101 protein-coding genes and 1 pseudogene (2 of these 102 running past the window's edge) are annotated in these 115,343 nt (G+C 43.4%); 59 read left to right on the forward strand and 43 right to left on the reverse strand.

Going from position 1 to position 115,343, the window contains the following annotated elements; all coding sequences use genetic code 11:
- Positions 1 to 1,460 carry the 3' portion of a trimethylamine-N-oxide reductase TorA gene (gene torA, locus FLM53_RS13690; RefSeq protein WP_176681620.1) on the forward strand. It extends 1,003 nt beyond the left edge of the window, so 1,460 of the gene's 2,463 nt are visible here — the last part of the coding sequence; its start codon lies off the left edge, out of view; it ends in the stop codon at positions 1,458 to 1,460.
- A 317-nt stretch (positions 1,461 to 1,777) separates the two neighbouring features.
- On the opposite strand, the gene FLM53_RS13695 is transcribed toward torA, so the two are convergent.
- Positions 1,778 to 2,992: a putative manganese transporter gene (locus tag FLM53_RS13695; protein WP_176681619.1), complete on the reverse strand. Its 1,215-nt coding sequence runs from the start codon at positions 2,990 to 2,992 to the stop codon at positions 1,778 to 1,780.
- Positions 2,993 to 3,193: 201 nt separating this feature from the next.
- Here FLM53_RS13695 and FLM53_RS13700 point away from each other — a divergent pair, with 201 nt between their 5' ends.
- Positions 3,194 to 4,099 (forward strand): manganese-dependent inorganic pyrophosphatase, encoded by a 906-nt coding sequence (locus tag FLM53_RS13700; RefSeq protein WP_017630461.1) that lies wholly within the window; start codon positions 3,194 to 3,196, stop codon positions 4,097 to 4,099.
- Between the two features lie 141 nt (positions 4,100 to 4,240).
- A complete protein-coding gene (locus tag FLM53_RS13705; RefSeq protein WP_004734596.1) occupies positions 4,241 to 4,630 on the forward strand; it encodes a DUF2750 domain-containing protein in 390 nt (129 codons plus the stop codon).
- A gap of 127 nt (positions 4,631 to 4,757) precedes the next feature.
- Here FLM53_RS13705 and FLM53_RS13710 read toward each other — a convergent pair whose 3' ends face one another.
- The 7 genes from FLM53_RS13710 to pspF all read right to left on the reverse strand — a co-directional run bounded on the left by FLM53_RS13710 (position 4,758) and on the right by pspF (position 11,941).
- Positions 4,758 to 5,537 (reverse strand): DUF2927 domain-containing protein, encoded by a 780-nt coding sequence (locus FLM53_RS13710; protein WP_176681618.1) that lies wholly within the window; start codon positions 5,535 to 5,537, stop codon positions 4,758 to 4,760.
- 40 nt (positions 5,538 to 5,577) lie between these two features.
- Positions 5,578 to 6,360, reverse strand: coding sequence for an ATP-binding cassette domain-containing protein (locus FLM53_RS13715; RefSeq protein ID WP_017060304.1), 783 nt, complete (start codon positions 6,358 to 6,360; stop codon positions 5,578 to 5,580).
- Positions 6,357 to 7,358: an oligopeptide/dipeptide ABC transporter ATP-binding protein gene (locus tag FLM53_RS13720; RefSeq protein ID WP_017630458.1), complete on the reverse strand. Its 1,002-nt coding sequence runs from the start codon at positions 7,356 to 7,358 to the stop codon at positions 6,357 to 6,359. The genes FLM53_RS13715 and FLM53_RS13720 overlap by 4 nt, the downstream gene beginning before the upstream one ends.
- The gene (locus FLM53_RS13725; protein ID WP_176681617.1) at positions 7,358 to 8,245 is read right to left on the reverse strand and encodes an ABC transporter permease subunit; all 888 of its coding nucleotides are present in this window, start codon (positions 8,243 to 8,245) and stop codon (positions 7,358 to 7,360) included. Before FLM53_RS13725 ends, FLM53_RS13720 begins: the two co-directional genes overlap by 1 nt.
- Complete coding sequence (locus FLM53_RS13730; protein ID WP_176681616.1) at positions 8,232 to 9,194, reverse strand: ABC transporter permease subunit; 963 nt, start codon at positions 9,192 to 9,194, stop codon at positions 8,232 to 8,234. The genes FLM53_RS13725 and FLM53_RS13730 overlap by 14 nt, the downstream gene beginning before the upstream one ends.
- Positions 9,194 to 10,816, reverse strand: a complete 1,623-nt coding sequence (gene sapA, locus FLM53_RS13735; protein WP_176681615.1) for an ABC transporter substrate-binding protein SapA — start codon at positions 10,814 to 10,816, stop codon at positions 9,194 to 9,196. The genes FLM53_RS13730 and sapA overlap by 1 nt, the downstream gene beginning before the upstream one ends.
- A 102-nt stretch (positions 10,817 to 10,918) precedes the next feature.
- On the reverse strand, positions 10,919 to 11,941 hold the full coding sequence (gene pspF / locus FLM53_RS13740; RefSeq protein ID WP_176681614.1) for a phage shock protein operon transcriptional activator: 1,023 nt from the start codon (positions 11,939 to 11,941) through the stop codon (positions 10,919 to 10,921).
- A 272-nt stretch (positions 11,942 to 12,213) separates the two neighbouring features.
- Between pspF and pspA the strand changes: the two genes are divergently transcribed.
- From pspA to FLM53_RS13785, 9 genes are all read left to right on the forward strand, one after another.
- On the forward strand, positions 12,214 to 12,885 hold the full coding sequence (gene pspA, locus FLM53_RS13745; protein ID WP_010440091.1) for a phage shock protein PspA: 672 nt from the start codon (positions 12,214 to 12,216) through the stop codon (positions 12,883 to 12,885).
- A gap of 14 nt (positions 12,886 to 12,899) precedes the next feature.
- Positions 12,900 to 13,133: an envelope stress response membrane protein PspB gene (pspB, locus tag FLM53_RS13750; RefSeq protein WP_004734605.1), complete on the forward strand. Its 234-nt coding sequence runs from the start codon at positions 12,900 to 12,902 to the stop codon at positions 13,131 to 13,133.
- The gene (pspC, locus tag FLM53_RS13755) at positions 13,126 to 13,512 is read left to right on the forward strand and encodes an envelope stress response membrane protein PspC (protein WP_026084203.1); all 387 of its coding nucleotides are present in this window, start codon (positions 13,126 to 13,128) and stop codon (positions 13,510 to 13,512) included. Before pspB ends, pspC begins: the two co-directional genes overlap by 8 nt.
- A 158-nt stretch (positions 13,513 to 13,670) precedes the next feature.
- Complete coding sequence (locus FLM53_RS13760; protein ID WP_176681613.1) at positions 13,671 to 14,705, forward strand: efflux RND transporter periplasmic adaptor subunit; 1,035 nt, start codon at positions 13,671 to 13,673, stop codon at positions 14,703 to 14,705.
- A 1-nt stretch (position 14,706) separates the two neighbouring features.
- Entirely contained in the window at positions 14,707 to 15,792 is a 1,086-nt protein-coding gene (locus FLM53_RS13765; protein WP_048664065.1) for an efflux RND transporter periplasmic adaptor subunit, read from the forward strand.
- On the forward strand, positions 15,785 to 18,895 hold the full coding sequence (locus FLM53_RS13770; RefSeq protein ID WP_176681612.1) for an efflux RND transporter permease subunit: 3,111 nt from the start codon (positions 15,785 to 15,787) through the stop codon (positions 18,893 to 18,895). The genes FLM53_RS13765 and FLM53_RS13770 overlap by 8 nt, the downstream gene beginning before the upstream one ends.
- A gap of 77 nt (positions 18,896 to 18,972) precedes the next feature.
- A complete protein-coding gene (locus FLM53_RS13775) occupies positions 18,973 to 19,539 on the forward strand; it encodes a DNA-3-methyladenine glycosylase I (RefSeq protein WP_176681611.1) in 567 nt (188 codons plus the stop codon).
- A 109-nt stretch (positions 19,540 to 19,648) separates the two neighbouring features.
- Positions 19,649 to 20,587 (forward strand): winged helix-turn-helix domain-containing protein, encoded by a 939-nt coding sequence (locus FLM53_RS13780; RefSeq protein WP_176681610.1) that lies wholly within the window; start codon positions 19,649 to 19,651, stop codon positions 20,585 to 20,587.
- Positions 20,578 to 21,048, forward strand: a complete 471-nt coding sequence (locus tag FLM53_RS13785; protein ID WP_176681609.1) for a hypothetical protein — start codon at positions 20,578 to 20,580, stop codon at positions 21,046 to 21,048. Before FLM53_RS13780 ends, FLM53_RS13785 begins: the two co-directional genes overlap by 10 nt.
- A gap of 97 nt (positions 21,049 to 21,145) precedes the next feature.
- Here the strand turns inward: FLM53_RS13785 and FLM53_RS13790 are convergent, their stop codons facing one another.
- Both FLM53_RS13790 and cls read right to left on the reverse strand, forming a co-directional pair.
- Positions 21,146 to 22,330, reverse strand: a complete 1,185-nt coding sequence (locus FLM53_RS13790; RefSeq protein ID WP_052879889.1) for a cystathionine beta-lyase — start codon at positions 22,328 to 22,330, stop codon at positions 21,146 to 21,148.
- 181 nt (positions 22,331 to 22,511) lie between these two features.
- On the reverse strand, positions 22,512 to 23,966 hold the full coding sequence (cls, locus tag FLM53_RS13795; RefSeq protein WP_176681608.1) for a cardiolipin synthase: 1,455 nt from the start codon (positions 23,964 to 23,966) through the stop codon (positions 22,512 to 22,514).
- Positions 23,967 to 24,332: 366 nt separating this feature from the next.
- Between cls and FLM53_RS13800 the strand changes: the two genes are divergently transcribed.
- The 4 genes from FLM53_RS13800 to FLM53_RS13815 all read left to right on the forward strand — a co-directional run bounded on the left by FLM53_RS13800 (position 24,333) and on the right by FLM53_RS13815 (position 29,390).
- A complete protein-coding gene (locus FLM53_RS13800) occupies positions 24,333 to 25,766 on the forward strand; it encodes a sodium-dependent transporter (RefSeq protein ID WP_081090249.1) in 1,434 nt (477 codons plus the stop codon).
- 181 nt (positions 25,767 to 25,947) lie between these two features.
- Positions 25,948 to 27,564 (forward strand): methyl-accepting chemotaxis protein, encoded by a 1,617-nt coding sequence (locus FLM53_RS13805; RefSeq protein ID WP_176681607.1) that lies wholly within the window; start codon positions 25,948 to 25,950, stop codon positions 27,562 to 27,564.
- Between the two features lie 165 nt (positions 27,565 to 27,729).
- Positions 27,730 to 28,428, forward strand: a complete 699-nt coding sequence (locus tag FLM53_RS13810; RefSeq protein ID WP_176681606.1) for a TIGR01621 family pseudouridine synthase — start codon at positions 27,730 to 27,732, stop codon at positions 28,426 to 28,428.
- Positions 28,429 to 28,436: 8 nt separating this feature from the next.
- The gene (locus FLM53_RS13815) at positions 28,437 to 29,390 is read left to right on the forward strand and encodes a class I SAM-dependent methyltransferase (protein ID WP_176681605.1); all 954 of its coding nucleotides are present in this window, start codon (positions 28,437 to 28,439) and stop codon (positions 29,388 to 29,390) included.
- A gap of 78 nt (positions 29,391 to 29,468) precedes the next feature.
- Here the strand turns inward: FLM53_RS13815 and FLM53_RS13820 are convergent, their stop codons facing one another.
- The 5 genes from FLM53_RS13820 to FLM53_RS13840 all read right to left on the reverse strand — a co-directional run bounded on the left by FLM53_RS13820 (position 29,469) and on the right by FLM53_RS13840 (position 34,371).
- Positions 29,469 to 30,089: a CDP-alcohol phosphatidyltransferase family protein gene (locus FLM53_RS13820; protein WP_176681604.1), complete on the reverse strand. Its 621-nt coding sequence runs from the start codon at positions 30,087 to 30,089 to the stop codon at positions 29,469 to 29,471.
- Entirely contained in the window at positions 30,079 to 30,729 is a 651-nt protein-coding gene (locus tag FLM53_RS13825; protein WP_176681603.1) for an ATP-binding cassette domain-containing protein, read from the reverse strand. Before FLM53_RS13825 ends, FLM53_RS13820 begins: the two co-directional genes overlap by 11 nt.
- A complete protein-coding gene (locus tag FLM53_RS13830; protein WP_176681602.1) occupies positions 30,695 to 32,395 on the reverse strand; it encodes an ABC transporter permease in 1,701 nt (566 codons plus the stop codon). Before FLM53_RS13830 ends, FLM53_RS13825 begins: the two co-directional genes overlap by 35 nt.
- Positions 32,396 to 32,400: 5 nt before the next feature.
- The gene (locus FLM53_RS13835) at positions 32,401 to 33,567 is read right to left on the reverse strand and encodes an ABC transporter substrate-binding protein (protein WP_132935844.1); all 1,167 of its coding nucleotides are present in this window, start codon (positions 33,565 to 33,567) and stop codon (positions 32,401 to 32,403) included.
- Between the two features lie 357 nt (positions 33,568 to 33,924).
- Positions 33,925 to 34,371 (reverse strand): META domain-containing protein, encoded by a 447-nt coding sequence (locus FLM53_RS13840; RefSeq protein WP_017630066.1) that lies wholly within the window; start codon positions 34,369 to 34,371, stop codon positions 33,925 to 33,927.
- Positions 34,372 to 34,558: 187 nt separating this feature from the next.
- Between FLM53_RS13840 and FLM53_RS13845 the strand changes: the two genes are divergently transcribed.
- Together FLM53_RS13845 and FLM53_RS13850 are read left to right on the forward strand one after the other, a co-directional pair.
- On the forward strand, positions 34,559 to 34,822 hold the full coding sequence (locus FLM53_RS13845; protein ID WP_370780731.1) for a DUF1289 domain-containing protein: 264 nt from the start codon (positions 34,559 to 34,561) through the stop codon (positions 34,820 to 34,822).
- 109 nt (positions 34,823 to 34,931) lie between these two features.
- Positions 34,932 to 35,099, forward strand: a complete 168-nt coding sequence (locus FLM53_RS13850) for a hypothetical protein (protein ID WP_017630068.1) — start codon at positions 34,932 to 34,934, stop codon at positions 35,097 to 35,099.
- Between the two features lie 41 nt (positions 35,100 to 35,140).
- Here the strand turns inward: FLM53_RS13850 and FLM53_RS13855 are convergent, their stop codons facing one another.
- The 3 genes from FLM53_RS13855 to FLM53_RS13865 all read right to left on the reverse strand — a co-directional run bounded on the left by FLM53_RS13855 (position 35,141) and on the right by FLM53_RS13865 (position 37,308).
- Entirely contained in the window at positions 35,141 to 35,443 is a 303-nt protein-coding gene (locus tag FLM53_RS13855; RefSeq protein WP_176681972.1) for a thiamine-binding protein, read from the reverse strand.
- 152 nt (positions 35,444 to 35,595) lie between these two features.
- Positions 35,596 to 35,817 carry a hypothetical protein gene (locus FLM53_RS13860; RefSeq protein WP_176681601.1) on the reverse strand — a complete coding sequence of 74 codons (222 nt, stop codon included), beginning with the start codon at positions 35,815 to 35,817 and terminating at the stop codon, positions 35,596 to 35,598.
- Between the two features lie 252 nt (positions 35,818 to 36,069).
- Complete coding sequence (locus FLM53_RS13865; protein WP_176681600.1) at positions 36,070 to 37,308, reverse strand: DEAD/DEAH box helicase; 1,239 nt, start codon at positions 37,306 to 37,308, stop codon at positions 36,070 to 36,072.
- Between the two features lie 211 nt (positions 37,309 to 37,519).
- On the opposite strand from FLM53_RS13865, the gene FLM53_RS13870 reads away from it, so the two are divergent.
- Both FLM53_RS13870 and FLM53_RS13875 read left to right on the forward strand, forming a co-directional pair.
- Positions 37,520 to 38,146 (forward strand): LysE family translocator, encoded by a 627-nt coding sequence (locus tag FLM53_RS13870; protein WP_176681599.1) that lies wholly within the window; start codon positions 37,520 to 37,522, stop codon positions 38,144 to 38,146.
- 249 nt (positions 38,147 to 38,395) lie between these two features.
- A complete protein-coding gene (locus FLM53_RS13875) occupies positions 38,396 to 38,752 on the forward strand; it encodes a hypothetical protein (protein ID WP_017630073.1) in 357 nt (118 codons plus the stop codon).
- A gap of 152 nt (positions 38,753 to 38,904) precedes the next feature.
- Here the strand turns inward: FLM53_RS13875 and FLM53_RS13880 are convergent, their stop codons facing one another.
- Positions 38,905 to 40,029 carry a carboxypeptidase family protein gene (locus FLM53_RS13880; protein WP_176681598.1) on the reverse strand — a complete coding sequence of 375 codons (1,125 nt, stop codon included), beginning with the start codon at positions 40,027 to 40,029 and terminating at the stop codon, positions 38,905 to 38,907.
- Between the two features lie 138 nt (positions 40,030 to 40,167).
- On the reverse strand, positions 40,168 to 40,443 hold the full coding sequence (locus FLM53_RS13885) for a nitrogenase-stabilizing/protective protein NifW (protein WP_017630075.1): 276 nt from the start codon (positions 40,441 to 40,443) through the stop codon (positions 40,168 to 40,170).
- A 306-nt stretch (positions 40,444 to 40,749) separates the two neighbouring features.
- Between FLM53_RS13885 and FLM53_RS13890 the strand changes: the two genes are divergently transcribed.
- From FLM53_RS13890 to FLM53_RS13900, 3 genes are all read left to right on the forward strand, one after another.
- Positions 40,750 to 41,844: a NapC/NirT family cytochrome c gene (locus FLM53_RS13890; RefSeq protein WP_176681597.1), complete on the forward strand. Its 1,095-nt coding sequence runs from the start codon at positions 40,750 to 40,752 to the stop codon at positions 41,842 to 41,844.
- A 16-nt stretch (positions 41,845 to 41,860) separates the two neighbouring features.
- Positions 41,861 to 44,314, forward strand: coding sequence for a molybdopterin guanine dinucleotide-containing S/N-oxide reductase (locus FLM53_RS13895; RefSeq protein WP_176681596.1), 2,454 nt, complete (start codon positions 41,861 to 41,863; stop codon positions 44,312 to 44,314).
- A gap of 143 nt (positions 44,315 to 44,457) precedes the next feature.
- The gene (locus FLM53_RS13900; RefSeq protein WP_026084164.1) at positions 44,458 to 44,670 is read left to right on the forward strand and encodes a TIGR02450 family Trp-rich protein; all 213 of its coding nucleotides are present in this window, start codon (positions 44,458 to 44,460) and stop codon (positions 44,668 to 44,670) included.
- 49 nt (positions 44,671 to 44,719) lie between these two features.
- Here FLM53_RS13900 and FLM53_RS13905 read toward each other — a convergent pair whose 3' ends face one another.
- Positions 44,720 to 45,457, reverse strand: a complete 738-nt coding sequence (locus FLM53_RS13905) for an HAD-IIB family hydrolase (RefSeq protein WP_176681595.1) — start codon at positions 45,455 to 45,457, stop codon at positions 44,720 to 44,722.
- A 715-nt stretch (positions 45,458 to 46,172) separates the two neighbouring features.
- Between FLM53_RS13905 and proV the strand changes: the two genes are divergently transcribed.
- Genes proV through proX form a run of 3 tightly spaced genes read left to right on the forward strand, consistent with a single transcriptional unit; the run spans position 46,173 to position 49,458 of the window.
- Positions 46,173 to 47,360 carry a glycine betaine/L-proline ABC transporter ATP-binding protein ProV gene (proV, locus tag FLM53_RS13910; RefSeq protein WP_176681594.1) on the forward strand — a complete coding sequence of 396 codons (1,188 nt, stop codon included), beginning with the start codon at positions 46,173 to 46,175 and terminating at the stop codon, positions 47,358 to 47,360.
- A 3-nt stretch (positions 47,361 to 47,363) separates the two neighbouring features.
- A complete protein-coding gene (gene proW, locus FLM53_RS13915; protein WP_019824227.1) occupies positions 47,364 to 48,458 on the forward strand; it encodes a glycine betaine/L-proline ABC transporter permease ProW in 1,095 nt (364 codons plus the stop codon).
- Positions 48,451 to 49,458 (forward strand): glycine betaine/L-proline ABC transporter substrate-binding protein ProX, encoded by a 1,008-nt coding sequence (gene proX / locus FLM53_RS13920; protein WP_017630082.1) that lies wholly within the window; start codon positions 48,451 to 48,453, stop codon positions 49,456 to 49,458. Before proW ends, proX begins: the two co-directional genes overlap by 8 nt.
- Positions 49,459 to 49,701: 243 nt before the next feature.
- Here the strand turns inward: proX and FLM53_RS13925 are convergent, their stop codons facing one another.
- Entirely contained in the window at positions 49,702 to 50,076 is a 375-nt protein-coding gene (locus tag FLM53_RS13925; RefSeq protein WP_017633307.1) for a nuclear transport factor 2 family protein, read from the reverse strand.
- Between the two features lie 141 nt (positions 50,077 to 50,217).
- On the opposite strand from FLM53_RS13925, the gene FLM53_RS13930 reads away from it, so the two are divergent.
- The 6 genes from FLM53_RS13930 (at position 50,218) to FLM53_RS13955 (ending at position 56,686) form a co-directional block, all read left to right on the forward strand.
- A complete protein-coding gene (locus tag FLM53_RS13930) occupies positions 50,218 to 51,090 on the forward strand; it encodes a LysR family transcriptional regulator (protein ID WP_176681593.1) in 873 nt (290 codons plus the stop codon).
- Between the two features lie 275 nt (positions 51,091 to 51,365).
- A complete protein-coding gene (locus tag FLM53_RS13935; RefSeq protein WP_176681592.1) occupies positions 51,366 to 52,730 on the forward strand; it encodes a polysaccharide lyase family 7 protein in 1,365 nt (454 codons plus the stop codon).
- A 197-nt stretch (positions 52,731 to 52,927) separates the two neighbouring features.
- The gene (locus FLM53_RS13940) at positions 52,928 to 54,175 is read left to right on the forward strand and encodes a paraquat-inducible protein A (RefSeq protein ID WP_176681591.1); all 1,248 of its coding nucleotides are present in this window, start codon (positions 52,928 to 52,930) and stop codon (positions 54,173 to 54,175) included.
- A gap of 24 nt (positions 54,176 to 54,199) precedes the next feature.
- Positions 54,200 to 55,825 carry an intermembrane transport protein PqiB gene (gene pqiB / locus FLM53_RS13945; protein ID WP_176681590.1) on the forward strand — a complete coding sequence of 542 codons (1,626 nt, stop codon included), beginning with the start codon at positions 54,200 to 54,202 and terminating at the stop codon, positions 55,823 to 55,825.
- A complete protein-coding gene (locus FLM53_RS13950; protein WP_176681589.1) occupies positions 55,825 to 56,328 on the forward strand; it encodes a membrane integrity-associated transporter subunit PqiC in 504 nt (167 codons plus the stop codon). The genes pqiB and FLM53_RS13950 overlap by 1 nt, the downstream gene beginning before the upstream one ends.
- Positions 56,329 to 56,449: 121 nt before the next feature.
- The gene (locus FLM53_RS13955) at positions 56,450 to 56,686 is read left to right on the forward strand and encodes a hypothetical protein (RefSeq protein ID WP_176681588.1); all 237 of its coding nucleotides are present in this window, start codon (positions 56,450 to 56,452) and stop codon (positions 56,684 to 56,686) included.
- A 184-nt stretch (positions 56,687 to 56,870) separates the two neighbouring features.
- Here FLM53_RS13955 and FLM53_RS13960 read toward each other — a convergent pair whose 3' ends face one another.
- On the reverse strand, positions 56,871 to 57,494 hold the full coding sequence (locus tag FLM53_RS13960; RefSeq protein WP_176681587.1) for an HD-GYP domain-containing protein: 624 nt from the start codon (positions 57,492 to 57,494) through the stop codon (positions 56,871 to 56,873).
- 274 nt (positions 57,495 to 57,768) lie between these two features.
- On the opposite strand from FLM53_RS13960, the gene FLM53_RS13965 reads away from it, so the two are divergent.
- Positions 57,769 to 60,111, forward strand: coding sequence for a hypothetical protein (locus FLM53_RS13965; RefSeq protein ID WP_176681586.1), 2,343 nt, complete (start codon positions 57,769 to 57,771; stop codon positions 60,109 to 60,111).
- An 8-nt stretch (positions 60,112 to 60,119) separates the two neighbouring features.
- Complete coding sequence (locus FLM53_RS13970) at positions 60,120 to 62,441, forward strand: Ig-like domain-containing protein (RefSeq protein WP_176681585.1); 2,322 nt, start codon at positions 60,120 to 60,122, stop codon at positions 62,439 to 62,441.
- Positions 62,442 to 62,537: 96 nt separating this feature from the next.
- Here the strand turns inward: FLM53_RS13970 and FLM53_RS13975 are convergent, their stop codons facing one another.
- On the reverse strand, positions 62,538 to 64,400 hold the full coding sequence (locus tag FLM53_RS13975; protein WP_176681584.1) for a helix-turn-helix transcriptional regulator: 1,863 nt from the start codon (positions 64,398 to 64,400) through the stop codon (positions 62,538 to 62,540).
- 309 nt (positions 64,401 to 64,709) lie between these two features.
- Here FLM53_RS13975 and FLM53_RS13980 point away from each other — a divergent pair, with 309 nt between their 5' ends.
- From FLM53_RS13980 to FLM53_RS13990, 3 genes are all read left to right on the forward strand, one after another.
- On the forward strand, positions 64,710 to 75,101 hold the full coding sequence (locus tag FLM53_RS13980; RefSeq protein ID WP_176681971.1) for a DUF11 domain-containing protein: 10,392 nt from the start codon (positions 64,710 to 64,712) through the stop codon (positions 75,099 to 75,101).
- A 27-nt stretch (positions 75,102 to 75,128) separates the two neighbouring features.
- Positions 75,129 to 78,644, forward strand: coding sequence for a hypothetical protein (locus tag FLM53_RS13985; protein WP_176681583.1), 3,516 nt, complete (start codon positions 75,129 to 75,131; stop codon positions 78,642 to 78,644).
- A 72-nt stretch (positions 78,645 to 78,716) separates the two neighbouring features.
- On the forward strand, positions 78,717 to 79,673 hold the full coding sequence (locus tag FLM53_RS13990) for an OmpA family protein (RefSeq protein ID WP_176681582.1): 957 nt from the start codon (positions 78,717 to 78,719) through the stop codon (positions 79,671 to 79,673).
- A gap of 117 nt (positions 79,674 to 79,790) precedes the next feature.
- On the opposite strand, the gene FLM53_RS13995 is transcribed toward FLM53_RS13990, so the two are convergent.
- Genes FLM53_RS13995 through FLM53_RS14035 form a run of 9 tightly spaced genes read right to left on the reverse strand, consistent with a single transcriptional unit; the run spans position 79,791 to position 87,620 of the window.
- Entirely contained in the window at positions 79,791 to 80,282 is a 492-nt protein-coding gene (locus FLM53_RS13995) for a hypothetical protein (protein WP_256099372.1), read from the reverse strand.
- Positions 80,233 to 80,658, reverse strand: a complete 426-nt coding sequence (locus FLM53_RS14000; RefSeq protein WP_176681581.1) for a hypothetical protein — start codon at positions 80,656 to 80,658, stop codon at positions 80,233 to 80,235. Before FLM53_RS14000 ends, FLM53_RS13995 begins: the two co-directional genes overlap by 50 nt.
- A 7-nt stretch (positions 80,659 to 80,665) precedes the next feature.
- Positions 80,666 to 81,217: a helix-turn-helix domain-containing protein gene (locus FLM53_RS14005; protein WP_176681580.1), complete on the reverse strand. Its 552-nt coding sequence runs from the start codon at positions 81,215 to 81,217 to the stop codon at positions 80,666 to 80,668.
- A 3-nt stretch (positions 81,218 to 81,220) separates the two neighbouring features.
- The gene (locus FLM53_RS14010; RefSeq protein ID WP_176681579.1) at positions 81,221 to 82,045 is read right to left on the reverse strand and encodes an outer membrane beta-barrel protein; all 825 of its coding nucleotides are present in this window, start codon (positions 82,043 to 82,045) and stop codon (positions 81,221 to 81,223) included.
- Positions 82,045 to 83,085 carry a hypothetical protein gene (locus FLM53_RS14015; protein ID WP_176681578.1) on the reverse strand — a complete coding sequence of 347 codons (1,041 nt, stop codon included), beginning with the start codon at positions 83,083 to 83,085 and terminating at the stop codon, positions 82,045 to 82,047. The genes FLM53_RS14010 and FLM53_RS14015 overlap by 1 nt, the downstream gene beginning before the upstream one ends.
- Entirely contained in the window at positions 83,085 to 83,783 is a 699-nt protein-coding gene (locus FLM53_RS14020; protein ID WP_176681577.1) for a hypothetical protein, read from the reverse strand. Before FLM53_RS14020 ends, FLM53_RS14015 begins: the two co-directional genes overlap by 1 nt.
- A gap of 2 nt (positions 83,784 to 83,785) precedes the next feature.
- The gene (locus FLM53_RS14025) at positions 83,786 to 86,569 is read right to left on the reverse strand and encodes a TcfC E-set like domain-containing protein (protein WP_176681576.1); all 2,784 of its coding nucleotides are present in this window, start codon (positions 86,567 to 86,569) and stop codon (positions 83,786 to 83,788) included.
- On the reverse strand, positions 86,566 to 87,084 hold the full coding sequence (locus tag FLM53_RS14030; RefSeq protein ID WP_176681575.1) for a hypothetical protein: 519 nt from the start codon (positions 87,082 to 87,084) through the stop codon (positions 86,566 to 86,568). Before FLM53_RS14030 ends, FLM53_RS14025 begins: the two co-directional genes overlap by 4 nt.
- A 17-nt stretch (positions 87,085 to 87,101) precedes the next feature.
- The gene (locus FLM53_RS14035) at positions 87,102 to 87,620 is read right to left on the reverse strand and encodes a hypothetical protein (protein WP_176681574.1); all 519 of its coding nucleotides are present in this window, start codon (positions 87,618 to 87,620) and stop codon (positions 87,102 to 87,104) included.
- A gap of 254 nt (positions 87,621 to 87,874) precedes the next feature.
- Between FLM53_RS14035 and FLM53_RS14040 the strand changes: the two genes are divergently transcribed.
- From FLM53_RS14040 to FLM53_RS14050, 3 genes are read left to right on the forward strand one after another with little or no spacing between them, the layout of a single operon-like run.
- Positions 87,875 to 88,492 carry a winged helix-turn-helix domain-containing protein gene (locus FLM53_RS14040; protein ID WP_176681573.1) on the forward strand — a complete coding sequence of 206 codons (618 nt, stop codon included), beginning with the start codon at positions 87,875 to 87,877 and terminating at the stop codon, positions 88,490 to 88,492.
- Positions 88,485 to 88,934, forward strand: a complete 450-nt coding sequence (locus FLM53_RS14045; protein ID WP_176681572.1) for a hypothetical protein — start codon at positions 88,485 to 88,487, stop codon at positions 88,932 to 88,934. The genes FLM53_RS14040 and FLM53_RS14045 overlap by 8 nt, the downstream gene beginning before the upstream one ends.
- Positions 88,925 to 89,389 (forward strand): hypothetical protein, encoded by a 465-nt coding sequence (locus tag FLM53_RS14050; RefSeq protein ID WP_176681571.1) that lies wholly within the window; start codon positions 88,925 to 88,927, stop codon positions 89,387 to 89,389. The genes FLM53_RS14045 and FLM53_RS14050 overlap by 10 nt, the downstream gene beginning before the upstream one ends.
- Positions 89,390 to 89,533: 144 nt before the next feature.
- Here the strand turns inward: FLM53_RS14050 and FLM53_RS14055 are convergent, their stop codons facing one another.
- Entirely contained in the window at positions 89,534 to 89,953 is a 420-nt protein-coding gene (locus FLM53_RS14055) for a BLUF domain-containing protein (RefSeq protein WP_176681570.1), read from the reverse strand.
- A gap of 307 nt (positions 89,954 to 90,260) precedes the next feature.
- Positions 90,261 to 90,452, reverse strand: coding sequence for a hypothetical protein (locus FLM53_RS14060; RefSeq protein ID WP_176681569.1), 192 nt, complete (start codon positions 90,450 to 90,452; stop codon positions 90,261 to 90,263).
- Positions 90,453 to 90,969: 517 nt separating this feature from the next.
- Here FLM53_RS14060 and FLM53_RS14065 point away from each other — a divergent pair.
- The 17 genes from FLM53_RS14065 (at position 90,970) to FLM53_RS14145 (ending at position 103,951) form a co-directional block, all read left to right on the forward strand.
- Positions 90,970 to 91,395, forward strand: coding sequence for a hypothetical protein (locus FLM53_RS14065; RefSeq protein WP_176681568.1), 426 nt, complete (start codon positions 90,970 to 90,972; stop codon positions 91,393 to 91,395).
- 202 nt (positions 91,396 to 91,597) lie between these two features.
- A complete protein-coding gene (locus FLM53_RS14070) occupies positions 91,598 to 92,410 on the forward strand; it encodes a hypothetical protein (protein WP_176681567.1) in 813 nt (270 codons plus the stop codon).
- A gap of 115 nt (positions 92,411 to 92,525) precedes the next feature.
- The gene (locus FLM53_RS14075; RefSeq protein ID WP_176681566.1) at positions 92,526 to 93,047 is read left to right on the forward strand and encodes a GNAT family N-acetyltransferase; all 522 of its coding nucleotides are present in this window, start codon (positions 92,526 to 92,528) and stop codon (positions 93,045 to 93,047) included.
- A gap of 114 nt (positions 93,048 to 93,161) precedes the next feature.
- Positions 93,162 to 93,413, forward strand: a complete 252-nt coding sequence (locus tag FLM53_RS14080; RefSeq protein ID WP_176681565.1) for a TIGR03643 family protein — start codon at positions 93,162 to 93,164, stop codon at positions 93,411 to 93,413.
- 66 nt (positions 93,414 to 93,479) lie between these two features.
- On the forward strand, positions 93,480 to 93,875 hold the full coding sequence (locus FLM53_RS14085; protein WP_176681564.1) for a DUF3465 domain-containing protein: 396 nt from the start codon (positions 93,480 to 93,482) through the stop codon (positions 93,873 to 93,875).
- 49 nt (positions 93,876 to 93,924) lie between these two features.
- Positions 93,925 to 94,461 (forward strand): GNAT family N-acetyltransferase, encoded by a 537-nt coding sequence (locus tag FLM53_RS14090; RefSeq protein WP_176681563.1) that lies wholly within the window; start codon positions 93,925 to 93,927, stop codon positions 94,459 to 94,461.
- A 142-nt stretch (positions 94,462 to 94,603) separates the two neighbouring features.
- The gene (locus tag FLM53_RS14095) at positions 94,604 to 95,266 is read left to right on the forward strand and encodes a DNA alkylation repair protein (protein WP_176681562.1); all 663 of its coding nucleotides are present in this window, start codon (positions 94,604 to 94,606) and stop codon (positions 95,264 to 95,266) included.
- A gap of 71 nt (positions 95,267 to 95,337) precedes the next feature.
- Entirely contained in the window at positions 95,338 to 96,093 is a 756-nt protein-coding gene (locus tag FLM53_RS14100) for a nucleotidyltransferase domain-containing protein (RefSeq protein ID WP_176681561.1), read from the forward strand.
- Between the two features lie 151 nt (positions 96,094 to 96,244).
- Positions 96,245 to 96,754 carry an RDD family protein gene (locus tag FLM53_RS14105; protein WP_176681560.1) on the forward strand — a complete coding sequence of 170 codons (510 nt, stop codon included), beginning with the start codon at positions 96,245 to 96,247 and terminating at the stop codon, positions 96,752 to 96,754.
- Between the two features lie 30 nt (positions 96,755 to 96,784).
- Positions 96,785 to 97,177, forward strand: a complete 393-nt coding sequence (locus FLM53_RS14110; RefSeq protein WP_176681559.1) for an NUDIX hydrolase — start codon at positions 96,785 to 96,787, stop codon at positions 97,175 to 97,177.
- A gap of 388 nt (positions 97,178 to 97,565) precedes the next feature.
- Entirely contained in the window at positions 97,566 to 97,775 is a 210-nt protein-coding gene (locus tag FLM53_RS14115; protein ID WP_176681558.1) for a hypothetical protein, read from the forward strand.
- The gene (locus tag FLM53_RS14120) at positions 97,776 to 99,038 is read left to right on the forward strand and encodes an integrase (RefSeq protein ID WP_176681557.1); all 1,263 of its coding nucleotides are present in this window, start codon (positions 97,776 to 97,778) and stop codon (positions 99,036 to 99,038) included. It abuts the gene before it with no gap.
- Positions 99,039 to 99,317: 279 nt separating this feature from the next.
- The gene (locus tag FLM53_RS14125) at positions 99,318 to 99,728 is read left to right on the forward strand and encodes a hypothetical protein (protein ID WP_176681556.1); all 411 of its coding nucleotides are present in this window, start codon (positions 99,318 to 99,320) and stop codon (positions 99,726 to 99,728) included.
- A gap of 131 nt (positions 99,729 to 99,859) precedes the next feature.
- On the forward strand, positions 99,860 to 100,609 hold the full coding sequence (locus FLM53_RS14130) for a hypothetical protein (protein WP_176681555.1): 750 nt from the start codon (positions 99,860 to 99,862) through the stop codon (positions 100,607 to 100,609).
- Between the two features lie 239 nt (positions 100,610 to 100,848).
- A complete protein-coding gene (locus tag FLM53_RS14135) occupies positions 100,849 to 101,268 on the forward strand; it encodes a hypothetical protein (protein ID WP_176681554.1) in 420 nt (139 codons plus the stop codon).
- A 317-nt stretch (positions 101,269 to 101,585) separates the two neighbouring features.
- Entirely contained in the window at positions 101,586 to 102,461 is an 876-nt protein-coding gene (locus FLM53_RS14140; RefSeq protein WP_176681553.1) for a hypothetical protein, read from the forward strand.
- 626 nt (positions 102,462 to 103,087) lie between these two features.
- Positions 103,088 to 103,951, forward strand: a complete 864-nt coding sequence (locus tag FLM53_RS14145) for a phage integrase N-terminal domain-containing protein (protein WP_176681552.1) — start codon at positions 103,088 to 103,090, stop codon at positions 103,949 to 103,951.
- A 131-nt stretch (positions 103,952 to 104,082) separates the two neighbouring features.
- Here FLM53_RS14145 and FLM53_RS14150 read toward each other — a convergent pair whose 3' ends face one another.
- Together FLM53_RS14150 and FLM53_RS14155 are read right to left on the reverse strand one after the other, a co-directional pair.
- On the reverse strand, positions 104,083 to 104,787 hold the full coding sequence (locus FLM53_RS14150; RefSeq protein WP_176681551.1) for an HNH endonuclease: 705 nt from the start codon (positions 104,785 to 104,787) through the stop codon (positions 104,083 to 104,085).
- Positions 104,787 to 106,157 carry an AAA family ATPase gene (locus tag FLM53_RS14155; protein ID WP_176681550.1) on the reverse strand — a complete coding sequence of 457 codons (1,371 nt, stop codon included), beginning with the start codon at positions 106,155 to 106,157 and terminating at the stop codon, positions 104,787 to 104,789. The genes FLM53_RS14150 and FLM53_RS14155 overlap by 1 nt, the downstream gene beginning before the upstream one ends.
- Before the next feature lie 606 nt (positions 106,158 to 106,763).
- Here FLM53_RS14155 and FLM53_RS14160 point away from each other — a divergent pair.
- Positions 106,764 to 107,756: a hypothetical protein gene (locus FLM53_RS14160; RefSeq protein ID WP_133149976.1), complete on the forward strand. Its 993-nt coding sequence runs from the start codon at positions 106,764 to 106,766 to the stop codon at positions 107,754 to 107,756.
- A gap of 249 nt (positions 107,757 to 108,005) precedes the next feature.
- Here FLM53_RS14160 and FLM53_RS14165 read toward each other — a convergent pair whose 3' ends face one another.
- From FLM53_RS14165 to FLM53_RS14185, 5 genes are all read right to left on the reverse strand, one after another.
- Positions 108,006 to 109,283: a phospholipase D-like domain-containing protein gene (locus FLM53_RS14165; RefSeq protein WP_176681549.1), complete on the reverse strand. Its 1,278-nt coding sequence runs from the start codon at positions 109,281 to 109,283 to the stop codon at positions 108,006 to 108,008.
- Positions 109,284 to 109,575: 292 nt separating this feature from the next.
- Entirely contained in the window at positions 109,576 to 111,207 is a 1,632-nt protein-coding gene (locus tag FLM53_RS14170; RefSeq protein WP_176681548.1) for an SEC-C metal-binding domain-containing protein, read from the reverse strand.
- A gap of 108 nt (positions 111,208 to 111,315) precedes the next feature.
- Positions 111,316 to 112,020, reverse strand: coding sequence for an HNH endonuclease (locus FLM53_RS14175; RefSeq protein WP_176681547.1), 705 nt, complete (start codon positions 112,018 to 112,020; stop codon positions 111,316 to 111,318).
- Between the two features lie 22 nt (positions 112,021 to 112,042).
- Positions 112,043 to 112,765 (reverse strand): NYN domain-containing protein, encoded by a 723-nt coding sequence (locus FLM53_RS14180; protein WP_176681546.1) that lies wholly within the window; start codon positions 112,763 to 112,765, stop codon positions 112,043 to 112,045.
- A gap of 176 nt (positions 112,766 to 112,941) precedes the next feature.
- The gene (locus FLM53_RS14185; RefSeq protein ID WP_102541406.1) at positions 112,942 to 113,763 is read right to left on the reverse strand and encodes a restriction endonuclease; all 822 of its coding nucleotides are present in this window, start codon (positions 113,761 to 113,763) and stop codon (positions 112,942 to 112,944) included.
- 123 nt (positions 113,764 to 113,886) lie between these two features.
- On the opposite strand from FLM53_RS14185, the pseudogene FLM53_RS24180 reads away from it, so the two are divergent.
- Positions 113,887 to 114,126 (forward strand): annotated as a pseudogene (locus tag FLM53_RS24180) (integrase); the annotation flags it as partial.
- A 147-nt stretch (positions 114,127 to 114,273) separates the two neighbouring features.
- Here FLM53_RS24180 and FLM53_RS14195 read toward each other — a convergent pair.
- Positions 114,274 to 115,343, reverse strand: the 3' portion of a protein-coding gene (locus FLM53_RS14195; RefSeq protein WP_102541405.1) for a hypothetical protein. 532 nt of this gene lie beyond the right edge of the window; the window shows 1,070 of its 1,602 coding nt (coding positions 533-1,602); the start codon falls outside the window, past its right edge — the gene reads right to left on this strand; the stop codon is at positions 114,274 to 114,276.

Consider the following 115,343-nt stretch of genomic DNA (forward strand, 5'->3'; position numbering starts at 1 on the left):
GTGCAAGCGCTGACTCAATCCGTGAATTCGCTAAGATGCTGGTTAACGGTCGTACACAGATTCTTGTTGGTTGGAGTATCCAGCGTCAAGAGCACGGTGAACAGCCTTACTGGATGTGTGCAGTTATCGCAGCAATGGTTGGCCAAATTGGTCTTCCAGGCGGTGGTATCTCTTACGGTCACCACTACTCTGGTATCGGTGTATCTTCAACTGGCTTCGCTGCTCCGGGTTCATTCCCGTTGAACATCGACCAAGGTCAATCGCCTAAGCACACTAACACTGATTACAACGGTTACAGCCGCGTAATCCCTGTTGCTCGTTGGGTAGATAGCCTGCTAGAGCCTGGTAAGAAGATCAAAGCAAACGGCGCTACAGTAACACTGCCTGACATCAAGATGATGGTATTCAGTGGTAACAACCCGTGGCACCACCACCAAGATCGCAACAAGATGCGTAAAGCATTCAAGAGCCTGCAAACTGTAGTGGCTGTTGATTTTGCTTGGACTGCAACTTGTCGTCACTCTGACATCGTGCTTCCAGCATGTACTCAGTGGGAACGTAACGATATTGATGGTTACGGCGCATACTCTGGCCGTGGTTTGATCGCGATGCACAAGCTAGTGGATCCTCTGTTCCAGTCTAAGACTGACTTCGAGATCATGTCTAGCCTGACTAAGCGTTGGGGTCGTTACGATGATTACACGCGTGGTATGGACGAAATGCAGTGGGTTAAATCTCTGTACGACGAATGTCGCGCTTCAAACGAAGGCAGCTTTGAGATGCCTGAGTTCGCTGAGTTCTGGGAAAAAGGTTTCCTAGACTTCGGTAAAGGTAAGCCATGGACTCGTCACGCTTCATTCCGTGAAGATCCAGAGATCAACGCACTAGGTACACCTTCTGGTTTCATCGAAATCACAAGCCGTACTGTTGGCAACATGGGTTACGAGCACTGTCAAGAACACCCAATGTGGTTCGAGAAATCTGAACGTTCACACGGTGGTCCAGGCTCTGACAAACACCCGTACTGGCTACAATCTTGTCACCCAGACAAGCGTCTTCACTCACAGATGTGTGAATCTGAAGAGTGGCGTGCGACTTACGCGGTACAAGGCCGTGAGCCAATCTACATCAACCCAACAGATGCTAAGAAGAAAGGCATCAAAGATGGCGATGTAGTACGCGTGTTCAACGACCGTGGTCAACTACTGGCAGGTGCTGTTCTGATGGATAGCTACGCTCCTGGTGTTGTTCGTATCGAAGAAGGTGCTTGGTACGGCCCGATCAACGAGAAAGTGGGCGCGCTAGATACATACGGCGATCCAAACACACTAACTCAAGATATCGGTACGTCTGAACTTGCTCAAGCAACGTCAGCAAACACGTGTTTGGTTAACTTCGAGAAGTTCCAAGGCAAACTGCCTCCAGTAACTTCATTCGGTGGTCCAATCGAAGTAGCTTAAGCTTCTCGCTTAAGAGCAGAGATTAAAGCCCCTGTAAGCGTTCTTACAGGGGCTTTTTGTATTTCTGATATCTACACAAAGATTTCTAATTAAGTCTTGTAGTCGCGTTTATGAAGGCTTTCTACGGGGGAGCTATAACGTATGGATTGAGATAAATTGAACAAGTAACGTGGTAACAGCTATAGAGTAAAGGAAGAGGGTGTTTTGAGGGGGGCTTTCTTAAGAGCAAGGTCGTCGACAGCAAAAAGGCCGATACAAAGTACCGGCCTATTAGAAACCTATGGAGTGAAGCCTAAATCTTGAATAGAAACTTAAGCCTACAGCTCGAACATAAACCAATAACCGTATGCACAGATCAAAGCAGGTACACTCGAATACAAGGTGGCGACAAGAGCTGCTTTAGGTGCCATGGCAATCGCAGGGAATAGCGCGTCTCCATCATTTGAAATCGCATTACCAACCTGAGCTGAAAGTGGAAGCGCACCCGACAGGTACAAGCTAGTGACCAATAATTGTGGACCACAGCCAGGTAGCAAGCCCATCAACACGCCCGCCAGGGGGAGCATGATCCCCCAACTTGAGAATAACGTCGCAAAATCCACATTTGCTAGCACAGAGCCAAATTCAAAGAAAAGAAAGGCAACCACAACCCACGCTGTTACAAAGTTGGTGTCTTGAGCTGTTTTTTGCAGTGGATGAGAGCCTAAACATTTCTCATCTTCACTTACTGCTGATTTGTAATCTTCAATTTCTCGAGTAAGGCCCCATAGAAACATCGAGCTAATCAGTAAAATTGTTCCCGCCCATTCCATCGACATTTCAGGCAACGCGAGTAACTCGTTTACGTCCACTTGAAAAGAGCCAAGTAGAGCCACCGCAGCGCCGGGAATAATCAGCACTGACCATAGGTAGCCTTGCAGGTTGATCGCTTTTTTAGAGACGGATTCTTTGTCTTGAGATTGAGATAAGCAACTGCGAACGGCTTCATTTTGCTCAGCCTGTTTTGGACGTAAAAAGTCATCCGCATGGAATAGGTTAATGATTCGACCTGACGCCGTGCCCACAATTACACCCATCGCCATCATAGCTAGACCGGTTTTGGGTTCACTTGCTATCAACAAGAAGGCAGCATCGCCCATGGTGGAGACCAGCACGGCCACAACCGCACCAAACCCGAGTTTGCCGGATATAAATTGCGTAGTAACCACAATTGCACCACCACAACCGGGTAATGCGCCCATGAGTGCAGCAAATACAACTTGGTTTGAACGAGACTGATGTACAAGCTTGTTGAAGACGTTGTCTTTGTTGATGTAAAGGCTTAACCAGTGGTAAATCGCCAAGGTTAAAGCAACGTAGCAAGACACTGCCCAGAACGCGTCTGACAGAGTGGTCACCGTCAATTCACGTGTAGCGGGAGCTGCCACAAGAGCGGCAAGTGAGATAGGTAATAGCAGTCGCTTAAATGACAGTGAAAACTGAGTTGTTTTCGAAGCACGACTGCTTGGCAAAAAAGAGATTAGACGATCCATAGGTGTTACTCAAAATTAGTGGCTTAAGATAAATATATACGAATGATAATAATTATCAATTGCATTTGTTGTTTTTTTATCTATTGTTACTATTGGCTAAACCTAGGAAACATGACCAATCTAAAAAAATGAGGTAAAGTATGGCTAATAAAGAGAGGCTCTAAAGGTAGAGTCATAATTGTTAGTGTAATAGGAAGAAACATGATTTTAGTTGTTGGTCACAAAAACCCTGATAGTGACAGTATTTGTAGTGCGTTAGTTGCAACAGAGCTTCTTAAAGCTCGTGGCGAGGAAGCGACACCAATTCGCCAAGGCGAGATCAACCGCGAAACTCAACACATTCTAGAAGTCGCTGGTGCTGAAAAGCCAGAGCTTCGTACTTCTGTTGCTGGTGAGAAAATCTGGCTAGTTGACTACTCAGATCTAGCACAAGCACCAGACGATGTTGCTGATGCAGAGATCGTAGGTATTGTCGATCACCACCGTCTAGGCGACGTGATGACAGTAAACCCAATGGAAGCTTGGATCTGGCCTGTTGGTTGTACAAACACTGTACTTTTCAACATGTTCAAGATTGAAGGTCACGCTATCTCTCAACAAATCGCTAAGCTAATGATGTCTGCAATTCTTTCAGACACAGTTGGTTTCGCATCTCCAACATGTACTCAAAAAGACAAAGACGCGGTTGCTGAACTTGCTGAAATCGCAGGTGTAGAAGATGTTGATGCATTCATCAAAGCACTTCTAATCGCTAAGACAAACATCGAAGGCCTATCTGCTGCACAGCTAGTAGAAAAAGACCTTAAAGGCTACCCATTCAACGGTCGCGATGTTGTTGTTGGTCAAGTTGAGCTTGCGACTCTTGAGCAAGTAGACGGCATGATCGAAGCTCTAGAAGCTGATCTTGAAGAGCGTTGTGAGAAAGACGGTCTAGCATTTGCTGCGGTAATGCTAACTGACATCACTACTGCGCAGACTCGCCTTCTTTACAAAGGTGAGTGGGCTGAGAAATTGGTTAAGCACGAGAAAGACGGCGTATTGATGATGGAAAATACACTAAGCCGTAAGAAGCAAGGCTGGCCTTGGCTCCAAGGTGAGCTTGTTTAATCAAGTCACTTAAATAATAAACGCCTGCTTATTTAGCAGGCGTTTTTCTTTGAAGTAGCCTTTCTTCTCAATAGAAATATTTGAAGTTAATACTACTCAGCATAAAATGAACAAAGTTACTGACTAACGTAGGAAATTAAGATGACTACACAGCTAGACGATAAAAAAATCGCTGAAATTAATAAGTATACAGGTGAGCAACGCCTTAAATACTGTGTGAAAGAAATCGTAGCAAACCGTGAAGTATGGATCTTAACCGATGAGCACGGTTGTGTAATGCTAAACACAGAAGACGAAGACTGTGTTCCAGTATGGCCAAACCAAGAGTTCGCGGAGTCGTGGGCAACGGGCGATTGGTCTGAGTGTAAAGCTGAGTCTATCTCATTAAACAAATGGCACAGTCGCTGGACGAACGGTCTAGAAGACGATGAACTTGCTGTCGTTGTATTCCCGAACGAGCAAGAAGAAGGCGTTATCCTGTTCCCTGATGAGTTCGACTTCGAACTGAAGAAGCAAGCTGCTAAGCGCTAATCTTCTCGTTACATCATAAGTCAGCGTTGCCTTCTGTTAGGCAGCGCTTTAGTTCTGTTTACTGCTTCAGCTCTGTTTTATCGTTTCAGCTCTCTCGAAACAACAAAATCACTATCTCACGTTCTAATTAGTATCCAATCAACTGATACAAAGGTGCTTGTTGTGCGTCTTTTGCTGCTCGTTGAAGTACTCCCGTCTCGCTGTATCTTTTTAGAATCTTTCTCACCACAGGCTTAGCTTGTGCTTTGGTCATTCCCGCTTTTAATTCTGGTTCATACAAGAGCTTTAGTAGCACGACATCTAATGGCGATAACAGGTCTTCTGGCGTGTGATCGTTAAAGATGGAAGGGTAGGCCTTGTCTGAGTCGTTAGGTAGCCCTAGCACTTGCGTTATCTCCTCGACGATACAGGCGACAAGCTTGCCTCGCGTCCTTGCTTGATCAACGGGGATAACTATCCCAGCATAAATAATCTCACCTTTGGAGTTCGTTCGATAATCTGCGGTACAGATAGCGCTGTTTAAATGCTGTGTTGAATTAAGTTTGAGTATGGTTTTAGATTCCGCTACCCAGTTGCTTTGTCTTGTGTATATCCATTTAACATTGGCTTCGGACTCTTTGCTGACGATTTTGATGGGGTGTTGCGTCACTTCGGATAAGTGCTGGATATGAAGTTTTGTGAGTTCTTGATGGAGTTCTTTGTCGCCGACTCGGTGATCAACCCATATCTTGATCGGTTGCTTCCATTTAGCGAGTGGCTTATTGCCTTGGGAGTATTCGTGTTGCAGCGCCACGTTGTAGAAGGCCGCTTCTACGAACGACTTATCTAACCAAGTTAGTGGTGTGCTTACGGAATTAAAAGAAACAACCGCAAGCAAGAGGGGAAGCATTGAAGCTTTTGTTAGCATGCGTTACCCCTCTAGTGGCGAGTGAAAAAGTGAAACCAGTCTAGTGGTTTGGTGCTTTGGAGAAATGGCTCTCAACTAATCTTTGGGTGATTTGGTGAGTTGGGTTGGTCAGCACTTGATCCGTTTCACCACTCTCAACCACATTACCTTCGTGCATCACGATGATCTTGTCGGTGATGTGCTTAACAATACCAAGGTGTTGAGATACGTAAACGAATGACACGCCCATCTCTTCTTGCAGCTCTAGGAACAAGTTGATGATTTGCGAGCGCATTGCCATGTCCAAACCATTCAATGCTTCATCAGCAACGATGATCGATGGTTGAAGTATTAAGGCACGAGCCAAACAAACCCTCTGTTTCTGACCCGCAGCAAGCATCTGAGGGTAGAAGTAAGCATGTTCCGGTAAAAGGCCAACGCGTAATAATGTGTCTTTCACACGACGCATACGTGCTTCTGGAGGCATGTTGGTGTTTCGCTTCAATGGGCCTTCTAGAATGCGACCAATTTGAATACGTGGGTTAAGCGATGTGTTCGGATCTTGGAAGATCATGCGAATTAGCTTGCAGCGAGTCGAGTAGTCTTTGTGTTCTAGTTTTTCACCATTCACACGAATCTCGCCCGCAGTTGGCTCGACCATGCCTGCTAGCATTCTCGCTAATGTCGACTTTCCTGAACCATTCTGGCCGATAAAACCAATCGTCTGTCCGGCTTCAAGACTAAAGCTCACAGGTTTTACGGCTTGATGAATCTTCTTACGGAAAAGACCAGAGCGAGTCGTAAAGTCTTTAGATAGATCACTGACTTCTAATAAGGCACTCATGATTTCTTTTTCTTCTCCATATTCAGAGGGAAGTGACAGTTAAACTTATGGTTTTTGATGCGCTTGGTGTGTGGGATCTCAACACACTGTCTTTGCGCGTATGGGCAGCGTGGTCCCAATCGACAACCGATAGGAAGGTGCTGTAGCGGAGGAATCGACCCCGGCAGCGACTGAAGCTTCTCTTTGTGAGGGATCCAGTCGTTAAAGTCTGGCATCGCTTTCAATAGTGCAACCGTATAAGGGTGTTTCGGTGCATCCAAAAGTTTTTGCGTGTCAGCCGATTCAACAGACTGACCACAATACATAACGGTAATGCGAGTCGCCCATTGGGTAATGGTCGTCAAGTCATGGCCAATCAGAACAATAGTTGTGTTATTGAGCTGATTCATTCGACTCAACAAACGCAGTATTTGAGACTGTGTAATTGGGTCTAAATCGTTGGTTGGTTCATCGGCAATCAAGACTTTTGGTTTGGCTGCGATCGCCATAGCAATCATCACCTTTTGACACTCACCATCGGTCAGCTCGTACGAATAGCTGTCCATTAGACGTGAGTGGTCTTTAATACCGACTTTATGCAATAGTGCTATCGCTTGCTTCTTACGCCATTTAAATCGTTGCCACCAACGACCTTCGAAGGCGTGTGAAGGTATCGCTTCGATTAGCTGGTGTCCTACTTTTTCGGAAGGGTCAAGACACGTCGACGGCTCTTGGAAGATCATTGCGATATCACGAGCAATAACGCGTCTGCGTTCTTTAGGAGTCAGTTGAAGTAAGTCAACGTTCCCCAGTCGCATTCGGTCTGCTGAGACCTTCCAGTTTTCCTTACAAACACCAACGATCGCTTTCGCAACCAAACTCTTACCAGAGCCTGATTCGCCTACTAGGCCACGAATTTCCCCTTCATTGAGGGTAATACTCATTCGATCTACCGCTTTGACCATCCCTTGAGGAGTCTCAATCTCGATGGTTAGATGTCGAATATCAAGTAACGGCATTATTCGATTCCTGCATTTAGCGCTTGGCGAACACCTTCACCGACAAGGTTAATCACGATCACTGTAAACATAATAGCTAAGCCGGGTAGGGTTACTGTCCATGGTGCTAGGTAAATCAATTCTACTGAATCACCCAAAATTGAGCCCCATTCTGTACTTGGTGCTTGAGCGCCAAGACCAAGGAAGCCCAATGCCGTGATATCAAGAATCGCCACTGATAATGCCAGTGTCACTTCTAGTGCAACCACGGTAAGAATATTGGGAACAATCGAGTTCCATAATAGGTAAAAGTCGTTCGCACCATCAAGGCGAGAAGCGAGAATGTAGTCTTTCTCTACTTCGGCATGCACGGCAATGTATACCGAGCGTATAAACCTCGGTATCAGTGCTAAGCAGATGGCAAGCAGGATATTAAATTCACCAAATCCCAGAAAGGCGACAAAGATAATCGCCAGTAGCAACGATGGAATCGACATAACCGTATCAAGCAGGTGGTTGAGCGTGCTTGATAACAGCCCTCGCGTCATGCCCGCAAGTACGCCAATTAGGCAACCAATCACGGCCGCGATAAAGGTGATAACAACTGCTGCGCCGAAGGTAAGCTGAGAGCCAATAATCAGGCGAGAAAGAATGTCGCGACCTAAATCATCAGTACCTAGGAAGTATTCAACTGTTCCTGCCGGGTCCCAAGAAGGCGGCGTTAATAAATGGCCCGTTTGCTCTTGAGAATCGTGCGGAGCAAGCCATGGTGAAGTAACCGTAACTAGAATGATAAGCACCAAACACCACAGGCCAAACATCGCTAGGTTGTTGGCACGGAAGCTTCGCCAGAAACGCTCGAACTGGGTTGGAATCTGTTCTTCTTGGTAGACGTTATTTGTTAGCATACCATTCCTTCCTTACCAGTGGATTGACCATCGCGCCCAATAGGTCGGACAGAATGTTCGCAGTCAAAACCAGTGTTGCTACCACAATTACGCCCGCTTGAATTGACACGTAATCTTGATTTGATAAAGCATCCAATAACCAGCGACCAATGCCCGGCCAGTTAAAAATTGATTCTGTAATGATCGCGAGGGTTAACATACTCGATAGCTGAACGCCGACCTTGGGAATAATGGGTGGAATCGCATTTCTTAATACGTGCTGAGTGATGATCTCTCGTGTTGAAAGACCTTTTATTCGTGCCGCGCGGATATAGTTTTGAGTCATCACCTCTGCAACCGATGCGCGCATCAGTCGGATAACTTGAGTGGTCGGCGCGAGTGCTAGAACAAGACAAGGCAGAGCCATGTGTTCGATAACACTTTGCAATGCATGTGCTCGGTAGCGACCTTCAGCAAAAAAAGCATCAATCATCGCAAAGCCAGTCACGTGTTCGATTTCGTAAAGCAGATCGTATCGACCGCCAACAGGGAACATCTCAAGGTGCAGTGAGAACACCATGATCATCAACAGTGCGACCCAAAATATAGGTGCCGAGTAGCCGGCCATTGAGGTGAACGAGATAGTCGTATCGACAAATTTACCTTGTCTCATACCCGCGATGGTGCCAAAAGGGATACCGATGAAAAGCGCTAGTACAAAAGCGAAGAAACACAGTTCCAGAGTCGCAGGGAATACAACGACCAACTCATCAATGATGGGCACACCGTGTTTACTCAAACCGAAGTTCAGCGTTGATAATTCAGTGATATAGCTAATCCAACCGGGCCAGAAGTCTTGGATAGCCCAAGGAGAGGTTTGGTCGAGTCGAAGCAATGAAAAACCAACCAAAGTCAGAATCGCTAGGGTAATAACGAACAAGTTTATACGTCTTAATGTATACCAAAACATTAGCGCACCTCTCTTCTGACTTGATCAAAAGGTTGGGCATTGAATGGGCTCTGTTTAAAGCCGGTTAGCGAACGGTCGTGAACACGGAATTGCACGCCATGCGCCAAAGGAATTACAGGAACTTCTTCATTGAGAATGTTTTGCGCTTGTCGATACAAGTTCACTCGGTGCCTTTGTTGATTGATCTCTAGTGCTAAATCCAGAAGGAAATCAAAGTCCGAATTACACCACATAGAGACGTTTAACCCTGCGCGTTCAGAACTGCAAGAGAGCAGGGGACGTAAGAAATTATCAGGATCACCCGTGTTGCCAATCCAACCAGTAAGAAGTAAGTCTGTTGAGGCAATGGATGACAGTTGAGTACGATCGAATCGGTCGTCGGTATAGAGTTTCAGTTCGATACCAATGTCAGCCAGGTTAGCTTGAATCAATTCTGCTGTTTTTCGTGGGCTTGGGTTGTAGGCGCGAGGCTCTAAAGGAACCCACATTGAAAGTTCTAACCCCGGTTCAACACCTGCTTCTTTCAGCAGAGCAACAGCATAGTTTCGGTCGTAACGCACTTGAACGCTGTCTTTTTGATGAGCCCAAGAGGTTGGAGGCAGCAAGGTATAAGCTTTGGTGCCTGTACCGTAATAAACAGAATCGAGAATGTTCTGGCGGTTGATCGCCAAGTTCAATGCTTTACGGACTCGAGAATCACGTAAGGCTGGGTGTTCTGTGTTTAGCGCAATAAAAGAGACATTAACCGCAGGCGTTGCGGAAATCTGTAACTCTTCATGAGCTTGAATAATCGGGATCTGACTTGAAATCGGTGAGTTCAGTACGTCACATTCGTTACGAAGCAGCTTGGCAAGCGTACCTGTTCCGCGTTGTGAGGTGTCGAACACCACTTGGTCCATTTGAACATCACCTTTCCAGTAATGCTTGTTCTTTTTCAAGCGTACTAGATCGTTGATCTGGTATTCATCTAAGTAAAAAGGCCCAGTGCCTACTGGCTTAGAATCAATCTGGTTTTTCTCATCCGCAGCAACGAGCTTATTGGCGTATTCTTTAGAGTGAATGACCGCGTAGCTGGTGGCGATGTTATTGAGGAATGAATTGTCAGGGCGACTTAATTGGAACTTAACCGTCAGGTCATCGACTGCAGTAATATCGACAATCAGGTTTTTGAAATCGATACCCGCAAACCATGGGTATAGACCGCCACCCACATAGTGAAATGGGTTCGAACTATCAATGATGCGTTCGAAACTAAAGACCACATCTTGCGCATTCATGCTACGAGTTGGAGTAAACCAATCTGTGGTTTGAAACTCAACATTAGGGCGCAATGTGAAAGTGTACTCAGTACCTGACTTATCGACAGACCAGCTTGTTGCCAAGTTCTGTTGTGGTCGATAAGTCATCGGGTCAAGCGTTAGCAAGGTATCGAAGATTTGAGGGCTCAGCGATTCTGCGGTAATGCCACTATCAACCAATTGTGGGTTGAAGGTACTAGGGTTACCTTGGCCGCAATAAATGAAGCCTTTTTCACGGATCTGTTCGTGATCCACACTCTCACCACATCCGGCTAAAAAGCTCAGCGTGCAGATGCTCAGTGATAGTCTTATTAGTGCTTTCATAAAAAGAAATACTTTTCGAAACGAGGCGTTAGAGGAGCCTCAAGATCCGGACAATTTAACATTTTATTTATTCGGCTCCAAATAATAATCTAGTGTGGGCAGCTATTTATCGTTAGCTTGTCCGACAATCGCGTACTTCCTCACCATTCCTCGTAATTGGTTGTAGGTTAACCCGAGTAATTCAGCGGCTTGTTTCTGGTTATACTTGCTTTGCTTTAATGCCTGATTGAGTAGCTTGATGTCTTGTTGCTCTTGCCATGCTTTGTAATCCAACGGCAAAGAAAAAGCGCTATCAAATGAAGTATGGCTGTTGGACTGAGCATTGCCAGTTTCTGGCGTCGAATCTTGATCTGTTTTCCATGCCGGTTTGAATGGGTTAAACACCAAAGATTCAATAGGATATGGATTCTTACCATGCTGGTAGATCGCGCGTTCAATGACGTTTTTCAGCTCTCGCACATTCCCCGGCCAAGAGTACTCCAATAGCGACTCAACGGCTGATGGAGCAAAGCCGACAAACAACTCCAATTCCAATTCACGACACATCTTGATGGCGTAGTATTCTGCCAATAACGTGATGTCTTCTTTGCGCTCACGAAGCGGCGGGATAGTAATCACATCAAACGCCAATCGATCGAGTAAATCGGCTCTGAACTCGCCTTTTAATGCCATCTCAGGTAAGTCAGCATTGGTTGCACATACCAGTCTTACATTGGCACTCAAAGCCTTTTGGCCGCCAACACGTTCATATTGTCCGTATTCGATAACACGTAATAATTTTTCTTGAACGGCAAGAGGAGTGGTAGCAAGTTCATCGAGAAACAGTGTGCCGCCTTCTGCTCTTTCAAAGCGACCTTGATGACGACCTTTCGAACCAGTGAAAGAGCCAGACTCGTGACCAAATAACTCAGAATCAATCAAGCCTTCACTGAGTGTTGAACAGTTCAGCGAGATTAAAGGCTGATCCCAGCGTCTTGAAAGGTAATGCAGCCTTTGAGCAATCAACTCTTTACCTGTACCACGCTCACCAATGATCAGAATGGGTCTTTCGATTGGTGCGAGTTGAGAAACTTTATCTAAAACAGAGAGAAAGCTAGGTGATTCACCAATAAGATTCTGCTGCATAGTGGGTCCTTGTGTGAGCTGAGCACTGATGGAGGTCATTTAAAGGCTGTAGTGGTGAAAAATACCAATACTTGGCTAAATTCATCATAGCATGTATCGAGTTAATCACCATTTTATTGTAAGTGTCTGATAATAAATGGCTTAAAAGTTGGCACGCTACTTGGATTAGTTATGGTAGGTTTAACAACAAACGTAAATTTGTGAGCAAGTGGATTGAGAGTCGAATGACGATTTAAAACGTATTTGCCATCATTGTAATTAAGGAGTTCCTCATGGGTATTTTTTCTCGCTTTGCAGACATTGTAAATTCAAACATCAGTGCACTATTAGATAAGGCTGAAGATCCTGAAAAGATGATTCGCCTGATTATCCAAGAAATGGAAGACACGCTGGTTGAGGTTCGCACTAACTCAGCAAAAGCCATCGCAGACAAGAAAGAGCTAGCGCGTAAAGTTGAAGCAATCGAAACTCAGATTCTAGATTGGCAAAATAAAGCGACACTAGCGCTAACTAAACAACGCGAAGATCTGGCGAGAGCAGCTTTGATTGAAAAGCAAAAACTTGAAGACATCATCAAGAGCCTTCATACAGAGCAAACTTTGGTTCATGAAACCATCGAGAAGCTAACCAGTGAGATTGGCAAGCTAGAAACTAAAATTGCCGAAACTCGTGCAAAGCAACAAGCATTGATGATTCGTAATAATGCTGCGAGCAATCGTCGTGATGTTCAAAAACATCTGCATTCAAGCAAAACTAACGAAGCAATGGCGAAGTTTGAGCAATTCTCGCGTAAAGTGGATGAATTAGAAGCTGAAGCTGACGTTTACGCAAAAACAGGCAACGCAAAATCTTTAGACCAAGAGTTTGCTGAGCTACAAGCTCAAGACGAAATTGAAAAAGAGCTAGCGAAACTGAAGCAACAAGTTGAAAACCGCGATAAATAATTTAGGAGTTTTCTATGTCAACATTTCTAATTGCAGGTCCACTGATTGTCTTCTTAATCTTCGTGGCACCGCTATGGTTATTCTTACATTACCGCAGCAAGAAGAAATCCAGTAACGGTCTTTCAGAAACGGATCTACAGCGCCTGCACAAGCTCTCAGCGCAAGCAGAGTCGATGCAAGATCGTGTGAAAACACTAGAAAAAATACTGGATGCGGAGTCGCCAAACTGGAGACGAAACTATGAGTAGAGAACTCTATCGCGATCCTATTAATGGCAAATTGTCTGGCGTGTGTGCGGGCTTAGCGAACTACTTTGGGCTTGAAGTTTGGCTGGTCCGAATCTTAGTTATCTCTGCAGCACTGCTCGGTGGTAGTTTTCTGGTCTTGTTAGCGTATTTAGCTTTGACATTTATGCTTGAAAAACAACCACCTCAGTACGTGGATGAGATGAAAGCCAAACAAGAGCATACACTGAAGCAGAAGCCTTGGGAAAAGGGGCAAACTGCGGAGTCTTTACTAGGCACTTTAGAGGGTGATTTCCAGAAGTTAGAGACCAGTGTCCGCAACATGGAAGCTTATGTCACCTCAGACACGTTTAAAGTGAATCGTGAATTTAAGAACATGTAGCGCTAAAACCTAAAAAAGATTAGATAACGGTTTAGGAAAATTTATTCCAAGCCGTTATTTTTTTTAATAATTTTCTCTAAATAAATCTTACGCTGACTGGTAAGTTACATGCGATTAATCTATGTTATAAAAATATTTATAGATATGGATGATCACCAATGTATAGAGCCTCCCTTGTCCTATTGACAGCCATAGCTGGGTTGTCTGGGTGTGGTAAGGAGCTTCCTCCCGTACCTGAACCTGAATCTAGACCCGCCAAACTCTTCACCGTTTCCGTCGGTAATAATGCCTTTGAACGTAGTTTCCCTGCCACCACAGAAGCTGGTGATAAAGCCGTTCTTGCGTTCCGTGTTCCTGGGTTACTTCAGACTATCGATGTCACATCGGGTCAACAGGTTACCAAAGGTGACAAACTTGCAACGCTTAACCCTGATGAATATCAGCTGTTAGAAAAGCAAGCAAGAGCCAACTTTAAACTTGCCGATGTTCAATACCAACGTTCGATTAAGCTGCGTAAAGACCGAGTGGTTTCAGAGCAAGATTTCGACCAAGCGAAAGCTAACCACAACTCGGCTAAAGCTGTCTTGAACCAAGCTAAAGCTAACCTGCGTTACACCACTCTGGTTGCGCCTTACGATGGAACGATTTCCATCATTCCTGCTGAGAACCATGAATACATCGCCGCGAAACAAGGTGTGATGAATATTCAAACTAATCAGATTCTTAAAGTCGTTTTCTTATTACCCGACCAACTTATCACGCGCTTTTCTTCAGGGTTTGAAACCGATGCAACCATGGTATTTGATGCGTTTCCTGAGAACCCTTACGTTTTGACTTTCCAAGAAGTTGATACCGAAGCCGATCCAAAAACGGGGTCATACAAGGTAACCATGGTAATGGAAAGACCAACCGATATCGGTATTTTACCGGGCATGTCTGGCACAGTAAGCCTTGTTTCTGCGCAAGCTGCTGCGACTAAAATTCCTACGTCAGCCATGATAACTGACGGCGATGATGTGTCGGTATGGCGCGTAAACAACGACGGAATTGTTGAGAACGTAGCAATCGTTATTGATGAAAAACGCCACATCGTCTCTGGACTGAATGATGGAGATCGCATTGTCACTTCTGGCGTTAATGGTCTTGAGCCGGGCGTGAAAGTTCGAGAGTGGATCAAGGAAAGGGGGCTATAACATGAAAACACTTAAAGTGGCCGCAGGGCTGTCGTGTTTAGCCCTACTGACAGCTTGTGAAGATAAACAAGTAGTCGAAGTGGATAACACACCCTTGGTTAAAGCTGTCGAGATTTCAGTTATCGATTTTAGCGACAAACTCTATTTTCCTGCGGTCGCAAATGCGGCTGAGAAAGCTCATCTTAGTTTTCGAGTAGCAGGTGAAATCTACAAGCTTGATGTTAAAGAAGGTGAACGAGTTTCAGCTGGTGACATCATTGCAGAGCTTGACCCGACCGATTATCAATTGGATGTGGACAACGCTCAGGCGCGTTACACAGTAATCAACAGCCAATACAGACGTTCAAGTCCGTTGGTGAAGAAAGGGCTATTGGCGAAATCGCAATTCGATGAAATCGCCGCTCAACGTCAGATCGCTTATGCCGAATTAGAGCTAGCGAAACTGCGTTTGTCTTTCACTAATCTTCGTGCCCCAGTTGATGGGATTATCTCTCGTGTGAGTGTCGACCAATATGAAAATATTCAGGTAGGCCAACAGATTGTGAACATTCACAGTGTCGAGGATGTCGAAGTTGTCATTCAGCTCCCTGACCAAATCTATGTAAATCAACCTAATGAGACGCTGCTGTCGAATGTTGAGGCAGTCGTTCGAGTGCCAAGCGGCAATGAATACACCGCTGGTATCAAGGAGTTCACCACTGAGCCGGATCCAAGTACGGGTACTTTTACGGTGACACTAGCTTTGCCGATGCCAGAAGACGATTTGATTCTTGATGGTATGGCCGTTGATGTGACTTCAAACGGCCGAGATATCGGTTTGGAGCTAAAAGCTGGCGTACTTATCCCGATCGAAGCGGTATTCAATGCCGACGGTGATGAACTGGATCGTAAAAACTCTTATGTGTGGGTTCTTAACGACGACAAGACAGTCTCGAAACAGCAAGTCGTGTTAGGAAAAGCAAACCAGAAAACATTGCAGATAATGAAAGGATTAGAAATGGGGCAGCATGTCGTTGTTGCAGGCGTGTCGCGATTGCGAGATGGGATGACAGTGGAAGTATTGTCTCAGGAGACGAACAATGAGTGAAGTGAATAACAAGCCTCAAAATGACGATCAACAGGGTGATGATCAGATCACAGGTGTTGCTTCTTACTTTATACGTAACAAAGTCATTAGCTGGATGCTATCTCTGATCTTTCTTATTGGTGGTGTTTCTGCATTCTTTGGTTTGGGTCGTCTTGAAGATCCTGCCTTCACCATCAAAGATGCAATGGTCGTAACCTCTTACCCTGGGGCGACCCCTCAGCAAGTGGAAGAGGAAGTGACCTATCCGTTAGAGAAAGCGATTCAACAGCTTACTTATGTGGATGAAGTGAACTCTATCTCAAGCCGTGGCCTGTCTCAGGTAACGGTAACGATGAAGAATAACTACGGGCCTGATGATCTTCCGCAAATATGGGATGAACTTCGTCGAAAAGTGAATGATTTGAAGGTCGAACTGCCGCCGGGCGTGAATGACCCTCAAGTTATCGATGATTTCGGTGACGTTTACGGTATTTTGCTCGCGGTAACGGGCGATGGCTACAGTTACAAAGAGCTGCTGGATTACATTGATTATCTAAGGCGAGAGCTGGAGTTGGTTGATGGGGTCAGTAAGGTCTCTGTTTCTGGTCAGCAACAAGAGCAAGTCTTCATTGAAATATCGATGAAGCGAATAAGCTCCTTAGGTCTGTCTCCAAGCACGGTATTTAATCTTTTATCGACTCAAAACATTGTATCAAGTGCGGGTGCGGTCAGAATTGGCGACGAATACATTCGAATCCATCCAACGGGTGAGTTCCAGAATGTTGAACAGCTCGGCGATTTAATTCTGACGGAAGGTGGTGCTCAAGGTCTTATCTATTTGAAAGACGTAGCTGACGTCACTCGTGGCTATGTTGAAGTACCAAGTAATATCATTGGCTACAACGGTAAGCTTGCACTCAACCTTGGTGTCTCTTTTGCGCAAGGTGTAAACGTGGTTGCGGTGGGTGAAGCCTTTGACCGACGACTTGCCGAGCTTAAGTATCAACAACCTGTCGGTATCGACATCTCCGAGGTTTATAACCAACCGAAAGAGGTAGACAAGTCGGTAAGTGGATTTGTCGTGAGCTTAGGTCAAGCGGTTGCGATCGTAATCGTTGTTCTCCTATTCTTCATGGGGCTACGCTCCGGTCTGTTGATCGGTTTGATACTGCTGTTGACCGTTTTCGGTACCTTCATTTTCATGCAGTACTTCAAGATTGACCTCCAACGTATTTCATTAGGCGCATTGGTTATCGCCTTGGGGATGCTGGTGGATAATGCCATTGTGGTGGTGGAAGGGATACTGATCGGCACGCAGAAGGGGCGAACCCGGATGCAGGCCGCCACCGATATCGTAACCCAAACCAAATGGCCGCTGTTGGGTGCAACCGTTATTGCGGTAACCGCTTTTGCGCCGATCGGTTTATCTGAAGACTCTACAGGCGAATACTGTGGCACCTTGTTTACGGTTCTACTTATCTCGCTCATGCTGAGTTGGTTTACGGCAATCTCAATTACGCCATTCTTTGCTGACATGTTCTTCAAAGGCCAAAAGGTTGATCCTGATAACGAAGGCAAGGACCCATACAACGGGATGGTTTTTGTTATCTATAAAAACTTCCTTGAGTTCTGTATGAAGCGTGCGTGGCTAACCATGTTCGTTCTGATTATTGGTTTGGGTGCGAGTGTTTACGGCTTTGGTTTTGTAAAACAAGCCTTCTTCCCATCTTCGACAACACCAATGTTCCAAGTGGATGTTTGGATGCCAGAAGGTACTGATATTCGTGCGACCAACACCAAGCTTAAAGTGCTTGAGGGTTGGTTAGCAGAGCAGGATGAAGTTGAGCACATCACGACAACGGCAGGTAAAGGTCTACAGCGTTTCATGCTGACTTACTCACCAGAGAAAAGTTATAGCGCATACGGCGAAATAACGGTTCGTGTGAAGAGTTACGAAGTGCTTGAAGGGTTGATGCTGCGTTTCCGTGAACACGTAAACGGTCAGTTCCCTGAGATCGACTACAAGCTGAAACAAATCGAATTAGGTCCTGGTGGTGGTGCGAAAATTGAAGCGCGAATCGTAGGTTCTGATCCAACGGTATTACGTTCAATTGCAGCTCAAGTGATGGACATCATGCGTGCTGATGATGGTGCATTCAACGTTCGCCACGACTGGCGTGAAAGAACTAAGGTGTTAGAGCCTCAGTTCAACGAAAGCCAAGCTCGTCGTTACGGTATTACTAAGTCTGACGTTGATGATTTCCTAGCGATGTCTTTCTCTGGTAAATCGATTGGTGTGTACCGTGACGGTACTACGCTGATGCCTATCGTGGCTCGTTTGCCTGAAGATGAGCGTGTTGATATCCGTAACATCGAAGGCATGAAGATTTGGAGCCCAGCACTAAGTGAGTACATCCCACTGCAACAAGTAACGCTAGGTTACGAACTTGAATGGGAAGATCCACTGATCATCCGTAAGAACCGTAAGCGAATGCTGACGGTAATGGCGGATCCAGATCTACTGGGTGAAGAAACGGCTTCGACTCTACAGAAACGCTTACAACCACAAATTGAAGCGATTGAGATGCCACCGGGTTACTCACTTGAGTGGGGTGGTGAATATGAGTCGTCGGCAGATGCACAGGCGTCACTGTTTACAACCATGCCTCTGGGTTACTTGTTCATGTTCTTAATCACTGTGTTCTTGTTTAACTCGGTGAAAGAGCCTCTGATTGTTTGGTTAACGGTGCCACTCGCCTTGATAGGGGTTACGACAGGCTTGTTAGCTTTGAATACACCATTCGGCTTTATGGCGCTGTTGGGCTTCTTGAGTCTATCTGGGATGCTTCTGAAGAACGGTATCGTACTGCTTGATCAAATTGAGATTGAGATGAAGTCAGGTAAAGATCCATATGTAGCGGTTGTTGATGCGGCACTGAGTCGTGTTCGTCCGGTATGTATGGCGGCGATCACCACCATTCTTGGTATGATCCCTCTACTACCTGATATCTTCTTCAAACCAATGGCGGTAACCATTATGTTTGGTTTGGGCTTTGCCACTGTACTCACGCTAATCGTAGTACCTGTGCTGTATCGTCTATTCCATAAAATTGAAGTTGCTTAACGTCAACAAACCTTTGAAATAATGCCCCTAATTGGGGCATTATTTTTATGTACGATTACTAAAAAGAGACCATCGAGATGGAAGCGAATACAGTGGACAGAACGTGTGCATGGGCACTGAAACATGAACTTGAAAGGGAATATCACGATGCAGAGTGGGGCGTGCCTGTTTACGATGACCAAGTGTTGTTTGAGTTCATTACGTTAGAAGGTGCTCAAGCTGGCCTGAGTTGGATTACGATACTCAAAAAACGCGAAGGCTATCGTGCTGCATTTGAAAACTACGAACTCAATAAGCTAGCTGCACTCAATGAAGACAATGTGCCAAATATCATTGAAAACTTCGATGTGGTTAAACATAAGGGCAAGATTGCCTCGGTTTACAACAATGCGCGTGCAACGCTTGAACTTCAGAAAGAGTTTGGGTCTCTATCGAATGCTTTATGGCAGTTTGTCGATAATGAAGTGATCGTCAATCAATGGACAGAGATGTCTCAAGTCCCGGCTTCGACAGAGCAATCCAAAGCGATGAGCAAGTTTTTGAAGAAAAGAGGATTCAAGTTTGTTGGAGAAACAATCTGTTACGCGTTTATGCAAGCAACAGGTATGGTTAATGACCATCTAGTTGGTTGTCCTTATAAATAAAAATGTTATTTATCGTCGCGAAATAATTGCGTGAAAATGGGAAAATTCACTGGTCATTTATAAACTATTCAATATCATATGCGACCGAATTAAAACCTAGAAGACGATAGTGAAACAACAAAGCTACCAAATTTGTGATGCTAGTTATGATCCCTTGCTGAGGCAGTTTGTGCGTGAAGATGGTCACGTAGAAACTATCGCGCCATTAGAAGGTAAGGTGTTCCTGTTCTTGCTAGAGAATGCTGGTGAATGTATTGAGCGAGGCCTGATATTTGATAGGTGCTGGGGCAATGTGATTGTCTCAGAGCAAGCACTCACTAATGTGATCTCTAAGATTCGCAAAACCCTGTCTCGAGTCACTTGTGGTTGTGCGACGATTCGTACTGTCAGCAAAACGGGCTATTCACTTGAAATCAACGAGTCGATAAAGCCAAGCAAAGCTGAAGTTGTATCTTCTCCTGTGACGACAGAGGCGCGTGAATCAAACTCTTCGTCTGTTGCTCAAGAGGCGTTGGTAGCGACTGAAACCGCTGCCGATGCGAACAAGGCAACGACATCAGATTCAGAACTCAACATTTCATCGAATCAAGAACAAAACTCTGCTGAGTTCGAGCCTTTAAATTCGAAAAGCAAAGCGCACCTCGTTAAAGCCGGTTATCTAGTCGCGTTGATTTGTGTATTCGTAACGGCGTTCAACCTTTTCCAAACCTATTATGCGCCAATGCCTTATTTTGTTGATAAGACGGAATATCGAGACAGTTACACAGACAATACCAATCAATACTTTTTCCACATTGTTCACGATGAAGCCTATTCATTGCCAGCGATTACCCAAAAGCTTACGGATGTGTTGCCGAGTCACTGCAACGTTGACGTCTTTGTTCGTATTTACCCATCTGTTGATCAGCCTGAAAATGATGCTTTGTATATGTTGGTTCAAAGGAAGGATGGCGAGGCCCTCAATTACGGGGCGACGATTTTCAATGTCGAGACGTCTTTTGACTCATTTGCAGCTCATATGGAAAAGAGGAGCTATTTTTGCGATTAATTGGCTTACTCATTCTATTGGCAATTGCTGCAGCAAGCTTTTTGTTAGAACAAAACGCATTGGCAGGCACTCGCTGGCATTGTAAAACTCTAAAAACGGATTTCTTATCTCAGGCATTCCAACCGTATCAATCGCTTTATGAGCGAATGAGCATTACTTTTCAGTCTGACCAAACTTTTAGTATGAGAGAGTTTGTGACGATCACTGAGAAAGACGGCAACGAAGGCACAATGGAGAATCTTTATTCCGGTTACTACGGTCTTGATGGGAATCATTTGTCGATGAGTATCATTGATGTGAGAACCGCAACCCCGTTTCATGATCCGATCATTAATCAGGAATACAGTGAGTACAAAGGGGTGACTATTGATTACTCGATCTTGGAGAAAGATCAGTCCCTGTATTTGTTTAATGAACACCGCTCAGAAATCTTCAACTGGACATGCTTTAAGGTTCAATAATGAGCGCGTCAGTCATAGGACTTTAGACAACTGATAAGCAGAACTGAAAAAGGCAGGAATATCCTGCCTTTTTGCTTATTGAATCTAACGTTTCAGATTAAACCAGAGCGTTGTAACGTTCCAATCCAGCCTCTAGGTCTGCAATCAAATCATCGACATCTTCTAAGCCGATATGAACACGAATCAAAGTACCTTCGAAGTTTGGATTCGCTACCGTTCTTAGGCTATCAAAGCTGCTTGGTTCATTCGCGAGAATCAAGCTCTCGAAACCACCCCATGAGTAACCCATGCTGAAGTGTGTCATGCCATCAAGTAGTGCAGTCGTTGCTTTTGTGTTTGAGTTCTTTAGAACAAACGAGAATAGGCCATTGCCGCCGGTAAAGTCACGTTTGAAGAATTCATGACCAGGGCAAGACTCAAGAGCAGGGTGACGAACATGATCAACCTCAGGGCGAGTTTCTAGCCACTTAGCGACTTTCAAGCTGCTCTCTGCGTGTTGGCGCAAACGAACATCAAGAGTACGGATACCACGAAGACCAAGGTAAGCATCATCTGGTGAAACGCATTGTCCCATCAAGTAGCTCTGCTCTCTCAGTTGATCCCAGCATTTCTCGTTGGCAACCGCAGTGCCCAGCATGACATCTGAGTGACCTACTATGTACTTGGTCGCTGCTTGAATCGAGATATCGACACCAAAATCAAACGGTGAGAAGTTAACGCCTGCTGCCCATGTGTTATCTAGCATCACGATGATGTCGTGTTCGTGGGCAATGCGCGCTAGCGTTGGAATGTCTTGGACTTCCATGGTGACTGAACCCGGAGACTCGGTAAATAGCACCTTAGTGTTTGGCTTGATGAGGTCTTGGATGCCTTCACCAATCGTTGGTTCGTAGTAAGTTGTCTCTACACCCATCTTCTTCATGATGGTGTCACAGAAATCACGAGTCGGTTCGTAACAGGTGTCGACCATCAGAATATGGTCGCCCGTTTCTACAAAAGAGAGAATGGCGTTAGAGATTGCTGCCGTACCACAAGGGTAGAGTGCACAGCCTGCACCGCCTTCCACTTCCACCATGGCATCTTGGAAGGCGAAATGAGTGTTGGTTCCACGACGTCCGTAAAAAAGTGTTTTGTTAGCGCGGTTAATCGTAGCTTTACGCTTCTCTTCTACTGAGTTGAATACGACAGTTGAAGCGCGCTGTACTGGTGGGTTAACGACACCATTGGTCCACTTCTTATCACGACCTGCAGTGATCAGCTTAGTGGTTTTGTTCTCGGACATGCTGTGAATTCCTTATCAATCGGTTATGTCCTATTTAAAACATGCCAATAGCCTTCAAAGCAAGAGGGGAGCGGGAGTTTTTACGCTTTTCTTTCGCTTTTTAACCTTTCACTTAATTAATGGTGAAAGGTTAAAAACTTACGGGAGGAAGTGATGAGCCGCAATCGACTCATCATATGAATTACAACAGAGGATTGAACAAATAGAACAATCTTTCAAAGAAGCGATTTCGTAAGTTTCTTTGTTCCCACTGTTCCAGCACAACTGGGTGAGATGATTCAATGTACGATTGTTGCAGTTCAGAGAGCTGCTGAGTGAAGTGCACGTCATCTACGGCTAGTGTCACTTCAAAGTTCAGCCACAGGCTACGCATGTCGATATTGACCGTTCCGATCAAACAAAACTCTTCATCGATAACAACCGACTTGGTATGAAGAAGGCCACCGTAAAACTCGTAGATCTTTACGCCAGCTTCAAGTAATTCAGTATAGAAAGCGCGAGATGCCCACTTAACCATCAGTGAATCGTTGTTATGTGGAATGATCAGCTCTACGTTGACACCTCGTTGCGCTGTCATTTTCAGTGTCTCTAACAAGTCGGCGCTTGGGACGAAGTAGGGCGTCGTAATACGTACAGAGTGATTAGCCTGATTGATCGCAATGGTTAGCACTTGCAGGATCAAATATTCCGGCATGCCAGGACCAGATGGTACGACTTGAACTGGATGATGCGTCATTACCTCTTCAACCGGACATTCTGGTAAATCAGGAAGGATTCGTTCACCTGTTTCCACTTCCCAATCCCAACCATGAATGGCGGATAACACGTTAACGGTCGGGCCTGTCACTCGAACCATCACATCAATCCACTGACCCACACCTGAATTCTGTTTGAAGTGAGCAGGATCGACCATGTTCATTGAACCGGTATAGGCGATGGTTTCATCAATGACGATGATCTTGCGATGCTGCCTTAAATCTAAGCGTCGCAGGAAAATACGCCAAGGACTCACTTCCAGTGCTTGCACTACGTGAACGCCTGCGTCTTTCATCATGGATAACCAATGGCTTTTGAAAAAGCGCGGGCTACCCGCAGAATCGAGCAAAACTTTAACATCGACACCACGTTTTGCGGCTCTAATAAGAGCAGAAGCTACTGAATCGGTTAGGCCGCCAGGGTGCCAAATATAGAAAACCATCTTGATACTGGTTTGAGCGTTTTCTATATCTTCAATAATTGCATGTAGGATCTCGTTTGGCGAAGATTGCAGCGATAGGGTGTTTCCGCTGAGTGCAGGAATGCCCATTCGATTATTACAAAGCTCATCGATCTTGTGGATAGGAGAGCCGACCTTCCCTGGCAGGTGGAGCTGGCAATCATCGAGTTTTCTGAACCAATCACCAAACGGAGTAAACATGCGATGTGCACGCTCAGCCCTTTTTCTGCCAAGGTTTAGCTCACCGAAAAGGAAGTAACAAGCGACACCGACGATTGGGATAATGTAGATAACCATCAACCACGCGAGAGAAACACTCACAGAGCGTCGTTTTAGTACAACACGCAGTGTTACACCGGCTACGAGAACCCAGTACAACGCGACAGATGCCAAAGTTAAAAAATGGTAGAGCTTTTCCACATTGAATACTCGAAAAAAGAGACACTTAGATAGTAATGCTATTTTACGGATATGGGAATTTAAGGAATCAACTATTTACAAATTAGAGCTAAAGCTGTAAACAGGTTATAGTTGTTAAGTTTTGGTTAACTTAAGACGAAAACGATTGTTTTGTATGAAAACGCGGCATTTAACCATAAAAATTTACATTGGTAACGAAATATGTACGGTTCGGACTTCCAATTTTATTCTTAAACTGGTTTACTTGCTATATACGAGCGTCAATCAAATCTTTTAGATGTGTAAATTTTTTTATACATCTTATCTTTTAAAGACGCCACCCAAAGCAAAACACAACATCACATAACACAAAAGTTTGGAGTACACGTGGCTACTAGTAATACAACCACAACACCCCGCGATACCTGGGGTTCGAAGTTAGGATTCGTAATGGCTGCAGCAGGTTCTGCTGTTGGCTTAGGTAACATTTGGAAATTTCCATACACAGCAGGCGAGAGTGGCGGTGGTGCATTCGTTGCAATTTACCTGTTTTTCGTAATCTTCATTGGTTTCAGTGTCATGCTGACTGAATTTGCTATTGGCCGTCATACGCAAAAATCAGCAGTAGGTGCATTTAAAACAACTGACCGTCGTTGGACGTTCGCTGGTGTTATCGGCGTAGTGAGTGGTCTACTAATCATGGGTTTCTACCCTGTAGTAGGTGGCTGGTCTATCGCATACATCGGTAAAATTGCTGGTGGTCTATTAGACGCACCTGAAGCAATTGGTGACAGCTTCGGTGGCTTTATCTCAAACCCAGTTCAACCACTTATGTGGATGGGCCTATACCTACTACTTAACATTGTTATTGTTATGAAGGGTATTTCTGGTGGTATTGAGAAAGCGGGTAAGATTCTGATGCCACTTCTTTTCATCATCCTTATCGTGGTATCAATCAAAGGCATCATGCTTCCGGGCGCGATGGCTGGTCTTGAATTCCTATTCAGCCCTGACTTCTCTAAAGTAGACAGCGGTGTAATCCTAGCTGCACTAGGTCAAGCATTCTTCTCACTATCTCTTGGTATGGGTTGTATGTTGACTTACGGTTCTTACCTTAAGAAGAAAGAGAACCTAGTTCAAACTACAGCTATGGTTACAGCAATGGATACTGGTGTTGCTATCCTAGCTGGTGTTGCAATGTTCCCTGCAATGTTCGCATTCGGTATGGAGCCTGCAGCTGGTCCTGGTCTAGTATTCGTTGTTGTTCCTCAGCTATTCGCTGAAATGGGCGGCGTAGTTGGTCTTCTATTTGCTCTTATGTTCTTCGTTGGTTTAAGTGTTGCGGCACTTACTTCTTCAGTATCTCTACTTGAAGTTGTGGTTTCTTACCTAATCGATGAGAAAGGCATGAAGCGTGTAACAGCTGTACTGTCTGCAAGTGTAGTAATGGCGATTCTATGTATCTTCGCTTCTCTATCACTTGGTGGCTTCGGTCCAACACTGTTCGGTACTGGTGCGTTCGATATCTTCGACCTACTAACTGATAAGATCTTCCTAGCAGTTGGCGGTATGTTGGTATGTATCTTCGCTGGTTGGAGACTAAACCGTGCTGACCTAGAGAAAGAAATCACTAACGACGGTGAAGTATCTTTCCCACTATTCGGTCTATGGTACACACTAGTTAAGTACATCATCCCAGTAGCTATCGCTATCGTAGCGTTCATGGGTATCTCTTCTGGCTTCGACAGCGGTAAAGGTGCAATCATGCTACTAGGTATTGGTATTATTGCTGGCTCTGCGCTTATCTCTAAGAAGCTATAATCGCAAGCTAAGTAAATAACGAAAAAACGGGAGCCAATGGCTCCCGTTTTTTTTTTTGCTTTAAATACTTAATTATTATCGAAAAATAAAAACCTTACATTCACTAAAGTTATCCGTCTGATAGCCGATATATTTATTGGTTAGGGCTGCTTAGTCCGTATTTTAATTAGGTAGGTGTTGTGTGAAATTGTCAGTGAGAAAGAAACTGTATGCCGGTTTTGGGTCTATATTGGCGGTGCTTGTCACGTTAGTCGGTATTGTATGGATAGAAGTCATTGGGGCTCACAAGAGCGCTGATGAAATTAGAATGGATGATGTACCGGGTACCGTTACCTACCTTGTTCTGATCGATGAAGCTGGGGATGTCTATCGAGATGCACTAGGTGCGATCATTCAGGTCGATAATGCACTTAATGACTACCGCTCGAATAAGAACGAATTTGCTCAAGCCATCGCGCAAGCAAAGCGTTTAGAAAGCAGAGGATCAGAAGATCATCGCCGTATTGAGCGAATTGAAGATCTCATGGGGCGTTTCACTCAAGAGTTTGAAGCGACACTCGTGCCTAAGATCAATGATGAATCTGAGCTACTAGCCAACATTCAACAGCTGCGTTCTTTGTATGAGACCAACTTGATCCCAATTGAAAACTTGCTTGATCAAGCGTCAGCAAGTGAGCGTGCAGACACTGAGCAATCACTGCTTACGCTAACCGACACGTTTACTACTATTGAGCGCACTATCATGGTGCTGTCTGCTATTGCGATCGTATTTGGTTGTGTAATTGCGTATGTGTTGTCTAGCTCTATTACCAACCGTTTGACTCGTGTTGAACAAGTTGCGCGACGTGTAGCAAATGGTGACCTAACTGCAGGCGACATTATTGATGATTCTGGTGATGAACTTGCTGAACTGGCTAAGTCGATTAACCAGATGCAGAAGTCATTGGTCGACCTATTGGGTTCTATCTCTTCTGTGACTCACCAAGTCCAATCTGTGACTGGCGAGCTATCGTCAATCAGCCAAGACATCGTGACAGGTGCATCAGCTCAAGCTGACAAAGCCAACCTGATAGCAACGGCTGCTGAAGAGCTAAGTTTGACCATTTCTGAAGTGGCTCAACAAGGTACTTCTACTTATGAAGAAGCGCGCCGCTCTGAGACCTCTGCAGAAGATGGCCGAAACGTGATTGTTGAGATGGTGGCGAGTATTCAACAGGTGTCAACTCAAATGAGCGATATGTCGTTGCAAATGAATACTCTGGGTTCTCACGGTGAGCAGATTGGTAGCGTTATCAAGGTTATCGAAGACATTGCTGAGCAAACTAACCTTTTAGCTCTTAACGCTGCAATTGAAGCGGCTCGTGCGGGTGAATTCGGCCGTGGTTTCGCTGTGGTTGCGGATGAAGTACGCGCGTTAGCGGAGAGAACGACCAAAGCGACACAAGAAGTGTCTGGCATCATTCAATCTATTCAATCTGGCACGCAAGAAGCAGTGACTTACACTCAAGATAACTGCCGTTTGGTGGAGATTGGTGTTGAGCAAAGCTCTGGTGCTGTTTCAGCGCTAGAAGCGATTGTAAGTGGTGCAGGTAATGTACAAAGCATGGTTAACTCTATCGCGACAGCGGCAGAAGAACAGACGGCTGTGACTAAAGAGATTGCCGCGGACATTACGGCGATCAGTGATATCTCTGAGCAGTCTTTGCAACTGGCGACGCGTAGCTCTGAAAACACTTCAGGTTTGAATGCTAAGGTTGCTGAGTTAGAAGCACTGGTTGGTAAGTTCAAACTTGCTTAGTGCTCAGTTCGCATTCAATCGGAACTAAAAACCGATTACCGAAAGCGAGCAACTAAAGAGAAGCCCAATGATTCAATGTTAATTGAGTTAGTTGGGCTTTTTCGTAGCTGGAATCTGGGTTCAGACACGGTATACTCCACGTTCTACAATGGAGCTAGCCTTTACATGTTCGATATTCTTCTGAACCACTCTGATTTTTTACTTATCAATAAGCACCCTGGTGTCAGCGTCCACAAAGACGATGGCGATACTATGTTGCTTCAAGAAGTGGCTAAGGCAATCAATGAACCTAAGCTGTATCTCGTTCATCGCCTTGATAAAATGACCTCAGGCATTCTGCTGTTAGCAAAGAGTTCTTCAGCGGCGAGTGAGCTTTCCCAGCTTTTCGCAAAGCGTGAGGTGGAGAAGTACTACCTTGCGATTGGCTCTAAGAAGCCGAAGAAAAAGCAGGGTTTGATTTCTGGAGATATGGAGCGTTCACGACGCTCTAGCTGGAAGTTACTGACTAGCAAAGAAAACCCAGCGATTACCCAATTTTTATCAGCAACGGCTGAACCCGGTGAGCGCCTACTTTTATGTAAACCTTATACTGGGCGAACTCATCAGATCCGTGTCGCGATGAAGTCGATCGGCTCAGCTATTGTTGGTGACCCTATTTACAATCCATCGAGTGAGGCTGACAGAGGTTATCTGCATGCCTTCGCGATTCGATTTACCTATCAATCACAAGCCTACGAATATGTCTGCGACCCAAGGAGCCTAGACTCTTTGGGAGAGAAGTGGCATCAAGAAACCGTCTCTAACGGTTTGGACAGTTGGCTTGAACCTTGGTCATTAACTTGGCCAAAGCTAAACACTAAGTGAGTGAAATAATGGAAGCATCAGCTTTACCTCTGTTTTTTAGTCATATTGAACAGCAACTTAATGAAGTGCCAAATGAACTACGTCGTATCTTTCACGGTCGTGGTAAGTTTTGGCCAGGTCTAGAGCAACTGACATGTGATTGGGTTGATGGGCAACTACTGGTTAACGTATTCAAAGCAGTAGACGATGAGTTCTTGTCATCTCTTAAAGCTGGATTGGTTGACCTGACCAATAAAGACATCTGGCAAGCAAAGCAGGGCACAAGTATTGTTCTGCAACACCGTTATGCCGATGGCGCGCCGTCAGAAGTTTTGTGGGGCGAGCTAAACGACTCTCCAGTCGTGGTTGAGCACGGTCTTAAATATCAGCTCGACATTGGCCGTAATCAAAACTTCGGTTTGTTCCTAGACATGCGTAACGGTCGTCAGTGGGTACAAGATAATGCCAAGGATAAGAATGTTCTTAACTTGTTCGCATACACTTGTGGCTTCTCTGTCGCAGCTATCGCTGGTGGTGCTCGCCAATGCATGAACGTGGATATGTCGCGTGGCTCGCTAAACAAAGGCCGCGATAATCACCGTTTGAATGAGCATGACATGCGCTCGGTTAACTTCCTTGGCTACGATATCTTTAAGTCGTGGGGCAAAATTAAGAAAGGCGGCCCTTACGAGCTCGTTATCATCGATCCGCCTTCGTTCCAAAAAGGCAGTTTCGCGCTCACTAAAGACTACAAAAAGATCTTACGTCGTTTGCCAGAGCTTCTAACAGAAGGTGGTGAAGTGATTGCGTGTGTTAACTCGCCAGCGGTTTCTCCGAACTTCCTTATCGAGACGATGGCAGAAGAAGCGCCAAACGTTGAGTTTATTGAGCGCCTAGACAACCCGCCTGAGTTTGTCGATGTCGATCTTGATTCAAGCTTGAAGGTGCTGAGGTTTAAAATTAGTGCTTCTGCTGACGCTTAATTGTTTTTAAACTTCAGTTAGAAAAAACGCCGCTCATATTGAGCGGCGTTTTTGTATCTTGTTTTTGTCGTTAGATTTCTAACTCTCTTGTTGAGTCTTGAGGGTTTGGAACCCAAAATAAATTCGCATAAATGTCGTCAGCCAACACGCCGCACCAAAGGTGTAAGCGATAACCGCAAAGTGTTGCGGCCAAATACAAAAGGCAATGAAACAGGCGATGGTCTCTGTGCCTTCAGTTAATCCAGACATGTAGTAGAGCGACTTGTGCTTATAAACGGGGTTCTCGATTCCTCGCTTGCCTGCCATCACCGCAAACGCCAAAAAGCTGCTGCCTGTGCCGATAAAAGAGAAGATCAAAAATGCACCGGCAATGGCGTTGTGCTCAGGGTTCGCAATCACAAAGCCAAAAGGAATTAACGAATAGAAAAGGAAATCCAGGCTGATATCGAGGAAGCCGCCCGCATCACTGATGCCTTGGATTCGAGCCAAAGCGCCATCGAGCCCATCACACACTCTGTTGAATACAATGAAGCCTAACGCCCACTCATATTGTTGAAATGCTAACGCAGGAAACGCTAAACAGCCGACTAAAAATCCGAACAGGGTGGTTTGGTTCGCAGTGATACCGATTTGACTCAATACTTTTGCTGATTGGTTTAACGGCCACTTAATGACCTTGATAGAGTACTTATCCAGCATTGTGACTTCTCCATGGCCAAGACAGTACTTGAGCTCCTTGAGGCACATCTGCGTCGTCGTGCGTCACCATCAGCGTAGGGATGTTGGCTTTTGTCAGTTGTTCAAACACCCAATCACGAAACTGTGCTCTGAGCTCTTGGTCTAACTTACTGAACGGTTCATCAAGTAAAGCCAGTTTAGGCTTCGCTAACAACATGCGAGTTAAGCTTATTCTCGCCCGTTGGCCGCCGGAGATTTGATCGGGGAAGGACTCAGCTAAATGAGTTAATTCAATATCTTTTAACGCCGCCATTGCTTGTTGCTGGCGAGCTGAGCCTTTAACAGAGTTAGGTAATGAGAATGCCAAGTTTTCCCACACTTTTAGATGAGGGAATAGCAAGTCATCTTGAAACAAAATACCGACCTGACGTTGATGTGATGGAAGTTCATCGAGCTGAATATCGTTCAAAACCACGCTGCCAGTGTATGAAAACTCTTCATTCAGGTGCCCAGCAACAGCGTCCAACAAAGTCGATTTTCCGCATCCGCTAGGCCCCATCAAAGCCAGTACTTGGCCTGATTCTAATGTTACGTTTAGCGCTGAAAACAGCGATTCACCATCGTTCTTATGGATGGCGAGGTCGTTGAGGTACAGACTCATTACTTAGGAAACCCTTAAAAGTAAGACGGCGATATCTGAGTTGAAGTCGGCTGACTAATATCGCTAAAGAGAAAAAGAACAGAGGCAATAAGGCCTGCCAAATGGCATAAATTGCGGTCACTCTACGGTCGAAACCGCTAGTAAGAGCGACAGCTTCAGTGGTGATTGTGCTAATGCGACCCGCACCAAGCATTAATGTTGGTAAGTATTGAGCCAAACTTACACTGATCCCGACCGCCCAAGCGAAGGCAATGGCAGGTAACAAGATTGGTAGTTTGATGGAGTACCAACTTTGAAATGGCGACTTGCCTAGACTGAGTGACGCTTTAATTAGTCCATCATTGAAGCTCTTCCAAGGCCCGTCTAAAGACAAGTACACAAATGGAAAGGCGAAGAATACGTGCGCCCAAATCACCCAGAACTCATAAGCGCTGCTGCCGATATAAAGCGTGGTGACTTGCATACCGAACAACACAGAGAGCTGAGGGATCAACATTGGGATCGCGATAATAAAGCCCGGAACTTGCCACTTGTATTTGATTCGATATTCGTGAGCAATCAGCGCAAGTATCAAAGCTACAGAAGCGGCGATAAGACCAATCCATAAGCTTTGTCCGACCGTACTCATGATGCCATCCCACTCAAATTCCCAGAAACGCATGCTATATCTACTAGGGAGTAGGTCAGGGAAACGCCAACGTTGGGCAACACTCCAAATCACCATCAATGGAATGATGAGCAGTGACAGCGCAGCAAGCACAGTAAACACGGTTTTCCCCGGAAAGTTTGCCCCTGTTCTGCCTGAATATTGCCAAGTTCGAAAGTATTTCAGAATTGCCCATTCAACTAAACGTGCTAAGGCGATGATCAACGACGCTAAACCAAATAGAACAATGGCTCCGGCTGCAGCTCGTGGCAGTAGGTTAAGATCTGGATCGTTAAACCATTGCCATACTAGTACTGCAAAGGTCGGCGGGTTGGTTGGGCCAATGATCAAAGCAATATCGACAACCGATACGCTGTAAGCGAGTACCGCAAGCATTGGGAAGCGAAGCTTAGTAAACCATTGTGGGAAAACACACTTCCACCAAATCTGAGAGCGACTGTAACCCAGTGAAGCACTCACCTTAGTGATACGTTCGACATCGATTTGTTGAAGTATCGATATGCTCATCAGCAACAAGAAAGGGACTTCTTTGAGTGCTAGCATAATGATGAGGCCGAGAGCGTATGGGTCTTTAACCAATAACGCCAATTCAGAACTCGTCGCCGATTCACCGAGTAGGTGATGTACGGCTCTCGCTCCAAGGCCTGTTGGGCTAAATAGAAAAGCAAAGCCAATAGCGAAAGCCACATGTGGAATAGCCAACATTGGCGATAACGTCAGCTCAATCTTTATCCAAAACTTGTTTCCCCAAGAGGCTTGAAGAATACAAAAAGTAAGAAAGCAGGCGATGTAGCTGCTCGCGATCGCAGAGCTTAGGCTTAAACCGATAGAGTGCCAAGCACCTTCCCATTGGAAGACTTGGCTAAAACCGTTGAGAGAGGGCTCCTCTAAACCCAGGGGCGGGATAAAACTCAGTGACGAGGCCACTACTCCCGCTACCCCAGGAATCGTAGGGATAATGCACACAGCTATAACAACAAAATATAGAGCGCGTAGCATCAAGCTTAGTTACCGTATCGCTTAAGCCACTCTTTCTCGAGCGCGTTTTGCCAGCTTGGGTGTGGTTCATCAACCGACTTAAATTGCTGAGTGTTTTTAGCACTTCCGGTCAGGTATTTACTGCTTAACACTGAAGGATCGCCCCAAACATTTAGGTCACCCTTGCGAGATTGCGCTTCTGGGCTCAACAAGAAGTTGATTGTCACTTGAGCGCCTGCCGTTGCATTGGCATTCCAAGGGATCGCAAGGAAGTGAATGTTAGATAGAGCGCCACTTTCTAATGCATAAGCCTTGGTGGTTTCCGCTAAACGGCCACTTGCTTGTGCTGAATACACAGAGTTTGGATTAAAGGTTATTGCAAGGTCGAGTTGTCCATCATCCAGAAGTTGGATGCTTTCAGATGTGCCAGCAGGGAATTGTTTGCCGCCGCGCCAAGCCACTTTATGGAATTTGTCTAGGTAAGCCCAAAGTGGTGCTGTTACCGCTTGGAAGTTGTCTTCCGAAACCGGTTGAGCCAGTGCTGGATTATTGTTTGTTAGCTCAATCAATAGAGATTTGATGAAGCTGGTGCCGTGAAATTCAGGTGGGCGAGGGTAGCTCAAACGGTTTGGGAAAGCTTGAGCGTAGCTCAACATCTCTGAAAACGATTGTGGCGGATTATGAAGTGTCTCTTGGTCGTGAATAAACACCAATTGTCCAACGCCCCAAGGTGCTTCAAGGCCTTCTGTTGGTTCAGAGAAGTCGACATCAATCGGTAAAGACTTATCGACGTACTGCCAGTTTGGAAGTGACTCTGTAAACGGACCAAACAACAAAGCGTTGTCTTTCATTGAACGAAAGTTTTCGCCATTGATCCAAACGATATCAACACTGCCTTCACTGTTTTTGCCTGCCGCTTTTTCTGCAAGTAAGCGAGTCGTGGTTTCTGCAATATCGGTTACTTTTACATGCTTTAAGGTAACACCGTAGTCACTCTGTAACTTCTTGCCTGCCCATTGTAGGTAACGATTGATCTCTTGGCTTCCGCCCCAAGCGTGAAAGTAGACAGTTTCTCCCTCTGCCTGCTGTTCAATTTGGTTCCAGCTATCGGTTGATGTTGCTTCATCAGCATAAATGGTTGCGCTGTATGCAACGGTTGCCATGATTCCTAACGTACTTACTATCTTGTTCATAAACTTTTCCATTTGGTAGTGAACGGGCAAGAGCATTGTGTTTTCGAACTCCCTAGGGCGTGTTGACCTTTCGTGGCTAACGAAAGAACAACACGGCATAATAGTTATTCTATCTGTTTCTGAAATAATTTCTAATTCAATAGTAAATTCAATCAATTACTAGGAGCCCCTGCCATCCTACCAACAGACCGTTAAAGCGGTGAATTAATTGCACCTAAATGAGGTTTTTTTGATATTTATTGGAGGTTGGTACGAAAAGAAGGCGAGAAGTAGCGTTTTTAATGATTAGGTTTTGAGCAGGCAATAAAAAAGGAGCCGTGAAGGCTCCTTAAATCAATATCTGATGTCGATGACGGATTAGTTTACCCAGTCACGAATTGTGTACGTTAGTGTGTGTACATCGTTTTTAAGTACTAGTGTATCGTTAGTTAGCGTTACGTCGCTCCACTCGCTTAGAGTAGCTGAAACCGATTGTTCGATTTCCATCGCTGAGCCCTGACACATTTTCATTGTCATGCCCATTTGTTTGATACGGAATTGACCGTCTTTTAGTTCGCCCTGACCAAAGAAGTTGTTACAACCAGCCATGCCGTTTGCAGTCATCTTTTCGCCGATCTCTAGACGAGGTGTTGCTTGATGTTCGCTTTTCTCAATGTCCTTGCCATCAATTTGCGCAAGTTCCCAATTATGGTGCTGTAGATCGGTTGGTGTTACTTGCATAGCGTTATCACCTGTTGTTGTGCATGCTGCTAGCATCATAGGTAAAGCGGCTACTGCTAGTAATTTTTTTGAACTAAACTTCATATTATAAGGCTCCAAAGGAAAGAACGAAGTTACCGAATAAGTGTAACTTGATGGGTTCAAAGTATAGTTTACAAAACACTATATGTGTCAGTATAAGGTCATAGTTTAGTATGGATTTCATGAGCTAGGCGACAAATTAATCGCTTATTTTTGAATTAGTAAGCTTGATTTGGATGTGTAAGGAGATGTGGTGGAGCAGTTAGAGTTTTTCCAAGTTCCAAGCCCTTGCGTTGGGGTATGCTCAAGCGATGAAAAAGGCTATTGCAATGGCTGTATGCGCAAAAGAGAAGAGCGCTTTAATTGGATGTCGATGACACCCGCTGAACAATTGCACGTGATAAAACTGTGTCGTCAGCGCTATAGAAGAAAAATAATGAAGCAAAACAACTTGGTTGGTCAGCCGGTAGACGAAGAGGGAAACACAAGTCCCCAGAGAGATCTTTTCGGCTAAAGAGGAAGTATTAAGATTTTATTTAACTCCGAAGTAACTATTACTTTACATAATGGTTGGGGTGTAATATTAAGATAGGTACCTTTGTACCAGAAGGAGTGGTGTCGGTATGAATAAAAAGGACGTAAGAATCAAAAAAAAACCAGTCAAAGCACTGGATAGAAAACCGATTGGGGCGAAAGATGACCCTGAAGAGAGCGCGCGTGATTGGCATTCAATGTCAGAAGAAGAACGAATGGAAATCCTTTCTCACCTTTCAGACATGCCTTTTCAATAACATCACTGGTTCATCAGAGTCTTTTCAACAGCAGCACTTTTTTAAACAAACATATGATTGGCTTTCGTTACACCTCGATGGTACGTACAAAATGTATCATCGGCTTCGGTGGTCTTACTATGAATCTTAATGTTTGTGATGACTTCAACAGCCCCTGCATCGTAACAAGCTTGTTCAGCCTTTTTGACGATATCGAGTAATTGGTTGAGTTCACCTTTCATCGTGGTTTCCATTGCACCGACTTGGAATGGAACATCGGCTGTTTTTACCACATCAATAGCTTTATCAACGACTTCGAAATTGTTGCCTTCTTTAACGCGAGGGATCACTTGGAAGGCAACCATCACTTCTTTTTCTCTTTTTAACTCAGACACTTTCTGCTTACTCAATGAAAGGAAATTGTTGCAGATGATAGGTTAATGCGGAGATAAATTCTACAGCGGTTAAGCTGCCGGCCTATTAGCTTATTAGCTTATTAGCTTATTAGCGTATTTGCCTACTTGCTACCCCAGTGGTCGCTAACCCAACCACCTATGTGTTCATCAAAATGGCTGCCACTGAATCTCTGGTTACGTTCAACCGAAGTATCGCAGTCATCTTTATTATCTATTAGGGTTTGTATGTGGTTTGCCATCGGGTCATTGCAACGTTGACGATCTCGGCGGGTTGCCACTTCCTTAATCAGTTGTAATCGATATGTAGAGCTAGCACGTTTCATTTCAATGACCTCCTGTTTTAGACACTAATAGAAAAATCTAGTTGCCAGATATAGGGGCGTCAACGTGATTTAAGAGTATTTTTTTTGAGCAACCAAGAATCAATACGTTGGCATCATAATTCACAAAAGTGTCATTTAAGTTAGCATCTTTAGAGCAGTTTTTGGGTGTGGTTTTATGTTTGATTGCATATAAAAAGCCCAGTAAAACCTGAGCTAATTATTCTATTTATGGTTGTATAGAGCTATTTCTGGTTACTTTGAGCTGTTTGGTTTGCTCTTAAATTGTTTGATGCTCTTCTTCTTTGCTGTTCGTCGGTTGGCCATTTTGTCTTTTGGCGGACGCTTACGAGCTGTTGATTCTGATGCCGGTTTATCTGTTACAGGGAAACCTTCCAAAGATTGTAGTGGCAGTGGCTTATTGGTCAGAGTTCGAATCGCATTGAGGTGCTCGTTTTCACTGTGGCTAACCAGCGAGATAGCACAGCCTGCGCTTCCTGCTCTCGCCGTTCTTCCTACGCGATGTACATAAGTTGCTGAGTGAGAAGGCAATTCAAAGTTGATCACAACAGGCAGCTGATCAATATGGATGCCACGAGCCATCACATCGGTAGCGATAAGCACGCGAGTTTCGCCATTTTTGAAACTCTCTAATGCCTGCGCGCGCTCGTCTTGGCTCTTGTTGCCATGTAACGCACTCACGCTGATCTTAGCTTTGTTCAATCGCTTGGTTAATGCGTCTGCATTGTCTTTCGCACCAATAAAAACCAACACCTGTGGCCATTGGTTTTGATTAAGTAGGGCAATCAGAGCTTGAGCCTTGCTGCCCTTGTTCACGAGATACAGTGTTTCTTCAATGGTTTCGACAACGCTGTTTTCTTGGTGAGTGGTGATCTTCTTTGGGTTTGATAAAAGCGTTTCAGCCTGATTAACCAATTCTGGAGGAAGTGTTGCTGAGAATAGCAGTGACTGGCGCTTCGCAGGCAGAGCTTCGGTGATCGCTTGAATGTCAGGCCAAAAGCCCATGTCGATTAATCGGTCTGCTTCATCAAGAACCAATGACACACATTGAGTTAACTCCAATTCGCCACTCTTGATAACAGCCAGCAAGCGCCCCGGTGTTGCGATAGCAAGCTGTGGCTTCGTTAATAATTGCTGCTGTTGGTCATCTGCATTTATACCACCCGTTAACGTAATCATACTGATATTAAGAGCCGTTGCGATCGGTTCTAAAGACTCAGCGACTTGAGAGGCAAGTTCACGTGTTGGAACGATAACCAGTGCTTGCAGTTCATTTACATCATGGTTGATGTTGTTCAGCAAAGGTAAGCCAAACGCCAATGTTTTCCCGCTACCCGTTTGAGCCAACGCCAGCACGTCTTTCCCTGCAATAATCGTAGGAATTACCGCTTGTTGTATCTCTGTCGGTTTATCGAATTGAGACGGTATAGCTGCAGCGGTTTTTGCGTTAAGGGTTAGGTTATCAAATGACATAAATGAACCAAGTATTAAAAGGGAGGTGGAGTCTAACAGGGCTACAAATGTTAGAGAATCAGTTTTGTAACGTTAGACCATAAACGATCTTATTGTATTCGCTAATTTCGTCTGTTAGCCATACGAGTTAATTAAACGTTGAGCATATTGTAATGGGGTTGAATGAACGTACAATGTCCGCCTTAAAAATGATACGTAAAAAGAGATAGAAATGAGTTGGGATAGTATCTGGCTGTTCATTGTCATTGTGTTTTTTATTGCCATTATTCCTGGCCCTAACGCATTGTTAGTATTAAGCACAGCGTTGACTCAAAGGAAGCTGTTCGCGTTTGTTAATGTGTTAGGTGTGTCTTGTGGTTTCTTTTTTCACGCTTTTATCTCAGCCAATGGCATAAGCCTGTTGTTGTCAAAAACACCAATGGCGTTTGAAGGGCTGAAGTGGGCTGGGGTTTTGTATCTCATCTGGCTTGGTTACAACCATTTTCGGGCGGCATTGCGTGCACAAGAGGGCATGCTTTCTGTGGTGAGTGCATCAGGGAGTAAGCTATATCATCAGTTCTTAAAAGGGCTATTGACCAATCTACTTAACCCTAAAATTGTGCTGTTTTATCTCTCGATATTCCCTCAGTTCGTTACCAAAGACGCGATTGTGTCAGACAGCCTAATACTTGGCGGGATTCAAGCGATAGTGGTGTCGACGTGGTTCTTGGTCGTTATCTTAATGGCGGATACGTTTAAGCGTTTGTTGGTTCAAAAGCGTACCTCGCAAATGATGAACATGGTTTGTGGTGTGCTATTTGTAGGGTTCAGCATTCAGCTGGCCTTGTTTCAGCTCTAGGTTTAAAGCTTGATAGAAGTGTTAACAGATACGACTCATATCTCACTTTTCACTGAATTTTAGGGAATCCTTGTCTCTCTGCATAAATGCCTAAAGCATTAGGTTATAAAGTCGATATAATAATCAGATATCAATTTGGTGAATGTATTAATTTTAAGCCAAATTGATGATTAAGAAGGGCCATTGCTGATGATAACTGAAGCAAACGGTTAGCTCGCTTTAAAGAATAACAGAGACAGGGAGTCACTAATGCGTGAAGAGTCATTCACCCAGAAACGCAAATATTACCGCTTAAAGTACCCTCAAAAGGCACGCCCGGTGATGCGAATTAAGGATGAGCTTTTTCATGTGAGTGAAGTGTCTGAAAAGGGCGTCCGCCTGATGATGCGTAATATCATTCCTGTTTATCGCGGTTTTTCAATGGCAGGCACCTTAAGGTTACATGACAACAACAGTATCGATATTAGTGGTGCGGTATTGCGACAAGAAGGTGATGAAGTGATCGTTCAGTTATCACAAGGTCCCAGCTTTAAAGATATGGTGTCAGAGCAACGTCACATTAGGCAAAGATACCCAGTATTTTTTGCTAGCCTCAGAGTGGCATAGAAAGCTTTTAAAGTTAGATACCTTAAAGCTCAATTCTCTCATCAAAGCCGATATTAAAAAGCCCAGCACTTTCTCAAGTGCTGGGCTTTATTATATGTAAGCAAACTGACGATACGGACAAACTAAGGCGCTTAGTCTGTCTATAGTTCGTTTTATAGCTCGTCTACTGTCGCCCAAACTGCGGCTAGCATGTCGTGACCAAATGCAACGCTGCGCTCTGGAGACCAACCGTACAGTTCGTCAGCGTGGCTGATGTGATCTTTAAATGGCATCTCGACAGTGTAAGCTAAGCATTTGAACTGCTCACCGATCCAGTTTGTGCCAACCGTCATGTTCGCTTTGCCCGGTTCGTCTTTATCGTAACCAAACTCATCTTGGAACTCTGGCGTGATCGTCAGTAGTGCTTGCTTGAAGTGGTTCTCTAGTTTAGCGATACGCTCGTTGTATGAAGGCGTGCCTTCGCTACCTGCTACAAAGTTATATGGAATCGCTTCGTCACCGTGAATGTCTAGACACAGGTCAACGCCCATTTCTAGCATGCGCTCACGAACAAGGAATACTTCTGGGCTACGTTCCATAGAAGGCGATTGCCATTCACGGTTCAGGTTAACGCCAAGCGCATTAGTACGAAGGTGACCGCGGATGCTGCCATCTGGGTTCATGTTAGGAACCACGCGGAAAACAACGCTGTCTAGCAGAGAACGACCAACTGTGTCCGTTTCATCAAGCAGACGTTGAAGAAGGCCTTCGATCAACCATTCAGCCATAGTCTCGCCAGGGTGTTGGCGACCAATTACCCAAATATTTTTCTTCTCTTCACTTGGCTCACCAATGGTTAGCAAAGTGATGTCATTGTTATCTAGCGTGTGGCCCAGAGTTTCAAGCTTACAAGCTGGGTGCGTTTGCGCGCTGTGCAGAAGATCTTGGTGACGATCGTATGAGTACGGTGCGAAGTACGCGAAGTACATTGAATCGTGCTCCGGAATGATATCGAAGCTTAGTGTGTCACCATCGAACTGAGATGGAATACGGAACCACTCTTCGCGGTCGTACGATGCAACCACATCGTAATCTTTCCAGCCTTCAGGGTATGCAGATGTTGCCAATTGGCCGATTTCGAAGTGGTGAGCTTGTTGAGCATCGCTTTCTAAACGGAAGTGGAACCACTGAGAGATTTCAGTCTGGTTGTCTGCTGGGATAGTCAGTTGAATGTTTTGTGGTGAATCTGCTGAAACGACGTGAATGTTGCCGCTTTCGAAATTGCTGAAAATTTTCATTGTAGTTTTTATCTCGTAGTTGAGTTGTCGTAAGACTAGCACACTTTTTTTCGAGCAAACCACTAACTAAATCGTAATGAGATGTTATTTCAACTATCTACTTTTTCGTTGTCTATTTTTGAACAACCCACTTTCCCACTATCGACGCTGGCAAGTGGTACACCCACGACAGGCAGAACGTGTGTGGCGATCTAACTTGCTACGTTGCACCTTGCAATAAGCGTTTTTTAGCGCTCTTCGTCCAGAAAACCAATCATCAGGTTTCTCAAGAATCAGATAACCATTAAAGCGTTTCACAAGCTCGATTCTGTTTTGCTCGATGAACTTGCTATCAAACCCAATTTCAAAGTAATCAAGCGCTTGTTCGATGGAGGTGAAACTCGCTATTTTTTGCTGGAATTCTGTCTGGTTCATGGAGTGAAGCGTTTATGAAAAGAGTTAGCCGACATTGTATTAGATTTACAATTTACTTCTTTGATTTGGGCGCGAGTTTAGCGTCTTTATTGTTGGATTAATTAGTTGGCAGAATTCAATGTGCACCTTGCATTTGTTGGGTGATTGGGTTGTTAGGGCGCTAATTTTTCAAAGTGACATTAAGCTCTCAGAAAGGTTCATTTTTTGTTCCTCAGATTGCGATTAATGATCCAAATCAAACAGGCCTACCCCTAAAGTACTATTCTGATCGCAATTGTAACCAATTGTTGAAGATGATTAAAAATTATGACAATAAAAAAACGTTATATCGCACTAATAGCGGCGGTTGGTATAGGCATTGGCTGGTTAACTTTAGGGGGAACTGCAGCCGTTATGCACTATACATCGAGCACTGAGTTTTGTGTTTCTTGCCACACGATGGAAACACCCCATAAAGAATACCAAGGTTCGGTTCACTTCAGTAACGCAAAAGGCATTAGAGCTGAGTGTGCCGATTGCCATATCCCAACAGATCCGATTGACTACGTGATCACCAAAGTAAGAGCGTCTAAAGACATCTATCACGAATTCATCTCAGGTAAGATCGACACGCCTGAAAAATACGAAGCACACCGTGAAGAGATGGCCGAAACCGTATGGGCTCAATTCCGTGAAAATGATTCAGCGACATGTCGCTCTTGTCACGATTTCGATGCTATGGAAGAGTTTGAGCAATCTCGTGATGCGGCGAAAATGCACGCTTACGGGAAAGAGAACAACCAAACGTGTATCGACTGTCATAAAGGCGTAGCGCACTTTGCCCCAGAAGCTCAGCTAGACAGCAAAGCCTTCGATACCCTGATTGCCTTTACCAAAAATACGCCAGCAGATGCGAAAGTGGTTTACCCAGTCACTGATATCGCAATGGGCGAATTTGGTAACCTAAATCCAACAGCAAAACTAGAAGTGGTTAAAGCTGAAGGCGACAACCGTACTGTGACTCTGAATGCGTTCCAAATGAAAGGCGCGGAGCAAGTGCTTTACTTCGGTGAAGGTCAACGTGCAATCGTTGCGACACTAACAGACAAAGGTCAAGAAGCACTGACTACTGGTGAATACGAAGCCGATGCTTATGGTAACGAATGGCGTTCTGTTGCGTTGACGGGTGACATTACTTCGCCAGTTGTCGATAGCCTAGACCCAATCTGGTCTTACGCAGAAGAGTTAGACAACGTCTACTGTTCGACTTGTCACGCAAAAATTCCTGGTGAGCACTTCACTGTTAACGCTTGGGGACCAGTAGCTAAAGGTATGGGAGCTCGAACAGATATCTCAGAACAAAACCTTGAACTTCTGACTAAGTACTTCCAAAACCACGCGAAAGACGTTGTTGGCCACTAATAGTAAGGAATAAAAAATGACAGATATTACACGTCGCGGATTCTTAAAAGGCACAGGTATCACTGCTGGTGCGATGGCGTTTACATCGTTCTCTCCAATGTCAGTAGCTTCGTCAAATACGCGGGGTAAAGGGGTTCTAACGGCAGGTCGTATGGGACCAATGCTGTGTGAAGTGAAAGATGGCAAGTTAGTCTCGACCACGAATGCGGTACCTCAAACCGTTTTTAACAGCCTTCAAACCACAGGCCCAGATCAAGTACACACCAAAGCGCGTATTAAATACCCTATGGTACGCAAGAGCTACTTAGATAACCCGTTAGCGCCTAAAGCAGAGCGCGGTAGCGATGAGTTTGTTCGCGTATCTTGGGAGGAAGCTTACAAACTAATACACGAACAACATATGCGTATTCGTGCAAATAACACCCCAGATGCAATTTTCGCAGGTTCATACGGCTGGCGTTCAAGTGGTGTGCTTCATAAGGCACAGACTTTACTTCAGCGTTACATGGGCATGGCTGGTGGTTACTCTGGTCACATGGGCGATTACTCAACAGGTGCTGCGCAAGTTATCATGCCGCACGTTGTGGGCTCGATTGAAGTATATGAGCAACAAACAACGCACCCGATGGTGCTAGAACACAGTGATGTTGTTGTGCTATGGGGCCTAAACCCAATGAACACTTTGAAGATCGCTTGGAGTTCTACAGATTGCTCAGGCTTAGAGTTCTTCCATCAGTTGAAGAAGTCGGGCAAAACGGTTATCGCTATCGACCCAATGCGTTCTGAAACTATCGAGTTCTTTGGCGACAACGCTGAGTGGATTGCTCCACACCCAATGACCGATGTTGCGATGTTGATGGGTATTGCTCATACGTTAGTTATAAAAGGTAAACACGACCGAACATTCATCGAAAAATACACGACTGGCTATGATGTTTTCGAAGATTACCTAATGGGTAAAGAAGACGGCGTAGTGAAAGACGCACAGTGGGCGTCAAGCGTGTGTGGTGTGCCAGCTAAACAGCTTGAATTGCTGGCTGATATTTTCAGCAGCAACCGCACAATGTTGATGGCAGGTTGGGGCATTCAACGCCAACAGTTTGGTGAGCAACGCCACTGGATGTTAGTAACTCTTGCTGCGATGCTTGGTCAGATTGGTTTGCCAGGTGGTGGCTTCGGCTTCTCTTACCACTACTCTAATGGCGGTAACCCATCTCGCGATGCTGGCGTATTGCCTGCAATGTCTGCGTCTTTAGGTGCTGTAGCAGGTAGTGATGAGCGAGGTTGGTCAGCTACGGGTAAGGTGATTAACTCATTCCCTGTTGCTCGTATTGTAGAAGCCCTAGAAAATCCGGGCAAAGCGTACAAACATAATGGCCATGATCGTGTGTTCCCAGATATCAAAATGATTTGGTGGGCGGGCGGTGGTAATTTCACTCACCACCAAGACACCAACCGCTTGATTAAAGCGTGGCAGAAACCGGAATTGGTTGTTATTTCTGAAATCTACTGGACCGCAGCTGCGAAGCATGCAGATATTGTTTTGCCTATTACAACATCGTTTGAACGTAATGACCTGACGATGACTGGCGACTACAGTAACCAGCACCTAGTACCAATGAAGAAAGCGGTTGAGCCACAAGGTGAAGCGCGTAATGACTTCGATGTATTTGCAGACATGGCAGAGCTATTGGCTCCAGGTGGTCATGAAGTATACACCGAAGGCAAAACTGAAATGGAATGGTTGTACCAATTCTACAAAGCTGCTCAACAAGGTGGCCGCGCTGCACGCGTTGCTATGCCGAACTTCAGCAAGTTTTGGGAAGACAATCAACTGATCGAAATGAAGTGGAACGAGAAGAACGCACAGTTTGTTCGTTACGCTGACTTCCGAGAGAATCCAATCATGAACCCACTAGGTACACCAAGTGGTAAGATTGAAATATTCTCGAAAACGATTGAAGGTTACAAGCTTGATGATTGTCCTCCACATCCAACTTGGATGGAGCCAACAGAGTACACCGGCAATGCTAAAGATGGCGAACTGCAATTGATGACAGCGCATGCGGCGCACCGTCTACATAGTCAGTTCAACTACGCGAAGATTCGTGAAGAGTATGCGATCGCAGACCGCGAGCCGATTTCAATCCACCCTGAAGACGCAAAAGCGCGTGGCATTAAAACGGGTGATTTGGTTCGTGCACACAATGGTCGTGGCCAAGTATTGGTTGGCGCACTAGTGACTGATGGCATCAAACAAGGCTCTGTATGTATCCATGAAGGTGGTTGGCCAGATTTAGATAAAGATACAGGCCTATGTAAAAACGGCGGCTGTAACGTACTTACGTTGGATATTCCGACCTCTCGTTTGGCAAATGGTTGTGCAGCGAACTCTGCGCTTGTGAAAATTGAAAAATACACAGGCCCAGTATTAGAACTGACAGCATTTGATCCACCTAAAAATGGCTAATCTTTAACGATAAATAGCTAATTGAACGAAGCCAGCCTAACCGCTGGCTTTTTTTATGATCTTTTTTGCGATGGAAAGACTATTACTGTGTGTCGAGTAGACACCTGATAATAATCAACGACATCAAAGCAAGAGAGAATCCCATGAATCGAATCAACCCAAAGAAGTTATTTCGTAGCAAATGGACAGCCGTTAGCCCTGTGAAGAAAGAAAAGCACTTTATGGTCACAGAAGTCGAATTTGATGAAGGGGAGGTCGTGCGCTGCATGATAGAGGCGGTCATGACCAAACGAGAAGAAGACATCAATTGGCGAGAGCTTACTGATAATCAAAATTGGCTCCCAGGCTGGAAATAGAGCTGGAAGCCTGTTTGATAGGAATCTGCTATTAACGGCGGACTGGCGTTTATCGGATATTCGACGCGCGCCTTTGCCAGTATTTGAGCCCCTCTAACACACCCTCAGCGTGTGTTGCGGTGCTGGTATACACGTTGTCTCTGTCGGACAAGTGAGCCACTTCTGGATAATGGTTAGCGACCAATATCGAATTTACGCCCTCTATCGTTAGCATGGATGTGTCGTTTGCAGAGTCGCCTGCTACACACACTTCTTCTACGCTCAAATCATGCTGCTTGAGCAGGTGATGAATCGCAGTAGCTTTATTGACGCCCTTCGGTGTGATGTCTAAATACCAGTCGTGGGAGTACGTGAGATGCACATCCAATCCGTGCGACTCCAAACTTGATTCGATCAATTCATGTTGAGGCTCAGACAGCTTCCCTTCAAAAGTAATCTTGTAATCACCTTGATGATTTTCAAAGCGTTCACCCATAAAGTCGAGTGGTGCGAGTGCTGTCTCGACCTTGGATTTGTTCCACGACGCTTCTAATCGGTTGTGCCAAACATGATCGGGTTTTTGGGAATGAACGTGATGAATTCTAGTGCCAACATCACTGATAATGCTGTGTGGTTTAGGGTAGTTATCAGACGCCAATCCAACTCGAATTGACGGCAGAGTTCTTCCTGTCGCAATGATAAAACGGATATCAGGTTGCTCGGTTAGGTAGTCAAATAACTGATTAACGCCATGAGAAGATCCTCCATCCAGCGTCCCGTCAAAGTCACACACCAGCATTTTTATCATTCGAGTTCCTTGTTTTTTTCTCTCATTCATCGCGGGGAAATGTCTATTTCTTTTATAAAGAATGGCTCAGCAGTGAGCACTCTACAAGTTGTCTTGTGGCTTAGATAATCGATATTGAACAGTTTGCAGCAAGTATCACAGTTGGTGTGATGCTTTGAAATTCTGGGTTGAAAAACTCAAATTTGTCTCGTTGGTCTTAGCCGATTTCCCTTTGTTTTTTAGGTTAAGTACGAGTGGGGGATCAGACCCTTACAACAGGCTGAGTGCTTGCATCTAAAACGTCATTAAATCTTAATAAATAGTTTGTATTCGAATTATTTGTACACGAACTATTTGGTGCTATTCTTGGTCTGTCTAGCGTATTAATTGATCAAATGTAAAATAAATATTCAATAATCTATCAGTAAGTAATACATAATCTGTCTCTTATACACATCTGAAAAAAAAATCTATCAGTAAGTAATACATAATATTGCAAGCGGCTTGGTTGTTTAAATGTCTTTGTTTTTCAGTGTTTTGGGTGTTTGTTGTTTTATTTTTAATCATTGTTTTTTCTAGGGGATTGGTGGTTTTGTGGGTGATTTACAGTACGAGACCCCTTGATTTACACTGGTTAATTACTTAGAGTGCTAATCGTTTTTTGAGTTTAAATAAGTCATTTTTAAGTTTAAATAACCGTTTTTAAGTTTAAATAACTAAGAAAGGATTAGATTACATGGATCCCATACTGGAAGTTAAGGGACTGTACAAGGTGTTTGGTGAAGACACCGACCGTGCTTTTGCGATGATTAATCAAGGTGCGGACAAAGACAAAGTTTTCGAAGAAACAGGTCTAACGATCGGCGTTAACGATGTTTCTCTTAGTATTCAAGAAGGCGAGATTTTCGTAATAATGGGACTGTCAGGATCTGGCAAATCAACCCTAGTACGCCTTCTTAACCGCTTGATTGAACCTACCAAAGGTAATGTGCTTCTACGAGGCAAAGATATTGCCCACATCTCAGAAGATGAACTTCGTGAAGTTCGCCGCAACAACATCTCCATGGTTTTCCAAAATTTCGCATTGATGCCCCACATGACTGTGATCGAAAACGCAGCGTTTGGCCTTGAGCTTGCGGGTGTTGATGTAGATAAACGAAAAGAGTCAGCACTGGCCGCGTTAGAACGAGTTGGCCTTGGCGCGTATTCGGAGTCTTACCCAGATGAGCTATCTGGTGGTATGAAACAGCGTGTTGGTTTGGCTCGCGCTTTAGCATGTGACCCAGACATTCTGTTAATGGACGAAGCGTTCTCTGCACTCGATCCACTGATTCGTACTGAAATGCAAGACGAGTTAATCCGACTTCAAAATGACGATAAACGAACGATTGTTTTCATCTCGCATGATTTGGATGAAGCGATGCGCATCGGTGACCGAATCGCGATTATGCAAAATGGCGAAGTGGTTCAAGTGGGTACTCCCGACGAGATCTTAAACAGCCCAGCGAACGACTACGTTGAAGCCTTCTTCCGTGGTGTGAATGTAGCAAGTGTTCTTACCGTGAAAGACATCGCACGCAAGAAACCTGCAGCGGTATTTAAGAAATCTGAACACGATGGTCCAGCCTCGGCTTTGCAAATCTTGATGGATAACGACCGTGAATACGGCATCGTTGTTGAGAAGAGCAGTCACTACTCAGGCATTGTTTCTATCGATTCTCTTCGCAAAGCCCACAAAGAGAACAAATCATTGGTTAGCGCTCAGCTAAGTGATGGCTTAACTCTGAATCCTGATTTACCAATCAATGATGTGCTTGGCCTTGTTGGCGGTGTGCCTTATTCCGTTCCTGTTGTGGACGAGCAAGGTAATTACTTTGGCGTTGTGACTAAGTCACGATTGCTACAAACATTAGATAAGGGATAGATCATGTCGTCGGAACAAACAAATAATGACCCATGGTCGCAAGCCGCTCCCTCTACTCAGCCAGCAAGTGATCCTTGGGGCCAAACAACGGAAACTGCACCATCTGCGGATTGGCTAAGCAGTGAAACCGTTGAGGTGACGCCTTTTGACCCACTGAACCCTTTTGCTGAAGCCGTACTACCAGTCGATACTTGGGTTGAGTCTGGTCTGAATTGGTTGGTTGAACACGGACGCCCACTGTTTCAAGCGATACGTGTGCCTATCGATTTCATCCTAAGTTCATTTGAAACAGCTCTGGTTTCCACACCTGCACCATTCATGCTGATCATCTTGTTTTTAGTCGCATGGCAGTTTTCAAACCTAAAGCTTGGTGTTGCTACGGCAGTATCCTTAACATTCATTGGCTTGATTGGCGCTTGGTCTGAAGCCATGACCACGCTTTCATTGGTGATGACATCGGTCTTCTTCTGTCTGTTGATTGGTTTACCCATGGGTATATGGCTCGCCCGCAGTAACACGGCGGCTAAATTCGTACGTCCAATTCTGGATGCCATGCAAACCACGCCAGCCTTCGTTTATCTCGTACCAATCGTAATGTTGTTTGGTATCGGTAACGTACCGGGTGTTGTTGTGACCATCATATTTGCACTGCCGCCAGTGGTACGTTTAACCATTTTGGGTATTCAGCAAGTGCCGGAAGAGTTGATCGAAGCCGGTCACTCATTTGGCGCAAGCAAAAAACAGATGCTTTATCGAATTCAATTGCCACTAGCATTGCCAACCATCATGGCAGGCGTAAACCAAACACTGATGCTGTCGCTATCTATGGTGGTTATCGCATCAATGATTGCGGTAGGTGGCTTAGGTCAAATGGTACTGAGAGGTATCGGCCGTTTAGATATGGGGCTGGCCGCAGTCGGTGGTCTAGGCATCGTTATTCTCGCCATCTTATTGGATCGCATTACCCAAGTGTTGGGTGTCAATGCAGGCAATACAAAATTACGCTGGTACCGCATGGGACCTGTTTCCCTTGTACTTAATGCTTTAAATCGCGGTAACAAATCAGAACTTCAATTAAGGAAAAACACCAATGAATAATTCATGGAAGAGCAAACTTGCAGTGAGCATCGTTTCTACACTGGCAGTATCAACGAACGTGTGGGCAGCAAGCCTACCGGGTGAAGGTGTATCTGTTCAGCCTGTTCAATCGTCTGTAGCAGAAGAAACATTCCAAACGTTGATTGTTAACCGTGCTCTAGAAGAACTTGGCTACGATGTGAAATCGACGCAAGAAGTGGACTACAACGTAGGCTACACCTCAATTGCAAAAGGTGACGCAACGTTCCTAACGGTAGGTTGGTTCCCACTTCATGCAGACAAATACACAATGGCGGGCGGCGATGACAAATTCTACCGCGAAGGCCAATATGTAAGTGGTGCAGCGCAAGGTTACCTGATTGATAAGAAAACGGCAGAAAAGTACAACATCACTAACATTGGTCAATTAACTGATCCAAAAATCGCAAAACTGTTTGATGCTGATGGTGACGGTAAAGCAGACCTAACTGGCTGTAACCCAGGTTGGGGTTGTGAGATGGTGATTGAACATCAACTGTCAGCCTTCAAACTGGACGATACAGTAACTCATAACCAAGGTAACTATGCGGCTATCATCGCAGACACGATTTCACGTTACCAAAAGGGTGAATCAATCCTTTACTACACGTGGACACCGTACTGGGTAAGTGGTGTATTGGTTCCTAACGAAGACGTAGTATGGCTAGAAGTGCCTTTCTCTTCACTTCCTGGCGAGCGTTCGGATGTCGATACGACTTTATCTAACGGTAAAAATTACGGCTTCCAAATGAACTCAATGCGTATCATCGCGAACAAAGAGTTTGCGAAGAACAACCCATCAGCGGCTAAGCTTTTCGAAATCATCAAACTGAACATCAACGATGTAAGTGCTCAGAACATGATGATGAGTAAAGGTAAGAACAGCTCGGCTGATATCGAAGCGCACGTAAACGGTTGGATTAAAGCGAACCAAAATACGTTTGATGCTTGGATTGCAGAAGCGAAGAAAGCAGCACTATAGATCGGTACTTGTTCAGCTCGATTATCACCTCAACTGGAGACCATGAGCGTGTTTAGTGATTGTGTAGAGTCACTGAATTACTTTCAAATGAAGTGAAAAGACGGCAAGAGCGATGATTAAAAAAGCCAGCAGTCCTATTTGGATTGCTGGCTTTTTATTTTCTGTTTCTATGCTTTATGCTGTAGTTCTAGCTTCTAGCTTCTAGCTTCTAGCTTCTAGCTTCTAGCTTCTAGCTTCTAGCTTCTAGCGTTCGCCTTGAACTTCAAAGTCATCGCTTACTAGGCGAGCGCAACCATCGGCTTCTAATGCCCAGTGTTCACGGTGCACAACACCGAACGCTTTGTTCATTGTCCAGCTAGCGGTAAGAATGTAGCCACCTTCTGGGTGCTCTTCCCACTTCACATCTGTGTAATCAACGTCTTTGAAGCCTTGGTCAATGATGTTTTGCCAAAATGCTTGAATCGCTTCACGGCCTTCAAAAGTACCGAATGGACGAGCTTCCATCACACAAGCCTCTGTGTATTGGTCTGCACAACCTTTTGCATCTTGGCTGTTGAATGCTTTTTGCCATGCGTTAATGCCTTGCTTACATGCTTCTAATACTTGGTTGTTTAACATTGTTTTCTCTCCATAGCAGTCTTCTCTCAAACACTACTTCTTTGATTAGGTATCTCGATAAGTTGGATTCAGTTTAGTCTTGGAAATTGAATTAAAAAACAGAGATAATAGAAAATACTGTATGTAAAAAGAGAACAATAAATGAGTAAGCTAAAGCAGATGTCGATTTTCGCTCATATCGTAGAGCAGGGCTCAGTATCGGCTGCGGCTGAAAAACTAGAGTTGTCTAAATCTGTCGTCAGTCAGCACCTCAAAATTCTGGAACAAGAGCTCGGCGCTTCACTCCTTAAGCGTACAACACGAAGACAATCCCTAACCAGTATGGGCGAACGCTTCTATCTAAGCTGCAAAGACATCAACGTGATCGCCGAATCGGCGTGGGATATGGCGAAAGCCGAACTGGAAGAGCCGCAAGGGCGGATTCGTATTACTGCTCCCAATGCATTGATGGACTTGTTGGTTGCACCTGTTATTGCCGATCTGATGAAACAGTACCCGAAACTAAAGCCAGAACTGATCAGTGATGATCAACATTTGGACTTCATGGAGCACGATATTGATCTCGCGGTACGAGTGGGCAGCTCGCGTGATAGTAACCTTAAGCAGAAGCGGTTAGGCGAGTTTAAAGACGTGTTGTGTGGCGTAGAAAGCATGCGCGAACGCGAACTTGATTCTATCCCTTATATTGCCAACTCTTGGCAAGGAAAACAGGTGACTCATCACTTTAGTTCTCAAGATGAACAAGACTTTGTCTATCAACAACAAGCCAGTTGTACCACTAACTCATTTCATAGTTGTCTTGCATTAATCAAATCAGGCGTTGGCATTGGTGTGATTCCAGATTTCTACCTTCACCAGTTATCTGGTGAGGTTGTCGACATCATGTCTAGCTTTCAACTGCCGACCAACACCGTTTATGCGCTGAACCCGTTCACTTCCAACACACCTATCGCTATCCAGCTTTGTGTTCAAGCATTAGAAGAGAAGCTTAAACAGGATTTCATCAAAAGCTGATCGCCGGACGTTGTCGTGCTGTGTGAGAATAACAAAGGGAGGCTAACAACAAAGCGTAAAAACTTCGAGTTATATAGACGCCTTATTAGATGATGTGTTTGGTATAAGAATAGCACATGTCACATAGTTATTTATTTGTAATATAATAATTCATGATCGTGATATTTGTTCAACTTGTCGTACAAATATTGTCCTATAGTGGTTTCCGTTACTTTGGTAACACCCTACAAACTATGGAATAAACAATATACGTGAAATATATCATGGAGACTTGTATGATTTTTAACCCTTGCAACCTTAAGTTTTGCAAACCACTGTCGTGCTCAATTCTTTTGGCGATGGCTTCTTGTGGAGTATCGGCTGAAACATTGAACATCCAATCTGCATCAGACTGGGGAGGAGCTCATAACTCTTACCCTGCATCAAATGCGATTGATGGCAGCACAGACTGGTCATCGCGTTGGGCAGCTCAAAATGCCCCTGTTAATCTAGTGCTCGATCTAGGATCAGTACAAAATGTTCAGGACGTCGCGATAGCTTGGGGTAAAGGAGAAGAACAAACTTATAAGTTCGAGATCAGAGCATTAGCAGATGAAAGCTCAAGCAACTGGGACAAGGTTTACTATGGATACAGCAGTGGCAGCACATCAGGTTTTGAAACCTATGACGTAACAGATGTTCAAGCTCGCTGGATTCGTATCAAAGTCTTTGAAAACAGCGCTCAAAGTGTTTGGACAAACATTACTGAAGTCGAAATCAGTGGTAATGACAGCCCTGACTACGGCCTTGACCCAAATCTACCGCCATCAGGCAACTTCGACTTACTCGATTGGTATGTCAGCATCCCTGTTGATGAAGGAGATGGTTACGCAACTTCTATTAAAGAGAACGCGCTAGATGCTGGTTATGAAGATCAGTTCTTCTATACAGGCAGTGATGGCGGCTTGGTGTTCTATACACCAGTTGAAGGCGTGACCACATCGAGTGGAACTAAGTATGTGCGTACTGAATTGCGAGAAATGCTGCGTCGTGGTGACACTTCTTACTCTACCTCAGGTAAAGACAACAACTGGGCATTCTCGTCTATTCCATCGAGTGAACAGGCTGATTTTGGTGGCATTGACGGTACGTTGAATGCAACGCTGGCCATCAACCATGTGACGACTACTACCTCAAACACTGAGCAAGTTGGTCGAATCGTGATCGGTCAGATCCACGCTGAGAAAAACGAGCCGATTCGCCTGTATTACCATAAATTGCCGGGTAACGACAAAGGCGCGATCTACTTTGCTCATGAAACCTCTAAATCGACTGGCGGCGATGAAACTTGGTATAACTTGTTAGGTAACATGGTCACTTCTGACGGTGACTTGAATAACACCAGCAACCCAAGTGATGGCATTGCGTTAGATGAAACCTTCTCGTACTCCATTGTTGTCGAAGGCGACAAGTTGATCACAACGATTAGTCAGAATGGTTCAGAGCTAGCGGCAAAAGAAGTGAACATGAGTAACAGCGGTTATGACGATGCTGATAACTACATGTACTTTAAAGCAGGTATCTACTTACAAGATAACTCAAGTGCCGACAGTGATTATGCGCAAGTGACTTTCTACCAGTTAGATAACAATCACAACTAGGCTTTGTTTAGCCAATAACGAAACTTGTGAATACTTAACGTGGAGGTGGCCATTCGGTCATCTCCTTTTTTATCTTTCCACCTCTCATTTCTAATATATCGCGTTCCTTTCGTTGTGTGCATATTGGCAAAAAATCCAACCCTTACTTATATTTACCTAGAGTGTCTAGTTGCTTATTAACATCAAAGGGGACGTCTTTGCCTGAACGTTTTACCAAGTCATGTCACGAATGCGGGCTGGTTAGTCAGTTTGAAGAGTTGTCTGCGGGCAGCGAAGCGTCATGTCCAAGATGTTCTCATACCTTGTCGAGTGTCGGGCAACACAAAGAGCAGGGTGTGATGGCTTATGCGGTCGCGAGTCTTATTACGTTGATAATGAGCCTCACTTTTCCTTATATGTCGTTCAGTGTTCAAGGAATTAGCCAACAGATTACCTTGTATCAAGCTGTCGATATGATGAATCGAATGGACAACAGCCTGATCGCCATCTTACTTTTTTTAGCCGTCATTCTTTTACCTGCGTACTTTTTAGTTTTGTCTCTTTGGTTTTATCTGCTTGTTGACCGAAATAAACACGTTGATTACGCATCCAATCGCTTTACGTTTTTGGCTTTGAAGTCATTAAGTTGGGCTAAGCCATGGTTGATGGTCGATGTGTTTTTAATTGGTGTGTTGGTGAGCTTGATTAAGATCGCGTCTTTGGCTGATGTCTCCATGGGCCTGTCGTTCTGGGCGTTTTGTATTTACGCCATGTTGGTGGTGAAGACGATTTCTTTGGTGGACTTTGATTGGTTATGGGATCGCTTAGTACCAACGAAAACCTCGCAAGATAAGATGGTAGGAAGCATTTTTCAGAATAAGCAGCATCTAGCCTGCCACATTTGCGGACAAGTACACAGCTACAGTGAGAGTACTCATCACTGCTCACGCTGCCACACGCACTTACATCGCTTTGAACCAATCAAAAACCTGCAGATAGCGTGGGCGCTGTTGTTTACTTCGGTGGTGTTTTATATCCCCGCCAACTTGTACCCGATGATGTATACCTCAGCTTTTGGAAGTAGCGAGGGCTCAACCATCATGGAAGGGGTTATCTTACTTTGGAATATGGGTTCATACCCTGTGGCACTTATTATTCTTATTGCGAGTGTTTTTATCCCAATGGCGAAGATGGTCGCTCTGGCTTATTTGTACTGGAATGCCAAAAGGGTTCATGGGCTCACAGAACAAAGGGCGAATCGTTACTTAAAGCTCTACCGCGTGACTGAATTTATTGGCCGTTGGTCGATGATCGATATTTTCGTTGTCGCCATCTTAGTGGCATTGGTTCAATTAGATGGCGTGATGGCTATTTATCCGGGCCCAGCGGCTCTGTCGTTTGCGTCGGTGGTCATCTTTACGATGTTGTCAGCGATGATTTTCGACTCCCGAATTATATGGAAGTAATCTCCCCAAAGAGGTGTGGGACATATGGAAAAGCAAAATACTTCAGATGCAAAAGTATCAAAAAAGAGCGAGCTGTCGCCAGTCTGGATAGTACCGATTATTGCAGTATTAGTCGGGTGTTGGATGCTATTTCAATACTTCAACAATCGTGGGCCAGAGATAACCCTTATCTTGCCGGATGCCTCGGGTATAGAGGCCGGAAAAACGGCGATTAAGTCTAAGAATGTCCATGTGGGAACCATTACTGATGTCGCTTTGAGCGAAGACTATGAATACATCATAGCGAAAGCACAGATCGACAAAAAAGCATCTCGCATGATCAATGCCGATACTCAATTCTGGGTCGTTGAGCCACATGTTGGTACCGATGGTATCAGTGGCCTAGAGACCATTTTGTCGGGCTCTTATATCGAGTTAAAACCGGGTAAATCGAGTGAGTCTCAGCTTAAGTTTGATGTGCTCGACACGCCACCTGTCGCGGGACCTGATACAAAAGGTATTCGTATTGTGGTGTCACATCATAAGGCGAATCAACTCAATGTCGGTGAGCCCGTGTTGCACCATGGTTTTGTTGTAGGACGTGTGGAAAAAACGAGTTTCGATTACCAAAAGAAAGAGGGAAAATACCAACTGTTTATCTTCGCGCCTTATGATGGGCTGATCTTCGAAAAGACTCAGTTTTGGCTCTCTTCTGGCATCGATGTGAGATTTGGTGCCAATGGTTTAGACGTCAACTTCGCATCGATAGAAAGCATATTGACCGGTGGGGTGAGCTTTGATGTCGCGGAGAGCATTAAGCCGGGTGCTCAAATCAAAGAGAACCTGCACGAGTATACGCTTTATGATAACTACGATGCGGTATTACAAGGCAAATACACCACTTCAATCGATTACGTATTGTTGTTTGAAGAGTCGGTTCGCGGTTTAAGGAAAGGTGCACCTGTAGAGTATCGTGGTGTACGCATTGGTACGGTGGATACGGTGCCGCTCCAGATTCGTATGGATAAAGATGGCAAGGTATCGAATCGTATTCCAATCCTAATCAAGCTTGAAATTGAGCGAGTATCGGAAGTCTTTAGAGCCGTGAATGCCAAAACCTTTGCAGAGCGGGTCAAACTGCAGATGGGAGAAGGGTTAAGAGCGACATTGAAAACAGGTAACTTGCTCACGGGCGCATTGTTTGTCGATATTAATTTCTATGAAGACGAAGACCCTTACGAACCAAGAGAGTTTGATGGTTATCCAGTATTCCCAGTGGTGGCTGGTGGATTAACTGAGATACAAAAGCAGATCACTGATTTTCTAACCAAGATTAATGAACTTCCTTTAGATGCAACCGTTGCTAATTTAAATAGCTCGCTCTCTTCTTTAGACACTACTTTGAAGAGCATGGATGAATTACTGGATAGTGAAGGTGCAAAAGCGTTACCTCAAGATCTGAGTGAAACCATGAAGCAACTTGAGGCGACCTTGGAAAGCTACGACAATGATTCCGACGCCTACGAGCAATTGATCAGTGCATCTGAAGAGTTAGAACATGTACTTAAAGAACTTCGCCCATTGATTAAAGTGTTAAATGACAAACCGAATGCACTGGTATTTGGTAGCGATGTTGAAGAGGACCCGATTCCAGTTAAGGGAGTGGAATAATGAGAAAGCTATTTATATCACTGGTTATGTCGGTCGGGCTCTTGGGATGTGCGGCTCCATCGGATGGCACTAACGCCTATCTCTTGCCGAAAAGTACTCTGGATAAACCCATCTTTAAGGTAAAAACTCGAGTAGAGCTACCGGATTACCTCGACACAATTGGCATCGCTTATCGCAAATCTGAAAATGAATTAGTTTCTGCGCGCAAGCATGTATGGGCGGAAAACCTAGAGGGGCTACTTGAAGAAAGGGTCAACAGTTCGAACGCTACGGGCGCTGCAGATAAAGAGCTGACGATTACTTTTGAGCAGTTCAATGGTTCTTATACTGGCAATGCAGAAGTGAAAGGAACTTGGGTGCTAAGCGAACAAGATGAAGAGCTTGCACGTGCTGATTTCGATTCTAAGGTGCCGTTGAAAGAAGCTGGTTATGAGGCGTTGGTTGAGGCGTTAGGTAAAGGGCTGGATGAGGTGTTGTCTGATATCCAGTCGCAGTTACCTTAAAGGTTATTTTTAGGGCTGTTTTCTATTTGGTTAATCTCGGTTTTCCTCGTTTGTTTGGTTGTTGATGGCTAAAGTAATTCCATCGAAAGAAAAAACGAATGATGAAATACAGAGGTGATGTATGAAAAAATTAATCGCACTAGGCCTAATGGCTCTTTCAATGAATACAGCGTTTGCAGCAGATGGTAATTACACAGGTACAATCGATATGAACCTGACAGCCCCGAATCAAACTAATGTAGAGCGTGTTGAATCAGAACCTGTATTACAAGGCCGCAATGAAGCATCTTCTGGTGGTTTAAAATTCCAAACTGACACACAAGATCACGCGATCGAGCTAACAGGTCGTCGAGATTAATCCAAAGCGTTAAGCATACTGGTTGAAGAGTCCGCGTTGTTGAACATTCTGAAAATGTTGTACGCGGACTTTTTTGTTTCTTTCCTATCCTAATATCCCACATAAATTTCTCAGTTCTTTGCAATCGACTTTTTGCTATTAACTATTTGTTCTCAATTTCTAGCTCTCAAGCTTTTGTGACCCGTTATGCCGCTTCTGCGAGTGAAGTGATGGCAATAAAGGCGATAAATTTGTCGACCAGAAGTGGGTTAAATTGTCCTTTCAATCTTTCATCAAACAGAATACGTAATGCTTTATCAGCGGGCATGCCTGTGCGGTAAGCTCTGGTTGAGGTCATAGCATCCCAAGTGTCGACCAGTGCAATAACTTGTCCAATCAAAGGATTCTCAGAACCTCTTAGGCGCAACGGGTATCCGTTTCCATCCCATCGTTCATGATGTAAAGAACCTAATATAGACGCCAGTTCTAGCTCAGGAACCTCTAACGTCATTGAGTAAGACTCTTCAACGTGTTTATTCATTACTTGGCGTTCTACAGGCGTTAACTTGCCTGTTTTGTGAAGCACAGCATCGGGCGTCCCCAGCTTTCCTAGATCGTGAACAAGAGCAGAATCGAAAATTAATTCTAACTGTTCTTCATTAAATTCTAAGTACTCGCTAAATGAATAAGAGAGTAAACACACCCTTAATGTGTGCTCGTAGGTTTCCATTGAATGTTGACGCATTGGCTGTAGCAACCTAAGTGCATCGAGTGAATGTTTGTGTTGTAGAGCGAGCGTGTACACGTGGTCAATCTTGGTTTGGTTCATAGCGGTTTGCCGTGTCAATGTGAATGAGTCGGGCAGTATGGAGAGGATGAGTAGAGGAGTTAACTTAATGTGATTGAATGTTTATTAAACAGTCTTTCTCGAAATTCATAGCGAGGTTTAGAAAAATTTAGAAGTTTGAAAGGTAATGAATTTTGAATTAATAGCTTTAACTTTCAATGGTTTAATTTTTAATAATGAATCATAGCTATTTAATGGAGTAGAAGTGAGACAAAGTTCACAATACAGCTCTACTTCATTAATCAGAGTGCTTTTAATGTATCTATTCAACAGTGATTTGTTGAAACGGAATTCAACACTAAATGTGTTTACCTCAGTCAGTTTAGCGGTATTGCTAGCGGGTTGTGGTGGTGAATCTAACTCCGGCGGAGAGCAAGGTATTATTGCATCTCCAACAGCATCAGCCTCGATTAGTGCTCAAGATATTCAAGATAACTCGCTGGTAGAACAAGGTTTCACTATTGACCTGACTGAGTATGTTTATACATCGAATAACCAAGATTTTGTCTTAACTAATGCTCGCTCTCTATCTGGTGATTCTTGCCAAGTTCAAGGTATTAGTGAAGGTAGTTTCAATGTCTATTCGTCTGACGTTAATGACTGCTTGTTTGAGTATGAAGTAGCGACTTCAGCTCGCACTTCAATGGCAACTTCATACGCTCGTGTTGCTATGGGGCAGAATTACTCGTCTACCACTCTTCCTCGTATGACAGCATCAACCATCGAATCACAGGTGGTGGTTGTAGATCTAGAGAGCGAGCTAGGTTCATCGTTACCTAGTGATGACTTTGTCCTGCAAGATAGTGTTATCAGCCTAGGTTCTGGTACTGCTCGCGTCTCTGGTACGCATCAGATTGAATTTACGCCAACAGCCAAAGGTCAAACCGAGGTGTATTACAGCTACCAAAACGGTGAGTCGATTCAACAAGGCTCACTGTCGATTGCGACTTCAGAAGATACTTACAATACCGCACCCACAGCGGAAGATTTCGCCTTTAGCGAGTTAGCGTTACTGGGTGAAAACATTGTGGTGGATGTAGCTGATTATATCTCAGATGTGGATCTCGATGATGTACAGCTTGTCGGCGTGCAGGACTTTAATTCAACAACATCACTTTACAATCCAGCCAATGTTACCAATACCCAGTTTGAGTTTTCTTCTACACAACCTGGCCCGCACGACGTGGCGTACACAGTAAGCGATCACATGGGTGGCTACACTACCGGATTGGCACGCATAGAAGTCGAACCAGATTTCTCTTTGATTCAAGATTGGGAAGATATTGTCACTCATGATCCTGTGATCAGCTCAGACATCCGCTTTTTCGCGCCAATGACAAAAGTGTATGCCGACTACGTTAATGCCCCTTATACAGGCACGTATGTCGAGAATGGCACACAAGGTTTGAAAGATGCTGAAATCGTAACTCAAACCCTTAGTCAAGCTCGTCAGTACTGCAAAGTCCGCGGCGGTCGTTTGCCTCTGCAACGAGAACTTGAAACGCTCGTCACCAACGAAACCAGTGCTTTCACTAACTACAATTGGCCAACAAGTAAGAAATATTGGACTGCAGAAAACGTCAGTGAAACAAACGCTGCCACTGTTCACTTAAATGATGGATCAATCGGCAACCAGTCAAAGACTGTTGGTATGTATACGACTTGTGTTGATTTGAGTAACTCGAGTGTGAGTGATTTTTCTGTCGATGTTTTAGTGAAAGAGCGAGTATCAAACCGCTATGAGTATGAAGTTCAAGTTCGTGACCCTGACGGTAATGCCGCACCTTTTGCGGACGTTGAATTAGAGTCCATCAATGAACGCGGTGTGTTTTTGAACCGTGAGCCAATGACTTCAGAAAGCACGAATGAGTTTGGTTTGTTGGAAGAATCGTATTTTGATATTTCATTCAGTGAAGAAGTACTTGCAGTGCGAATCAGCTCGCATGATGAACTCTATCCATTTATCCCTGTTGATGATGCGTTGGCGATAGACGTATCAGACCCTTCCCTTTGGAGTAGTGAAGAATATTGGAGTCAAAAAGTATATGCCCCTGATGAAGAGGGGTTGATGTTGATGCCAAATGTTGGGTATAGCAAGTTATTCCATATATATAAAATGCCATTTCTTGGTGACAACTTCGTTATTAGGTTCCGTGTTCAGAGTGACAGTAATTCGTCAAAAGGAGAATTTGCGGTCCTAATACAACAACTAGGTACTGATCAAACGACATGGCAGCAAGATGGGGTTATTAACACAGGGAATACCAGGCCTTACCCCGAAAATGAGCCAACCGCATTCGGGTTGAACGTTAATTTATACGGCTCAATGCCAGTCTCGCTATTTGAGGGGGGCCAAGTATCAAGTTCACAAAGTATGAACTTACGTGATTCAGACCGTTTCTACTGGTTCGATAAACGAGGTCAAAGAGTTTACGTTTACACGTCCACCACAGATCAGAGGCCAGCACAAGAATCAGGTTACTTTGATATATCTGGCAATGTCGATCTATCACAACCTTATTGGCTCTCTATCGGAGGAAAAAATGCCGATCCGTCCAAGAATTATCGAATCACTGAATTAGATATGGCTGCGTATTAGGAATGGTTATGAAATTAATAAATGTAAGTGTGATAACCCTAGGCATTTCTGCGCTGGCAGCTTGTGGGGGAGGCTCTGGTGATTCTGGTTCAACCTCTCAACCTCAACAACCATCTTCTCCATTAGAAGTACCTATTGAAGCTTCAGCAATTCAATCAAAAGCGTTGGTCAATATTGAGTCTCAAACTATTGTCAAAGTAGATTCAGACATTGATTTTCGTTTAACGTCAGTGACGCAAGTAAGCAATGGTAACTATTGTGATGTCATCTCAATTGAAGGTATGACGTTTACAACCTTATCTACTGAGGTTGGCGAATGCCAATTTGAATATAAAGTAGAACCCGTTGAGCAAGATGTTTACGCCGGGCACGCTTCATCACTCGCAAGGGTATCTGTCTCTGAAACAGCTGATAATAATACACTTCCGAATTTGTCAGAAACGACCAATATTGATTCGGCAGTGACTATAGATTTGTCTGAAGAGCTAAATAGTGAACTAGATACGTTAATATATATCGTGTCGGAAGAGGTGACTTTATTGGGAGCTGGTTCAGTTGAAGTCGACTCGCTAAATAATACGATCACATATACCCCGATCGATATTGGTGTGACACGCATTATGTACTCAATGAGTGATGGCTCTTCAACCAAACTAGGAAACATCGACGTAGCTGTCTCTGATACTGGCAATACACCACCAATCGCTAATGACTTTATTCGAGAAGGTAAGCTTGCCAAAGATATGTCGGTTGAAATTGACCTAACAGACTATGTCTCGGATGCAGAAGACAGCGTGATTTTAGACTCTGTACGCGCATATAATGCTGATACGGAAATTATCTCAACAACCGAGCACACTTTTACGTTTCAGTCGTCTGAACCTGGTCCACATGAGGTCGCATATACAGTGACAGACGGGCGTGGAGGCTATTCTGTTGGCCAAGTTTATATCGAAGTCGAACCTGACTTTAGTCTTGTGCAAGACTGGGAAGATATTACGATTTATGATTCAACGATAGGTGCTGATCTTACCTTTACGGCACCTGCAAGTAAGGTATTAGCGGACTACACGAATACCGATTATACAAGTTACCAAACTCAAGATGGGATTTCTGGCCCTAAGTCTTCGGAAGTTGTCACAATGAAATTAGAACAAGCGCAAGCTTATTGTGCAACACGAAATGGACGTCTACCGATAAGGCGTGAATGGGAATTACTTTTGGCGAATCAAGGTAACTTATTCGAGTCTCAAAACTGGCCAGCAGGGACTCTATTTTGGAGTGCGGACATGGCTTCTGAAGTATCAGGTACTAGCTTTGGTGCTACTAATGGAATTACGTCTGAATTTTCTAAGGTTGAAGGTGTAGGTTTCGCCACTTGTGTGATGTTAGACAGCGAAGCCGTTCAAGATTTTACGACAACATTAGAATATAGCTTTATCAATGGTATTAAGTTTAATCTAGATGGTGTTATTACAGATCCAGATGGCAACCTAGCACCTTTTCAAAACGTTAAATTAGTCTCTGAACGAAATAAGGGTGTATTTTCAAACTACCAATCGGAATTGGAAATAGTGACTGATGCTGCTGGATCGTTAAGCGACTCTTATACCGATACTTCATTCAATAATGCGGTACTTTCAGGTCATTCGAGTGCTTCGAAAGTTGATTCTATAGTTTTTGTTTCTGCATCAGAAGAAGCTCGTTTAGAAGTAACTGACGCTTCAATGTGGATTAGAGTAGCTCCTGAAGATATGAGTTTAAAAGCCATAGACTCGAATGGACTTCCAATCATGGACTATCGTGAAGGTGGAGAGATGTTGAGAAGCATCAATGTCTACCAAGAGGATTATTCGGGGGAGAACTTTGTTGTCTATATGAAGATCGTTGATCTCAACGGTAAACTTCCTATTTCAGGACGGTTTTCGTTTGCGATTCAACAAGAGTCTTCTGTGCCAAGCACTACATGGGGTAATACGTATTGGCCCTCATCAACACGAACCGAAAAATCATTTGAGATAATTAATGACTATTATGGTAGTGAAGCCAATATTGTCTCTGGTTGGGAGTTGTATGATTCAACACCGATGGATCTATCTACAATTGAGAGGCATTTGTGGATCCAAGTCAACGATGGGCAATTACTTATTTATAATTCGAGTACCGATGATAAGCCAGAAACCCCTGTTTATAAGGGAGCAATGGATTGGTCTGGTATTTTACCAAATGAGACGTATTGGGTTCAAATAGGTAGTCGAGTGGATACCGGAAATCCAAAATCAGAAATACTAAATACCTATGTTACCGATGCATATTTTACTAACTACTAAATAAAAATATCCTAGTAATTTGAATGTTTCTATTCGTAGATTGTAGAAGCCACCATTTATATGGTGGCTTTTTTATAATTATCGCATATCTAAAAATCAACCATATGTATTGATGAACGATATAACATGCTTATTACTAAGTAATTCTATTTTATCGATGGTTAATATGCAGTATCGGTATGATTTATTTTTAAAGGTGATATTGGACATCTCTTCTGTTGGCTCTGAGAACTTATAGATATCAAACCCGAGATTCTTCATTAGCTCTAATGCATTGGGGTTCTTGATGATCATCGAGTACTTTTTGATCTTATGATTTCTTGCTAAAAGCTTCATGTCAGCAACTAAGTTGGCGATTGAATGTTCACGCTTTTCAGAATGTCCGCTGACTACAATGTAGTTTAAGTCTTGATGAGAATCTAAAGAGCAAGCCTGCTTAATATGCAGGTTTTGATTTTGGTATTCATCAAATAACTCTTGATTGAAAAAGAAGCCCAAACTATGGCTGACAATATCTCCATCTTGGTTGACAATCTTTCTGCCATAAGCCTTTCTCTCACTGCAATACAAAAACAAATCGATAGTATCCAGCGCTGAAGGATCCACCTTTGTGTAATGTGAAATTAGCTTGATTCTATCGATTATGTCTTTGTCATTTTGGTCAGCCATTAATGGCATGATCTCAAATTCGCCATCATCCTTATCGATTTCACCTTTAGTGATCGATGATATACGGCTCTGAAATGAGAAAAAACGCTCACTAAGAAACTCATCAAGCAGTGTGTTTCCTTGTTCATCTTCTAAATCATATGACTTCAAGGTGCTATATAAATCGACACCAAGACAATCTAAAATTTTCAATGCTTTATAACTACTTGGTTTTACTTTACTGTTTTCCCAGCGATTCACAGTAACGACATCTACAGAGTTGAATTCATTATCTAAGTGATTGATGTATGCCGCGAAATCCTTTTGCGTTAATTTCAGCTTCTTGCGTGCTTCACGCAGTAAAAGTGGAAATGCTCTCATAGTAGAATATTCATCTTTGATTAGTGACATTACATGTCGATTAGTAAGAAAGTCTATTTTATCAATGGTTAATATACAGTGACAGTACGATTTGTTCTTGAATGTAATATTGTTTTTTTCTGATGATGGTTCAGAGAATTTAAATACTTCGAACCCAATACTCTTCATAACCTTAATAGCATTTGGATCTTTTACCAAGACGGAGTATGTCTTGATGTTACTATTTTTTGACAACAGTTTTATATCTGAAATTATATTCTCAATGGCATGATGCTTACTTTCTGCATGTGAGCTTGCATTCAAATAATTGAGATTTCTATTTGAGTTGAGTGAACAAGACAATTTGAGATCTATTTTCTTGCTCTTGTAGCTGGCGAATTGATCATCATCGAAAAAGAAACCAAGATTGTGGCTAACAATATCGCCATGCTTGTCGACTATTTTTTGACCATAAGCTCTTTTCTCGAAGTAATAGAGAAACAGATCGATCGACTCTAATGGCGAAAAGTCCATTTTAGTGAAGACCGAAAGCAGCCTCATTCTATCGATTACCGCGGTATCATTAACGTCAACCATGAGTGGTAAACTTTTATAGTCTGCCGTGTTGATTTTTTGATCAAGATTTGCCAAAGAAGCGATACGACTCTGAAACGAGCAGAAAGCCTCAGTCAGGAAGCCATCGATAATCGTCTCTTTTTGTTTTGGTTTAAAGCACTTTAAAGCGTCGTAGAGATCAACATCAAGGTAGTTGAGTAGCTTCAATGCTTTGTATGTACTTGGCTTTACCTTATTGTTTTCCCAACGATTTATCGTGACAACATCAACCGCATTAAACTCATCATCTAGGTGGTTTAAGTAGGTTGCAAATTCCGTTTGTGTAAATTTAAGTTCCTTTCTTAAGTTACGTAGCAACTGTGAAAAATCACTCATCTTAAAACACTAACCTTTTGATAATTAACTTAATACAGTTGATTCTAATTTAGACATCCGACTCGCTATTTAACATCGCCATCAATTTGTTTTTTGCGGATGTTAATTGTTCGGATTGTTTGAACTGTATGTTGCGCATGTCCCTAAAAGGCAAAATGCCAAATTAGTGACGTCAAATCTATGGCATTCCGCCTAGAGACTTGTCAATCTACTGTGAAGTGCGCGTTAATGTTCAGATACAACCTTGCCTTTTTCTTATCCATTTTATTGTTTCCATTCGCCTCCTATGCGGACACGACAGGCCTAGTCATGGATCTGTCTGTTGATAGTACGTCTTACGACAATGACCAGCAGGTGGTTTACACGCTTGTTCTTACGAATGAGTCGGATAGAAGCATCCATGATTTTGACGTTAAAGATGAGCTATTAGATATCTTAACGACAGATGATGAAGGGAATGAGGTCAACGCCTTTACTAAAGCGTCAATCCAAGCAGAGGCAACGCTTCTTTCATCGCCGGGCACTTACGATCGTTTGGGAAACTTAGAGGCGACTGACGTACGTATTACGGCGGGTGGCTCGGTGACCTATACGATGACCGCTACAGTCTCTAGTGATGCTGCGGGTACGATTGATAACGTCGCGAGTGCGAACTCTGGGCTATTGGATTCGGTGGACTCAAATACAGAATCCATTCAACGAGGTTTGTATGAACACGATGTTGTGGTGTCAGTAGATAAGACAAACTACCAACTGAATAAAGAACTGACGTATTCGATCAAGGTATCGAATACTGGCGATACGGTGATTCGAACGCTTGATGTTCAGGATGCTATTTCAGATATCAAGACACTCGACATTGATGGTGTTCTTCAACAGACCTTCACTAACAATGTGAACTCAGCTGTGGTACAAGGCGGGGAAAGTGATGCTGGTAACTTCAGTTCTTCAGGGGATTTGTCAGTCACAGATGCGTCGATAGATATTGGCGGATCTATCACCTACACAATTCGAACGACCGTTGCCGACAAACTCGTCGGCGACATTGTTAATGACAACATAACGGCAGAAACACGAGATGCGCAAGTCACTGGGAATGCAATCACTACGCCACCCACAGCGCCCAATCTCACTCTCAAACATACCTTGAACCAAACAGAGAACTATCTTGTTGACGATGAGTTCTCTTACACGGTTACTGTAACCAACCAAGCAAATTCCGGTATAGCTTATCGCTATTCTGTTCAGCAGTTACTTGCTGACTTAGAGACCGACTTAGGTAACGACATCAGCAATGATAAAAATGCTACCGATACCAAGGGGAATCCTTACGAATCTTGGACCAATCAAGTTATTGCTATTGGGCCAAACAGCACCTCTGAACTGGCCGCTAGCGGCGTTGAATCAAATAATTCACTGGATGATGTAGTCTCTATTTACCCTGGTGAGGAGATCCTTTACTCAGTTGAAGTCGATGTAAGCCCTGTTTCAATTGGCGAAATTCCTAAAGTTATCGCGCGTATAGTGGATGCTGAAGGCACGGCGGATTCTGCTGATGTGGTGACTAATCCTCTAGAGGCGCAAGAAGTTCTGAATTCTTCATCAAGCCAAATTACCCGCAACAAGAACACAACGGATACCACTTATGTCCCTGGAATATCGGGTGAAAATGAAGTGGTCTACGACATTGTTATCTCCAATAAAGACACTGAATTTTTCGCTAACGATGTTGAAGTGATCGACAAGTTCGCGTGTATCGTGACAGAGCAAGCCGATGGTACTACCGATTCTGCGTTTTCCGAGTGGAAGCTGGAAGTGGATGAAAGCAGCGGTGAGGGTTCTAACTATGGCTCATTTAATTATGGGGCTTGGACTACGAACGACATTAACCTAAAAGTCGATCTAGCACCTGAGGGCTTTGTTCACTACAAGCTAGCAGCAAGAGTAGCAGATACCAGTGTGGGTCAAATTGTTGATGATGGTACCGATGCAGGTCTTTGTTTGGGAGATAACCTGGGTGAGGCGGGTTCTGGCGTGCAAATGCCAAACTCCAAGTTAAAAGTACAGAAGGAAGTGGACTCTCGTTACTACTCTGCAGGTGGCACTCTTAACTATGAAATCACAGTAGAAAACAACGGTGACGGCTACGCGATCGATGTGCCTGTATACGATGACATTGCATCAATCATGACCAAATCAATCACGGATGAGCCTACCAAAGCGTACTTGAGTTGGGTTGTGACGGCGAAATCTTATGGCTCTGATGACTTAGTCTCAATAAACAGTGATCCCGGTTTTAGCGGTGAAATTTCAGGTAATCAGAGTAATAAGAACATCTTAGATGTGAAGGCGAAGCTAGCCCCACACGACAAAATCATTTATAGCATTGCAGCGGTGGTAAACCCGATTGCCGATGACGAGATTCGAAATGAAGTGACGGTAGATAGCGTGCTTTATTCCGACAGAGGTTCATATCCGAGGGACTACTACCTCGTATTGGATAAGCGTGTCGATGGCAACAACGAGCAAAATGCTTATACCGACACGACCAAGGAAGTCACTTATACAATCAGTGTTACTAACCCAGAAGGGAATGGTTTCGCGTCTAACATCAATATTAAAGATGAAATCAGCACGATAGAGGCTGAGTTACTGCATGAGCCGGGTGAAACCAAGCCCGTGTTCAAATCTTGGACGATCACGGCTGACAGAGAAGCGGCTTCTCCTTGGGTAAAAGCGGTCACCGATCCTGGAAAATTCTCAGACAACACTGACCTGAATGCCACGGCACAAATCCCACCAGGCGCAACCATCACTTATACCATTGTTGGCAAACTCGATCGTGACGTAGACAGTGAAATCCTGTGGGGCACGTTCACCAACACGGCAACAGTGACAGGCCCAGAAACCAACCTATCAGATACCGTTCGCACCTATCCTAACGAACCAAACCTCGTGGTTGCTAAGACAGCTCAAAATACCGATTTTGTGGTCGGTGAGCGTTCTACCTTCGATATCTATATTTATAACCGAGGCGTTGGCTACGCGAATGACGCAACGGTAAAAGACAGCATTTCAGCGCTTAACTTTTTTGATAGCTGGACTGTTGCCGGTTCAACCAACACCGATAAACCGGGATCTCGCTACGGTGACATCGCAGACAATACAGACATCGATACTGATGTGGATATCACTCCAGGAGGCTGGGTACATTACGAGGTGACAGGTGTTGTTAAGTCTGACTATGAAGAAGATCAAGTCTCTAACCGCGTTGATGTTTATGACCCAATCACAGACCGTGACCACAGCTCTTCTGCGCAGATAGATAACTCGAATAGTGCTTACGACATCAATGTGTCTTTATCGAAAACAACCGATGTGGTTCGCTACACACCGGGTGAAGATCTTACTTACACCATCGTCATTGGTAACAACGGTGATACCGATGAAACTGACCTTATCTTCATGGATCGATTGAGTGAGATAACCACCACGCTTGCCAATGATAAAGATGGTCAAGTGGAAGATCTTCTTGATCAAAATCCGTTTGAGTATTGGTCGGTTGATACTGGTTCGGGTTTCGGCCCGAATACCACTGATGATGTAGAGATCCCAATCTCAATAGACGCTAAAGATTTCGTGACCGTACGTATTAAAGCGCGTGTTAAAGACAATGCAGTATCGAATGGTGTCGTAGATCGAGACGGCGGTATCATCCGCAATGAAGCGGTGTTGATTCATGATGACGATGCGGGCTGTGCCGAAGATTGTGAGTTCGCAAAACGTGCCGTGGCTGAAAACCATCAAGTTCACAATAACGGTACCGTGGTTCGCACTACCAACATCAACCGTTACTCTCCCGGTGATGAGCTGACTTACACCATCAAATACAATTCTCAAGATGGACACGGCTATCGCAACAACGTCGATGTTAATGAACTGATCAATGATATCTCGGTTGAGTTACAAGACGGCACATCAGGCAATCCATTCTTCGATGATGCGGTGGGTACCAACAAGTTTACGGTTGCGGTGGCTAAGAGTGACCCAGCAAATGCAGGCACAACCGATGGTACAAAAGACGGTGAGGTTGTGGATGACACTAATATCGTGACCTCTATTGATATCGATGCTGGCGAAGACGTGACTTACACGGTAACCGGTACTGTTAGGCCTGACGTTGTCGGTGATATTCACTATCGAGATACAGTAGTGATCCCTGATGACTACCACTTAGATTTTGATAAAACCACCGATGAAGTGGTGTATGAGCCGGCTCAGACGGTGACTTATCGCTTGGTGATTGAGAATGACGGTAAAGGTAATGCTCATGACATTCCAATTGTCGATAACCTCAAAGATATTACCGTTGATCTCGTAGACGGCACGACTGGACCTGCGTATTCAACGTGGACTATTACCTCTATCGCAACGGGCACTGATTCTGAGTATGTCGATGCAGGCGCGGGGGCTGGCAAGGTTTATACATCAACAGACAGCAACCTAAACGAAGAAGCCGATATTCCTATGGGCGCCAAGCTTGAATACCAAGTGGTGGCAACCATCAACGACAAAGCCAATGGCGATATTATCAATGTGCTGACTGTCGATGGCGACACTATCTCTCACGATATCTCGCAAACCGTTCGTCAAATTGATTACGAAAAAAACATTCTTGATTACTACGATACCGATGGAAACAAGATTCCTGGAGCTACGAGCTACATGCCCGGTGGCTACATCGAGTATGAAATCTATATCGAAAATATCGCAACAGCGCACGTTGATGATATTAGCCTTCGTGATGACATCGACCAGATAACGACTCAATACTACGACGGAACTCGCGGGCCGGCGTTTGATAGCTGGACCATTGAAACATCTGCGGACAGTTCAGGGATCTCTGACCCTGATGTCGATAACTCGATCAAAGACAATCAACCTATTGATACGCACTTTGATATATCGGCAGACAACTTTGGCCGTGCAGTATCGTCACCGTTTGTGCGTTACGTCATCAAGGCCAAAATCAGTCCGAAAGCAGTGGGTTCATTCACTAACCGAGCGTATATCGATGAAGATGATGGTAACCAGTTCATTGCTGTTTCTCCACCAACGTCGATGTCAGAACCAGAGATAACATTCTCGAAAAAGGCGTTCTATGACGCAGGCTTCTCTTCGGCAAAGACAGAGTATTCTCAAGCCGCTGGTGAGGGTGAGGTTTATTACCGCGTTCAAATTAAGAACACTGGCAACGGCATTGAATATGGCTCTCATCTCGAAGATACCATCTCGGCAATTCAGACTCGTATTGCAGAAGATGCCTCGACTTCTGGCACTGACCCTGTAGGGCAACCATTTTTGTCTGGTTGGGAAGTGCAGTTAGAAAAAACGGCCGCGGCAGGTTCGATTACAGACGCGGTTGACTTTGTTTCTGGTAACAACGTTGATATTGATAACGACATTGTTATTGCGCCTCAAGAAAGCCTAACGTTCACAATCCATGCTGAGATTCGTGAGGATGCATTGGGTGAGATCCTCAATAAAGCGAGTTATGACGGCAGCATACGCAGTGCGAACCTGACACCGCTTGGCAATAATATCAGCGTTGAAAAACGCGTGGTGTCGATTAACGGCAACCCGTTCAATGATGGGGATACCTATTTGCCGGGTGACGAAGTTGAGTATGAATTCGTGGTCACTAACCCTGAAAACGGTTGGGCGAATGATATTCAGATCAAAGACACGGTAAAGGATATTCAAGTTGAGGTTATCGGCGGAACAATGGAGTCTGCCTTTGTTTCGGGCGATATCACTCACGAAGTCAGCAATGGTATTGATGCTAGCGTTGATACTTATGTTCCGAGCTATAACCCAAACAGTAACCTGAATATTGAAACCGATATTGCCGCAGGTGAAATACTGACGTTTAACTTAACTGGTGTTATCCGTGATGACGCTTTGGGAACTATCGAAGCCAACCGAGTGACGGCAGAAAATGAATCTGCGACATCAGAAGCGATTCCGCCACAAGCGGCTGAACTCGACTACTTCAAAACCTTGGTTTACACCGATGGTGAATCGGCGGGCTGTTCAGTGCCTTCAAACGATGGCAGTAGCTGTACTTATGCACCGCGTGGTGATGTTGAATATCAAGTTACGTTAGATAATACAGGCGATAGCATTGCCAATGATGTGCGTGTTATCGATGCCATTCATACCATCAAAACCGAAGACGGCGATGATGCGTTCTCTGACTGGGCAACAGCGATTGCGGTTGAGCCGGTTGGAACTTATGACGTGCAAGGTAACTACAATGGCAGTGTGCCATTGAATGCGACTGTCGATCTTCGCCCTGGCGAACGCATCGTGTTCGATGTCAAAGGCACGGTTTCAACATCGGCAACAGGCACCATTACCAATACGGCACAAGTGAACGGCGATGACACCAACGACATCGTACTTGACCCTGGTCGCTCGAATATCCTAATCGATAAGTGGACAGATACACCTACGTACGTACCCGGTGGAACTGTGAATTACTACATCGACATTACCAATGACGATGTGGATTCTGGCCTGTTCTCAATCCGCGACATCATTAGTGGCTTCGAAGTCGAAACTGTCGATGGTTCAATGCAAACCGCACTCACGGAGTGGAGCGTCGATTACGATGTCTTATACAACTCTGCACCATCGGATCCTAACGCGAATGATTTCTCAGAGTTAGACAAGCTCGTTGGGCAAAGCAGCCCAGACATCGATTTACCTGCTGAGTCAGTCAAGATGGCAGGGCGTGATGATGCGGGCACTGGCGGCGGTGACAAATACACGGTTGTTCGAATCCATGTTGAAGGCAAGGTTCGTGATGACGCGATTGGTCGCTTTACCAATACTGCATATCTGCGACATGGCTTGGACGATTCGAAAATAGCTCGCTTAAGAGAGGGTTACATCACGCCTCAACCGGGACAGTTGGTGCTAACCAAAGAAGCTACCCCTATTGCCGAGCCTGATGCTAAGTACCAGCCGGGTCAACCTATCTTCTACAAGATCACCGTGGCTAACACAGGTGAAGGTTACCTTGTGGATCAAGTCCTGACGGATCGTATCGATACCATCATGACAGAAGTGGCGAACAGCCCAGATCAAGAGCAAGCCCTTACCGGCAACTGGATCATCAGTGATGAACAGATTGATGGTAGTGGTGACCCAGCATTGAATGCTCGCAAGGATGTGTCTAATACCACTCAAGGTTACAGCGCCACTTACAGCATTCACCCCGGCGATAGCTATTCGTTTGTTGTCACTAATACCGTAAATGACAAAGCCAAAGGCGAGATCACCAACGTTGTTAAAGTGGCTGGCGATGATGGTGAATACACCGCAGACGCGACCTACATTCCAGAAGATGCACAAGTAGAGATCACTAAAGACGTTGATAAAGCGGAGTACCTTCCGGGAGAAACACTTCAGTACACCGTGACCGTTAAAAATAACGGTTTAGGTTGGGCTGAAGACGTTGTGATTGAAGATGCATTGAAATCGATTGAGACCACGATTGCTGGTGGTGAGACGAAGCAAGTCTTTGATCCTGCTTCAATCCAAATATCAGCCGTCTCGACAACAGGTGAAACGCCCGTACCAGACCCAACCAGTGGTGAAGACCTCAACGAGACGCTCGATATCGCACCGGAAGACAGTATTGTGTTCACGGTTCAAGTAACGACCAATGCACTTGCGACTGGTGATATCACCAATATGGCATCAGCGACCTTTGATGGCACAACCTTAGATGACTCGGCAACCAGTACTCCTGTATTGGCGACGGTTTCTATCGACAAGACTGTCGACACGTCATCTTATGAAGTGACCAAGCTGGTTAACTACGAGGTAACGGTAACCAATAGTTCTGATGCTTTTGCCTCTGATGTTCAGCTGCAAGACATCATCAGTGATATTGAAGTGGATACGACCGCAGACAAAAAAGAGTCAGCATTCCTGATGTGGGAAGTAAGTTTTGAAGCTTCAGATGACCGCACAGTGGTGACGCCGAAGACGTTTGAGTTGAGTGAAGACATCGACGTTAACATGGATGTGGCGCCACAAAGTACCGTGACATTCCATGTTAAGGCGTTGATTCGTACGACGGCGATTGGCGATATCAGTAACACGGCAACGATCACTTACAACGGCACACCGCAAGACTCAACGGTAGTCATGACACCGAAAGACTCTGAGTTTGTTGCGACGAAAACTAACGTACAAACCGAGTATGAGCCGGGTGGTGAGCTGGAATTCTTGATTACCATTGAAAACACCTCAAACAACTACATCAGTGACCTAAGTGTTGTTGATGATATGAGCACGATAGAGGTGGGCTATTACGATGGCACCACTGGGCCTGCCTTTGTTGCCGGAAGCACGTCTTTGGTTGTTGAATCAACCACGGTAGGTACGACGACTGAGCAAATAAGTCCGATTGAATACAGTGTGGATATTGCTCCGCACGGCACGGTTGTATTTCGCTCAAAAGGTACGGTAGTCGATACCGCGACTGGACGTATTATCAATACAGCGCAAGTCGACGGCGGCGATGTAGTTAGCCCTCCAGTTAACACTGTCGCGGCGGTTGTTCAAGCTGAGCTCTATACCGATGCGCCTTATTACGTACCGGGTGACCAAGTTGAGTATCACTTAGTAGTACAAAACATTGGTCGTGGCATTGCTAAAGATGTGGCGCTTTACACCCAGTTCTCTGAGTCAATGGGTGACTACATTGATGGCTCTCGCAGCAATGCTTTTGATGATTGGACACTAACAGCCTCATCGGAAGGGGCTGAAACGCAGCCGGGTACGTTTGATAACGATAAAGACCTCTTCACCTTGGTCGACATCGCGCCGGGCGGCAAGATTGACTACACCTTCACATTGACGGTCAACGAAGACATGTTGACCAACATCGATGTACTCGGCTACTACCTTGATTTAACCGGTAGCCCAACGGTGCGTGCTCGATCTAAAGGCATGTTGGCATCGGAAACCTCGATGCAGGCAGTAGCAGACCAAGTATCAGCTCTGGATCTACCTCCCGTGGGTGCAGATCTGATCGTCGAAAAGCGCTCAGACAAGCCTGAATACAACGAAGACGACGACAGTGTCACTTATTACTTAGCCGTGACCAACAATGGTTTAGGTAACGCTGCGAACGTGCGACTCACTGATGAGATCAGCGAACTGCAAAATAGCGTTGGCAACAAAGTCTTTACTGACTGGACTATTGAAGGCGTGGAAGTCGATGACACAGGTGCAGTGATTCAGCGTCATAGCTTCCCGTCGAGTAAAGATTTAGACACCACCGTTAACCTGAAGTCCCAAAAGCGAAATGCCTATGCGTTTGAAGTGGTGGGTACATTAGGCAAAGGTTTGGATGACGACATCACCAATACCTTTACGGCGACTGAATCTGACGGTACTGAAACCAGCGACAGCGTAACCACTCACATCAAGAAGATTCCGGACAACTCTGGGGAATTGGATCTGACCAAGTCGGCGCTGCAAGATACGGCGCAAGTCGGCGACGCGGTCGAGTACGAGATCATCGTTGAGAACAACAATGAATCTTACTTTAAGAACGTGACGGTAGAAGATAGCTACCCAGGTGGCTTGAAATACATAGTGGACACGTCAGAAATCGTGTTGAGCGGTATTGATGGTGAGTTTGGTACGGAAGACGATCAGGTTGTTTCTCAAGAGCCATCAGACACCGGCAAGCTTATGTTCACTTCGTTGAACTTTGATCCGGGCGAGAAGCTGCGTATTCGTTACTTATTGCGAGTATCGGTAGGAGCAACCTTTGGTGACTACATCAACACCGCAGTCGCGAAAGTGGATGGCTCGGCAGTTTCTAATGAAGACACCGCCAAAGTGACCGTAGAACCGGACAAGGTGTTCGATACCTCATCGATCATCGGTAAAGTCTTTGAAGATCACAACAAAGATGGATTCCAAGCGGATGCCACTGCGTTTGATGTTGAGTTAACTGCGAACCTAGCAACGCAAGGCTACATCGCTGATTCGACACACATCATTCGTGATGGACAAGACGTTGCTGTCGAAGATAGCGCAATAACCAATGCTCTTGAGCAAGGTTTGGATCTTGGCGATCTTTGGGGTCACTCAGTGAACCGAACACTGCCAGAAACCAGCAAAGTGGTTATTCAATTTAAAACTCGCACACAGCAGAGCTTTGATTTCTATGTCACGACCGATGCGGGCTCTCGTATCGAGTTTGATGCAGAAGGTCAGATTCAGTTTAAGCATGAATCCGATAAGAAGAAGGGACTGAGCGCGGAAAACCTCAACGTAACCAGAAACCTGTATCGCGATGGCGAGGATTACCTGTGGGAAATCGTTATCGAGAACAAAGGTATTTACGAAGATGGTATTCCGGGCGTTAAGTTGATGACGGTTGAGGGAATCGTTATTTACACAGACCAGTACGGTCGTTACCACGTGCCCGACCAATGGGTACTCAATAAGAAAGGTAAGAACTTCCTCGTGAAGTTGGACACTGATTCGCTATCCACCTCAATGGAAGTGGTGAGCGAAAACCCGAAAGTGTTGCGAATTACCCCGAACAAGCTCACCAAGTTCAACTTTAGCGTTCATCGCAAAGACCAAGAAAGTGAACAGAAGTAAGCCATTGGAACCGTATCTGGAAATTGTATGAAAGTATTTAGTAAGTCTCGTTTAGCAACGTGTGTGTTAGCTGCCATCCCAGTGATGGCGGTAGCGAAAGACACAGGTAAGCTTGAAAAGCTCGGTTCTGAGACGACAGGCATTGAAATCACTAAGCCGAACCAAGACCAAGACAGCTCGCGTATTTACCTTGAACAAGGCGCTATTTGGGCAAGCCGGGACATTACTCGCTTTGACCCAGTACTAGATGTCAGTGTCAGCGATGAATTAGAAGTCGAACAAGGCACACTGCGTGACAGCGTTGGTTTCACCATCACCACTAACTATGGTTACTACATTAAAAAGTACCAACTGGAAGTGTACCGTGTTGGTGACTTTGGTTTGTCTGAGCCAATCGCTGTGCTTGATGGCGATAAACTGGCAAACGATTCTGACATCAATTGGGATGGTCAAACCGATGTTGACTACCAGTTTGAGGTCGGTGAACAGTTGATGTTCCGCCTAAAAGCGTGGGACAAAGATGGCAACATGGATGTGACCACGGTTGGTGTGACGGATTTGGTGAAGCCTGACTCTGAAGTCGATATCGATCGCAACGATAACGACGATGAAGAGAGCAAAGACAAAAGTTACGGACAAGCTAAGCTGATGCGCCACAACATTCCGACCAATGCTGGCTTAGCCAAGTTCATTGGTACTGGTTTGAAAGGCGTCGATAAAGTCATCATCGGTGAAGATGAATTTGACGTTGAAGACGGCAACTTATACGCAGAGCAGTACTTACCAACAGACTCCTACATTTTTCCAACCAAGGTTGTGTTTGATAACGGTGATGAACGCCGCTACAAGCTTTACGTTCGTATCCCAGACATGTACTACGCACAAACGGGTTTGGCTGATCTTTATGTTGGTAAGAACAATGTGTCTGGCAACAGCGATGCATTGAGTGTCGATGACCAGTATCAAGATGACATCTATAACCAAGGTCGTTTGGCGTACTTTGGTCAGGGTAAATTTGGCGACAAACTTCGCGTGACCACTCACTTCGATACCCGAGAAAGTGAGATAAAAGACATGTTCAAACATCCGTTCGCATCAGACGATTCGGATGTGTTCGATATTCTCGAAGACGATGATGAGCTGTATTACGGCAATTATGGTGACAGCTCAAACATCGAAAAAGTAGTTAACACCAAGGGTAAGGTTTACCTCAACGTAGAATACGATAAATCGCAGTATCTATGGGGTAACTACAACACAGGGTTAACCGGTACTGAGAACAACGATTACAACCGTAGCCTTTATGGTTTTAAGGCAGATTACCGTACTCGCGATACCACACAATATGGTGAAGACCGTTTGAACGTGGTTGGTTTTACGGCAGAAGCTGACTCTTTGTATGCACATGATGAGTTCTTAGGTACGGGCGGTTCTCTGTATTTCCTTCGTCACGGCGAAGCGGTACCGGGAAGTGACAAAGTTTACGTAAAAGTAAAAGATGAATCTGGCCTAGTACAAAATGAAATCCCACTTGAGCCGGGTGTCGACTATGACTTTGACCCATACCAAGGTCGAATCATTCTGACCAAGCCACTCGACAATATTTTGTCTGACAGTTTCGGCAGCGTGATTGAAAACGGCGATGATTACGAAAACTTTCTGGTTGTCGACTATGAGTATGTCCCACAAGGTTCAGATTCGTTAGACGCGATGTCTTACGGTGGTCGTGCCAAAGGCTGGATCAACGATTACGTTGGTGTGGGTGTGACGTATGCGACTCAAGAAAAAGATAACCAAGACTACGAGTCTTACGGCACTGACTTAACGTTGCGTGCGACGGAAGGCACTTACATCAAGGCCGAGTTTGCCCACAGTGAAGGTACTCAAACCGAATCTAACTTTGTCTCTATCGATGGTGGTTTAACCTTTACGCCGATTGGTGACACGTTAGAAGACCGTGAAGGTGACAGCATTCAAATCACGGCAGTGACAAGCCTCTATGACCTTGCTCCAACCATCTTTGGCGCAGTAGGTAATGATCTGAAGCTTTGGTATCGAGACAAAGACGCAGGGTATAGCTACGCGAGCAGCAGCGACGACTTAGAGCAAGAAGCCTATGGTGCAGAACTTCGTTTGCAAGCGACCGACCGTTTGGCGGTGCTGTCTCGTTTCTCTACCAATGAAGAGCGCGATGTCGACGGCAACTTAGAAGCGGATACTGAAACCATTGAGGTCGAGACTCAAGTTAAAATCACTGAGCACATCAAGGTGTCTGCGGCGGGGCAACAAACCGAAGAGCTGAACCAAAACGATGAGCAAAGCGATGCGACCTTAGCCGGTGTGCGTTTGGAATACATGTGGGACAGCGACAACAGCGTCTACATCAAAGGACAAACCACAGTCTCTCAATCGGATGACTACGACGAGAACGATAGCGCATCGATTGGTGCGGAATTCCAAGTACTGGAAGACTTGTCGTTGGGCGGTGAATATACCGATGGCGACCGCGGCCAAGTTGCTGAAGCAACGGTGACTTATGATGTGTCGGATGACCACTCCACGTACGTGACTTACGTTGATGATAACTATGAAGGTGAAAACAACGTGATTGTCGGTCAGCGTGCAGACCTCACAAGTAGTGTCGATTTCTACCAAGAGAACCAGTTCGTTGATGAAAACGATGGTCACGGCCGTATCGATTCGTATGGCTTTGGTTACGACGTGACGGAAGATGTCGAGATGGGCATCGGTTATCAGCTTGGTGAAATTGAAGATGACGAGAACATCACCACAGAGCGTGAATCCATCAGCTTCAATGTATCTATTGACCTAGACGACATCACCCTAAGCCACAAATTCGAATACCGAGTGGACAAGAGTGAAGACGACCCAGAGATAGCACAACGTGAGCTGCAACAAATCGTGACGACCAACCGTTACACGCACCACTTAACGGAAGAATACACGCTGTTTGGTAAATACAACTACTCAATCACAGAGAGCGAAACCACTGGCGAAACCATGGCGCAATTTACCGAGGCAACGGGTGGGCTAGCGTATCGTCCGATCTACAACGATCGACTCAACTTACTGAGCCGCTACACCTACATTGCAGATTTCGATCAACTGGATCGCGATGTGGATTATCAAGATGAAACCAGCCAGATCATTGAAGTTGAAGCGATCTATTCGATCGACCAACATTGGGACGTTGGCACTAAGTACGCGCACAAAGACAAAGAGCAAGCCTTCGAGCGAGCGTCTGGTGCGAATGAGATGGTTAAGAGCGACATCGACCTGTACGGACTGAGTGCCTCTTATCGCGTGATGAAAGAGTGGGATGTGACGGGTGAATATCACTGGAAAACAGACACACTCAATGATGAGTTAGAGCACGGCGCGTTGGTCTCCGTGAACAAGCACATTGGTGAGAACCTAAAAATGGGCATCGGTTATAACTTCTCTGCGTTTGATAGTGATTTAACCAACGATGATGATTATGACGCTTCAGGCGTGTTCATTAACTTAGTCGGTAAGATTTAAGCCAGCCCAAAGAGGGTGAAAGTAGAGACTTAAAAATTGAAAACAAAAAGTAAGTTGAAAACGAAAAGTAAGATGAAAATAACAATTGGCCTAGTCAGCGGCGTAATGAGCGCTTTGCTTCTTGCTGGCTGTGCAACCGACACCTACGTGAGCCAGGAAAATCGAGATAAGTTTGCTGGCTTAGATGTGTCTAAGTTTTTGATTAGCGAATGTTTAGCGCCGGAACGTGAAGTGCATATCGCGATTGCAGAGCACTTTGCTTTTGATAAATACAAACTGCGCGATCTCGACAAGATCAACCTAGATACCTTTGTCGAAGAGATCAGAGGCCTAAAAGGGCGCATCACGATCGTTGGACACACTGATTACAAAGGCTCGTTGGAATATAATCAGCGCCTTTCACAACGCCGCGCTAAATCAGTCGCAGACTATTTGAAAGCGCACCTCGACCCAACCAATTACGACTGGGAAGTGAAGCACCTTGGTGAGACTCAACCTCTGTTGTTAGGTAAAACCGATAAAGACCGAGCGGAGAACCGCCGTGCGTTTATCGTGTTTGAAGAAGCGCAGAAGTACGAAGAGATGCCTTTCTGTGAACCACCAAAGCCTGAGCGTAAGGTGTACATGGCAATGACGCCGCACTTTGATTTTGATAAATCAGTGCTTAAGCCAGAAGACTTAACTCAGTTGGATGATTTCACAGCGCAGTTAAGTGGTTTGCAAGGCAGCATCATGGTCGCAGGACATACCGACCAAGCGGGTTCGGTTTCTTACAATGAGAAGTTGGCAGAGCGCCGCGCAGAAACAGTGGTTGAATACCTTAAAACTAAACTCGACCCTAAGCAGTTCATTTGGGAAGTAAAATCGTTCGGTAAATTGCAGCCAGCAATTAATGAACGTTCAGATAAAGCCGATGCACTCAACCGTCGAGCGTTTATCGTGTTTAAAGAGTCGGATATTACTGCCGAGCAACAAATGCTTTCCGGCAGTCAGCAGCAGGCGCTTTCTGACAGTGAGAGCAAGCTTTGAGTATAGAGAGTAAGCCGGAAGCTCCAGCTGACAACTAATAAGCTGGTGTTAGATTTAGACTTAGCTGCAAAAAAGCCCCATACATTGGGGCTTTTTTTGTGCGATTTTTTGAAGTGTTCAATCTATCTTGGGGTAGCTGCCTTGGATCCTGGCTAATTGAGTCTGTACCTTTTTAAACTGCAGCTCTTCATCGAATGACATGACGACCTTGTGTTCTCCCTGAGCCTTTAACCGAACGTCAAAAAGCCGATTGTTGGCATTGATGAAGTCACGTTTTAACTCCGGGGATAAGTGGTCGTCTACATGTAAGTACTTTGACTCCAAAATGAGAAAATAGAGCGTGTTTTGCGTGAAGCCAACTAACCCCGAGCTCTTTCTCGTTGTGCCGTCAGACAGAATATTCACAAAGGTAAACACACCATTATTGATATAGACATGCAACGAACGTTCGGGACCACTTAAAGAGCTCTCGAGTGTGAATTCATAGCCGACGAGTTTGATCCAAGGGCTTATCAAGAGCAAAATCGCCAGTAGCAACGATACCTTCCATAATGAAACTCTACCAGAAGCCCAAATCGCCCCTAAATTGAATGTTTTCGATTTTTTCATGTTCCAACCGTTTTCGCATATAAATTGTATTTTTATCAGAGCTTAGCTGTGCGACATTGATTTTAGATAAGTGCTGAATCGCATCGAGTTTTAATACCTCCCTGTCATCAATGTTGGGATTAAGAAATTCGTAGTCTTTGTCTAACGAGAGCATGAATACCGTGTCATTGAGCACGGCATAAACGCCATATCCTTTTTTTACTACCTCGTGTGGCAGAAACTGAACCGATGAATAAAGACCGTGGAAAAATTGCATGTGGGTTTCGGCATGTCGCTTAGTTTGCCCAGAGTAAATAGAGAACTCTCCGCCAGTCGCATTGATATAAGGAATAGCCAAAATGGCGAAGATAATAAGTAGTGGTCGTTTGAGCTTCATGAAAACCTCAGTTGAAAATAGAGTGATAGAGAGTAAAAGCGTAAGTCCAGATACATACCGTCAGTATCAGATCTTCCCAACGAAGCCGTTGATGCTTGCGAGTGCAACTAGAAATGCCTGGATTAATTCGTTTCCTCTTCGCTCTTTTTTCCACTGATAGAGGGCTTATAGGGTCAGTACCTGAGGCTTTGAGTCGTTTATAACTCGCACTCCGTTTGATGCTGGGCAGTTCGCCTTCTCCAACCAACTGAATGGAAGTCGGAATTAACAGCTTGTAGCCATGTGACGGCACTACGCGTATTTCTGAGTCGTCAATGATGGCCTTAAGTTTTTTCCTCAGGTGCATGATGCAGACATTCAACGAATTTGGGCCAACCACACGATCTGGCCAACCCGCCTTTTTCAGGTCTTGACGACTACAAGGCTTATAACTGTTGTCATAGAGAACATGCAGAACATTAAACTCGATGGTACTCAGAGAGACGGAGTGCAACAGAGTGAGTGGTTCTCCGTCATAGAGTTCTAATGCATCTCGTTTTGAATTTAGATACAACAACATGGCTTAATTACAGTGCTCGCTGGGAAGAAACACGATATCGCCAGCATGAATCAAGTCGATATCTTTGAGATCTGTAAAGCTACGATTGTGCTTTTTCAGTTCTTCAAAACTAATGTGGTGATTGTGAGCAATCTTAATCAGCCAATCGTCCTTCTTAACGATATAGCGAACAGTCTCGCAGGCTTGAGGCTCTACTTCAGCGACAACCTTAGGTTCATACACCGTCACTTCTGACGTTGAAGAGACAGAAATGTCGTCGTACACAATCGGTTCAGGGACGGATTCATTTTGTGTCGGGAAGTGGTAGCGCATACCGACACTGAGAACTTGCATATCTTTTTCTGGGTCATCGCTGAAGATGAACTTATAGCCGAACTTCATGGTGAGATGCTCGTCGAATTCATACTCCAAACCGAGTTGGCTGATTGGAGACCATGTATTGCCCTCCAGTAATGAACCCGCGCCAGCGTATAGGTTGTAATGGCGTGACAGTGGGATCGTCCCGAGTAACGAAATATCGGTGCTGTTGAATCTCTGTTCCTCAACTTCCGAATAAGGGTAATCTGGTTCTTTCATGGTTTTGATGTGTCCGTAAAAGCCAGTGCTGGCTTCGACAGACCATGTTTTACTAAGGTCGTAACCCAATAGAATTTGACCACCAAATGCGGTATCAGATACCTCAGAGTTTGTTTTCCCTGCGTTAGTGACGTCTGCACCTATGTAAAACGGCGAAGTGTCGGCCAAGCATAGGTTAGGCAGCATTAAGGCTACTGCGATAACGTATTTCGTCGTTAAAGCGTCACCGAAAGAAAAAGTCGATAGTTTCATTAGTACAGCTCCTCAAACATCACGGTGAAGCTTCCTGAATAAGTACCGGTTTCAACGTCTGTCGAGGGAATATTCTGGTAGTTAACATTAAGATCGAAATTGATCACTGAGCTTGGTGACTGAATCACATAGCTGGTTTGATTATTGTCGAGTTGATTGACGCCATTTTTAACCCAATCTGTATCCTCACAGTTCGCTTCATTGCACTGGATAGAGTAGGGAATCGATGTCTTACCTGATGCTGATGTCAGCTCAAATTCATTGGTGAGTAGCGTCATCGATAAGCCCGTACTGAACTGGCCAAGCGCGGTGATGTTGAACGTGGTCTGCGCTGAGACAGTATGATTCGTTGTGTCATACACTGGGCTCAGGACACCATCGCCTACCACATCAATGCTTTCTAAGCTGTTTGGTGTGTAATCGATATTGACGGTAAAAACGTCAGGCAAAATTCGATAGGTTAGCGCTCCACCCGCAGAGCGGTAGTAGTATTTGATGTCAGCAGGGATCGTTGCCGTGTAGACACCTTTTGCCTGACCTTGAAGTGCATTCAATAGTGAGGCTGTGTCTATGTTGAAGGTTGGACGATAGAAATAAAACGGCGTGATGGATTGCGGATACTCCAATGAGAAATCCGCACTGCAGTTTTGTGTATCACTATCATGAAGCGTAACGATGTTTCCCGACAATTGAGATTGGCTGCATACCGGTGTCACGAACAGGTTATCCCCACGCGTGAAAGGGTTTGATGCCGTATTGTATTGCAGGCCATTGACCGCAATTGCCGCTTCCACACTCTGACCTGCATTACTGGTTAATGTCATGGTGTCTGGCTTGTCTGTAACAAATGCACTTGGCAAAAACTGACTCGTTGTCGTGAGGCCACTCGCGATAGACCAATCACTCAAGGTGTAGTTATTTCCACCGAGTGTGATGGCGTTTTCAAAGCGTATCTGTTGCCCCTCAATATTAATGTTGAGAGTGGCTGCATAATTTGGCATAGCCGCGAACAGTAGCGACCATAAAACGAGTCGTTTCATTATTTGCTCTCGCTCAGAGTTACATCTTGACGGTAACTTTCGTCGTGGTTAACAACAGTGATTTTCAGGTTCGAAGGGTCGATGTTTTCCGGCAGAGGGTAGTTACGCTCACGGCCAGCTAGAGACATGATGGTGACTTCACAATCTTCTGTTACTTCATCTGTGCATTGATCGACATAGGCACGTACAAAGCTGTTACCTGTGTTGTTGATGTGCAGTTGGCCTTGATCTAAAGAAATCGAGTAATCAATATCTTGAGCTTGTGCTGGGATAACAAATAAAGGACGGTAGCCAAAGTTAATCGTCACGGCTGAATCCAACTTGCCTTCAGGGTCGTATGGAGAAGGTTCAAAGCTGACGAGGTAGTACTGGTCTTCAGTGAAGTCACATTTGTTACCACACAAAGAGCGCACGCCAATTTGCTTTTGACGGTGCGGTTCTAGAATGGTTTTGTTATGAGTCAGCGTGACGTGCCAATCTTCAAAGTTGTTTTCTGAGTAAGGAACACGCGTGATCTCGCCATCTTCAACCACTAATTGAGTAATGTTGGATTGGATGAATTCCGTGATCTTGTTGCTGTTAGTTAAAGTGAATACACCGTTTCCGTATTCGTCTCCAACCAATAACATGGTATCGACGTTCATCGCGTTAACAGAGGTTGCAAGAGCAGCAGTCAGTAAAATAGGAAGCTTTTTCATAATCAGTTACCTTCAGGTCGGTTAAGTACAAAGTTGTGCTCTCGTAGCGATTCCGAATTGGCGTAGCGAGCAACATTTTCTATGTGTTGACGTTGTTGATGACTGAGTTGAAGATCCTTATTTACAGTCAGGTAAACAAAAGAAGTACGACCTAAACGAGTGGTAATAAACTCCATCCCGTTGTCAGTCAGTGCATGCAATTGTTCGTTCAGTGTGTTGATGTCATCGAATTCTCCGATGTACATCACGTTAATTTCTTCGTTGTTACTCACCAACATCATTGATTCCATTGGATTCAAGTTTGGTTGGCAGAAGTTAGTACCAAAATTCAGCTGTTTCGCATCATCGACAGACGGTAAGTAGCACTGCTGGCCATTACTGGTTAGTGCGAACTGTTGACCTTCTTGTACGTCCACTTTGTGAATGCCAGACGTAATGCTTGATACGTTCAAACAAGCCGGGCCTTCACATTCAATGTCGTGTACATCATTGCCGAAAATATCTTTGAATTTGCTGACAAAACTGATCACACGGCTCACGTTTGAATTCAATTCGATGACTGAACCAGGGTGCGTGTATCCTGTCACCGATTGCTGGCCTGTGTTGTGCAAAGCGACGCTCTCGACATCAAGCTCGATGGTAGCGGCTTGGTAGTCATCTAACGTGATGACAGCTCGGTCGTCGTAGATGTATTGTTTGTTCATCACTTGGTCATCGGTTCTTACCACCACCAAGCCTTTGGTTTTGCGTTCATCGGCATCAAATCGAATGTTGTTTTGGGTATCGACAACCACATAAGCATCACTTTGTGCTGTAGTGAAACTCACGCTCTCGCCACCAATAATTTGGGTACTGCGTAATGTCGCGTTTAACGCTTTTTCGCCATTGTTCGCAGCGTACACAAAGCCATCAGCTTGGTAATGCTCATCCCGTTTGGCGGCATACGCTGTTACATTCGTCACCGCTGCGTTTGGCGAATTAACGTAGTAACTGTTGCTAGCCGTAAGTCGTAAATCTGTATCTTGGTCTTCGACTAAATCTTGTGTCTCTAAGCTGTTGGTATACTGGCTAAAGCCATTCTCTGTGACGGTGAAACCCGTGTTGCCAGTAAGCTTCGATGAAAGAGGTACCGACCAATTTAGAGAGATGGAGAGCTCACCATCATCCCAATTGGATGTCAGTTGCTCATTGTTAAAGGTGACGTTTAGGTCGAGAGTTGAATCGACAATAAACGGTGCACTTAAACCAGAAGACAGTGACCAGTTACTTAGCGAGCTGTTGTATAAATTACTTTGTTCAATGTAATTCACTGAGCTGTACCCACGCACCGTGTCACCAATGGTGTAGCTGGTGGAAATACCGAGCTGTTCTTTGTCACTGGCACCGTATAAGTATTCTGCAAATGGGTTTTGGTCTGGGTTGTTTAGGCGCTCATAGGTAAAGCCCAAGCTGCCAAGGTTCCAATAACCAGACAAATACCAAGCTTCACTATCGATGTTCGAAAGGAACATTTCATAGCGGCTATCGAATGGTAGGTAGCCTTTAAAACCCAATTGGCCCATCGCATGTTCGTTGGTCAAAGTGCTACCAATCGCGACCGTTTGAGTGTTCGACCATTTATAAGCCAACCCACCTTGAAGAAATGCCACGCCTTCGAATTCATTCGTTGAAGACATGCCTGATGGTTGGTCTTCGTCACTTTGATAAGTGTCGTTGTCTTGAAATTGGCCCGCGGCGATCGAGTAATCGAATTCACCAGTATTCAATGTGTCTGTATTCGCGTTATAAATTCGTACCGATTCAGAAGAGACCACTTGAGTACCCACGGAGATCTCAACGGTTACGTCATAAACGCCATTTGGTAGCTCTGAGTAGCTGATGCTGCCTTGGCCTTCTTGTACAGACTGTTGCACGATGATTTGCTCATCGCGGAATATCTTGAGTACGCCTTGTGTTTGCGCATAGAAGTACAGCGATTGGTCTTCGTTTTTAGCGGTACGGCTTAGGTTCTTGCTCGAAGACAAATTCAGGTTTACGTCATGATATTGCGTGCTGTTGAGCAAGAAAGAGGTGCTGTTTAGCGCCAAGCGATCTTGGTGGTAGCCAGCCGTTAAACGCAGGTTTTGGTACTCTAAGTTGTAGTAACCGTAATTCAGTTCAGACGCATCTTCTTGGTTGCTCAGATAGGTATCGACATGAACCGAGCCATAAGGCAGCCCCAAGATGAATTGATCGCTTAAATTCACATTCAAGTTATTAGTAAAATCGCTTGATGTGTACAAGCTTGCGTTGTTAATCAAGCCTGGGTTTGCGTTGTAAGTCGACGCATAATGCTTCTTGAGTGCTTTAGGTTTGCTTTCCTCAAGCAGTTCTTTATTCACATAGAGGTACAGCTTGTTCGAGTGATAGTCATAAAATGTGTCGTAGCTTTTCGGTGTAAGGCTACATAAGTTCAGGTCACCTTGGCAGTCGACAGTATTCGACTGACCGCGAGTAAACCCAGCGACAATCTGCTTTGCTGTACGCTCATTTAATCCTGATGACATCAGTTCACTTGCAACGGCAGTTGCATCTTCAGGGTTGCTGAATTGCACTGAATCGTAAGTTACAGACATAGGAATCGTCATGTAACGACCATCAATGTTTTTTATCTCGACATCGCGCTCTTGTTGCGAATAAAAATCTTCAAATCCCGCTGGGATTAAAGTGTTTCCATTAGCAAAAACCAGTTGTGACAAGGTCAACGAACCTAAGATCGTTGTTGTAATAAACGTGCTATTTTTCACAGTGAAAGCTCCGCTAAAACAGATAACTGGCCTTGGCACAGGTTTGAGCCTGTCGGTAAAGCCCCAAAGGATAAGATGACGTCGTATTCGCCACCCTTTAGGTCGTCTGATGTGGTATTGAAATCCATCAGAACTGGGTTCGATGACGTTAAGGGTTGATCCGCGACAGTGACATCGACAAGATCAGCAGGCGTCGGTAATGCTTGCTGATCAATGTTGAAACACTGCGCAGTATTGCCCGTCATGAACAGCTGGAAGCGAGTCGATTGGTCTGAACTTGGAATATCGGTTTCAACCAATAACTGGGTTGTTGCATCACGGAAAGAGTCGCTTTTTGGATCGACCGTTAGTGTCAATGAAGAAGGGGAAAACGCGACCTTTGTGATCTGATAAGAGAAAAAGTTCTTCTTATCGATATCACTCGTTAATTGGAACGTATGAGTTTCTGCATTGGCATAAAGGCTCATAGCGCCTGCAGTCAACAGAGCGAGAAGTGGACGAGTTGCGTAATTCACAGTTTTCCCCAAACGACTTAAAGCTGTTCTACGTAGCTGGCAGCCATTTGCACTGAGACAGTAGCATTGCCTTGTACTGGAATATCAGTAATCTCAATGTCATTCTTCACGGCGAGCTTGACATATGAAATGTCAATCACGGTAGGCGTTGCTTTCTGAAGTTCCAAACCATCGTCGTAAACTTTGATGTCAGCTTGGTCGGAGACTTGACCGTCGAGCAAAAGCTGAGATGTTACGTAAGTCCAGGTAGCTCCAGGTTGTCGGTCACCAACTGTTGCGGTGTCTGGGTTAAATTGACGAGATTCGAGTACCACTTCCGACGATGAGAATGTACCTTTTGAATCAACGTATAATTTGCCTGTTTCAATGTCTCCACCGCCCAAACCAGTGATGATTAGATTAGAACTTGGAATCGATGAACCAATGTCACCAGACCAAAGTACATTAGCGATAGCCGCATCATCTGCCGCGTATATCGAACCAGAAGTCATAGCGAATGCTGTTGCACCCATCACGAAAAAGTTATTAAGTTTCATCTTTGTCACCTATTGTTTATAAATGTATGTATAAAAATAAAAGGTGCATTGGAATCGAGATTACATGCACACTTTCGAGGTGACTGATTTGACTTCAATGGCGTATGAATTGGAAATAAAAGCCCGTTAATAGTGCTTTATACGCAGTTAATAACGTTTAATTTTTTAGGTTTATCACGGTTAACTGACTGATAAATCGTGTTTTATGTTTTTTTAGGCTACTTTTAGTAGGTGGCAGTAATACAGGGAAAAGAATGTTTAAAAGACTTTCTATAGATACAGTAAGAAGAACCATCACTTTGATAGACAGTGACTCTGGGCAAGAGAATCAGCCCTTAGAACTGAATCGAAGTGAATACAACTTGCTGTTGGCTTTCTGTGAATCACACGGAGAAGTGATTGATAAGCAGGCGTTGATAGAAAAAGGATGGCCAGGAAGAGTGGTTGGTGATAACTCTTTGGCCGTCGCTATCATGAAGTTGAGAAAAAAGTTAGACAGTTTAGAGCTTGGGTTTGAAGTGAATAATTTGCCCGGAGAGGGGTATGTGTTCATCAATGCGATGAACATTGAAATTGTTCATGATGAATCTGCAGCAAATAATGAAGCGATCATTGAGTCTCACGAATCAGATCTCGAAAAAGAGACAATTCAAGAAGTCGTTTCTCAGGCCGCTGATGACAATGTAGAAACTCCGATGACGACTCAAGATTCGACCGCGTCTTCTGCCTCTAACGTGTTTCAACGTTGGAGCAAAAAGCCCGTTGTTTGGGAAATCACCATTGCACTCTTTATTGGCCTAATCATGTTCTACTTCGTTTATCGCGAAGCCTTCGAGTGCTTTGAGTGTTTCGGCGGAGGTGCTGGTGGTTAGCCTTAAGTCTCTGAGCCTACGGATTGGGCTTTTTATTGTGGTGCTGTTTTTGGTGCCGTGGTTTTTGTCTTTAGGTACTTACTTTTCTGGCTATGCTCACTTTGAAGACGATGAGCACGACATTATTTTGAACGCAAAATCTGGCCTTTATAAGACTATCCACAGTTATGAAGGGCAGGTGTATCGAGTGCATCGAGGGATTTATGCATCTTTGGGTGACTCATTGTATTTCTTTTCCTTAGATGGTGATTATGAAGCGAACCTTGATCCCGAATTTGCAGCCAAGGTTGTCGCGAGCGACTTGGAAAATTATTTTAGAGGTTTAACCCACGTGCGCATCGCTGAGCAAAATGGCAAAGTTATTGGGTTATTGCAGAAAGACGATATTAAGAAGAAGTTCGACCAAGTCGTAATTCAAGGACGGTTAAAAGTATGGGATTAACGAGAAAAACTCAGGTTCTATCCATCATTGCCTTACTTGTATTGCCACTACTTGTACCTTGGGCAAATGCCATGTTTAGCGACTTCAAAATAACCAGTCATTTTGACGATCGTGATGTGACCATCATTGGCTCTCATGGTCGTTTCAAAGCTCAAGCCGCTTATCACGATGGTACTCATGCTGTCGGCACGGGCTATTATGGCACTTTATTTGATACGATTTACTTACTGACAGTACGCAGTGATAAAGTCGTGGAAGGCAATCCTAATAATCTCAACGCGTTTCTTCGTTCCCACCAAACATTGCTGGTTTTTAAGATTAAGCAAGACGAGCACGGGCAATACGTTGTAAGAAGGCTTGAGGAGGACCCAAGGTTAGGAATGCACGAAAACAAAATTGAGGCCGCTGGATACTTTGGGCCAATTTCATCTATACCAACTCCAGCACCGTTATAGATTGTTGTTTATATTTATCGGATTATCTTGAGCGTTAGTATGAAACAAAAAGGCTAGATTCACATCTAGCCTTTTTTGTATCTGAGCTTAGCAACAGAGGATGTTCGCCCTTCAACTCGCTGGCGATTTGGTTTGGAATACAGATTATTGAGATGGCAAATTCTGTTTCAGCTCTAGAAGCATTTGATACGCACTTTCTCCAGACATCTCATAAGGATTGAATTGATCAGATGTCGAAAACTGTAAGTTCACTAATTCGGTCAGGCTTGATTGCGGAATATCGCCCATCGACCAATCTCCAAACTTCCGGCAATCTATCTCTTTGAAATACAAGATCATGACTTTCTCGTGCCGTTTATCATTGAGAATATGATTGTAGGTATGGTTAACCGCAGTTCTAGAACCTTCGATACATTGTAGGAAATACTTATCGTTGTGACTAAGAAGGCCAGTTAAGTAGCTCTGCTTATTACGATCGTGTGAGATCTTGAGAATTTCATCTAAAGCCTTCGAGTCGCAGCTTTCACAGAGCGTACTGACATAAATTAACCGAGTTAGGCGCATAGGCATCACTTCGAATTTTGTTCAAAAGGTATTAATAAATATAAGCCAAGCTCATGGAATTGCTAATTATTGGTAGAATTATCACTAATGAGGTTTTTGGGAAAGGATAACAATCAGCATTCGTTAGAAAAGAATAACTGGGAAGCGGTATTGAAATGATAGGAGAGTCTATAGCTTGATCGTTTCTGAGGTAGGAGTCATGAGCAGGCAACTTTCGTTATTTTGCTCGTGTATGTTGTCTTAAATAACCATACTTTCGATTAACTATCGTTACCTGCATGTAATCTAGCGCTAGCTTTTAATATCGCTACTTGTTTAAAACCGAAATCGATTCAACGTTTGAAGATGCGTCAAATCTGACATTGACCATCACGCTTTCACGCTCAAAAGTGACATCATCAAAATCTGTTGCTGCGATCTTAAATCCATTCTTTGCGAATAGGCTCGTCACCATTGTTCGTTGTTTCTGCTCCATAGCGTATGTCAGTAGCTCGTCCATCGTCATCTCCATTAGGCAACAGTGTGTATAAAGTAACCATACAGACTCCACGTTATGAGATCAATTGCTTAATTGATAGCCCCTGTTGATGTCATGCAATGAATGATTTGATCATTCAGCTTGCTAATAGGCGGGTGGCTCAACTATGGCAGAGGTTATGGGTAATGGTAGTGTTATGTGACAAGGCTTCAAGCTCTGGAGTAGAAGCTGTTTTTTACCAAAATGGGATAGAAATAAGTGCTTACAAAACGGCTCAACGCTGTTTGTTGTTTTGGCCAACTTCTCCCATGGAGCCAATACAACAACTCAATAGAAGAATAGAGTTTTAGGAGGAGCTAATATCCAAGATACGTATATATCTATTGGGATTGTAAATGTCAGGTTGGTATTGTCATAAGTGTTATTAATTCCATAAGCTTGATTTTAACATTTGTTTGATTTATAAATTCCTCATTCATCAATAACCTCATGATTATATTAGTTTTTACTAACCTTTAAATAACATGGAGAAAAGGCGATGAATAAGAACCAAACACGCAGTAGGTTAGCGAATTTAATTAGATTTCGTAAGCCTTATAAGGCAACGGATTTTCTTGTCAGCTCTAGTGAACTGCGAGTTAAGAAAGATGTGTATAGCTTGCGTAAGATTAAGCAGTTAGAAATTCGTCAATTGGGCATTAAAGAAAACGCAATCAATATCGTTTCATTGGCTTTGGTACTCTCTGCTGCGACTTGGGCGTTTGTACCTCAGTTTGGCTTGCCAATGCTTGCACTGACTTTTATTTTGGCTTTTGTTTCATGGCGAAAATACGAGTTGCGTGCAGAGTTTAAAGGGGCAGACGAAACCGGCGATCATTGGGTTTCTGTGGCTCGTGGTTGCACTCGAGAAGAGTTCAAAGTGTTGAAAAATGTCGAATTGGCATTACGCGACCAAGTTTCTTAGTAAGCAGGGTATAGCAATACGCTAGGTTCAATAATAAACAAGGCTCGTCATCAATTGGCGAGCTTTTTATTTTCAGAAAAACATCGATAGAACAGGTTACTTTTAGAGACCACTCTTATATGTGTAATAGTGATTTTTATGAATCTTGAGTCACGGCATTGATGATGCTCTTTATGGCTTTGAGTATCGGGAGAGGATGGAAATGAATACACGAGTCAGTCTGAGTTCTTTTAAAAGGCTCATCCAGTTAGTTGGCTATGTTTTGATTATAGTGTTGAGCAATAGCCGATTCTCGAATGCTCAAAGCGTAGAGCTTCCTACTTGTGCGCAGAGTGAGGTTTTGAATACAGAAATCCACCTTTATGTTGATGAATCTGTGTTAGTCGAATATTCCAAAGAATTTATAACCTCTAAGATAGCGACATGGGAAAGCTATTCGAATCTGGTGTTGAAGAACTCCTGCATTCCTATGACGAGAAAAGTAACCAAGGTGACTTATAACTCGGTAATCGATAGCCTCTGGTTTCAAGACTTGAGCGCAGCAGAGAGGTTATTAAAACTATCGATGGAAGAACCGATTCCTGAAACAACAGAGGAAGGTGTTCCCATTTTTAAAGGGATAGTATTTTCTAACTATAATTCTAGTTTCGAGTCTGATTATTGTGGTATCTCATCTCCAGTATCCTATTTTTTCTCTTTGGCTATAAATTGCCCAGACTCGACAATGGAACATGAAATTGGTCATTTAAGTGGTGCTAATCACGACTACAAAACGTTATTGAAAGACTCTGGTAGCATCGAAAGTTACATTTCTGGATCGTACCCAAGAGTTCCTCAATATTCCTTTGGCGCAATTTGTGCTGATAGAGGAACAGTGATGTCTTATGAGCGAGATGTTATACCTGCTTATTCCAACCCGGACATCAGAGTGGATGGCATAAAGTGCGGGGATAGCAAACACCACAACAATGCGAGAGTGCTCAGAGAATTCGCACAAGCTTATCTAACCCCATGATTGTTTTGCGGCTAGATCGGTAGTCATTCGACTTAGTTACTTCATTCTTAATGACTGTTATGGTTGAGATCAATCCCTCTGTAATCAAGACTAAGATCTAAAGCAAGGAGAGCAAATGCAAGTAACTATCAGACCTGCAATACCAAGCGAACTAGAAGCCATTTACGCCTTGGTTACCTTAAATGATGAGTGGACGAAGTTTAATGGACCTTATTTCCAGTACTCTCATCCATCATTAGAAAAGTTTGAAGAACATTCGTTTCAACGGTTGCTTGATGGCGACGACATCCAGTTGGTAGTGGTCGATGGTGTGCCAGTTGGAACCGTGAGTTGCTACTGGGAATGCGAAGAGACACGTTGGCTCGAAGCGGGAGTGGTGATTTATAACTCTGATTATTGGGGGAAGGGGATCGCAGCACTGGCACTTCCGCTCTGGATTACTTACTTATTCGAAAACAAACAGATAGAGCGTGTAGGCTTGACTACTTGGTCAGGTAACCCGCGCATGATGTCTCTCGCTTTGAAGCTAGGTTTCCAGCAAGAAGCAAGGCTGAGAAAGGTCCGATATTACCAAGACAAGTATTATGACTCGGTGAAGTATGGGATGCTGCGTAGCGAGTGGCTGGAGAGAGGGTAGCGACAAGTATCTGTTTTTTTGCTTGATGATACCTTATCGATTCAGCGGTAACACCCTGATCTAAAAAGTGATAGTGAGCGTACTTCTACTCAGATTTTAAAGAATGAGTAGACAATGAAATTATCTAAAGAGAATGAATCAAGAATTATAGAAATGGCCTGGGAAGACAGAACCCCGTTTGAGGCGATTGAGTTGCAATTTGGTTTGAACGAATCAGAAGTGATTCGCTTCATGCGAAGCCATCTGAAGCTTGGCAGTTTTAAATTGTGGCGCACACGTGTTTCTGGTCGCTCTACCAAGCACGTAAAACTTCGCCGTTCAGAGGTATCGAGAGGGTATTGTCCTACTCAATATAAGCATCGCTAAATAAGGACTTATTTAGTCAGTAATTCCAATGAATACCTCAATATGGAAACGACAGGAAGAAAAGGAATGAGACAGTTTTTTACTTTAGTTTTGGTAACACTTTGCATTGGTGTTGGTTATGTTCAAGCCAATGATGTTCGTCTTAAGCAAGCTTATGAGCGTCACCAAAGCGATGTACAAGTTCGTGGCTCTGGTACAGTTTTTCGATTACTTTCAGATGATAATAAAGGTTCTAGACATCAGAAATTCATCTTACGTTTGGACAGTAAACAAACCGTGTTAGTCGCGCACAATATCGACTTGGCTCCTCGTATTCAAGATATAAGAAAAGGGGACCGAGTTGAATTCTATGGTGAATACGAGTGGAACAAGAAAGGTGGTGTCATTCACTGGACTCACAGAGACCCTAACAACCGTCACGTCCACGGTTGGTTAAAGCACAATGGGAACGTATATGAGTAAACACCTCCGAGACTTTCCCTTCATGGCTATGAAATAAAAAGGAATTCTGATGTTCAAACTGGAAACTGATAGGTTGGTGCTCCGAGATATGACGCTCGAGGATCAAAGCGCGTTTGTCGTTATGTCACAGGATGCAAAGTATCAGCGCTTCTATGATGAGACTGATTGTGAGCCTAGTAAGTACCAACAACTCACCCAATTGTTTGTTGAACAGGCTGAGGAAGATCCTCGTCAGTCCTATCAATTAGCTGTTGAAAGTAAAGAGTTAGGGAAGTTTATCGGAACCGTGTGTTTACGCCTTGAAGATAACCAGCAAGCTTCAATGGGCTGCGCTTTTGCGAGAGAAATTCAGGGGAAAGGGCTACCTATAGAAGCGGCTAAAGCTCTGGTTGAGTTTGGGTTTTCAGAGTTAGGGGTTCATCGTATTTATGCAGAAACCATTGGTGATAATCTAGCAGCTATAAGATTGTGTAAATCACTCGGGATGAGACAAGAAGCGTGTTTTAAAGAGCACAGGTTCTTCAAAAATAAGTGGTGGGATACAGTCGTATTCGCGATTCTTAGTACTGAATGGGAAAGGTGCTGAAATACCCAAGCGTACTTATCTAATTTATTAACCATTGATTCTTAACATGTGGCACTTCCTTAGTAATTTAAAAAATTACTAATACTTCGAACTTTAGGCTTTGTTGGCTAGTCACTTGTAACTTTATGGGGGTACTTCTTTAGTGGATATAGTGGAAACGGTTAATCGGCATCTTTCAGAAGTTGGCTATCCGAAAGCAAGCATCAAAACAGGTCAGGTTCGAACCATATCTGCTCAGACTTTTAAGGCTATTGAAGATAAAGACATCTCACACGTGTTGTCTTTGTGCACTCAATTATTAGAACAAAGAGACTGGGCACTAGGTGTTATCGCTTACGATTGGGCTTTTAGGGTAAGGAAACAATATTCAAAAGACACGTTCCCGATCTTTGAACGTTGGTTAAAAGAGTTCGTCACAGACTGGAACGATTGTGACGACTTTTGTACTCATGCTTTTGGGGATTTGTTGTCTCAGTATAATGATTTGTTCGATCTCACAATCAAATGGGTCGAGCATTCGAATTTTGCTGTACGTAGAGCCGCTGCTGTCATCTTAATTTATCCAATCAATCAGAATCGATACGCCGCGTTGGATCCGTTTCGCGTGGCGGATCTATTGCTTGAAGATAACCATGACTTAGTACAGAAAGGCTATGGTTGGATGCTTAAAGTGCTCAGTCAAAAAGAGCCTGAATTGGTTGTTCGTTATTTAAAGGCTAACTATGCAGTAATGCCAAGAGTGGCATTTCGCTACGCGATTGAAAAGTTGGATGATAAAACTAAGCGAGAGCTCATGTCACTTTGACCAATGGCATACCTGAAATCATTATCAGAATTCTGTGTGATTAATTATAACTATTCAAATAGGAACTCTAGGTGGAAGAGCAAACTAAAGGTCTCGACAAAGACGGGTTCATCGAAAATCTATATTCATCTAAGAATATCGCACCCGAATTCCAAGGTGTGGTGAATGCTGTTATTGACTCGCTGTTAAGTGGCCTTCCGAATCAAATTGATGGTATCTACCTATACGGAAGTGTGCCGAGAGGAACGGCGGTTGTTGGTCACTCGGATTTGGATGTTTCTATCGTACTCAATACGCCTATTGGTCAAAAAGAGAATCGACTATTTCAGCACCTTTCTGACACCATTCCTAAAACATATCCCCAAGTCAGTAAGCTTGATATCGACCCTGGCTCACTTTCAGAAGTTCTGCAGCCACAAGAAAAATTCCATTGGCAGTTTTGGCTCAAGCACTGTTGCTGTTGTGTTTGGGGTAATGATCTATCTATTGATTTTCCACGCCACAAACCTAGTCGTGAAATAGCCCTAGCGCTTAATGGTGACTTGTCTACTTTTCTTGAGCAAATGAGTCTGGCCTTTAAAACAATGACCGATGCGGATGTCGCTAAGGTTATTGGCAAGAAGTTAGTGCGGGCGGCGTACTACTTTGTCGCTGAGAAAGACGGCAGTTGGTACACCAACCTGAGCCAGTGTACTACAGTAGCCAAGCGTTATTATCCAGAACAAAGTGACGATATTGAATTAGCACATCAATACGCTCTCGGGCAATTAACCTCTAAAGTTAAAGCCTTGGAGTTGTATGAAAGACTAAGCAAGAACTTGTCGTGAGCGTTAGTGAGCCTGCAAATCGGTGGGGTAAATCATTGGCATATGCATGCCGCTTCGCATTTGTTTTATAAATCATAACTAGTTGAATGTATTAAAAACTGATGTGTTGTAGGGTCTGTGCTTTATTGCCAATAGAGACTAAGGAACAAGAATGTACGTCGATAAGTATTCAAATTTTTGGAGACGCTTCTTTGCTATCTGGATAGATTCAATCGTATTTATGCCTTTGGAGTGGATAGACGATTACGTGTTTTCTGGCGTGATAAATTCCGGTGGTGTGTTTGCTTGGGGAGTTGCGTATTCACTAATTGGGATCGCTTACTATGTGGGTATGCACGCCAAATACGGGCAAACGATCGGTAAGATGATCACGAGAGTAAAAGTGGTCGATGTATCTGAAAGTCGAAACCTAACTCTCAAACAATCTTGCATGAGAGATATTGTCCCAATCATGTTTATTCCTTTTCAAGTTTACTCTTATGCACAACTGTCGTTCTACGGCCAAACCTGGGAAAGTTTAGAACAAGGTCGAGCTTTTATTTTCGTTGGTTATGTGGCGATTGGCTGGGTTCTTTTAGAGTTCATTTCCATGTTGTTTAACCACAAACGCAGAGCGATTCACGATTTCATTGCGGGCTCTGTTGTCGTAAGGAAAGTCTAAATATCTAAATTATGGCTTAAGGAAAAATCTATGGATGTCCATGAGTGTGTCTCTTTTATCTTGCTGGACGAATCACATGTATTGCTGGAAAAGCGCAGCGATTCTAAGGACACTGATCCCGGCTTGGTCACTATACCTGGCGGACATATAGAGCAGGGTGAAAATCAAGTTCAGACATTGCTTAGAGAGCTAAATGAAGAGCTAAACGTTACTCCAACTGAATACACATTCTTATGTTCACTTTACCACCTAACAAAAGAGTTACAGTTGATTCATTACTTTGTGGTAACCCAATGGCAAGGTGAAATCACAGCACAAGAAGCAGACAGCATCGCGTGGCATCCATTGGATTCCGCGCCTGTTGGTATCATAGCTGATGGTGTTGCTTTGAAAGAATTGGAGCGAGTGGGGATGTTTCTCTAACACTGCCGTGATAAGAGGCTTTACGACGTTTTTGAGGGCTCAGAAACGGTGAAACCCCGATGTTGGTAGTAATCTTAGCTGTATGATATTGATTTATATGAATTTCATGTATTTATAGCTGGTGGTTAAGCTCTAATTGGCCTAAAAAACGGCTAAAAAGGCCAATGAAATAATCAAATTAAATCAATAGATTAGCAACTGGGGACTACTGTATTAGTCCACCCTAAAGTGGGCTTGAAATCGATTCGTTGAATCGTTTTACGCTTCGGGAATCCTTTTCGTTAATTGCTGCGCAAATAGAATGTCACTGAAAAAATCGTGCATAGTTTTTCTACCAGTAGATGAAAAATCTTAATTTTCATGTAGTGAGAAAGGTAAGGAGAACGACATGGCGACGCGTAAAATCAGACCTAGACAATTTATTGATGAGTTTTACCCTGATTCAGGGATATGCAATACCACCATCATAAACTGGATTAAACACGGCAAGCTTGAGGGTACTAGAACGCCAACGGGCCGATATTTAGTTTGTGTTGACGACGAGATAGGGAACCCTGCAGACAAGGTCAGTGAACTTCTGAGATTCTTGGAGTCATAAATGGTTGGTAGAGCTAGAAGCAAAGAAACGGCTCATTACCCTCCATTCTTGGTGAAAATGAGCCATAGGGGGCAATCTCGATTTCGGTTTATGACCGTAGATGGTGTGAAGAAGCTATTTCCTATCGGGACTGTAGAGCAAGAAGCGATACAAGCTGCGCATGTTTACAACTTGCAATATCGTCCTGAGCTAGGAAGCGCGTTTTCCCTTTCTGAGATGACCCCATTTCGCAAAGCTGTCTCTAAAGGCCGCAAGGATAAATTCAATCGGCCTTTAAAAGAGTGGCTTCCATTAGTGTTGTCTCGTGTAAAGAAAGAAGAACGGCTTTCCAAAGACGTTTATCGAAATTTAGAGAGGGACTGTTACCGCCTTGATGAGTTTATGGGGCGGTTGCCAACCAAATCTATCAAGTTACAGCACATCAATGAGTTCCTTTCGAAATACTATTCAGAGTTAAGTAATCGCCAGCTCAACAATAAGATCAGTAATCTAAAAAAGGTATTTTCCTACCTTGCCGATGAAAGTGCTATTGAGAGTAATTTTGTTCTCAATAAAAAACAGCGTCGATTGACCAGAGAAGATTACACCAAAGCTCGCCACGACCTAGATATCGAAAACTACCAAAAGGTCTACGATGCAGCGCCACTGTTTCTTAAGGTCGCAATGAGCCTAACTCTTGAGACGACTCATGCTGTGAGGGAGATCTATAGGCTTCGTTATCGTATATATAAACCACGGGAAGGCGTTTGTGGGATTCTTTGGAACCCTGACAAAGAGGTGGAGTATGTTGATGGGCATGCTGTGTATGGAATGCTATATGTTCACCGAGAAAAGGTGAAAAAGTCCGATGCTTCCACTGTCGCCATTCCTGTCACTCAGACGATTAAAGACATTGTCGATCTTTCTAAAACATCGAGATTGATTTGTCCTTATATCGTTCACCGTAAACCCAAGCAGCAGCAACGTGGCATTTCAAAAGAGACCGACCATCTTTACCAAGTGCATCACCACAATATAAGTAAAGAGTTCAGTAAGGTTCGAGACTCTTTAGGGCTTTATAGTCACCTAAAGAAATCGCTAAGGCCGACCTATCATGAAATTCGAGGGCTGGCTGCTCGAATGATTGAACAGCAAGGGCAGAGTGCTACCGAGCGAATGGCGCATGCGAACGCAAAAACAACAAAAATCTATACAGGCACAAGTGACATTATTTGGCACCAAGTACCACCTGTTGAGGTTATGCCGAAAAGTGGCCAGAAGTGATTTGTGTTAGTTGTTTAGTTTTGGAAGAATTCGGAATCCGAATTTGAATCCGCATCACTTTAAATTGCGTTGTAATTCGGATTCCGAATTATTAGATTAAGGAAATACGACTTGAGTTCCTTCACCACAAGAGAATGCAATTGAGTACGTGTTCTTTCTAATAATATGGATTTTAGACGTCTAATGATTGGGTGTGGTGATGTGACCGGTAGTGTTATGTTGATATTTATATTTCTACATAGCAAAATGAAATGCAATTAGTTTCATTTTGGACAGAGTGTGGATATCTTAGACAAACTATCAGTAATTAAAGAGCATTCGGAGTTACTTTCAATTCCCTTTCTTTTCATTGCATATTGTGATTACTTTCCTGCGTCTTCAAGCGAAGGGGGAAACATTGCTTGGCTCTATGATCTATCTCCAAGTCTCGGCATAGCTTCGAACTTAGTAGTAGCAGTCTTAGCCGCTACTTTGTTCTATAGCCTGATACTGTCGGGATCTAGTTATTTTACAGCGTACCACTCTATTCGTATGTTCCCGCTCTTAGGCTTTATCGCACTGGCCATGGCTCTTGCATCTCAGTTTGATATTCAAGATCTGGGCTGGATAAAGCCATCGTTATCTTTTGCTTTGGGCACCATGGGGTTTTCATTGTTATCTCAGGGGCTAGATACAACAAAATCGTCATAAGCGGTGAGTATAGCAAGTGCTTGATGTCAGCTCTCATCGTTTAGCTATTGATCAAAGCTTACTTTAAGCCTCAGTTGAGGTGCTAATCATTACTTTGTGTCGTGTAGGGTAAATAATTAAGAGTACAAAAAATGACAGACTTAATTTTCAAAATTGTTAGTTCGATGTATGGCTTTTATCCAATCAGAAAATATGCTCTGAAACGCATCGAAAATTACTTCCTTAACTATCATGTCAAAACTGTATTAGAAGAAGCTTCTGCTACTTTTGAAATAAGTGATTATCAGAAGGCGAGTGATTTATCTAAAAACTCACCATTTAGGGGAGTTATGAGTGAATTTGTAAGAGTTGGTGATTTTTGTCCTAATCCAAAAGACATCGCCGTGGCAATTAATGTATCTATGTATGCTTTCTGTAATGAAAAGACTACAAACATTGACAGTATTATTGATTTAGCTTTCCACATTTCTAATGAAATTAAAACTCGTTTACTATCTGACCCTCTATTAAAGTCGGTCTTAAATGATATTGATAAGGATATAGGCCAGATTCAAACACAAGGGAGTAGGAAAGAAATCGAAGAGTTGTTTACTAATAAAAAAGAGCTATTTCTTTCATATTATTCGACGTTCAATAAGCCTGAATTTGGGTACAGCATAAAGGTGTGGCATCAAAGCCAGGGCAACGATTATATTGACTGGAATGAAGAAGCTGCTTTGACTGTTAATCTAAACCCGATGAGAATACGAGAGGGTTTCTTCCTCTCTGGTTTTGACTACTTTTGCAATCAACGGCAAACACGACTGCAGTACGCGACTAAGTTGGGAGGTTATGAATACTTTGATAGTGAAGATGGCGGGAGTTTGATCTGGGCTCGTTAGACGTTGCTGCTATTCAAGGGTAAAGCTTATATTCGGCCGTTAGGGTTCTATGTATAGTATATTCAACGTACACAACTTACGCTTGGGGTTATATAGCTAAAAACTTTGAACTCTCCCGAAGTTTCCGAGGCAAGCTCAATTTAGTTTATAGGGCAACTTTATCATTTACTTCTGAACTAGTACTTTAGTTCTCATGTTGCATATGAGTGCGTTGGTATTTGTGTATATTGAGGTTTTAAATGGAATGGTTGATTGGCTTAGGTGTTTTTGTTCTTGTGGTATCTATTGTTGTTTCGGAGGTAAAATCACGTAAGAAGCGTGCAGAGTTAATAGATACTTTAAAAAGAGATGGCTTTTATGAAAACTATAGAATGTATGGGAATCCATATGTTGTGCTAGTGGATAAGTCTAACCAAATGTTTGCATTTGTAAGTGTAAATGAGAGTAGAAAAATTAGGTTCAATCAGATAATAAGTTGGCAACATACATATACGGAACAGAATAAAACGGTTAATGGTGTACACAGACATTCATTGGTTAACAATAAGCTAGAATTTACTGTTAATGACCCAGATGTGCCTTTAATTCAAGTCGCTGTAAATAACTATGAATTTGCTAAGCATTGGTCTGCTAGATTTTCAGCTCTTCTCCAAGTGTAGAGTGTCAAAGTTAACAATAGATCATGGCGTCAACAGTTAAGTTTTTACGTAGACTTTGCCGAATGATCTTCTGTTTAGTTTTAGAAGAATTCAGAATCCGAATTTGATAAAGGGTCGCAGTACTCTATTAACTTTAATTTGAATCTATGCACATTGTATTGACTAGAAAACGGTTAATGAATAAAGTTATATATAGGTTATGCGCGACCAATCAGCTTACGGATGAAGCGAAAGCAGCGCGAAGTGAATTATCACTTCATCGATTTTGTATCTTTATTACGGTTCGTGAGCCCGTAACTCTAATAGGATGCTTAATCATGTTTAAATACCCATCAGTGAGCCAATCTGAGGCCCATGCAAAGTACATTTCAAGAGCTTTAAAGATCAAGCTCAGTTTTGCAAGAGAAGCTGTCGCATTTATGTATGGCTGTGACAATTTTAAAGAGTTATGCAGTAGCTCTGATCTAGCGATGCTCGACAGTAATAACAAATTCTCGGCAATTCCATACAAGCGGGACTTAGAAACATTGGAGCTTTTGTTGCAACCTCACTTACCTGCTATTCGTGCTCACTTGAACCCCAATATCCATTTGGATTGTTCCGTATTGGCGTTAGTCGTAAACAAAAGACTAAATTGTATATCTCACGATGCTGTGAACCATCTCCTTTCGTTGGGAGGCTCTTTTGATTGGAGTGATGCTAAATCCGTCATCAATGAACTTGAATTTGTTGATGGTACTGTATCGACAGTACTGGCAAGTCGAATTGCCATGAATAGAGTCAAAAACAAAGTAAACCCATGGATAGAGTTTTCATCGTTCGGTATCAGAGCATATGGTTACTATAACTTCTCTGGTAAAACCGTCTGTATTGAGATGCGCGAACTCGATATTATGTTTAAGTATCCGAATAGATATAGAGATATTTCGAGCCGTAAATGGATTGGTGATTATGTCATTGGTTTTTTAGGAGTGCTTGCAAAGCAGTTTGAAACCTTAGGGTATACAGGGGAAATACAGCTTTCAAATGTTAACTTTCCAATAAACTTAGCAAATGAGATGAACACCCTAAGGGAGGAGATGAGAAGTGCTGATCTAATACGTGGAGTAAAAGTTCCACTTGATGTTTTGATAAATCAAAATGATCCAGAAAACATCTGGCTAAGAGAAAACCTAGTAAATGAAATAGGTTAAGGTTAATACCAATCTCATAAAGCTAAAATACTTCAGTCGAAATAGCTCTATTGTAGAGGCCGAATATGAATATATTCGGCCTTTTTTGCGCCTAGCTAAAAGGGTATCTAGTCCTGTCACTCCAAAATTTGGGGAGTGACAGGACGGGCAGCACTCACCAATAGGGGGCTACGAGCGATTTATCGGAATTGAAAAAGAATGATGGCGAGAATCTATGGCGCTGAGAGCGCCTCCAAAGTTGCGAGTAGAATGGGTTGAGACAATAATGGAAGAGAACTAAAAAGCAGCCGTTGCTGCAAAGACTACTAGACGAAGAAATCCTTTAATTACCAGCGCATTCTTATCTCAAATGCCCAACGGGCTTCTGGGAATTAGCAATTGCACATGGCTTACAGTCATTCAATTGTTCGGAATTTCTGAACCGCGCAGTAGTCTCGCTTCATTACCTACTGACTTGATTTAAGCAGTAGGCGTTCATTCGAAATGAACGGGAGCAATAACACTAATCTGAAATCGCATTGATACCTACTACTGTACCCATGAAATAAGAACCTTGAAATGACTGAGATAAGAGCCGCCAACGAAAGCGGCTCTTTTTTTTAGAATTAACATATTGAGGTAGCACTATGGCAACGAACTTTTTTTACCAAATTACCCGAGTACTAAATCGTAACCCCGATGGCTCTAAAGCGACTCAAGCAGAGAGAAAGAAGATACTAAAGTTAGCTGACAAACAACTAAGAGAGCTTAACGTCAGAAAGCTTGAGCTAAGGAACTTGGGCCGCAAGCATATCGAGAAGCTTGTAACTCATTGGCAAGATCAAGGTCTAGCAGCGGGCACAATCAAGACGCGTATGACTCACCTGCGCTGGCTCTCTGAAAAAATAGGGAAGCCAGGGTTAGTTCCTAAAAGCAACGCTTCCCTTGGTATTGAAAACCGTAAGTATGTCACCAACCAGAATAAAGCCAGATTCCTAGTAAATTCAAAATTAGCAACACTCAATGACAGGTATCTTGAGGCGAGTTTTCGTTTGCAAGCCGCGTTTGGTTTACGCCGAGAAGAGTGCATGAAAGTCCAGCTTCATTTAGCAGATAGAGGCGACCACTTACATCTAGTAAAAACCAAAGGCGCAAGACCTAGAGATGTGCCTATTCGCACTTTGGAACAACGTCAGTTAATTGATGAGGTGAAAAAGTGGGTAGGGGATAGCTCTTTAATTCCAGAAAATGATAAGTACGTTTCTCAGATGAAAAGATACGAAAGAGCTTGTATCAAAATGGGCTTAGACAAAGCGCATGGGTTACGGCATGCGTACGCGCATCAACGATACTTTGAATTGACGGGTTTTAATGCTCCTGCTGCGGGAGGGCCGTCAACCAAGGGATTGACAGGAGAGGACAAACAGCGCGACGTTGAGGCAAGAATGGTCATCACTGAAGAATTAGGACATGGAAGAGAAGAGGTTACCGCCGTTTACCTAGGCCGCTAAAGCTCATAAGTTAAGTTCGGATTCCTAATTCGGAATCCGAATAATTATAACTCGCTATTGGACACAAACGTTTTAGGTGTATTGGGCTAAATCATTTCTTTCAAATTAGAAAAAGTATCTTGAAACGTTTGTTAGCAGGCTTTAGCTTGTAAGCCTTCTATATATTCTTTTTGGGCAATTTTTTTACCCTGCTCAACAACATCACCAAGGCATGCAAGGATAAAGTTCTGTTCAATGCCACTTTTTGCATTTTGTAGCTCATCCGATAGCATGGCTACCTTCTCTTTAACCTCTAGGGGGATATCTCCGTAATCAGTAAATTTATATAAAAAACGTAACAAACCACAAATTTCAATTGTTTCTTTTCCTTTAGAGTCGAGAGGTATGAAGAATAGTGATGACTTTAGGGTTTTCATATGATCTTCATATGTATCTAAATGCGGATGTATGAAAATATAATCATCGCTCTTAGTTGGTAGCGTTTTTCTCTTCGGATTTTTCAAAACATTCTTATTTAACTTTGCTAAGTTACAATCTTTGCATGAAACACATAAATTCAAGGGAGAAAACAAAAATTTAGGGTGTTTATCCTTCGGTATTATATGCTCAGCGTCCCAGATTGCATTATGCTCAACAACGATTTTTTGCTGGCAATATGGGCATGTATAATCCTGGATTTCAATGTAGAAAGTCTTAATACTCTTTTTAATTTTAATTAAATCTTGATCATTACAATCATCCCAATATACTCCACTTTTTTCATCCTCGCTTAAGTTGTTATAAGCATCGATTTTAACTTTGTCTTTTTCGTTGTATTTTACTAGCAACTTGCTCATTACAGACTCTCCGAGAGAGCTTCCTGAGCCATATCCATTAATTTAAATACGGGATCTAATTCACTAATTTGTTCCTTTAAAGATAATAAAAACCTTAATTTATCTTTGGTTTCATCATCTAACTTCCCTTTTTGACCAAACAACGATAATACTGATATCAATTCTCTAGTTAGATATTCGTTCTTAAAACCTGGGGTTCCAAAAGTATTTACAAGTTGAAAATCAACTGAACGATTATTTACTTTTGACGCACTAGTTATTTCTCCACTCTCCATTTTCATAAGATAACAATTGTTATCGTTTAACTTAGACACCATTAAAGGTGAATGTGTCGCAATTAAAAAATGACAATTTTTAAAGCTTTTAAAGGTATTAATTAAAATACCTATATACTTTTCTTGCCATTCGGGGTGAAGACACACTTCAGGTTCATCAATGCAAATCAAACTTCCATCAGTTATTTGACTAGCAATCCCTAGAATACTCATTACAACGCTTTGCTCACCTGAACTAGCATCTCCGATTCGAAAAACCTGTCCGTTCATTTTTTCTAAAGCTATCTCTCTTAATCTTGCAACTCCAATCTCTGCTAAAAAGAACAGGTCATGTACAGCAAAAAATTTGTTGTGAGGAAATAAAACTCCACTTTCTTCAAGATATATTTCGACTCTAGGCTTCAAATTGGCAGGATCAATCTTTTGGTATATTTTGATAAATCTCTCAACTTTTGTAATGTCGATATTTCTATCTTCATCAAGAAATCCTCTTATTCTACTTTGATGTAGAGGGTGATTGTCATTTAACAATACACTTTCGATAAAATTGTCAATTGGGTTTGAGCTATTTAAAGCCTCTTGAACTCTTCTAATAGAGAACTCTAAATGAAATCTAGCCTCAATGCGCGGAGAATAGCCAAGAAAGCCTAACACTTCAAATATTTTACTTGTTCGACCAGACTCGTTTACAATCGATTTCAATAAAGAAATATAAATGTTAGCCATATATGCCGTACCGAGATCTCTAGACCTTAAATCCCTGAGGCCCAAATATGAGTATTTGCTATCTAAATGACTGTGTATATCTAAAGGGAATTTATCAAAAGGGCTTGTAGAAACTGCAATAATTTTTTGAGGTTCTTTATTTAGTTCAATATTTTCTCGCTTATTTTTTTTTAGTAAAGCTTCTGAAGTATGTCGTTGTCCTAAAACCCCATTTCTATTACTTTTACCTATAATTGTCTCAATAACTGATTTCATCAATCGGCTTTTACCAGTCCCATTTTTTCCAACTATAACGGTAAAAATGTTTTGGTCTATCTCGCTATCTCTGTTAGAGAAATGATAATTTTTTTCTTTGTATTTATACTTCAATAACAAACTCTTAATCCTTAGAAGTAGAGTGGTACATGTACAAGCAGCTAACGCTATTAGACGGAATTTTTCCGTGTTTGTATTCCATCTATGATGCTGGGATACATCAATAAATTCAATTATTATCAACCTGTTATGTGATTCGAAATATGATTTTTGGGTAGAACTACGGAAGTTTCCGTATAAACGGCTAAAATATAGATTAGATTAATTGGGTCTACGGTAATGCTTGCCAGGCGGTAAGTTGATTGAGGCTAACAAAGTTCGGAGTAAAGACGATCTAGCACAGACAAGCTAGCTCGAAGATGGAAAAAATGAGTTAGTCTCACTAGGAATTAAAATAAGAAGTCGTATTTGACCTATCTAATAAATTCCTATTCTCGAAAACAAGAATTCAAGTAGATATTGTTTGATTTCTTATGCTTAAAGTTATGGTGATTTTATACCACCACTTTGTACCCCAGATATACAAATACGTAGACTCGTCTTACGGGAGCGAATGGAAAGGTAACAATCAATAGCTAAACACTGTTGCAAATAAGACTGTACAACAGACCGCAGCTGTGTTTTTATACAGTTGTATATGTCCAGATAAGGTCTTCCCTAGTGAATGATACAAGAATCTATAATGTCTATATAAAAGAATACATGTTTCTACCCTTTGAACGACTTTGTGATCCCGTATTTAAACATCTACTAGGCGGTGTTGACGCAATAAACAATGCTACTTTATATGCAATAGGTAAAGTTCCTAAAGCAAAAATTGACCTTAAGTCATTTACCTTTATAGATAATTTTTGCGTTCGAGGGGATTTAGAAGTGGCTGGAAAGAGACATGCCATAGTCTTCAACATGGCAAAATTCTGGTATGAAGGTGAAAGTGAAATATCTTTAAAACTTCAATCAGACTTTAAATCTTTAAATGAATTTACTAACTATTTCATGGGCAAATATAAAGCTTATGACGGTTCGGAAGTACCGAGCCACGTAAAGTATCAATATCTTGCAAGAGTAGATCTTGAGGCCTCCAATGACACAACGTTGTTTGTAAATTGTCCATTAGTTAAGGCAATGTATGGCTTTAAGGATATGGAAACTGAAATACCGACATACCAGTTGATGCAGAAGTTTGACATAGAGTGCTTTGAATCTGTTGATCTTTGTTATATAGGGAAATCTAAAGGTTCGCTTAAAAGGTTGATGAAGCACGAAAAGTGGCTTGAAGTTCTCGCACTATCTAAGAGAAACCCACAATACGATTACTTGGTTTATTTCTTTACTATTGACGACGATGATATCAAACAAATCAAACGTACTGGGTTTAACATACTACATAGAGACTATACTCAGCTCAATGCAGTATCCGCAGCTGAACTATGCGAAGCGGCTCTAGTCAATTATTTTAAGCCAGTTCTTAATGACAAATTGAAGGACTCTGAACTATCAGGTCTTAAAGTAGTAAAAAACAACCTATTGGAAAAGGGATACACCTCGCTTGTTGCAGAGGTAGAGCTTGAAGGTCTATTTGGAAAATTATCAACCGAAAATAGGACATACAAGAAGCGGCATGTTGCAGAGTTTGATTTACAAATGCGATAGCTAATAGTCTTAGTGATTTACGAGGCTACTTCCGACTATTATAAGGTTCGGGTCTCGATCGTCATGACAGGGTTTCTAGGTGGGCGTACCTAAACAAGAGCTATGTATAGTTAAATACTCCAAGCAAACTTTGGGCAAAAGTGTTTTAGTTAATCTGAAATAATCAAAATATTTAAGATGATGATTCCACACTATCGTTGAGTGAAAGAGGTAACCACCTTTTTCACTCAAGTTCTCATCTATAGATGGTTAGCTGACTTGCTTGATGACCAAGATAGGGTTTCCTTGAAACTCAATCACGCTAAGCTTGTAAAGTGAGCTCTTTAAATAATCTCTAATATTCTTATTTCCTATACCAAGTTCTTTAAAAGTGAAGCTGGTAAAGAAACGACCAAAGAACGCATTGAGAGCTTCTTGATCGTTAAAAAAATTGGTTTCTAAGTTGGCTTTAAAGGAGTTTTTTGCATCATTACTATGTTCAGTGTAGTGTTTTGCTACGAGTTTAAAGGCATCCCCACTGAAGAGAAAAAGGGCGTCACAGGAACCAAGATAACTGTGTTCCAGCTTGACTTTTACATTGTGATTCTGAGTGTTTTTTTGTGGAAAACTAATAGTAATTTCCAACCGTTGACCTTCTACGTCAAGCCAGTCATTAACCCACCTGACTGTCCTTCGAAAATACGTAATTCGGGTTTTTGCAATTCTGGCAAAGCCCATAGCACCGCTGTCAGCGACAATGAATGGATACATATGCAGTCGTTCAAAATTATACGGTTTTGTTCCTCCTCCTAGCTTATTGACCTTCCAGTGGGTTAAATCGTAACCTGGTTTTGTGACGAGGCTGTAATAGTAGCCAGAGTCGTTGATCATGAAGTCAACTGATGCATACGCTTTACCTTGTGCTAGCTTAATACTCGACTGTTTCTCTATCTCTTCCAAGTGACGAGACAAGTTTCGTCGTTTTTGCTCTTCATGCTGAGAATGAAGGTGGGCAAATTGATCTTCAGTGTTTTTTAGTAGCTTTTTGAACTGTTTGAACTGGCTAGATAGCTCAGACAGAAGCAAATCTACAAAGGCCTCATCTATGGGTTCAGCATCCTCTCGCCACTCAAGCAGTGTATTGACGATCTTGGTGTCACCCAACGGTTTAGCAGGAACACCTGTACACTCTTTGCTTTTTCGCGCATATGACGTGAAGTTTTGTGAGCCGACGGTAATGTATGTATCATCGGTGAGCAGAACTTTTGCATGTAAACGCGGTGCATTTAAGACTGTGAAACCAACGGAGAGTAAGTGTTTAAGGGTTTTGAGCTGCTTAGGTTGCTCGAGAAGTGACCCTGGGTTTAAGTCAGTCACTATGGTGATAAACATTTTGTCTAGTTTAGTTTGCTTTAGAAGAGTGACAAGTAAGTTGTCAAAAAATGGGGTGAATATAGTAATAGATTGCTCTGCCTCAGCGACCTGCTTTTTCCATTTTAGGTAGACATCATTTGCATGATATGTGCGGTTTGCTTTTACCTTTTTCATGTAATCTTGTTCACCTCTTCCATCACTTGAACCGTACTAATAGTATCAGACATCAAGTTAACTGAATGAAGTCACTAGCGAGGTAAATCAATGACCATAACGTGAGCGAAATCGGATTTTTCTTTATGCCTTACATTATCAAATGTTATTGCGAAAATCGTTTTTCAAGATCTGATTTTTCTTTTGCGAAACTTTAATATAAATGAGCTGGCTTCATTGGAATTGACGAACCTTACTCCTCCAAAAAAACTAGTGTGAGAGTGGCTTAATGACGAGTAATACCAAGTTCAACTTACCTACAACAGTTTTTGTACTTTAAACTAGATCCACAGGGGCAAGGTTCATTTCTACCTACCTTTGCTCCATGTACGCTAGACAAGAACTTCTTAACGGCAACTTGCTGTTGATCTAGCTTCTCATTTTTCTTGACTAAAAACGCCTGCTTTCTTTTATCATATTCAGCAAAATAAACATTGAGCATAGCTAAAACTACTACATGGTTTTCAAGTTCTTGGAATGTCGGCTTTGCATCGTTTAAGGCTTTTTTAAGCAATTGGAGGTAATGTACAAACTTGTCATCAGACAAGCTCATCATATAGCTTTGTAGGAAGTTACTTATCAAGAGTGATGCATGAGCAAACTTGTCAGTGTCACCTTGCTCAATCACGAGTTCAGCATATGTAATTTCAATATCAGTATTGTGCTCCATCGTATCCCACTCACCATCCCGGTGGTCTATCATCAGAAAATGCTGGTAAGCGTTTACACGGTCTTCATAACTGATATCATTGTTCTTCAATACCTTGGAGAGTGCAGGCTTATAACCACTTTGGCCACTAAGTAAAATCAGATCATTCGCTTTATCTATTTCTCCATTATTGAAGCACACGTTCGCATACTGATATTGAGCTATACTTTCACCGTTCTCCGCGGCCAGTTTTAGGTACCTTTCGGCCATCTCATGATCTTCTTTAATAAGATGTCCATCTCTGTATAAGCGGGATAACAACATTTGATATGTACGGTGTTCGGAGGCAGCTTCTAGGACATAAGACAGCGCTAGTTTTTGTTCATCGGAAGATGACTCACTGTTGTAGTTACCATTACGGCAGACTAATGTTCGGTAACTCCAAAACCTTTTGGCTTTCTCATGCCCAAGCTTTGCTGCTTTGAGCATCACTTCTGACCAATTTAGTGAATCTGTATTATGTATCCATTGATGTTCAATGAGGAAAGCCAAGTAGTACATACCTTCAAGATCATTGTCCTCAAAGGCGGCGCTATAGAATAACGTATAAGCTAACTCTCTCTGGTAGTTATCGAATTGGAACCCTTTGTTATTTATTAGCTTTTGCTTTTTCTGAGAGTTGTTTTCAATTTCAAGGTACCAGCACTCAGAGAGTATTTTCCCCGCTTTAACCTTTGCTAGGGCGTCTTTTTCTACGATAGCAAGATAGAGTAAATCCTTTAACAGCGGTAAAGTGTTTTCGATGAAAGTATACTTAGTTGGTTCTGAATGGTTTAGTTTATTGTTTAGTAACGCTATTACATCACAAATCTGTTTTAGTGTGTCTCTCGCTAACTTAACGAATTCATCGTGTAAAAGCTCATTTTTCTCTAAATGCGCAGCACGATTAGAACTCTTACGAATTTGATGAAGTAACTCAATGATTAGAGACGGGTAGTTTTCAACACTTTTTAACGCATTGATCTTTTTATATGTATCAGAGGCTTTTCTGAGGGAAGGTTTAAGTGCTTCCGTTCGACATATTTCACGATCGATCAACAACGTGTTGATGTGCCTGGCTTTCAACAAAGCAAATACAGGTACATCTAAATACAGCTCTTTTGCTTCTTCGTAGACACGGTATATGTCTTCGTCGAAAAATCGGACTAAGCTATCATCTGTCGGTTCTATGCTCATAGTTTACCATTACAACTTTCTTTTTAACGATTAAGACATCATAGGGGCTAGATGTATAAAAAATCATGGTTAGCTCCTATATCGTTTTACCTTAACGTTTGTATTGTTTCAGCCAAAATGAGCTTGTCTGTGGCAATTGGGGCACATAGCAAGAACATTATCAACAGTGTCAGGCCCACCTTGAGCCAAGGGTAATTTATGGTGAACCTCTAAATATGGCGTGTTATCTGTTTTTCTAATGAAGGGCGCAGGTTTAAAGCAGCTTTCACAGGTACCGTTTGCACGAACCAAAGCTTCAGCTACGACATCTGGATTTCGAACATAGACTGTTGTTTTAACCTTTTTTGTTTTTGGCGAAGTTTCGGCTTTTGATAAACGCTCCGCTCTCTGAGTTACCGTTAACGCTTTAGACCATGTAACTTGTTGATCAAACTCTAGGTGATCACTTACTTCTTGAAGGTTAATTGCTCTACTGAGTTTATAGTCTCTACCGGCTTGACATCTTATCTCTTCAAGATCAGATTCATCTTCAATCGTTGACGATACTGCAAATAATCCTTGATACTCCCACTCGTTAGTCTTTTTCTTTAAGAATATCGGTACTGGCTCATGCTGGAGGGATAACCAAAGACCATGCTTAGCTATATCTTTGCCACTACCACACAAAATTTCAGTTGGTGCGTTTGGGTTAGAGCTTAACTCAAGGTAAACACCAATCACTTTCTTTTGGCGAGTCCCCATATAACCTTGTATTTGACCTCCAATTAAGGCGCTAATTTCTTTACGGCTATACCTTTGACCTTTTTTGAACATACTTAAACCTACCTAAATCCTGTCATTTTTGTTTACTGGCCTTTGTTATAAACTGAAACTCCATACCTGAGCGTTTAGTGTTACGGATTCTATAGCGCGTTGGATACTTATCAAAAAAGTCGGACAATTTCTTTAAACCGTAGTTCCTAGGGTCAAAATCAGGCTTCAATCTCTTCAAATATTTACCAATTTCGCCTAGCTTCGCCCACCCTGATTCATCTCTATAGTTTTGCCAAGCTTGGTGCATTAATCGCCATAATTCGTGTTCAGCATCTTGATTAGTACTTGATTGTACTTCTCCAAGGTCAACATCAGCATTTAAGTTTTCTATAGCTACGAAGTCGTCACAAGCGTTTTTAAACGAAGTAGGGGTCATTGCTTTTCCAACACCAATGACGTGTATCTCTGACTCTCTCAATCTCGTAGCAAGACTTGTAAAGTCACTATCACTGGAGATCAAAGCAAAAGCATCAAACCTTTGACTATATAAAAGGTCCATAGCGTCAATAATCATTAACGAGTCTGTCGAGTTTTTTCCAGACGTATAGGCGAATTGTTGCTTAGCTTGGATGGCTAACTCATTAAGAGGCTGTTTCCAGTTTTTTAGCTGTTCAGCAGAAAAATCGCCATACGCACGTTTAACGATGATTTGCCCAAAGCTAGATAGTTCTTCAATAATCAGGTTTAGCTTGGAGTGTGGAGTGTTTTCCGAGTCAATTAGTACTGCGATTTTTCTGTTGCCCATAATCTGTGTGTGACCATCTTTTATGTAGTGAGTTGCACTATATAGGGCTAACTCATGTGTGTTCAAATAGCAGTACTCAGAAATGTTATGAGTAACAACTCTAAACAGGATTAGGGGAACTTTTATGTTTATAGACACTCTCGATAACAAACATTGATGCCTTCGAGCATAGGAATTCAACAGTCACAAGTATAACGACACCTTGGATACGTTGAGCAACCATAGAAAGACATTCCAGTTTTAGCTCCCCGCTTAGCTACACGTATTACAAGCTTAGATTGGCAACGAGGGCAGATTCTGGATTCACTGATAGCTCTTGGCGCTGGGGGAGGTACCAACGGTTTGTTCTGAAAGCTGCTACCATCTTCAATCATATGAACTAGTTCGCTACCGTTGACCAACCACAGGCGTTTATCTAGGGAAAAGGCAATGGCCTCAGAAGTGAAGTCGCCCGACGTTACAATTATCATTTTACTGGCATTGTTTGCGATCATGACTCCGTACATTTCCCTTAGAACTTGCACTCCGACTTTGCGAGTTTTCCAATGCTTACATTGGACAAGGCTTAACTCATTATCTTTTGTGAGCCAAATATCAACACCGCCGTCAGATTTTTGAGCGAAAGACTGTTTGACTGCATACCCTTGCGACTTAAAGTATTCACCGATGTAACTTTCAAACTCTATCCAGTTTAAGTGATTTAGCGGTGAGGTACTTTTATGCGTTCTAATTTGAGAGCTCGTCGTAAGATAACTTCTCTTCCTCTTGTACTGCTTGAAAAAAGCTATCGGTACAGGAAGTAAAAACAAGAACGTAAAATAGGGGGCTATTACGGGTAAGTTTGGAGCAATTGCTTCAAAGATAAAATTATTACTTTCAACGGCTAAGCTAGGTAATAGATATGAAAATCCAAAATAAATACATGTGGATAGCAATACGCTTAGCCACCATGGAGCGTCCATTAAGTGCCATATGATTCCGTCGTTCTTTCGTGCCATTCAAACTCACCTTATAAGCATTTAAGTGCATTAAATCACAGGTTATAAGTACTTGGAATGGTTAAGGTGTTGATATTTGTTGTGATAATGATTGCAGTGGCGCTAAATATGCTTCTTAGATGAAAAAAACACGAAAGAGCTTGTATTAAAGTGGGCTTAGACAAAGCGCATGGGTTTCGGCATGCGTACGAGCACGAGCGATACTTAGAATTGACGGGTTTTAATGCTCCTGCTGCGGGAGGGCCGTCAACTCAGGGGTTAACAGGAGTGGACAAACAGCGCGACGTTGAGGCAAGAATGGTCATTACTGAAGAATTAGGGCACGGAAGAGAAGAGGTTACCGCCGCTTACCTAGGCCGCTAAATCTTATAAGTAAAGTCGGATTCCTAATTCGGAATCCGAATAATTATAACTCGCCATTGGACACAAAAAAGATCTAGTGATTCTACTAATTTAGTAATTTCCCGGCTACGAGGTCAAGCCTGCTTCAGAACTCATACTGAAAACCTCTCACTTAATTGTTAAATTCAATTTATGGAAGTAGAAATTATTTCTGGACTCAACATTTAAACTCAAGCCTTTAATACTTTTCTCCGAGCCTATAGTCTCAAATTTCACAAATGCTCTTCTATGATCTTCAAGGATAACCTCGGTGACTTTTACAAGAGAAGGATCAATTTTTATATCAGTCCCTCCTGGTAAAAAATTACCATTATTATGTATAGTTAATTCAATGGTATTGTCGTCCATTAATGACGCACTTCCTTGTGGAATCGGCAGAGGCATATCCCAAGTCTCAAGATGCAACTCTCCGGAGATTGGTCGGTTTTTCTCAATAGCTTCTAGAAAAATATAATCCATACTAACCATGTTTGGCTTTTTACCTGTTGTGAAGCACTCGGTTGCCGAGAAGCACGCGATGTCGAGCATCTCATGGTTTAAATGAACTTTCTCTGGATAAGATGCTCCGCCTGATTGAGAGTTACTCGTGTAGAGCTGACCAGAGTGTAGAAGTGTCGTAATTACTCCTACGCCATCCGTAGTACCATCACCAAATCTAAAGTCCTGTTTAAGAGGAATATTTTCATCATTAAACATAATGACAGATTTACAAACAGTTTTGGGAAAAGCAGCCGCACCGACAATGCTAGCCTGATCATCAGTTACCAGACTCTCAATAGCAACAGTAGCCGTCGCATCCTCTACCAATATGTCTAGTAATCGAGAGCCGTCTTTAAAGCCCACACTGATTGGAATGTGAATCATACCTGAATAATCAATTATTGGTGCAGACAAAAGTGGTTGATACTGTATTGCGACATCAGAGACACTCTTAATATCAATTTCATCCGGTATACTCAAGGTGGCTCCGCCATCGTTTGAAATGACGATACATGGTTGATATATTCCGTCGTTGAATTTATTGACGTAAAAGACAACCTTGTTTCCTACAGCTGCAAGTGGAGCCCCCCCAATTAAATCATCTGTAATAAGAATTTGCTCTTCACCAAACCCAGCGTCTGAAAACGTTCTGTAGTAAACTTTTCTACTTTTTCGTGATTTGTAACTTATAATACTAA

This window comes from Vibrio sp. Scap24, assembly GCF_013394185.1.
GTDB lineage: Bacteria > Pseudomonadota > Gammaproteobacteria > Enterobacterales > Vibrionaceae > Vibrio > Vibrio pomeroyi.

Bases quoted from the DNA above. Each gene is read 5' to 3' on its own strand.
- FLM53_RS14065 (WP_176681568.1), top strand. From the start codon at position 90,970: ATGAATAAGAACCAAACACGCAGTAGGTTAGCGAATTTAATTAGATTT.
- FLM53_RS14075 (WP_176681566.1), top strand. From the start codon at position 92,526: ATGCAAGTAACTATCAGACCTGCAATACCAAGCGAACTAGAAGCCATT.
- proX (WP_017630082.1), top strand. From the start codon at position 48,451: ATGAATAATTCATGGAAGAGCAAACTTGCAGTGAGCATCGTTTCTACA.
- FLM53_RS14110 (WP_176681559.1), top strand. From the start codon at position 96,785: ATGGATGTCCATGAGTGTGTCTCTTTTATCTTGCTGGACGAATCACAT.
- FLM53_RS13990 (WP_176681582.1), top strand. From the start codon at position 78,717: ATGAAAATAACAATTGGCCTAGTCAGCGGCGTAATGAGCGCTTTGCTT.
- proW (WP_019824227.1), top strand. From the start codon at position 47,364: ATGTCGTCGGAACAAACAAATAATGACCCATGGTCGCAAGCCGCTCCC.
- FLM53_RS13770 (WP_176681612.1), top strand. From the start codon at position 15,785: ATGAGTGAAGTGAATAACAAGCCTCAAAATGACGATCAACAGGGTGAT.
- FLM53_RS14055 (WP_176681570.1), bottom strand. From the start codon at position 89,953: ATGCGCCTAACTCGGTTAATTTATGTCAGTACGCTCTGTGAAAGCTGC.
- FLM53_RS13935 (WP_176681592.1), top strand. From the start codon at position 51,366: ATGATTTTTAACCCTTGCAACCTTAAGTTTTGCAAACCACTGTCGTGC.
- FLM53_RS13965 (WP_176681586.1), top strand. From the start codon at position 57,769: ATGTATCTATTCAACAGTGATTTGTTGAAACGGAATTCAACACTAAAT.
- FLM53_RS14185 (WP_102541406.1), bottom strand. From the start codon at position 113,763: ATGGCACGAAAGAACGACGGAATCATATGGCACTTAATGGACGCTCCA.
- FLM53_RS14010 (WP_176681579.1), bottom strand. From the start codon at position 82,045: ATGAAACTATCGACTTTTTCTTTCGGTGACGCTTTAACGACGAAATAC.
- FLM53_RS13880 (WP_176681598.1), bottom strand. From the start codon at position 40,029: ATGAAAATTTTCAGCAATTTCGAAAGCGGCAACATTCACGTCGTTTCA.
- FLM53_RS13835 (WP_132935844.1), bottom strand. From the start codon at position 33,567: ATGAACAAGATAGTAAGTACGTTAGGAATCATGGCAACCGTTGCATAC.
- FLM53_RS13810 (WP_176681606.1), top strand. From the start codon at position 27,730: ATGTTCGATATTCTTCTGAACCACTCTGATTTTTTACTTATCAATAAG.
- FLM53_RS13760 (WP_176681613.1), top strand. From the start codon at position 13,671: ATGTATAGAGCCTCCCTTGTCCTATTGACAGCCATAGCTGGGTTGTCT.
- FLM53_RS13870 (WP_176681599.1), top strand. From the start codon at position 37,520: ATGAGTTGGGATAGTATCTGGCTGTTCATTGTCATTGTGTTTTTTATT.
- pspC (WP_026084203.1), top strand. From the start codon at position 13,126: ATGAGTAGAGAACTCTATCGCGATCCTATTAATGGCAAATTGTCTGGC.
- FLM53_RS13710 (WP_176681618.1), bottom strand. From the start codon at position 5,537: ATGCTAACAAAAGCTTCAATGCTTCCCCTCTTGCTTGCGGTTGTTTCT.
- FLM53_RS14050 (WP_176681571.1), top strand. From the start codon at position 88,925: ATGGGATTAACGAGAAAAACTCAGGTTCTATCCATCATTGCCTTACTT.
- FLM53_RS14135 (WP_176681554.1), top strand. From the start codon at position 100,849: ATGGAATGGTTGATTGGCTTAGGTGTTTTTGTTCTTGTGGTATCTATT.
- FLM53_RS13925 (WP_017633307.1), bottom strand. From the start codon at position 50,076: ATGTTAAACAACCAAGTATTAGAAGCATGTAAGCAAGGCATTAACGCA.
- FLM53_RS13820 (WP_176681604.1), bottom strand. From the start codon at position 30,089: ATGCTGGATAAGTACTCTATCAAGGTCATTAAGTGGCCGTTAAACCAA.
- FLM53_RS14005 (WP_176681580.1), bottom strand. From the start codon at position 81,217: ATGTTGTTGTATCTAAATTCAAAACGAGATGCATTAGAACTCTATGAC.
- pspA (WP_010440091.1), top strand. From the start codon at position 12,214: ATGGGTATTTTTTCTCGCTTTGCAGACATTGTAAATTCAAACATCAGT.
- FLM53_RS13905 (WP_176681595.1), bottom strand. From the start codon at position 45,457: ATGATAAAAATGCTGGTGTGTGACTTTGACGGGACGCTGGATGGAGGA.
- FLM53_RS14015 (WP_176681578.1), bottom strand. From the start codon at position 83,085: ATGAAACGACTCGTTTTATGGTCGCTACTGTTCGCGGCTATGCCAAAT.
- FLM53_RS13715 (WP_017060304.1), bottom strand. From the start codon at position 6,360: ATGAGTGCCTTATTAGAAGTCAGTGATCTATCTAAAGACTTTACGACT.
- FLM53_RS14140 (WP_176681553.1), top strand. From the start codon at position 101,586: ATGTTTAAATACCCATCAGTGAGCCAATCTGAGGCCCATGCAAAGTAC.
- FLM53_RS13890 (WP_176681597.1), top strand. From the start codon at position 40,750: ATGACAATAAAAAAACGTTATATCGCACTAATAGCGGCGGTTGGTATA.
- FLM53_RS14060 (WP_176681569.1), bottom strand. From the start codon at position 90,452: ATGGACGAGCTACTGACATACGCTATGGAGCAGAAACAACGAACAATG.
- FLM53_RS13895 (WP_176681596.1), top strand. From the start codon at position 41,861: ATGACAGATATTACACGTCGCGGATTCTTAAAAGGCACAGGTATCACT.
- FLM53_RS14080 (WP_176681565.1), top strand. From the start codon at position 93,162: ATGAAATTATCTAAAGAGAATGAATCAAGAATTATAGAAATGGCCTGG.
- FLM53_RS13930 (WP_176681593.1), top strand. From the start codon at position 50,218: ATGAGTAAGCTAAAGCAGATGTCGATTTTCGCTCATATCGTAGAGCAG.
- FLM53_RS13790 (WP_052879889.1), bottom strand. From the start codon at position 22,330: ATGTCCGAGAACAAAACCACTAAGCTGATCACTGCAGGTCGTGATAAG.
- FLM53_RS13885 (WP_017630075.1), bottom strand. From the start codon at position 40,443: ATGAACCAGACAGAATTCCAGCAAAAAATAGCGAGTTTCACCTCCATC.
- FLM53_RS13765 (WP_048664065.1), top strand. From the start codon at position 14,707: ATGAAAACACTTAAAGTGGCCGCAGGGCTGTCGTGTTTAGCCCTACTG.
- FLM53_RS13775 (WP_176681611.1), top strand. From the start codon at position 18,973: ATGGAAGCGAATACAGTGGACAGAACGTGTGCATGGGCACTGAAACAT.
- FLM53_RS13725 (WP_176681617.1), bottom strand. From the start codon at position 8,245: ATGCTAACAAATAACGTCTACCAAGAAGAACAGATTCCAACCCAGTTC.
- FLM53_RS13840 (WP_017630066.1), bottom strand. From the start codon at position 34,371: ATGAAGTTTAGTTCAAAAAAATTACTAGCAGTAGCCGCTTTACCTATG.
- FLM53_RS13855 (WP_176681972.1), bottom strand. From the start codon at position 35,443: ATGGTTGCCTTCCAAGTGATCCCTCGCGTTAAAGAAGGCAACAATTTC.
- FLM53_RS13730 (WP_176681616.1), bottom strand. From the start codon at position 9,194: ATGTTTTGGTATACATTAAGACGTATAAACTTGTTCGTTATTACCCTA.
- pqiB (WP_176681590.1), top strand. From the start codon at position 54,200: ATGGAAAAGCAAAATACTTCAGATGCAAAAGTATCAAAAAAGAGCGAG.
- FLM53_RS13995 (WP_256099372.1), bottom strand. From the start codon at position 80,282: ATGAAAAAATCGAAAACATTCAATTTAGGGGCGATTTGGGCTTCTGGT.
- FLM53_RS13875 (WP_017630073.1), top strand. From the start codon at position 38,396: ATGCGTGAAGAGTCATTCACCCAGAAACGCAAATATTACCGCTTAAAG.
- FLM53_RS14035 (WP_176681574.1), bottom strand. From the start codon at position 87,620: ATGAAACTTAATAACTTTTTCGTGATGGGTGCAACAGCATTCGCTATG.
- FLM53_RS14180 (WP_176681546.1), bottom strand. From the start codon at position 112,765: ATGGGCAACAGAAAAATCGCAGTACTAATTGACTCGGAAAACACTCCA.
- FLM53_RS13960 (WP_176681587.1), bottom strand. From the start codon at position 57,494: ATGAACCAAACCAAGATTGACCACGTGTACACGCTCGCTCTACAACAC.
- FLM53_RS13825 (WP_176681603.1), bottom strand. From the start codon at position 30,729: ATGAGTCTGTACCTCAACGACCTCGCCATCCATAAGAACGATGGTGAA.
- pspF (WP_176681614.1), bottom strand. From the start codon at position 11,941: ATGCAGCAGAATCTTATTGGTGAATCACCTAGCTTTCTCTCTGTTTTA.
- FLM53_RS14120 (WP_176681557.1), top strand. From the start codon at position 97,776: ATGGTTGGTAGAGCTAGAAGCAAAGAAACGGCTCATTACCCTCCATTC.
- FLM53_RS14070 (WP_176681567.1), top strand. From the start codon at position 91,598: ATGAATACACGAGTCAGTCTGAGTTCTTTTAAAAGGCTCATCCAGTTA.
- FLM53_RS13695 (WP_176681619.1), bottom strand. From the start codon at position 2,992: ATGGATCGTCTAATCTCTTTTTTGCCAAGCAGTCGTGCTTCGAAAACA.
- FLM53_RS14115 (WP_176681558.1), top strand. From the start codon at position 97,566: ATGGCGACGCGTAAAATCAGACCTAGACAATTTATTGATGAGTTTTAC.
- FLM53_RS14150 (WP_176681551.1), bottom strand. From the start codon at position 104,787: ATGAGCAAGTTGCTAGTAAAATACAACGAAAAAGACAAAGTTAAAATC.
- FLM53_RS13720 (WP_017630458.1), bottom strand. From the start codon at position 7,358: ATGCCGTTACTTGATATTCGACATCTAACCATCGAGATTGAGACTCCT.
- FLM53_RS13705 (WP_004734596.1), top strand. From the start codon at position 4,241: ATGACTACACAGCTAGACGATAAAAAAATCGCTGAAATTAATAAGTAT.
- FLM53_RS13865 (WP_176681600.1), bottom strand. From the start codon at position 37,308: ATGTCATTTGATAACCTAACCCTTAACGCAAAAACCGCTGCAGCTATA.
- proV (WP_176681594.1), top strand. From the start codon at position 46,173: ATGGATCCCATACTGGAAGTTAAGGGACTGTACAAGGTGTTTGGTGAA.
- FLM53_RS13970 (WP_176681585.1), top strand. From the start codon at position 60,120: ATGAAATTAATAAATGTAAGTGTGATAACCCTAGGCATTTCTGCGCTG.
- FLM53_RS13955 (WP_176681588.1), top strand. From the start codon at position 56,450: ATGAAAAAATTAATCGCACTAGGCCTAATGGCTCTTTCAATGAATACA.
- FLM53_RS14175 (WP_176681547.1), bottom strand. From the start codon at position 112,020: ATGTTCAAAAAAGGTCAAAGGTATAGCCGTAAAGAAATTAGCGCCTTA.
- FLM53_RS14170 (WP_176681548.1), bottom strand. From the start codon at position 111,207: ATGAGCATAGAACCGACAGATGATAGCTTAGTCCGATTTTTCGACGAA.
- FLM53_RS14085 (WP_176681564.1), top strand. From the start codon at position 93,480: ATGAGACAGTTTTTTACTTTAGTTTTGGTAACACTTTGCATTGGTGTT.
- FLM53_RS13815 (WP_176681605.1), top strand. From the start codon at position 28,437: ATGGAAGCATCAGCTTTACCTCTGTTTTTTAGTCATATTGAACAGCAA.
- FLM53_RS14040 (WP_176681573.1), top strand. From the start codon at position 87,875: ATGTTTAAAAGACTTTCTATAGATACAGTAAGAAGAACCATCACTTTG.
- FLM53_RS14145 (WP_176681552.1), top strand. From the start codon at position 103,088: ATGGCAACGAACTTTTTTTACCAAATTACCCGAGTACTAAATCGTAAC.
- FLM53_RS13830 (WP_176681602.1), bottom strand. From the start codon at position 32,395: ATGCTACGCGCTCTATATTTTGTTGTTATAGCTGTGTGCATTATCCCT.
- pspB (WP_004734605.1), top strand. From the start codon at position 12,900: ATGTCAACATTTCTAATTGCAGGTCCACTGATTGTCTTCTTAATCTTC.
- FLM53_RS14090 (WP_176681563.1), top strand. From the start codon at position 93,925: ATGTTCAAACTGGAAACTGATAGGTTGGTGCTCCGAGATATGACGCTC.
- FLM53_RS14000 (WP_176681581.1), bottom strand. From the start codon at position 80,658: ATGAAGCTCAAACGACCACTACTTATTATCTTCGCCATTTTGGCTATT.
- FLM53_RS13900 (WP_026084164.1), top strand. From the start codon at position 44,458: ATGAATCGAATCAACCCAAAGAAGTTATTTCGTAGCAAATGGACAGCC.
- FLM53_RS13850 (WP_017630068.1), top strand. From the start codon at position 34,932: ATGAATAAAAAGGACGTAAGAATCAAAAAAAAACCAGTCAAAGCACTG.
- FLM53_RS14020 (WP_176681577.1), bottom strand. From the start codon at position 83,783: ATGAAAAAGCTTCCTATTTTACTGACTGCTGCTCTTGCAACCTCTGTT.
- sapA (WP_176681615.1), bottom strand. From the start codon at position 10,816: ATGAAAGCACTAATAAGACTATCACTGAGCATCTGCACGCTGAGCTTT.
- FLM53_RS14130 (WP_176681555.1), top strand. From the start codon at position 99,860: ATGACAGACTTAATTTTCAAAATTGTTAGTTCGATGTATGGCTTTTAT.
- FLM53_RS13860 (WP_176681601.1), bottom strand. From the start codon at position 35,817: ATGAAACGTGCTAGCTCTACATATCGATTACAACTGATTAAGGAAGTG.
- FLM53_RS13985 (WP_176681583.1), top strand. From the start codon at position 75,129: ATGAAAGTATTTAGTAAGTCTCGTTTAGCAACGTGTGTGTTAGCTGCC.
- FLM53_RS14165 (WP_176681549.1), bottom strand. From the start codon at position 109,283: ATGAAAAAGGTAAAAGCAAACCGCACATATCATGCAAATGATGTCTAC.
- FLM53_RS13975 (WP_176681584.1), bottom strand. From the start codon at position 64,400: ATGAGTGATTTTTCACAGTTGCTACGTAACTTAAGAAAGGAACTTAAA.
- FLM53_RS13980 (WP_176681971.1), top strand. From the start codon at position 64,710: ATGGATCTGTCTGTTGATAGTACGTCTTACGACAATGACCAGCAGGTG.
- FLM53_RS13950 (WP_176681589.1), top strand. From the start codon at position 55,825: ATGAGAAAGCTATTTATATCACTGGTTATGTCGGTCGGGCTCTTGGGA.
- FLM53_RS13700 (WP_017630461.1), top strand. From the start codon at position 3,194: ATGATTTTAGTTGTTGGTCACAAAAACCCTGATAGTGACAGTATTTGT.
- FLM53_RS14105 (WP_176681560.1), top strand. From the start codon at position 96,245: ATGTACGTCGATAAGTATTCAAATTTTTGGAGACGCTTCTTTGCTATC.